99 protein-coding genes, 8 tRNA genes, 3 rRNA genes and 1 other RNA gene (2 of these 111 only partly in view) are annotated in these 113,640 nt (G+C 60.9%); 72 read left to right on the top strand and 39 right to left on the bottom strand.

Annotation, left to right across the window (positions count from 1 at the left end):
- On the top strand, positions 1 to 2,323 hold the 3' portion of the coding sequence (gene ydiJ, locus EXN22_RS23990; protein WP_130266379.1) for a D-2-hydroxyglutarate dehydrogenase YdiJ. It extends 698 nt beyond the left edge of the window; only the last 2,323 of its 3,021 coding nucleotides appear in the window; its start codon lies off the left edge, out of view; its stop codon occupies positions 2,321 to 2,323.
- A 7-nt stretch (positions 2,324 to 2,330) separates the two neighbouring features.
- Here ydiJ and EXN22_RS23985 read toward each other — a convergent pair whose 3' ends face one another.
- The 6 genes from EXN22_RS23985 to EXN22_RS23960 all read right to left on the bottom strand — a co-directional run bounded on the left by EXN22_RS23985 (position 2,331) and on the right by EXN22_RS23960 (position 9,441).
- Complete coding sequence (locus tag EXN22_RS23985; RefSeq protein ID WP_165392260.1) at positions 2,331 to 2,741, bottom strand: DUF4952 domain-containing protein; 411 nt, start codon at positions 2,739 to 2,741, stop codon at positions 2,331 to 2,333.
- Positions 2,742 to 2,827: 86 nt separating this feature from the next.
- Positions 2,828 to 3,219, bottom strand: a transfer-messenger RNA (tmRNA) gene (ssrA, locus tag EXN22_RS23980).
- Positions 3,220 to 3,321: 102 nt separating this feature from the next.
- On the bottom strand, positions 3,322 to 3,591 hold the full coding sequence (locus tag EXN22_RS23975) for a hypothetical protein (protein ID WP_130266377.1): 270 nt from the start codon (positions 3,589 to 3,591) through the stop codon (positions 3,322 to 3,324).
- Between the two features lie 74 nt (positions 3,592 to 3,665).
- Positions 3,666 to 6,476, bottom strand: coding sequence for an FAD-binding and (Fe-S)-binding domain-containing protein (locus tag EXN22_RS23970; protein WP_130266376.1), 2,811 nt, complete (start codon positions 6,474 to 6,476; stop codon positions 3,666 to 3,668).
- An 83-nt stretch (positions 6,477 to 6,559) separates the two neighbouring features.
- Positions 6,560 to 7,705 (bottom strand): FMN-dependent L-lactate dehydrogenase LldD, encoded by a 1,146-nt coding sequence (gene lldD, locus EXN22_RS23965; protein WP_130266375.1) that lies wholly within the window; start codon positions 7,703 to 7,705, stop codon positions 6,560 to 6,562.
- A gap of 68 nt (positions 7,706 to 7,773) precedes the next feature.
- Entirely contained in the window at positions 7,774 to 9,441 is a 1,668-nt protein-coding gene (locus EXN22_RS23960; RefSeq protein WP_130266374.1) for a lactate permease LctP family transporter, read from the bottom strand.
- A 253-nt stretch (positions 9,442 to 9,694) separates the two neighbouring features.
- Here EXN22_RS23960 and EXN22_RS23955 point away from each other — a divergent pair, with 253 nt between their 5' ends.
- Complete coding sequence (locus EXN22_RS23955; RefSeq protein ID WP_130266373.1) at positions 9,695 to 10,462, top strand: GntR family transcriptional regulator; 768 nt, start codon at positions 9,695 to 9,697, stop codon at positions 10,460 to 10,462.
- A 44-nt stretch (positions 10,463 to 10,506) separates the two neighbouring features.
- Here the strand turns inward: EXN22_RS23955 and smpB are convergent, their stop codons facing one another.
- Positions 10,507 to 10,989 carry an SsrA-binding protein SmpB gene (gene smpB, locus EXN22_RS23950; protein ID WP_107026450.1) on the bottom strand — a complete coding sequence of 161 codons (483 nt, stop codon included), beginning with the start codon at positions 10,987 to 10,989 and terminating at the stop codon, positions 10,507 to 10,509.
- A 161-nt stretch (positions 10,990 to 11,150) separates the two neighbouring features.
- On the opposite strand from smpB, the gene EXN22_RS23945 reads away from it, so the two are divergent.
- Together EXN22_RS23945 and EXN22_RS23940 are read left to right on the top strand one after the other, a co-directional pair.
- A complete protein-coding gene (locus EXN22_RS23945) occupies positions 11,151 to 11,585 on the top strand; it encodes a type II toxin-antitoxin system RatA family toxin (protein ID WP_130266372.1) in 435 nt (144 codons plus the stop codon).
- Complete coding sequence (locus tag EXN22_RS23940) at positions 11,578 to 11,895, top strand: RnfH family protein (RefSeq protein ID WP_130266371.1); 318 nt, start codon at positions 11,578 to 11,580, stop codon at positions 11,893 to 11,895. The genes EXN22_RS23945 and EXN22_RS23940 overlap by 8 nt, the downstream gene beginning before the upstream one ends.
- A gap of 56 nt (positions 11,896 to 11,951) precedes the next feature.
- Here the strand turns inward: EXN22_RS23940 and EXN22_RS23935 are convergent, their stop codons facing one another.
- Complete coding sequence (locus tag EXN22_RS23935; RefSeq protein WP_130266370.1) at positions 11,952 to 12,476, bottom strand: outer membrane protein assembly factor BamE; 525 nt, start codon at positions 12,474 to 12,476, stop codon at positions 11,952 to 11,954.
- A gap of 97 nt (positions 12,477 to 12,573) precedes the next feature.
- Between EXN22_RS23935 and fur the strand changes: the two genes are divergently transcribed.
- A complete protein-coding gene (gene fur / locus EXN22_RS23930; protein ID WP_038998648.1) occupies positions 12,574 to 12,978 on the top strand; it encodes a ferric iron uptake transcriptional regulator in 405 nt (134 codons plus the stop codon).
- 89 nt (positions 12,979 to 13,067) lie between these two features.
- On the opposite strand, the gene recN is transcribed toward fur, so the two are convergent.
- A complete protein-coding gene (gene recN, locus EXN22_RS23925; RefSeq protein WP_130266369.1) occupies positions 13,068 to 14,741 on the bottom strand; it encodes a DNA repair protein RecN in 1,674 nt (557 codons plus the stop codon).
- 231 nt (positions 14,742 to 14,972) lie between these two features.
- Between recN and grpE the strand changes: the two genes are divergently transcribed.
- The 8 genes from grpE to EXN22_RS23885 all read left to right on the top strand — a co-directional run bounded on the left by grpE (position 14,973) and on the right by EXN22_RS23885 (position 25,356).
- Positions 14,973 to 15,527 carry a nucleotide exchange factor GrpE gene (grpE, locus tag EXN22_RS23920; protein WP_130266368.1) on the top strand — a complete coding sequence of 185 codons (555 nt, stop codon included), beginning with the start codon at positions 14,973 to 14,975 and terminating at the stop codon, positions 15,525 to 15,527.
- Positions 15,528 to 15,628: 101 nt separating this feature from the next.
- Complete coding sequence (dnaK, locus tag EXN22_RS23915; RefSeq protein WP_130266367.1) at positions 15,629 to 17,548, top strand: molecular chaperone DnaK; 1,920 nt, start codon at positions 15,629 to 15,631, stop codon at positions 17,546 to 17,548.
- A gap of 208 nt (positions 17,549 to 17,756) precedes the next feature.
- Positions 17,757 to 18,881, top strand: coding sequence for a molecular chaperone DnaJ (gene dnaJ, locus EXN22_RS23910; protein ID WP_130266366.1), 1,125 nt, complete (start codon positions 17,757 to 17,759; stop codon positions 18,879 to 18,881).
- Positions 18,882 to 18,894: 13 nt separating this feature from the next.
- The gene (gene dapB, locus EXN22_RS23905) at positions 18,895 to 19,698 is read left to right on the top strand and encodes a 4-hydroxy-tetrahydrodipicolinate reductase (protein ID WP_038998653.1); all 804 of its coding nucleotides are present in this window, start codon (positions 18,895 to 18,897) and stop codon (positions 19,696 to 19,698) included.
- Positions 19,699 to 19,988: 290 nt separating this feature from the next.
- A complete protein-coding gene (gene carA, locus EXN22_RS23900) occupies positions 19,989 to 21,125 on the top strand; it encodes a glutamine-hydrolyzing carbamoyl-phosphate synthase small subunit (RefSeq protein ID WP_130266365.1) in 1,137 nt (378 codons plus the stop codon).
- Positions 21,126 to 21,231: 106 nt separating this feature from the next.
- Positions 21,232 to 24,453 carry a carbamoyl-phosphate synthase large subunit gene (gene carB / locus EXN22_RS23895; RefSeq protein WP_130266364.1) on the top strand — a complete coding sequence of 1,074 codons (3,222 nt, stop codon included), beginning with the start codon at positions 21,232 to 21,234 and terminating at the stop codon, positions 24,451 to 24,453.
- Positions 24,450 to 24,932 (top strand): transcription elongation factor GreA, encoded by a 483-nt coding sequence (greA, locus tag EXN22_RS23890; protein WP_177414044.1) that lies wholly within the window; start codon positions 24,450 to 24,452, stop codon positions 24,930 to 24,932. The genes carB and greA overlap by 4 nt, the downstream gene beginning before the upstream one ends.
- Complete coding sequence (locus EXN22_RS23885; protein WP_407691938.1) at positions 24,910 to 25,356, top strand: MFS transporter; 447 nt, start codon at positions 24,910 to 24,912, stop codon at positions 25,354 to 25,356. Before greA ends, EXN22_RS23885 begins: the two co-directional genes overlap by 23 nt.
- Positions 25,357 to 25,368: 12 nt before the next feature.
- On the opposite strand, the gene yhbY is transcribed toward EXN22_RS23885, so the two are convergent.
- Positions 25,369 to 25,677: a ribosome assembly RNA-binding protein YhbY gene (gene yhbY, locus EXN22_RS23880; RefSeq protein ID WP_010222973.1), complete on the bottom strand. Its 309-nt coding sequence runs from the start codon at positions 25,675 to 25,677 to the stop codon at positions 25,369 to 25,371.
- A gap of 100 nt (positions 25,678 to 25,777) precedes the next feature.
- Here yhbY and rlmE point away from each other — a divergent pair, with 100 nt between their 5' ends.
- The 16 genes from rlmE (at position 25,778) to EXN22_RS23800 (ending at position 41,731) form a co-directional block, all read left to right on the top strand.
- Positions 25,778 to 26,401: a 23S rRNA (uridine(2552)-2'-O)-methyltransferase RlmE gene (rlmE, locus tag EXN22_RS23875; RefSeq protein WP_130266363.1), complete on the top strand. Its 624-nt coding sequence runs from the start codon at positions 25,778 to 25,780 to the stop codon at positions 26,399 to 26,401.
- Between the two features lie 214 nt (positions 26,402 to 26,615).
- Positions 26,616 to 28,523, top strand: a complete 1,908-nt coding sequence (ftsH, locus tag EXN22_RS23870) for an ATP-dependent zinc metalloprotease FtsH (protein ID WP_130266362.1) — start codon at positions 26,616 to 26,618, stop codon at positions 28,521 to 28,523.
- Positions 28,524 to 28,531: 8 nt separating this feature from the next.
- Positions 28,532 to 29,383 (top strand): dihydropteroate synthase, encoded by an 852-nt coding sequence (gene folP / locus EXN22_RS23865; protein ID WP_130266361.1) that lies wholly within the window; start codon positions 28,532 to 28,534, stop codon positions 29,381 to 29,383.
- Between the two features lie 16 nt (positions 29,384 to 29,399).
- Positions 29,400 to 30,740: a phosphoglucosamine mutase gene (glmM, locus tag EXN22_RS23860; RefSeq protein WP_130266360.1), complete on the top strand. Its 1,341-nt coding sequence runs from the start codon at positions 29,400 to 29,402 to the stop codon at positions 30,738 to 30,740.
- A gap of 66 nt (positions 30,741 to 30,806) precedes the next feature.
- Positions 30,807 to 31,562 carry a triose-phosphate isomerase gene (gene tpiA / locus EXN22_RS23855; RefSeq protein ID WP_130266359.1) on the top strand — a complete coding sequence of 252 codons (756 nt, stop codon included), beginning with the start codon at positions 30,807 to 30,809 and terminating at the stop codon, positions 31,560 to 31,562.
- Positions 31,563 to 31,565: 3 nt separating this feature from the next.
- Positions 31,566 to 31,952, top strand: coding sequence for a preprotein translocase subunit SecG (gene secG, locus EXN22_RS23850; protein ID WP_130266358.1), 387 nt, complete (start codon positions 31,566 to 31,568; stop codon positions 31,950 to 31,952).
- A gap of 19 nt (positions 31,953 to 31,971) precedes the next feature.
- Positions 31,972 to 32,057: transfer RNA gene (locus EXN22_RS23845), tRNA-Leu, on the top strand.
- Positions 32,058 to 32,154: 97 nt separating this feature from the next.
- Positions 32,155 to 32,231: transfer RNA gene (locus EXN22_RS23840), tRNA-Met, on the top strand.
- 129 nt (positions 32,232 to 32,360) lie between these two features.
- Positions 32,361 to 32,819, top strand: a complete 459-nt coding sequence (gene rimP / locus EXN22_RS23835) for a ribosome maturation factor RimP (RefSeq protein ID WP_165392293.1) — start codon at positions 32,361 to 32,363, stop codon at positions 32,817 to 32,819.
- Between the two features lie 59 nt (positions 32,820 to 32,878).
- The gene (gene nusA / locus EXN22_RS23830; protein ID WP_130266357.1) at positions 32,879 to 34,360 is read left to right on the top strand and encodes a transcription termination factor NusA; all 1,482 of its coding nucleotides are present in this window, start codon (positions 32,879 to 32,881) and stop codon (positions 34,358 to 34,360) included.
- A 27-nt stretch (positions 34,361 to 34,387) separates the two neighbouring features.
- Complete coding sequence (gene infB, locus EXN22_RS23825; RefSeq protein ID WP_130266356.1) at positions 34,388 to 36,892, top strand: translation initiation factor IF-2; 2,505 nt, start codon at positions 34,388 to 34,390, stop codon at positions 36,890 to 36,892.
- Positions 36,893 to 37,013: 121 nt separating this feature from the next.
- Entirely contained in the window at positions 37,014 to 37,421 is a 408-nt protein-coding gene (gene rbfA, locus EXN22_RS23820; protein ID WP_130266355.1) for a 30S ribosome-binding factor RbfA, read from the top strand.
- Between the two features lie 3 nt (positions 37,422 to 37,424).
- Positions 37,425 to 38,342: a tRNA pseudouridine(55) synthase TruB gene (gene truB / locus EXN22_RS23815; RefSeq protein WP_130266354.1), complete on the top strand. Its 918-nt coding sequence runs from the start codon at positions 37,425 to 37,427 to the stop codon at positions 38,340 to 38,342.
- Positions 38,343 to 38,495: 153 nt separating this feature from the next.
- Positions 38,496 to 38,765 carry a 30S ribosomal protein S15 gene (gene rpsO / locus EXN22_RS23810; protein ID WP_010222985.1) on the top strand — a complete coding sequence of 90 codons (270 nt, stop codon included), beginning with the start codon at positions 38,496 to 38,498 and terminating at the stop codon, positions 38,763 to 38,765.
- A gap of 250 nt (positions 38,766 to 39,015) precedes the next feature.
- The gene (pnp, locus tag EXN22_RS23805) at positions 39,016 to 41,121 is read left to right on the top strand and encodes a polyribonucleotide nucleotidyltransferase (protein ID WP_130266353.1); all 2,106 of its coding nucleotides are present in this window, start codon (positions 39,016 to 39,018) and stop codon (positions 41,119 to 41,121) included.
- Positions 41,122 to 41,380: 259 nt separating this feature from the next.
- Entirely contained in the window at positions 41,381 to 41,731 is a 351-nt protein-coding gene (locus EXN22_RS23800; protein WP_130266352.1) for a BON domain-containing protein, read from the top strand.
- Between the two features lie 169 nt (positions 41,732 to 41,900).
- Here EXN22_RS23800 and EXN22_RS23795 read toward each other — a convergent pair whose 3' ends face one another.
- The 15 genes from EXN22_RS23795 to dksA form a co-directional block, all read right to left on the bottom strand.
- Entirely contained in the window at positions 41,901 to 44,837 is a 2,937-nt protein-coding gene (locus EXN22_RS23795; RefSeq protein WP_130266351.1) for a DUF748 domain-containing protein, read from the bottom strand.
- A gap of 91 nt (positions 44,838 to 44,928) precedes the next feature.
- On the bottom strand, positions 44,929 to 45,945 hold the full coding sequence (locus EXN22_RS23790; protein WP_130266350.1) for a class I SAM-dependent rRNA methyltransferase: 1,017 nt from the start codon (positions 45,943 to 45,945) through the stop codon (positions 44,929 to 44,931).
- A gap of 79 nt (positions 45,946 to 46,024) precedes the next feature.
- On the bottom strand, positions 46,025 to 47,203 hold the full coding sequence (locus tag EXN22_RS23785; RefSeq protein WP_130266349.1) for an acetyl-CoA C-acetyltransferase: 1,179 nt from the start codon (positions 47,201 to 47,203) through the stop codon (positions 46,025 to 46,027).
- A 112-nt stretch (positions 47,204 to 47,315) separates the two neighbouring features.
- Positions 47,316 to 48,185: an oxygenase MpaB family protein gene (locus EXN22_RS23780; protein WP_130266348.1), complete on the bottom strand. Its 870-nt coding sequence runs from the start codon at positions 48,183 to 48,185 to the stop codon at positions 47,316 to 47,318.
- A gap of 40 nt (positions 48,186 to 48,225) precedes the next feature.
- Entirely contained in the window at positions 48,226 to 50,160 is a 1,935-nt protein-coding gene (acs, locus tag EXN22_RS23775; protein ID WP_130266347.1) for an acetate--CoA ligase, read from the bottom strand.
- A 106-nt stretch (positions 50,161 to 50,266) separates the two neighbouring features.
- Positions 50,267 to 51,931 carry a glucose-6-phosphate isomerase gene (gene pgi / locus EXN22_RS23770; protein WP_130266346.1) on the bottom strand — a complete coding sequence of 555 codons (1,665 nt, stop codon included), beginning with the start codon at positions 51,929 to 51,931 and terminating at the stop codon, positions 50,267 to 50,269.
- Positions 51,932 to 52,058: 127 nt separating this feature from the next.
- Positions 52,059 to 52,916, bottom strand: coding sequence for a pantoate--beta-alanine ligase (gene panC / locus EXN22_RS23765; RefSeq protein ID WP_130266345.1), 858 nt, complete (start codon positions 52,914 to 52,916; stop codon positions 52,059 to 52,061).
- Positions 52,913 to 53,713: a 3-methyl-2-oxobutanoate hydroxymethyltransferase gene (gene panB, locus EXN22_RS23760; protein WP_130266344.1), complete on the bottom strand. Its 801-nt coding sequence runs from the start codon at positions 53,711 to 53,713 to the stop codon at positions 52,913 to 52,915. Before panB ends, panC begins: the two co-directional genes overlap by 4 nt.
- Positions 53,714 to 53,965: 252 nt before the next feature.
- The gene (gene folK, locus EXN22_RS23755) at positions 53,966 to 54,442 is read right to left on the bottom strand and encodes a 2-amino-4-hydroxy-6-hydroxymethyldihydropteridine diphosphokinase (protein WP_130266343.1); all 477 of its coding nucleotides are present in this window, start codon (positions 54,440 to 54,442) and stop codon (positions 53,966 to 53,968) included.
- A gap of 3 nt (positions 54,443 to 54,445) precedes the next feature.
- On the bottom strand, positions 54,446 to 55,834 hold the full coding sequence (locus EXN22_RS23750; RefSeq protein WP_165392259.1) for a polynucleotide adenylyltransferase PcnB: 1,389 nt from the start codon (positions 55,832 to 55,834) through the stop codon (positions 54,446 to 54,448).
- 708 nt (positions 55,835 to 56,542) lie between these two features.
- Positions 56,543 to 57,982 carry a sigma-54-dependent transcriptional regulator gene (locus EXN22_RS23745; RefSeq protein WP_130266341.1) on the bottom strand — a complete coding sequence of 480 codons (1,440 nt, stop codon included), beginning with the start codon at positions 57,980 to 57,982 and terminating at the stop codon, positions 56,543 to 56,545.
- Between the two features lie 22 nt (positions 57,983 to 58,004).
- Complete coding sequence (locus tag EXN22_RS23740; protein WP_165392258.1) at positions 58,005 to 60,959, bottom strand: sensor histidine kinase; 2,955 nt, start codon at positions 60,957 to 60,959, stop codon at positions 58,005 to 58,007.
- Entirely contained in the window at positions 60,943 to 61,119 is a 177-nt protein-coding gene (locus tag EXN22_RS23735) for a hypothetical protein (protein ID WP_003250005.1), read from the bottom strand. The genes EXN22_RS23740 and EXN22_RS23735 overlap by 17 nt, the downstream gene beginning before the upstream one ends.
- A gap of 230 nt (positions 61,120 to 61,349) precedes the next feature.
- Positions 61,350 to 62,237 (bottom strand): tRNA glutamyl-Q(34) synthetase GluQRS, encoded by an 888-nt coding sequence (gene gluQRS / locus EXN22_RS23730; protein WP_130266339.1) that lies wholly within the window; start codon positions 62,235 to 62,237, stop codon positions 61,350 to 61,352.
- A gap of 61 nt (positions 62,238 to 62,298) precedes the next feature.
- Positions 62,299 to 62,745: an RNA polymerase-binding protein DksA gene (gene dksA / locus EXN22_RS23725; RefSeq protein ID WP_130266338.1), complete on the bottom strand. Its 447-nt coding sequence runs from the start codon at positions 62,743 to 62,745 to the stop codon at positions 62,299 to 62,301.
- A 245-nt stretch (positions 62,746 to 62,990) separates the two neighbouring features.
- Here dksA and EXN22_RS23720 point away from each other — a divergent pair, with 245 nt between their 5' ends.
- Positions 62,991 to 64,163 carry a pyridoxal phosphate-dependent aminotransferase gene (locus EXN22_RS23720; RefSeq protein ID WP_130266337.1) on the top strand — a complete coding sequence of 391 codons (1,173 nt, stop codon included), beginning with the start codon at positions 62,991 to 62,993 and terminating at the stop codon, positions 64,161 to 64,163.
- The gene (sfsA, locus tag EXN22_RS23715; RefSeq protein ID WP_130266336.1) at positions 64,163 to 64,876 is read left to right on the top strand and encodes a DNA/RNA nuclease SfsA; all 714 of its coding nucleotides are present in this window, start codon (positions 64,163 to 64,165) and stop codon (positions 64,874 to 64,876) included. Before EXN22_RS23720 ends, sfsA begins: the two co-directional genes overlap by 1 nt.
- Here sfsA and EXN22_RS23710 read toward each other — a convergent pair.
- On the bottom strand, positions 64,866 to 65,183 hold the full coding sequence (locus EXN22_RS23710; protein WP_130266335.1) for a Rieske (2Fe-2S) protein: 318 nt from the start codon (positions 65,181 to 65,183) through the stop codon (positions 64,866 to 64,868). The two genes, sfsA and EXN22_RS23710, sit on opposite strands and share 11 nt — an antisense overlap.
- 154 nt (positions 65,184 to 65,337) lie before the next feature.
- Here EXN22_RS23710 and EXN22_RS23705 point away from each other — a divergent pair, with 154 nt between their 5' ends.
- The 3 genes from EXN22_RS23705 to EXN22_RS23695 are packed head-to-tail and all read left to right on the top strand — an operon-like array spanning position 65,338 to position 68,005.
- Positions 65,338 to 66,204, top strand: coding sequence for a heme/hemin ABC transporter substrate-binding protein (locus EXN22_RS23705; RefSeq protein ID WP_130266334.1), 867 nt, complete (start codon positions 65,338 to 65,340; stop codon positions 66,202 to 66,204).
- Between the two features lie 50 nt (positions 66,205 to 66,254).
- A complete protein-coding gene (locus tag EXN22_RS23700; protein WP_165392292.1) occupies positions 66,255 to 67,238 on the top strand; it encodes a FecCD family ABC transporter permease in 984 nt (327 codons plus the stop codon).
- A complete protein-coding gene (locus EXN22_RS23695) occupies positions 67,238 to 68,005 on the top strand; it encodes a heme ABC transporter ATP-binding protein (protein ID WP_130266332.1) in 768 nt (255 codons plus the stop codon). The genes EXN22_RS23700 and EXN22_RS23695 overlap by 1 nt, the downstream gene beginning before the upstream one ends.
- A 194-nt stretch (positions 68,006 to 68,199) precedes the next feature.
- On the opposite strand, the gene EXN22_RS23690 is transcribed toward EXN22_RS23695, so the two are convergent.
- The 3 genes from EXN22_RS23690 to EXN22_RS23680 all read right to left on the bottom strand — a co-directional run bounded on the left by EXN22_RS23690 (position 68,200) and on the right by EXN22_RS23680 (position 70,665).
- Positions 68,200 to 68,484: a TfoX/Sxy family protein gene (locus tag EXN22_RS23690; RefSeq protein ID WP_130266331.1), complete on the bottom strand. Its 285-nt coding sequence runs from the start codon at positions 68,482 to 68,484 to the stop codon at positions 68,200 to 68,202.
- Between the two features lie 169 nt (positions 68,485 to 68,653).
- Positions 68,654 to 68,998 carry a pentapeptide repeat-containing protein gene (locus EXN22_RS23685; RefSeq protein ID WP_130266330.1) on the bottom strand — a complete coding sequence of 115 codons (345 nt, stop codon included), beginning with the start codon at positions 68,996 to 68,998 and terminating at the stop codon, positions 68,654 to 68,656.
- A 104-nt stretch (positions 68,999 to 69,102) separates the two neighbouring features.
- Positions 69,103 to 70,665 (bottom strand): bifunctional aminoglycoside phosphotransferase/ATP-binding protein, encoded by a 1,563-nt coding sequence (locus EXN22_RS23680; protein ID WP_130266329.1) that lies wholly within the window; start codon positions 70,663 to 70,665, stop codon positions 69,103 to 69,105.
- 116 nt (positions 70,666 to 70,781) lie between these two features.
- Between EXN22_RS23680 and mrcB the strand changes: the two genes are divergently transcribed.
- The 17 genes from mrcB to EXN22_RS23590 all read left to right on the top strand — a co-directional run bounded on the left by mrcB (position 70,782) and on the right by EXN22_RS23590 (position 90,025).
- Positions 70,782 to 73,103 carry a penicillin-binding protein 1B gene (gene mrcB, locus EXN22_RS23675; protein ID WP_130266328.1) on the top strand — a complete coding sequence of 774 codons (2,322 nt, stop codon included), beginning with the start codon at positions 70,782 to 70,784 and terminating at the stop codon, positions 73,101 to 73,103.
- Between the two features lie 24 nt (positions 73,104 to 73,127).
- Positions 73,128 to 73,889, top strand: coding sequence for a hypothetical protein (locus EXN22_RS23670; RefSeq protein ID WP_130266327.1), 762 nt, complete (start codon positions 73,128 to 73,130; stop codon positions 73,887 to 73,889).
- Positions 73,889 to 74,218, top strand: coding sequence for a YqcC family protein (locus EXN22_RS23665; protein WP_130266326.1), 330 nt, complete (start codon positions 73,889 to 73,891; stop codon positions 74,216 to 74,218). The genes EXN22_RS23670 and EXN22_RS23665 overlap by 1 nt, the downstream gene beginning before the upstream one ends.
- A gap of 422 nt (positions 74,219 to 74,640) precedes the next feature.
- Positions 74,641 to 76,365: an acetolactate synthase 3 large subunit gene (locus tag EXN22_RS23660; protein ID WP_130266325.1), complete on the top strand. Its 1,725-nt coding sequence runs from the start codon at positions 74,641 to 74,643 to the stop codon at positions 76,363 to 76,365.
- A 2-nt stretch (positions 76,366 to 76,367) separates the two neighbouring features.
- Positions 76,368 to 76,859, top strand: coding sequence for an acetolactate synthase small subunit (ilvN, locus tag EXN22_RS23655; RefSeq protein ID WP_010223016.1), 492 nt, complete (start codon positions 76,368 to 76,370; stop codon positions 76,857 to 76,859).
- Positions 76,860 to 76,909: 50 nt separating this feature from the next.
- Positions 76,910 to 77,926 carry a ketol-acid reductoisomerase gene (gene ilvC, locus EXN22_RS23650; RefSeq protein WP_130266324.1) on the top strand — a complete coding sequence of 339 codons (1,017 nt, stop codon included), beginning with the start codon at positions 76,910 to 76,912 and terminating at the stop codon, positions 77,924 to 77,926.
- Positions 77,927 to 78,072: 146 nt separating this feature from the next.
- Positions 78,073 to 78,930 (top strand): CDP-diacylglycerol--serine O-phosphatidyltransferase, encoded by an 858-nt coding sequence (gene pssA / locus EXN22_RS23645; RefSeq protein WP_010223018.1) that lies wholly within the window; start codon positions 78,073 to 78,075, stop codon positions 78,928 to 78,930.
- A gap of 63 nt (positions 78,931 to 78,993) precedes the next feature.
- Positions 78,994 to 80,007, top strand: a complete 1,014-nt coding sequence (gene msrP / locus EXN22_RS23640; RefSeq protein WP_130266323.1) for a protein-methionine-sulfoxide reductase catalytic subunit MsrP — start codon at positions 78,994 to 78,996, stop codon at positions 80,005 to 80,007.
- On the top strand, positions 80,007 to 80,627 hold the full coding sequence (msrQ, locus tag EXN22_RS23635; protein ID WP_130266322.1) for a protein-methionine-sulfoxide reductase heme-binding subunit MsrQ: 621 nt from the start codon (positions 80,007 to 80,009) through the stop codon (positions 80,625 to 80,627). Before msrP ends, msrQ begins: the two co-directional genes overlap by 1 nt.
- A 490-nt stretch (positions 80,628 to 81,117) precedes the next feature.
- A 16S ribosomal RNA gene (locus EXN22_RS23625) occupies positions 81,118 to 82,654 on the top strand.
- 85 nt (positions 82,655 to 82,739) lie between these two features.
- Positions 82,740 to 82,816 (top strand) — tRNA-Ile (locus EXN22_RS23620).
- Positions 82,817 to 82,826: 10 nt separating this feature from the next.
- A tRNA-Ala gene (locus EXN22_RS23615) sits at positions 82,827 to 82,902 on the top strand.
- Positions 82,903 to 83,125: 223 nt separating this feature from the next.
- Positions 83,126 to 86,015: ribosomal RNA gene (locus EXN22_RS23610) — 23S ribosomal RNA — on the top strand.
- Between the two features lie 144 nt (positions 86,016 to 86,159).
- Positions 86,160 to 86,275, top strand: a 5S ribosomal RNA gene (rrf, locus tag EXN22_RS23605).
- Together the 16S, 23S and 5S rRNA genes with 2 tRNA genes alongside form the textbook arrangement of a ribosomal RNA operon.
- A 187-nt stretch (positions 86,276 to 86,462) precedes the next feature.
- The gene (locus EXN22_RS23600) at positions 86,463 to 87,122 is read left to right on the top strand and encodes a paraquat-inducible protein A (protein WP_130266321.1); all 660 of its coding nucleotides are present in this window, start codon (positions 86,463 to 86,465) and stop codon (positions 87,120 to 87,122) included.
- Positions 87,109 to 87,732, top strand: a complete 624-nt coding sequence (locus tag EXN22_RS23595) for a paraquat-inducible protein A (protein WP_130266320.1) — start codon at positions 87,109 to 87,111, stop codon at positions 87,730 to 87,732. Before EXN22_RS23600 ends, EXN22_RS23595 begins: the two co-directional genes overlap by 14 nt.
- The gene (locus EXN22_RS23590) at positions 87,725 to 90,025 is read left to right on the top strand and encodes a PqiB family protein (protein ID WP_130266319.1); all 2,301 of its coding nucleotides are present in this window, start codon (positions 87,725 to 87,727) and stop codon (positions 90,023 to 90,025) included. The genes EXN22_RS23595 and EXN22_RS23590 overlap by 8 nt, the downstream gene beginning before the upstream one ends.
- 134 nt (positions 90,026 to 90,159) lie before the next feature.
- On the opposite strand, the gene rpsT is transcribed toward EXN22_RS23590, so the two are convergent.
- Complete coding sequence (rpsT, locus tag EXN22_RS23585) at positions 90,160 to 90,438, bottom strand: 30S ribosomal protein S20 (RefSeq protein ID WP_010220592.1); 279 nt, start codon at positions 90,436 to 90,438, stop codon at positions 90,160 to 90,162.
- Between the two features lie 251 nt (positions 90,439 to 90,689).
- Here rpsT and murJ point away from each other — a divergent pair, with 251 nt between their 5' ends.
- The 6 genes from murJ (at position 90,690) to ispH (ending at position 98,025) form a co-directional block, all read left to right on the top strand.
- Complete coding sequence (gene murJ, locus EXN22_RS23575; RefSeq protein WP_130266318.1) at positions 90,690 to 92,228, top strand: murein biosynthesis integral membrane protein MurJ; 1,539 nt, start codon at positions 90,690 to 90,692, stop codon at positions 92,226 to 92,228.
- A 118-nt stretch (positions 92,229 to 92,346) separates the two neighbouring features.
- The gene (ribF, locus tag EXN22_RS23570; RefSeq protein WP_130266317.1) at positions 92,347 to 93,297 is read left to right on the top strand and encodes a bifunctional riboflavin kinase/FAD synthetase; all 951 of its coding nucleotides are present in this window, start codon (positions 92,347 to 92,349) and stop codon (positions 93,295 to 93,297) included.
- Complete coding sequence (gene ileS, locus EXN22_RS23565) at positions 93,294 to 96,125, top strand: isoleucine--tRNA ligase (RefSeq protein ID WP_130266316.1); 2,832 nt, start codon at positions 93,294 to 93,296, stop codon at positions 96,123 to 96,125. Before ribF ends, ileS begins: the two co-directional genes overlap by 4 nt.
- Positions 96,118 to 96,633: a signal peptidase II gene (gene lspA, locus EXN22_RS23560; protein ID WP_130266315.1), complete on the top strand. Its 516-nt coding sequence runs from the start codon at positions 96,118 to 96,120 to the stop codon at positions 96,631 to 96,633. The genes ileS and lspA overlap by 8 nt, the downstream gene beginning before the upstream one ends.
- A complete protein-coding gene (fkpB, locus tag EXN22_RS23555) occupies positions 96,626 to 97,063 on the top strand; it encodes an FKBP-type peptidyl-prolyl cis-trans isomerase (protein ID WP_130266314.1) in 438 nt (145 codons plus the stop codon). Before lspA ends, fkpB begins: the two co-directional genes overlap by 8 nt.
- Before the next feature lie 14 nt (positions 97,064 to 97,077).
- Positions 97,078 to 98,025 carry a 4-hydroxy-3-methylbut-2-enyl diphosphate reductase gene (ispH, locus tag EXN22_RS23550; RefSeq protein WP_130266313.1) on the top strand — a complete coding sequence of 316 codons (948 nt, stop codon included), beginning with the start codon at positions 97,078 to 97,080 and terminating at the stop codon, positions 98,023 to 98,025.
- On the opposite strand, the gene EXN22_RS23545 is transcribed toward ispH, so the two are convergent.
- Complete coding sequence (locus EXN22_RS23545; RefSeq protein ID WP_130266312.1) at positions 98,014 to 98,493, bottom strand: GspH/FimT family pseudopilin; 480 nt, start codon at positions 98,491 to 98,493, stop codon at positions 98,014 to 98,016. The genes ispH and EXN22_RS23545 overlap by 12 nt on opposite strands.
- Positions 98,494 to 98,632: 139 nt before the next feature.
- Here EXN22_RS23545 and EXN22_RS23540 point away from each other — a divergent pair, with 139 nt between their 5' ends.
- Genes EXN22_RS23540 through thiO form a run of 5 tightly spaced genes read left to right on the top strand, consistent with a single transcriptional unit; the run spans position 98,633 to position 101,545 of the window.
- The gene (locus EXN22_RS23540; protein ID WP_233281666.1) at positions 98,633 to 98,836 is read left to right on the top strand and encodes a type IV pilus modification PilV family protein; all 204 of its coding nucleotides are present in this window, start codon (positions 98,633 to 98,635) and stop codon (positions 98,834 to 98,836) included.
- Positions 98,833 to 99,492, top strand: coding sequence for a PilW family protein (locus EXN22_RS23535; protein ID WP_130266311.1), 660 nt, complete (start codon positions 98,833 to 98,835; stop codon positions 99,490 to 99,492). Before EXN22_RS23540 ends, EXN22_RS23535 begins: the two co-directional genes overlap by 4 nt.
- A complete protein-coding gene (locus EXN22_RS23530) occupies positions 99,485 to 99,994 on the top strand; it encodes a PilX N-terminal domain-containing pilus assembly protein (RefSeq protein ID WP_130266310.1) in 510 nt (169 codons plus the stop codon). The genes EXN22_RS23535 and EXN22_RS23530 overlap by 8 nt, the downstream gene beginning before the upstream one ends.
- Before the next feature lie 11 nt (positions 99,995 to 100,005).
- Positions 100,006 to 100,413 (top strand): type IV pilin protein, encoded by a 408-nt coding sequence (locus EXN22_RS23525; RefSeq protein WP_233281665.1) that lies wholly within the window; start codon positions 100,006 to 100,008, stop codon positions 100,411 to 100,413.
- Between the two features lie 28 nt (positions 100,414 to 100,441).
- A complete protein-coding gene (thiO, locus tag EXN22_RS23520; RefSeq protein WP_130266309.1) occupies positions 100,442 to 101,545 on the top strand; it encodes a glycine oxidase ThiO in 1,104 nt (367 codons plus the stop codon).
- Between the two features lie 64 nt (positions 101,546 to 101,609).
- On the opposite strand, the gene EXN22_RS23515 is transcribed toward thiO, so the two are convergent.
- The gene (locus EXN22_RS23515) at positions 101,610 to 101,840 is read right to left on the bottom strand and encodes a PP0621 family protein (protein WP_130266308.1); all 231 of its coding nucleotides are present in this window, start codon (positions 101,838 to 101,840) and stop codon (positions 101,610 to 101,612) included.
- Between the two features lie 101 nt (positions 101,841 to 101,941).
- Entirely contained in the window at positions 101,942 to 102,964 is a 1,023-nt protein-coding gene (locus tag EXN22_RS23510) for an outer membrane protein assembly factor BamD (RefSeq protein ID WP_130266307.1), read from the bottom strand.
- A 150-nt stretch (positions 102,965 to 103,114) separates the two neighbouring features.
- Here EXN22_RS23510 and rluD point away from each other — a divergent pair, with 150 nt between their 5' ends.
- The 8 genes from rluD (at position 103,115) to EXN22_RS23470 (ending at position 108,853) form a co-directional block, all read left to right on the top strand.
- Positions 103,115 to 104,077, top strand: coding sequence for a 23S rRNA pseudouridine(1911/1915/1917) synthase RluD (gene rluD / locus EXN22_RS23505; RefSeq protein ID WP_130266306.1), 963 nt, complete (start codon positions 103,115 to 103,117; stop codon positions 104,075 to 104,077).
- On the top strand, positions 104,074 to 104,814 hold the full coding sequence (gene pgeF, locus EXN22_RS23500) for a peptidoglycan editing factor PgeF (protein ID WP_130266305.1): 741 nt from the start codon (positions 104,074 to 104,076) through the stop codon (positions 104,812 to 104,814). Before rluD ends, pgeF begins: the two co-directional genes overlap by 4 nt.
- A gap of 125 nt (positions 104,815 to 104,939) precedes the next feature.
- Complete coding sequence (gene clpB, locus EXN22_RS23495; protein WP_130266304.1) at positions 104,940 to 107,504, top strand: ATP-dependent chaperone ClpB; 2,565 nt, start codon at positions 104,940 to 104,942, stop codon at positions 107,502 to 107,504.
- A 303-nt stretch (positions 107,505 to 107,807) separates the two neighbouring features.
- A tRNA-Asn gene (locus EXN22_RS23490) sits at positions 107,808 to 107,883 on the top strand.
- A 10-nt stretch (positions 107,884 to 107,893) separates the two neighbouring features.
- Positions 107,894 to 107,970: transfer RNA gene (locus EXN22_RS23485), tRNA-Pro, on the top strand.
- A 5-nt stretch (positions 107,971 to 107,975) separates the two neighbouring features.
- Positions 107,976 to 108,051: transfer RNA gene (locus EXN22_RS23480), tRNA-Lys, on the top strand.
- Between the two features lie 98 nt (positions 108,052 to 108,149).
- Positions 108,150 to 108,226: transfer RNA gene (locus EXN22_RS23475), tRNA-Pro, on the top strand.
- A gap of 96 nt (positions 108,227 to 108,322) precedes the next feature.
- Complete coding sequence (locus tag EXN22_RS23470; protein ID WP_130266303.1) at positions 108,323 to 108,853, top strand: dihydrofolate reductase family protein; 531 nt, start codon at positions 108,323 to 108,325, stop codon at positions 108,851 to 108,853.
- A gap of 78 nt (positions 108,854 to 108,931) precedes the next feature.
- On the opposite strand, the gene EXN22_RS23465 is transcribed toward EXN22_RS23470, so the two are convergent.
- From EXN22_RS23465 to EXN22_RS23455, 3 genes are all read right to left on the bottom strand, one after another.
- Positions 108,932 to 110,227, bottom strand: coding sequence for an NAD(P)/FAD-dependent oxidoreductase (locus EXN22_RS23465; RefSeq protein ID WP_130266302.1), 1,296 nt, complete (start codon positions 110,225 to 110,227; stop codon positions 108,932 to 108,934).
- A gap of 84 nt (positions 110,228 to 110,311) precedes the next feature.
- On the bottom strand, positions 110,312 to 110,485 hold the full coding sequence (locus EXN22_RS23460; RefSeq protein ID WP_130266301.1) for a DUF3094 family protein: 174 nt from the start codon (positions 110,483 to 110,485) through the stop codon (positions 110,312 to 110,314).
- A 168-nt stretch (positions 110,486 to 110,653) separates the two neighbouring features.
- Positions 110,654 to 111,283 (bottom strand): DUF1780 domain-containing protein, encoded by a 630-nt coding sequence (locus EXN22_RS23455; RefSeq protein ID WP_130266300.1) that lies wholly within the window; start codon positions 111,281 to 111,283, stop codon positions 110,654 to 110,656.
- Positions 111,284 to 111,404: 121 nt separating this feature from the next.
- Between EXN22_RS23455 and EXN22_RS23450 the strand changes: the two genes are divergently transcribed.
- Together EXN22_RS23450 and EXN22_RS23445 are read left to right on the top strand one after the other, a co-directional pair.
- The gene (locus EXN22_RS23450; RefSeq protein ID WP_130266299.1) at positions 111,405 to 111,866 is read left to right on the top strand and encodes a hypothetical protein; all 462 of its coding nucleotides are present in this window, start codon (positions 111,405 to 111,407) and stop codon (positions 111,864 to 111,866) included.
- 45 nt (positions 111,867 to 111,911) lie between these two features.
- Entirely contained in the window at positions 111,912 to 112,601 is a 690-nt protein-coding gene (locus EXN22_RS23445; protein ID WP_045200823.1) for an energy-coupling factor ABC transporter permease, read from the top strand.
- Positions 112,602 to 112,605: 4 nt separating this feature from the next.
- Here the strand turns inward: EXN22_RS23445 and yacG are convergent, their stop codons facing one another.
- The 3 genes in view from yacG to EXN22_RS23430 are tightly spaced (each overlapping or abutting the next) and all read right to left on the bottom strand, a layout consistent with a single transcriptional unit that may run on beyond the window.
- Positions 112,606 to 112,806 (bottom strand): DNA gyrase inhibitor YacG, encoded by a 201-nt coding sequence (yacG, locus tag EXN22_RS23440; RefSeq protein ID WP_130266298.1) that lies wholly within the window; start codon positions 112,804 to 112,806, stop codon positions 112,606 to 112,608.
- The gene (gene coaE / locus EXN22_RS23435) at positions 112,803 to 113,426 is read right to left on the bottom strand and encodes a dephospho-CoA kinase (protein ID WP_130266297.1); all 624 of its coding nucleotides are present in this window, start codon (positions 113,424 to 113,426) and stop codon (positions 112,803 to 112,805) included. Before coaE ends, yacG begins: the two co-directional genes overlap by 4 nt.
- Positions 113,426 to 113,640, bottom strand: partial view of a prepilin peptidase gene (locus EXN22_RS23430; RefSeq protein ID WP_130266296.1) — the end only. The gene runs 655 nt beyond the window's last position; the window shows 215 of its 870 coding nt (coding positions 656–870); its start codon lies beyond the right edge, outside the window; its stop codon occupies positions 113,426 to 113,428. The genes coaE and EXN22_RS23430 overlap by 1 nt, the downstream gene beginning before the upstream one ends.

The following is a 113,640-nucleotide window of genomic DNA, read 5'->3' as shown; positions in this document are numbered from 1 at the left end:
GCTCAACCGCTGCCTGACCGGCTACGACCTGGCGCACCTGCGCGATGAGCAGGGCCGTTTCAACCTCAACAGTGTGCTGTGCGGTGCCGAAGGCTCGCTGGGCTATGTGGTCGAGGCCAAGCTCAATGTGCTGCCGATCCCGAAATACGCCGTGCTGGTCAACGTGCGCTACAGCAGCTTCATGGACGCCCTGCGTGACGCCAATGCGCTGATGGCGCACAAGCCGTTGTCGATCGAGACGGTGGACTCCAAGGTGTTGATGCTGGCGATGAAGGACATCGTCTGGCACAGCGTCGCCGAATACTTCCCCGCCGAAGCCGAGCGTCCGACCCTGGGTATCAACCTGGTGGAGTTCTGCGGTGATGACCCCACTGAAGTGAACACGCGAGTGCAGGCCTTTGTCGCCCACTTGCAGACCGATACTGCCGTTGAACGTCTTGGGCACACCCTGGCTGAAGGCGCCGAGGCGGTGACCCGGGTCTACACCATGCGCAAGCGTTCGGTGGGCCTGCTGGGCAACGTCGAAGGCGAGGTGCGGCCGCAGCCGTTCGTTGAAGACACCGCAGTGCCGCCAGAACAACTGGCCGATTACATCGCCGATTTTCGTGCCTTGCTCGACGGCTACGGCCTGGCCTACGGCATGTTCGGCCACGTCGATGCCGGCGTGCTCCATGTGCGCCCGGCCCTGGACATGAAAGACCCGGCCCAGGCGGCGCTGGTCAAGCCGATTTCCGATGCCGTGGCGGCGCTGACCCAGCGCTACGGCGGCTTGCTCTGGGGCGAACACGGCAAGGGCCTGCGTTCGGAATATGTGCCGGATTTCTTTGGTGAGCTGTACCCGGCGCTGCAGGCGCTCAAGGGAGCATTCGACCCCTACAATCAGCTCAATCCCGGCAAGATCTGTACGCCGCCCGACAGCGAGCAGGGCCTGATCAAGGTCAACGAAGCCCCGATGCGCGGTGACTTTGACCGGCAGATCGACGAGCGGGTCTGGCAGAGCTTTGGCAGCGCCGTGCACTGCAACGGCAACGGTGCCTGCTACAACTACGACCCCAACGACGCCATGTGCCCGTCGTGGAAGGCTACCCGCGAACGCCAGCATTCGCCCAAGGGCCGTGCCTCGCTGATCCGTGAATGGTTGCGCTTGCAAGGGGCCGCCAGCATCGATGTATTGGCGGCGGCAAAGAACAAGACCTCATGGCTCAAGGAGTTGCCCAAACGCCTGCGCAACAACCAGGCACGTTCTCGTGGTGAGGCTGACTTTTCCCACGAAGTCTACGAGGCCATGGCGGGCTGCCTGGCCTGTAAATCCTGCGCGGGGCAGTGCCCGATCAAGGTCAACGTGCCCGAGTTTCGTTCGCGCTTTCTTGAGCTGTACCACGGTCGTTACCAGCGTCCGCTACGTGACTACCTGATCGGCTCGCTGGAGTTCAGCATTCCCTACATGGCCTATGCGCCAGGGCTGTACAACGCGGTGATGGGGTCGAAGTTTGTCGGTCGCCTGCTTGAGCGCCACGTCGGCATGCTCGACAGTCCGCTGATCAGCCGCTTCAACCTGCAGAACACCCTGAGCCGTTGCAACGTACGCGCTGCCAGTGTGCCGACGCTGCGCGAGCTGACCCCGGCCCAGCGTGAGCGCAGCATCGTGCTGGTTCAGGATGCTTTTACCCGCTACTTCGAGACGCCCTTGCTGGCGTCGTTCATCGAACTGGCCCACCGTCTTGGCCATAAGGTGTTCCTCGCGCCCTACAGCGCCAACGGCAAACCCTTGCATGTTCAGGGCTTCCTCGGAGCCTTCGGCAAAGCGGCGATTCGTAACGCCACCCAGCTCAAGGCCCTGGCCGATTGTGGGGTGCCGCTGGTGGGGCTCGACCCGGCGATGACCCTGGTGTACCGCCAGGAGTACCAGAAGGTCGATGGCTTGAGCGATTGCCCGAAAGTACTGTTGCCTCAGGAGTGGTTGATCGATGCGCTGCCCGAACAGGCTGCGGGCGCCAGTGAAACCTTCCGTCTGCTGGCCCACTGCACCGAGAAAACCAACGTGCCGGCCAGCACCCGCCAGTGGGAACAGGTGTTTGCCCGCCTGGGGCTGAAACTGGTCACCGAAGCCACCGGTTGCTGCGGCATGTCCGGCACTTACGGCCACGAAGCACGTAACCAGGACACCTCGCGAACCATCTTCGAGCAGTCCTGGGCTGGCAAGCTGGATAAACAGGGTGAGGCGTTGGCCACCGGCTATTCGTGCCGCAGCCAGGTCAAGCGCATGGCTGACCGTCAGTTGCGTCATCCGCTGGAGGTGCTGCTGCAGTACGCCAAGGGCTGACGCTCGCTCAGGGCTCGAGAGTATTGACGCTGACGGTGATGTAGAAGAACTCGATCTGTGCCCACTGTGAGCGTTGGTTGATTGGCGTCTCTTCGGAAACCATGAGGATTTCGTAGCCGATGCCACTTTGTTGCTCGCGGTGGAAGTGGCGCAGCGAGTCCCACATGCAGCAAAACAACTGCAGGTGGCGCATGCCATAGGTGTGCTGCAGGTAGGTTTCGGCCGCCACCGCCTCGGCGCCTTTGATCCTGTAGGTCGCGATCAAGGGGGCCGTCTGCAGTTCGGGTTCCTGGTGGCAGTCCAGGTATTCGATGCTCTTGGGGTACGTGCCCAATGCGCCGAGAAAATCCTCGCATTGTGGCGCGGCCTGCAGCACGCCACACACCATGAGCAGGGCCAGGGTAATCAGGGGGCGCATAGGTTTCGTCCTTGAACAATGCTTTCGAGAAGGCAACAAAAAAGGCATCGGCGCAAGCGCCAGATGCCTTTTTCGTTTTGCGTATTTGGTGGAACCGGGGGGATTTGAACCCCCGTCCGCCAGTGATCCGCTGTCGGTACTACATGCTTAGCCGTGTCTATTGAGTTAATCCGCAGCCGCCCGACGGGCAGGGTGCTTTGGACGAGTTGTGTAAGTTTTAGCCGCTTCGTCCACAACGTACTGCACGGCGATCCTGTTCTGTATGACAATCACTTCGGGTTTACAGGCATCCCCTAGTGATTGCTGGAGCCGAAGCTACCAGGAGAGCGGGCTCAGCTGCTTACGCAGCGAGAGCGTAACCCTCGTAGTTTTCGTCATTGGCAACTATAGAAAGTTGCAACAGTGGATTTACGAGTTCTGTTACCAACTCGGCATGCACCTAGAGTTTCACTACCGGCGTCGAATCCTAATCGGCCCCATGTGTTGCGCTCTAGCTGTAAGCGTTTTTCAACGCTTGGGGGTGAGTATACGCCATCGGTCGGGCGACGTCGACTGCTGGTCTGGTCGCCCGCTCGAAGAGTTACTGGCCTTTCTCGGTTTTCTCCAGGCGCTCGATGACTTTGCTGGTGATGGCAATGCAATCTTTGGTGTTGCCCGTAGCTTGAGCCGCCTTGGCGTCATCGACGTTCTTTTTCACTGCATCGTCGAGGCTTTCGGAGGTAGCGCCTTGGGTTGCCACGGTATCGTCAATTTTTTGCAGGTTGCTGGCGCAGAGGTCCTCGTCTGCGAATACAGGTGAGGCAAGCAGTGCGGCGGCAATGAACAGTCCGCAAATCGCAGTACGCTTCATGTGAATCTCCTTGGCTGGGAAGGCCTCAGGAAACAGGGGGCCTAAAGGGATGGACTGCACTGCTTGCCTGGGGTTCAGATTGCTCGCGCCCGGGTCACGCGGTCCACCAGATAAACTAGACCGTGATAATCGATCCCGCCATGATTCGACAGGCCGATCTCGCAGGTGCGGCTGGTGGAGATCCCTTCACTGCAATACTGCACCGCATCCTTGAGGCTGCGCAGCGAATGGGCGTTGAGCTCCGGGGTGGTGAAGCCCTTGTCGCCGGCAAAGCCGCAGCAGTGAATGCCTTCGGGAATCACCACCTGCTTGCTGCAACGCCGGGCCAGGTCGATTAGCGCCTGGCTTTCGCCCAGGTGCTGGGTGCTGCAGGTCACGTGCACGGCGATCGGCTCGTCCTGGGGGGTGAACTCCAGTTTGTCGAGCAGGTGAGTGCGGATGAAGCGCACCGGGTCATACAGGTCCAGGCGGGTTTCGGCCAGGTCCTGGACCAGGCGCAAGGTGCATGGGCTGGTGTCGCAGTAGATCGGGTCAAGGCCGCCACGGCTGGCGTGGAGCAGGGCGGTGATCAGTTCCTGGCGCTTGTGCTCGGCCTGTTCGGCGTAGCCCTTGGAGGCGAACGGCTGGCCGCAGCATAGGCTGTCCTGGTTGTCGGGGAACACCACCTGGTAGCCGGCTTTTTCCAGCAAGGCGCGGGTCTTGTCCAGCAATGAGGTCTGCTCGCGATCAGCCGCCGCCGGGCCCATGACTCGCGAGACGCACGCTGCCAGATACACCACCCGCGGCCGTGCGTCGTTGTTGGCCAAGGACGGCGGCGGGGTTTTAAGCGGTTGCGGCATGGCCGCTGTCCATTGCGGCACGCGGCCATGACTGAGCTTGCTCAGGCCAGCGCTCAGGCGGCTCAGGCGCGGCGCACCGAGCAAGCGACGCGCACCATTGGCCGCCTGCAAGGTGAAGCGCGCACCACTGAGGGCGGTGTGGAAGTTGTCAGCCAGCCAGTCGGCGGTTTTCACGTGCCCGGCCGTCTGGGCGCGCAGTTTTTTCACCAGCTCGCCGGTGTTGATGCCCACCGGGCAGCGCTGGGCGCACAGGCCGGTGGCGGCGCAAGTGTCGATGCCCTGGTACTGGTAGTCGCGCTCCAGTTCGCGGGTGTCACTGCCGGCGCGTTTTTTTGCCTGGATATCGCGCCACATGACGATGCGCTGGCGCGGGCTCAGGGTCAGCCCCTTGGATGGGCAGACCGGCTCGCAGAAGCCGCATTCTATGCACTTATCGACGATTTCGTCGGCGGCGGGCAGCGGCTTGAGGTTCTTCAGGTGGATCTGCGGGTCGTGGCTGAGCACCACATCCGGGTTGAGGATGCCATTGGGGTCGAGCAGGTGCTTGAGCTGCCACATCAACTGGTAGGCATCGCTGCCCCATTCCAGCTCGACGAAGGGCGCCATGTTGCGCCCGGTGCCGTGTTCGGCCTTGAGCGAGCCACCGAACTCCACGGCCACCAGTTGCGCGACGTCGTCCATGAAGGCCTGGTAACGAGCGACTTCTTCGGCGCTGTTGAAACCCTGGGTGAAGACGAAGTGCAGGTTGCCTTCCAGAGCATGGCCAAACAGGATGGCTTCGTCATAGCGGTGCTTGTCGAACAGCGCGATCAAGCGATTGACGCCGATGGCCAGTTGCTCGACCGGAAAGGTCACGTCTTCGATGATGACCGTGGTGCCGGTCTTGCGTACGGCGCCGACGGCGGGGAAGGTGTCCTTGCGAATGGCCCAGAGCTTGGCGTTTTCCTTGGCGTCTTCGGTGAAGTCGACCTGCTTCTCCACCGGGAAGCTCGCCAGCGACGCCATGATCTGTGCCAGTTGCTCATGCAGCAGCGCCTGGGTCGCGGCGCGGGATTCGATCAGCAGCGCACAGGCGCTTTCGGACAGTTGCTGGACAAAGGCCGGCATGCCCGGCTTGTCCTGCACCGAGCGCAGGCTGCGCCGGTCGAGCAGCTCCACGGCCGACACCGGCTGGCTTTTGAGCACGGTGACGGCGTTGCAGCAGGTTTCTACATCCGGGAAGACGATCAGCGCCGAGGCTTTGTTCGGGTGATCGATCACCGTGTCGTAGGTCACCGCACTGATAAAGCCCAAAGTACCTTCGGAGCCGACCAGCAGGTGGCTGAGGATATCCAGCGGTTGGTCAAAGTCGATCAGGGCATTGAGCGACAGGCCGGTGGTGTTTTTCAGGCGGTACTTGTGGCGGATCTTCGCAGCCAGTTCGGTATTGGCCCGGGTTTCGCGTGCCAGGCGCGCCAGCTCATCCAGCAAGCTGGCGTGGCTGTTCTCGAAGGCGCTGACGCTGGCCGGATCTTCGCTGTCCAGACGCGTGCCGTCGGCCAGCACCAGACGCATGCCGGCCAGGGTGTGGTAGGTGTTCTGCGCCGTGCCGCAGCACATGCCGCTGGCGTTGTTGGCGACGATGCCGCCGATCTTGCAGGCGTTGATCGAGGCCGGATCCGGGCCGATCTTGCGCCCGAACGGTGCCAGCCAGGCGTTGGCCTGGGCGCCGATCACCCCGGGCTGCAGACGGATCTGCTGGCCCTGCTGGCGAATCTCGCGGCCGTTCCAGTTATCGCCGAGCACGATCAACAGAGAATCACTGATGGCCTGGCCGGACAGGCTGGTGCCGGCAGCGCGGAAGGTCACCGGTACGCGCTCGCGCTGGGCCAGTTGGAGCAGGGCGACCACTTCGTCTTCGGACTCGACCCGCACCACCAGTTTGGGGATCAGCCGGTAGAAGCTGGCATCGGTGCCGAAGGCCAGGGTCGAGAGCGGGTCGTCGAACCGTCGCTCGCCAGGTATCAGGCGTGCGACTGAGTCGAGGAACGCGGTGGGCAGGCTCATGCAATCTCCTCGCGGGGCAGTGGCGTCTGATGCGCCGCGTGCCCCGGTCAATCAGGCTGTGATGTGATTCGAAGGTGCGGCAATCAGGCACCCAGTTCGCGGACCAGCGAGTCGCGGCTGATTTCGCTGATCGATTTGGCGCCCGTGAGCACCATGGCCACGCGCATTTCTTTTTCGAACAGGTCCAGCAGGTTTTTCACCCCGGCTTCACCGGCGCAGGCCAAGGCGTACAGGAACGCGCGGCCGATCAGTACGGTGTCGGCGCCCAGGGCGATCATGCGCACCACATCCAGGCCGCTACGAATGCCGGAGTCGGCGAGGATCTTCAGGTCGCCCTTAACTGCGTCAGCAATGGCCGGAAGCGCGCGGGCACTGGACAGCACACCGTCCAGCTGACGACCGCCGTGGTTGGAAACGACGATACCGTCGGCGCCGAATTTCACCGCATCCCTGGCATCTTCAGGGTCGAGAATGCCCTTGATGACCATCGGGCCGTCCCAGAAGTCGCGGATCCACTCCAGATCCTTCCAGGAAATGGACGGGTCGAAGTTGGCGCCGAGCCAGCCGATGTAGTCGGCCAGGCCAGTGGGGCTGCCGCGGTACTTGGAGATGTTGCCCAGATCGTGCGGTTTGCCCAGCAGGCCGACATCCAGGGCCCACTGCGGGTGGGTCATGGCCTGCCAGACGCGGCGCAGCGGTGCATTAGGGCCGCTCATGCCGGAGTGGGCATCGCGGTAGCGGGCACCGGGTACCGGCATGTCCACGGTGAACACCAGGGTGGTGACGCCTGCGGCCTTGGCGCGCTCCAGGGCATTACGCATGAAGCCGCGGTCCTTGAGCACGTAGAGCTGGAACCACATCGGCCGGTCGATGGCCGGTGCCACTTCTTCGATCGGGCACACCGATACCGTCGACATCGTGAATGGAATGCCTTTGGCCGCTGCTGCGCGAGCCGCCTGGACTTCACCGCGGCGGGCATACATGCCGGTCAGGCCGACGGGCGCCAGGGCCACCGGCATGCTCAGGGTTTCGTTGAACAGCTGGGTTTCCAGGCTCAACTGCGACATGTTCTTCAGGACCCGCTGGCGCAGGGCGATACTGGCCAGGTCCTGAACGTTATGGCGCAGCGTGTGCTCGGCGTAGGCACCGCCGTCGGCGTAGTGGAACAGGAACGGTGGCAGCTTGCGTTGAGCGGCTGCGCGGTAATCGGTAGAGGCAGAGATGATCATGAGGTCTCGCAGCGTTGGTTAAAGGGGCGGCTGCCGGGCGCGCCACAACGCGCCCGGCCCCTGACACTTTAGTGAACCAGCATGCCGGTCAGCCAATAGGCCTGGATCAGGGTGATCAGGCCAACAATGGTGGCGAAGAACAAGCTGTGCTTGAGGGTGAAGCGGAACAGGTCCGACTCCTTGCCGACCAGGCCGGTGGCGGCGCAGGCCACGGCGATCGATTGCGGCGAGATCATCTTGCCGGTCACGCCGCCGCTGGTGTTGGCGGCCACCAGTAAGGTGTCGTTGACCCCAATCTGGTGTGCGGTGGTGGCCTGCAGCGAACTGAACAGGGCGTTGGACGAGGTGTCGGAACCGGTCAGGAACACGCCCAGCCAGCCAAGGAACGGCGAGAAGAACGGGAACGCCGCGCCGGTACCGGCCAGGACAAGGGCCATGGTCGAGGACATGCCCGAATAGTTGGTGACGAAGGCGAAGGCCAGGACCATGCCGATCGACAGAATCGGCCAGCGCAGCTCGTAAAAGGTCTCTTTCAAAGTGGTCAGACCAGTTTTGAAGTTGATCTTCAGCACCAGCATGGAGATCAGCGCGGAGAAGAAGATCGCGGTGCCGGTGGCCGAAATCGGGTCGAGCTTGAACACCGCCGGGATTGCCGTCGGGGTGGCAACGATCGGCGCGCTCTTGATCACCAGTTGATCCAGATGCGGGATGGCGAAGTTGAACACCCAGCTGTACATCGAGCCGCCAGCGGCGAAGGCGGCCTTGAACGGCTTGAGAGTCCAAATGGTGACCAGCACGGTGAGGATCAGGAACGGCGACCAGGCTTTGAAAATTTCACCCAGGCTGTAAGGTGAAGGCTGGCTGCCACCGGCATTGACAACTGCGGCGCCGACGCTGCCTTTGGCCCCGGCGAACGAGCGCTTGGGCTGCCAGACTTTGAGGAACAGGGTCAGGGAAATCAGGCTGGCCAGGGCCGAGGTGATGTCCGGCAGTTCCGGGCCGATGAAGTTCGAGGTGAAGTACTGGGTCACGGCGAAGCTCAGGCCGGCGACCAGGGCGGCGGGCCAGGTTTCCTTGACGCCGCGCAGGCCGTCCATCATGAACACCAGCCAGAACGGCACGAACAGCGACAGCAGCGGCAGTTGGCGACCGGTCATGGCACCGATCTTGAACGCATCGATCCCGGTGACCTGCCCGGCCACGATGATCGGAATGCCCAGGGCGCCGAAGGCCACTGGCGCGGTGTTGGCGATCAGGCACAGGCCGGCTGCGTACAGCGGGTTGAAGCCCAGGCCCACCAGCAGGGCGGCAGTGATCGCCACCGGTGCGCCGAAACCTGCTGCACCCTCGAGGAAGGCGCCGAAGCAGAAGCCGATCAACAGCACCTGCAGGCGCTGGTCATCGGTGATCGACAGCACCGAGCTGCGGATTACTTCGAACTGGCCGCTCTTGACCGTCAGCTTGTACAGGAACACGGCGGCGACAATGATCCAGGCAATCGGCCACAGGCCATAGGCAAAGCCGTATCCGGCGGCGGCCAGGGCCATGTCGGCGGGCATCTGGAAGGCAAAGATCGCCACCAGGATCGACAGACCCAGCGTGATGCTGCCCGCTACATGACCCTTGAGGCGGAACACCGCCAGCGCGAGGAAGAAGAATACGATCGGGATGACTGCCGCGAGTGCGGACAGGCCAAGACTACCAAGCGGACTGTAAAGCTGTTGCCAGGTTTGCATATGGGGTGGCCCCTAATTGTTGTTGGTCTGCACCGGCATTGGATAATTGGTAAGACCAATTTACAATGGCGAGGCGCTAGGTTAAAAGCCTCGCTGCGGCTGTGTCAATTTGTCCCAGGAAAACTTTCGTCGGGTTTGCTCGAAAGCGGGGGCCTGAGCGGCAGGGAAATTTGCCAACTGATGGGTGTCGGCGGGTCGCGGATGCGCCAGAATAGACAGCCCCGAACGCACTCGGGATTGTGGAGAGCATGTGATGGTTTTTGATCAGGTCCGCCAACGCCGTTTGTCCGACGATATCGTCGAGCGGCTGGAAGGGATGATTCTTGAAGGCACCTTGACGGCCGGTCAGCGCCTGCCTGCCGAGCGGGCGCTGGCCGAGCAGTTCGGCGTGTCACGACCGTCGTTGCGCGAAGCGATCCAGAAACTGGTGGCCAAAGGCTTGTTGGTCAGTCGTCAGGGTGGTGGCAACTACGTGGCCGAATCACTCGGCTCGACCTTCAGTGATCCGTTGCTGCAGTTGCTTGAGAGCAACCCTGAAGCACAGCGCGACTTGCTGGAGTTCCGGCACACCCTGGAGGCATCGTGCGCCTATTATGCGGCGATCCGCGCGACCGAGCCGGACCGCCAAAGGCTCAAGGCCGCCTTCGATACCTTGCAGGATTGCTATGCCCGCGCCGATGAAGTGGATCGGGCCGAGGAGGGCGCGGCTGATGCGCGCTTCCACCTGGCGATCGCCGAGGCCAGCCATAACGCCGTACTGCTGCACACCATTCGTGGCCTGTTCGACCTGCTCAAGCGCAACGTGGTGACCAACATCGGCGGCATGTACAAGCAGCGCGCTGAAACCCGCGACATGCTTATCAGTCAGCACCGCGAGCTGTATCTGGCGATTGTCGAAGGGCGTGCCGAGGAGGCTCGCGAGGTGTCCAGCCGGCACATTACCTATGTGCAGGAAGTGCTCGACGAAGTGCGCCAGGAAGTTCAGCGGGTGGCGCGGGCGGAGCGGCGTAGCGGGCGCTAGCAATCGCGGGGCTTGCCCCGCGATGAGTCAAAGTCAGACTGAAATCAGTCTTCCTTGCCCTTGTTACGCACCGCGCGCTGCAATTCGCGGTCCGAATCGCGCTCGCGCTGGGTATCGCGCTTGTCGTATTCCTTCTTGCCCTTGCCCAGTGCGATCTCGCACTTGATCAAGTGCTTGCTCCAATAGATCGACAGGGCGACGCAGGTGTAGCCCTTTTGCTGGACGGCTGCGTGCAGGCGCTCCAGTTCACGACGGTTGAGCAGCAGTTTGCGGGTACGTGTCGGGTCGGCGATGACGTGAGTACTGGCGGCTGTCAGCGGCGTGATATGGCTGCCCATCAGCCAGGCCTCGCCATCCTTGAGCACCACGTAACTGTCGGTCAGGTGCGCCTTGCCGGCACGCAGACTTTTTACTTCCCAACCGGACAGGACCAATCCGGCCTCGAACTTGTGCTCGATGAAGTAATCGTGACGCGCCTTTTTATTCTGCGCGATGGTCCCTGTCGGATGTTTCGTTTGTTTAGCCATAGGGGCGGCATTATAGGCAGTCGTCGCGCTGTCGGCTACGGGGTAGCGGTGCGCTTGAGCCATTGCTGTGAATCCCGGACAATGCCCGCTCTTGATGCGCCCTGTGGCGCCCCTCGGCATTCTGGTTGCGTGTGCCGCTCAGCTTTGGAATTGACCTCTGGATGACTACCCATATTCAACGTTCGGCCCTGCTGCCCTATCCCGCCCAGGCCCTGTACGACCTGGTCAATGATGTGGCGCGTTACCCGGAGTTCCTGCCCTGGTGTTCGTCCAGCACCGTAATGGAAGAAAGCGATACGCACATGCGTGCACGCCTTGAGGTGGCCAAGGGGGGTATGAGCCAGCAGTTTGTTACCAGCAATGTGCTGGTACCGGGCCAGTCCATCGAAATGAATCTGGAAGAGGGCCCCTTTAGCCAGTTGCATGGCGTCTGGGTGTTCAAGCCACTGGGCGATAAAGCCTGCAAGATCAGCCTCGACCTGTCCTTCGATTACGCCGGGCCACTGGTGCGCGCCACCTTGGGACCGCTGTTCAATCAGGCCGCCAATACCCTGGTCGATGCCTTCTGTCAGCGTGCCAAGCAGCTCCATGTCTGAAGCGCTGCTCACGATCGAGGTGGTGTATGCCGGGGCGCAGCGGCAGGTGCTGCTCAGTGTTGAGGTGCCGGCGGGTACGACCATCAATGAGGCGCTGAAACTGTCGGCCATCGCCGCGCATGTTCCTGAGGCCGACGTTCAGGGTTGCTCGGTCGGAGTCTTTGGCCGGGTGATTGCCAACCCTGAAGCGCACAAGGTCGAGGCGGGTGATCGCATCGAGATCTACCGGCCATTGCTGGCAGACCCCAAAGAGGTGCGCAAGCAGCGCGCGGCCAAGGTCGCCAGGGTCTTCAAGAAAGCCAAGCGCTAAATTGCAGACAATAAAAAGCCCGGACTGATCCGGGCTTTTTATTGCGCGCTGCAGGCTTACTGCGGCGAAGTATCCAGTGGCTCTGGCACCGGCACCGGGGTGACCTCGATGGTATCCACGTCTTTCTGAATGGTGTCTTCCAGTGAGCCAGGCTTGGCAGGTTTTTCCTGCGTTGCGGGTTCGTTGCTGCCGGCAGGGCTGACGGTAGTGTCGCTGCTGCCACCGAGGATTTCCTGGTCGCGGCTGACACCTGGCATGAAATCACCAGACAGGCTGCTGAGCTGATCGTTCTCGTTGAAGAAGATGCTCATGCGCTCCTGTTGGCGCTCACCGCCGCCAGGCTGCAGGCTGTACAGGTAATCCCAGCGATTGGTGTGGAAGGTGTCCTGGATCAGCGGGTTGCCCATGATAAACCGTACTTGCCGGCGGGTCATTCCCGGGCGCAATTGGTCTATCATGTCTTGCGTGACGACATTGCCCTGCTGGATGTCGATTTTGTAAACCCCGGGGAACGAGCAACCGGCGAGTGCGAGCAGTCCCACAAGGGTGAGGCTGGTTAGCAAGAGCTTGGTGTTTTGCATCGGTGGGCGACTTCCACTATCTTGGCTGGACAACGTAAACCCCGATCATACCCGTATTCAGAGAAGCTGCGAAGCAGCATCGGCGAGAAAGCTGACCATGGTTGAAAATAGCGAACTGCGCAAAGCCGGTCTCAAGGTGACACTGCCTCGAGTAAAAATTCTACAGATGCTCGACTCTACCGAGCAGCGTCACATGAGTGCTGAGGATGTCTACAAGGCGCTGATGGAAGCAGGCGAGGACGTCGGTCTGGCCACGGTTTACCGTGTTCTGACCCAGTTCGAAGCCGCAGGTCTAGTCGTGCGCCACAACTTCGATGGCGGCCACGCTGTGTTCGAATTGGCTGATGGTGGTCATCACGACCATATGGTCAACGTCGACTCCGGCGAAGTCATCGAATTCTTCGACAGTGAAATTGAAAAGCGTCAGAAGGAAATCGTTGCCGAGCACGGCTTCGAGCTGGTTGATCACAATCTGGTTCTGTACGTACGCAAGAAAAAGTAAGCAATTTTTACATTGCTGCAGAAGTACTGAAGGCGACCCTGGGGTCGCCTTCGTGCTTTGTGCTGGCAGCATTTAATAGTGGTACGGCGTCAGGCCTTGCTGGTGACTACCATCTTGCGTGCATGAGCCAGGGACTCCTTGGTCAGGTCGATGCCGCCGAGCATGCGGGCAACCTCTTCAACGCGCTCGCGCTTACCCAGGCTGGCGACAGCGGTGTGGGTGGCGTCGCTGTTACGGACCTTGTGCACGAACAGATGGTGATGGCCCTGGGCGGCCACCTGCGGCAGGTGGGTGACGGTCAGCACCTGGCCGCGCTCGCCCAGGCGGCGCAGCAACTGGCCGACGATCTCGGCCGTTGGCCCGCCGATACCGACGTCGACTTCGTCGAACACCAGGGTCGGGATGCGCGAAGTCTGTGCAGTGATCACCTGGATTGCCAGGCTGATCCGCGACAACTCGCCACCGGAAGCCACCTTGGCCAGTGCCTTGAGCGGCTGTCCGGGGTTGGCGCTGACCAGCAGTTCGACCTGTTCCAGGCCCTGGGGTTGCAGATCGTCGCCGTTGTTGGCGCGCAGCTCGATGCTAAAGCGCCCGCCGGGCATACCCAGGCGCTGGATTTCCTGCTCCACCGCGCTGGCCAGCTGGCTGGCGGCTTGCTGGCGCAAGGCACTCAATTCGCCGGCCTTGTCCTGGTAGTGACGGGCATAGGCGGCCAGTTCCTCGCCCAGGCGCTCGATCGATTCGTCATTGGCGTTGAGGCGTTCCAGCTCTTCCATCAGCCGCTGCTGCAAGCCGGCAAGCTCGGTAGGATGCACGCGGTGCTTGCGGGCCAGGGTATAGATAGTGTCGAGCCGCTCCTCAAGCTGTTGCAGGCGCGCCGGGTCGGCATCGAAGTTGTCGAGGAAGCGGTTCAGCTCGCCAACAGCCTCCTCTACCTGGATCTGCGCGCTGGCGATCAGGGTGGCCGCCTCGCCCAGGGCCTTGGGTGCGTTGTGCACGGCGGTCAGGCGGTTGAGGCTGGCGGTCAGGGCATTGAGCACGTTGCCCGAGTCATTTTCGCTGCAGTGGTCGATGACCTGGCGACAGATGCCGAAAAGGGCTTCGGCATTGGTCAGGTTCTTGTGTTCCTGCTCCAGCAGCTCGAGTTCGTTTTCGCCCAGGCCGAGGTTGTCGAGCTCTTCGAGCTGATAGCTGAGTAATTGATGCTGCGCGCGTTGCTCATCGCCGGAGTTGGACAGGCGCTCGAGTTCCTGGCGGGTCTGGCGCCAGCGCTGGGCGGCAAGCTGTACCTGGCGGGCGAGGTCGGTGGCGCCGGCGTACTCGTCGAGCAGGCGGCGGTGGGTGTCGGTTTTCAGCAGCGACTGGTGTTCGTGCTGGCTGTGTATGTCGATGAGCAGCTCGCCAAGGGCCTTGAGGTCGCCGAGCGGGCAGGGTGTGCCGTTGATATAGCCACGGCTGCGGCCTTCGGCGGTGATCACCCGGCGCAGGATGCACGGGCCGTCGCTGTCGAGATCGCGTTCGGCCAGCCAGGCGCGTGCCTCGGGGATGTCCACCAGGTCGAAGGTAGCGAGGATGTCGGCTTTGTCGGCCCCGGGGCGCACCACGCCGCTGTCGGCGCGATCGCCCAGGGTCAGGCCCAGGGCATCGAGCATGATCGATTTACCGGCCCCGGTTTCACCGGTGATGACGCTCATCCCGCGGGCGAGTTCAAGGTCCAGGTGTTCGACGATGGCGTAATTGTGTACGGACAGGTGCACCAGCATTGGGGCGGCTCCCAGGCGTTAAGTCTGGTTATTTATACAGTGTTTTTTGAGTGGCTGACAATGCTGGTTTTTAGTTCAATTTGGTTATCAGGGCGGTGTTCTGATTGCGATGGGTTATGAGTGAATGTGTGCAAGCTTTGCTGCAAGCCCTTGAACCTGGGTTTTACGGCCCCATATAGCCGGCAGACGCGCGAGTAATGCTCGCAGACCTTATTCGAGAGGAGAGATTTTATGGCTGACGAACAGCTGGATGAACAGAATCTGAACGCCGAAGCAACTGGCGGCCAAGAGCTGAGCGCCCGCGTGCAGGTGCTCGAAGAGCAGCTGGCGGCGGCCCAGGATCAATCCCTGCGCACCGCCGCCGACCTGCAGAACGTGCGCCGTCGCGCCGAGCAGGACGTTGAGAAGGCACACAAGTTCGCCCTGGAGAAATTCGCCGGTGACCTGCTGCCGGTCATCGACAGCCTCGAGCGCGGCCTGGAGCTGTCCAGCCCGGACGACGAGAGCATTCGCCCGATGCGTGAAGGCATCGAGCTGACCCTGAAAATGTTCCACGACACCCTCAAGCGCTACAACCTTGAAGCCATCGACCCGCACGGCGAGCCGTTCAACGCCGAGCACCACCAGGCGATGGCCATGCAGGAAAGCGCCGAAGTCGAGCCCAACAGCGTGCTCAAGGTGTTCCAGAAAGGCTACCAGCTCAACGGTCGCCTGCTGCGCCCGGCCATGGTTGTGGTCAGCAAGGCCCCGGCAGCGGTTTCGCCGTCGATTGACGAGCAGGCTTGAAATCGTTTTCGGCGCCCCCATTTAGGTGTCAAGCATTCAAGTATTACCGCAGTTAGCCACCACTGCTGCGGCAACCAAATTCAAGTTTCGGGAGAGTTAACATGGGTAAAATCATCGGTATCGACCTGGGGACCACCAACTCCTGCGTCTCCATTCTGGAAAACGGCAACGTCAAGGTTATCGAGAACGCCGAAGGCGCTCGTACCACACCGTCGATCATTGCCTACGCCAACGATGGCGAAATCCTGGTTGGCCAATCGGCCAAGCGCCAGGCGGTCACCAACCCGCACAACACCCTGTACGCGGTAAAGCGTCTGATCGGCCGTCGCTTCGAAGAAGAAGTGGTGCAGAAAGACATCCAGATGGTTCCGTACAAGATCGTCAAGGCTGACAACAGCGACGCCTGGGTTGAAGTGAACGGCCAGAAAATGGCACCGCCACAAATCTCGGCTGAAATCCTCAAGAAGATGAAGAAGACCGCCGAAGACTACCTCGGCGAGCCAGTGACCGAGGCGGTGATCACCGTTCCGGCCTACTTCAACGACAGCCAGCGCCAGGCCACCAAAGACGCCGGTCGCATCGCCGGTCTGGACGTCAAACGTATCATCAACGAACCGACCGCAGCCGCTCTGGCTTACGGTATGGACAAGGCCAAGGGCGATCACACCGTGATTGTTTACGACCTGGGTGGCGGTACTTTCGACGTTTCCGTGATCGAGATCGCTGAAGTCGATGGCGAGCACCAGTTCGAAGTGCTGGCCACCAACGGTGACACCTTCCTCGGTGGTGAAGACTTCGACATCCGTCTGATCGACTACCTCGTCGACGAGTTCAAGAAAGAAAGCGGCATGAACCTCAAGGGTGACCCGCTGGCCATGCAGCGCCTGAAAGAAGCCGCTGAGAAGGCTAAAATCGAGCTGTCCTCGAGCCAGATGACCGACGTCAACCTGCCGTACATCACTGCAGACGCCACCGGTCCCAAGCACCTGAACGTGAAGATCTCCCGTGCCAAGCTGGAGTCGCTGGTGGAAGACCTGGTTCAGCGCACCATCGAGCCATGCCGCATTGCCATGAAAGACGCCGGTATCGACGTCAGCAAGATCGACGACGTGATCCTGGTCGGCGGTCAGACCCGTATGCCAATGGTGCAAAAAGCCGTTACCGACTTCTTCGGCAAAGAAGCGCGCAAAGACGTCAACCCGGACGAAGCGGTTGCCATGGGTGCTGCCATCCAGGGTGCGGTACTGGCCGGTGACGTCAAAGACGTACTGCTGCTGGACGTCAGCCCGCTGACCCTGGGTATCGAAACCATGGGTGGCGTGATGACCGCGCTGATCGAGAAGAACACCACTATCCCGACCAAAAAGTCGCAAGTGTTCTCGACTGCCGATGACAACCAGGGCGCGGTGACCATCCACGTGCTGCAAGGTGAGCGCAAGCAGGCTGCACAGAACAAGTCCCTGGGCAAGTTCGACCTGGCCGACATTCCACCAGCACCACGTGGCGTGCCGCAGATCGAAGTGACCTTCGACATCGACGCCAACGGCATCCTGCACGTCGGCGCCAAAGACAAGGCCACTGGCAAGACCCAGTCGATCGTGATCAAGGCCAACTCGGGCCTGTCTGATGAAGAAATTCAGCAGATGATCCGCGACGCCGAAGCGAATTCGGAAGAAGACCGCAAGTTCGAAGAACTGGCCGCTGCCCGTAACCAGGGTGATGCGCTGGTTCACTCGACCCGCAAGATGGTCGTTGACGCCGGTGACAAGGTCACTGCCGACGAGAAGACTGCCATCGAAGCGGCCGTGGTTGCCCTGGAAGCCGCCATCAAGGGCGACGACAAGGCTGCCATCGACGCCAAGGTCGAAGAGCTGTCGAAAGTCTCGGCTCCGGTTGCCCAGAAGATGTACGCCGAGCAGTCGGCCGAACAGCCTCAGGGCGGTGCTCAGCAGGCTGAGCCGGAAGCCAAGCACGACGACGTTGTCGATGCTGAGTTCGAAGAAGTCAAAGACAACAAGTAATTGCTACAGGTTGTCGGCCAGTTGACCGTTTTTTGAGGGTTGGCTGGTAGGATGTCGCCGCGCGGGGGCTTGCTCCCGCGTTGGCGTGTCTGGAATACCCGAATTTTTACAGCATTTGTCAGTCACCACAGGGTGGTGAGGCAGGTGCTAGCGGCACAGCGCGGAATGCGCAGAGGTATGCCGAACGTCCTCAAGAGTGCAAAGACTTATGGCAAAGCGTGACTATTACGAAGTTCTGGGCGTTGAGCGCGGCTCCAGTGAAGCGGACCTGAAGAAGGCCTATCGCCGCCTGGCGATGAAGCATCACCCGGACCGTAATCCTGATGACAAGGCGTCTGAAGAGAAATTCAAGGAAGCCAACGAGGCTTATGAAGTGCTCTCCGATGCCAGCAAGCGTGCGGCCTATGATCAGTATGGTCATGCCGGCGTGGATCCGAGCATGGGTGGTGGCGGCGCCGGTTTCGGCGGCGCGAACTTCTCGGATATCTTCGGTGATGTGTTCAGCGATTTCTTCGGCGGTGGCCGTGGTGGTTCGCGCGGTGGCGCCCAGCGTGGCAGCGACCTGCGTTACACCCTGGAGCTGAACCTGGAAGAAGCGGTGCGCGGCACCACGGTCAATATCCGTGTGCCGACGCTGGTCAACTGCAAGCCGTGTGACGGTTCTGGCGCCAAGAAGGGCTCGTCGCCTTCGACCTGCCCGACTTGCGGCGGTATTGGTCAGGTGCGCATGCAGCAGGGTTTCTTCTCGGTCCAGCAGACCTGCCCGCGTTGCCATGGCCAAGGCAAGGTCATCACCGATCCGTGCGATTCGTGCCATGGCGAAGGCCGTATCGAAGAGTACAAGACCCTGTCGGTCAAGGTGCCGGCCGGTGTCGACACGGGCGATCGCATCCGTTTGTCCGGTGAGGGTGAGGCGGGTTCGCAAGGTGGCCCGACCGGCGATCTGTATGTTGTGATCAACGTGCGTGAGCACCCGATTTTCCAGCGCGACGGCAAGCATCTGTACTGCGAGGTGCCGATCAGCTATACCGATGCCGCCCTGGGTGGCGAGCTGGAAGTGCCGACTCTTGATGGCCGGGTCATGCTGAAGATCCCAGAGGGTACTCAGACCGGCAAGCAGTTCCGTCTGCGTGGCAAAGGTGTGGCGCCGGTTCGCGGGGGTGGTGCCGGTGACCTGATGTGCCGGGTCGCGGTGGAAACCCCGGTCAACCTCAGTCGTCGCCAGCGCGAGCTGCTCGAAGAGCTGCGTGACTCGCTGGAAGGCGACAGTTCCCATTCGCCGAAAGCCAATGGCTGGTTCGAAGGCGTGAAACGCTTCTTCGGCGATCTGTAAGAAGGAATAGGGCATGCGACGTATAGCGGTAATGGGCGCGGCAGGGCGGATGGGCAAGACCCTGATCGAAGCGGTGCAGCAAACGCCGGGTGCCGGGCTGACTGCGGCGATCGATCGCCCGGACAGCTCGCTGGTCGGTGCTGATGCAGGTGAGCTGGCGGCCTTGGGGCGGATCGGCGTGCTGCTGTCCGACGACCTGGCCAAGGTCGCCGACGAGTTCGACGTGCTGATCGACTTCACTCACCCCTCGGTGACCCTGAAGAACCTGGCGTTCTGCCGCAAGGCAGGCAAGGCGATGATCATCGGCACTACCGGTTTCAGCGTCGAAGAGAAACAACTGCTGGCCGAGGCGGGCAAGGACATCCCGATCGTCTTTGCCGCCAACTTCAGCGTTGGCGTCAACCTCAGCCTCAAGCTGCTGGACATGGCTGCGCGTGTGCTGGGTGACGATGTCGACATCGAAATCATCGAGGCCCATCACCGGCACAAGGTCGATGCGCCGTCGGGTACCGCGCTGCGCATGGGTGAGGTAGTCGCCAATGCACTGGGTCGTGACCTGCAGGAGGTGGCGGTGTATGGCCGTGAAGGCCAGACCGGCGCCCGTGATCGCAAGACCATCGGCTTTGCCACCGTGCGTGCTGGTGATGTGGTCGGTGATCACACGGTGCTGTTCGCTGCTGAAGGCGAGCGCCTGGAAATCACCCACAAGGCCTCCAGCCGCATGACCTTCGCCAAGGGTGCGGTACGTGCCGCCCTGTGGCTGGACGGGCGCGAGCCTGGTCTGTACGACATGCAGGACGTGCTCGACCTGCGTTGATCTGTGCTGTATCCCCTGTAGGAGCGGGCTTGCCCCGCGAAGCGATGTGACTGACAGACCGCTATCGCGGGGCAAACCCGCTCCTACAATGTCCTCTGTCGCATTCCTGCGCCTTTCAGGCACATCAGTGGTAGACCCAAAAAGCGTTTTTCTGTAAGCTACAGCTTTAGTGTGTCCACTAAAAGCGCGCAGATAATTCGACGAAGAAAGCGGGGTGACGTGTCTATACGTCATTCCGCTTTTTTGCAACCTGCGATCGCCCCTTCAGGCTTGATTTACGGGAGGTCTTCTTGACTAAGCCAGCCATACTCGCCCTTGCCGATGGCAGCATTTTTCGCGGTGAAGCCATTGGAGCCGACGGTCAGACCGTTGGTGAGGTGGTGTTCAACACCGCAATGACCGGCTATCAGGAAATCCTGACTGACCCTTCCTATGCGCAGCAAATCGTAACCCTGACTTACCCGCACATCGGCAACACCGGCACCACGCCCGAGGACGCCGAATCCGACCGCGTCTGGTCGGCCGGCCTGGTGATTCGCGACCTGCCTCTGATCGCGAGCAACTGGCGCAACAAGCAGTCCCTGCCTGATTATCTCAAGGCCAACAACGTGGTGGCCATTGCCGGTATCGACACCCGTCGCCTGACCCGCATCCTGCGTGAGAAGGGCGCGCAGAACGGTTGCATCCTCGCTGGCGACAACATCAGCGAAGAAGCTGCAATCGCAGCTGCTCGGGGCTTCCCGGGCCTGAAGGGCATGGACCTGGCGAAAGTCGTCAGCACCAAGAACAGCTACGAGTGGAACTCCAGCGTCTGGGAGCTGAAGACCGACAGCCATGCGACCATCGCCGCTGCCGAGCTGCCGTACCACGTGGTTGCCTACGACTTCGGTGTCAAACTGAACATCCTGCGCATGCTGGTTGCCCGTGGCTGCCGCCTGACCGTGGTACCGGCGCAAACCCCGGCCAGCGAAGTCCTGGCACTCAACCCCGATGGCGTGTTCCTGTCCAACGGCCCTGGCGATCCGGAGCCTTGCGACTACGCGATCCAGGCAATCAAGGACATCCTCGAGACCGAAATTCCGGTGTTTGGTATCTGCCTGGGTCACCAGTTGCTGGCCCTGGCATCCGGCGCCAAGACCGTGAAAATGGGTCATGGTCACCACGGTGCCAACCACCCGGTCCAGGACCTGGATACCGGTGTGGTGATGATCACCAGCCAGAACCACGGCTTTGCGGTTGACGAAGCGACCCTGCCAGGCAACGTGCGCGCCATCCACAAGTCGCTGTTCGACGGTACCCTGCAGGGTATCGAGCGTACCGACAAGAGCGCGTTCAGCTTCCAGGGTCACCCTGAAGCCAGCCCGGGCCCGACCGACGTCGCGCCGCTGTTCGACCGTTTCATCGATGCCATGGCCAAGCGCCGCTGAGCATCTGGCGAGAAGGCCCTGGACCGGTGCAAGCCGCGTTCAGGTGCCGCCCCCACGATTGTTCAATGCGGCTTGCCGACTGACCTGCGGAATTGAGTGACAACCCATGCCAAAACGTACAGACATTAAAAGCATCCTGATTCTCGGCGCTGGCCCGATCGTGATCGGCCAGGCTTGCGAATTCGACTACTCCGGCGCCCAGGCCTGCAAGGCCCTGCGTGAAGAGGGTTACCGCGTCATCCTGGTGAACTCCAACCCGGCCACCATCATGACCGACCCGGCCATGGCGGATGCGACCTACATCGAACCGATCAAGTGGCAGACCGTCGCCAAGATCATCGAAAAAGAGCGCCCGGATGCACTGCTGCCGACCATGGGTGGCCAGACTGCACTGAACTGCGCCCTGGACCTGGAGCGTGAAGGCGTCCTGGAAAAGTTCGGTGTGGAAATGATCGGCGCCAATGCCGACACCATCGACAAGGCCGAAGACCGCTCGCGTTTCGACAAGGCGATGAAGGCCATCGGCCTGGAATGCCCGCGTTCCGGTATCGCCCACAGCATGGAAGAGGCCAACGCGGTCCTCGAGAAGCTCGGCTTCCCGTGCATCATCCGTCCGTCCTTCACCATGGGCGGTACCGGTGGTGGTATCGCCTACAACCGTGAAGAGTTCGAAGAAATCTGCGCCCGTGGTCTGGACTTGTCGCCAACCAAGGAACTGCTGATCGACGAATCGCTGATCGGCTGGAAAGAATACGAGATGGAAGTGGTCCGCGACAAAAAGGACAACTGCATCATCGTCTGCTCGATCGAGAACTTCGACCCGATGGGCGTGCACACCGGTGACTCGATCACCGTGGCGCCAGCACAGACCCTGACCGACAAGGAATACCAGATCATGCGCAACGCCTCGCTGGCGGTGCTGCGTGAAATCGGTGTCGAGACCGGCGGTTCCAACGTGCAGTTCGGTATCTGCCCGGACACCGGCCGCATGGTCGTGATCGAGATGAACCCACGGGTTTCGCGTTCTTCGGCCCTGGCGTCGAAAGCCACCGGCTTCCCGATCGCCAAGATCGCCGCCAAGCTGGCAGTCGGTTATACCCTCGACGAACTGCAGAACGACATCACCGGCGGCCGCACCCCGGCATCTTTCGAGCCGTCGATCGACTACGTCGTCACCAAACTGCCGCGTTTTGCCTTCGAGAAATTCCCGAAAGCCGACGCCCGCCTGACCACCCAGATGAAATCCGTGGGTGAAGTCATGGCCATCGGCCGGACGTTCCAGGAGTCGCTGCAAAAAGCCCTGCGCGGTCTGGAAGTCGGCGTTTGCGGCCTGGACCCGAAAGTCGACCTGGCCAGCCCGGACGCTGCCAGCATCCTCAAGCGCGAGCTGACCGTACCGGGCGCCGAGCGTATCTGGTACGTCGCCGACGCCATGCGTTCGGGCATGACCTGCGACGAAATCTTCGCCCTGACCGGTATCGACCACTGGTTCCTGGTGCAGATGGAAGACCTGATCAAGGAAGAAGAGAAGGTCAAGACCCTGGCCCTGTCGGCGATCGACAAGGACCTGATGCTGCGCCTCAAGCGCAAGGGTTTCTCCGACCAGCGTCTGGCTAAATTGTTGGGTATCACCGACAAGAACCTGCGTCGTCACCGCCACAAGCTGGAAGTGTTCCCGGTCTACAAGCGCGTCGATACCTGCGCGGCCGAGTTCGCCACCGACACTGCCTATCTGTACTCGACCTACGAGGAAGAGTGCGAGGCCAATCCGTCGACTCGCGACAAGATCATGATCCTGGGTGGCGGTCCTAACCGTATCGGCCAGGGCATCGAGTTCGACTACTGCTGCGTGCACGCGGCACTGGCCCTGCGTGAAGACGGTTACGAGACCATCATGGTCAACTGCAACCCGGAAACCGTCTCCACCGACTACGACACCTCCGATCGCCTGTACTTCGAGCCGTTGACTCTGGAAGACGTGCTCGAAGTGGTTCGCGTCGAGAAGCCGAAGGGCGTGATCGTCCATTACGGCGGCCAGACTCCGCTGAAACTGGCCCGCGCCCTGGAAGAAGCCGGTGTGCCGATCATCGGTACCAGCCCGGACGCGATCGACCGCGCCGAAGACCGCGAGCGTTTCCAGCAGATGGTTCAGCGCCTGAACCTGCTGCAGCCGCCAAATGCCACCGTGCGCAGCGAAGACGAGGCCATTCGTGCCGCTGGCGTTATCGGTTATCCGCTGGTTGTGCGCCCGTCCTACGTTCTGGGTGGCCGTGCGATGGAAATCGTCTACGAGCTGGACGAGCTCAAGCGCTACCTGCGTGAAGCGGTGCAAGTGTCCAACGACAGCCCGGTGCTGCTCGACCACTTCCTCAACTGCGCCATCGAGATGGACGTGGATGCGGTCTGCGACGGTACCGATGTGGTGATCGGCGCAATCATGCAGCACATCGAGCAGGCCGGTGTTCACTCCGGTGACTCGGCGTGCTCGCTGCCGCCGTACTCGCTGCCTGCCCATGTTCAGGACGAAGTCCGCGAGCAGGTCAGGAAAATGGCCCTGGAGCTGGGTGTGGTCGGCCTGATGAACGTGCAGCTGGCCCTGCAGGGCGACAAGATCTACGTGATCGAAGTCAACCCGCGCGCCTCGCGTACCGTGCCGTTCGTCTCCAAGTGCATCGGCACCTCGCTGGCGATGATTGCTGCCCGCGTCATGGCTGGCAAATCGCTGAAAGAGATCGGTTTCACCAAGGAAATCATTCCTAACTTCTACAGCGTCAAGGAAGCGGTGTTCCCGTTTGCCAAGTTCCCGGGTGTCGACCCGATCCTTGGCCCTGAGATGAAATCCACCGGTGAAGTCATGGGTGTCGGCGACAGCTTCGGTGAAGCATTCGCCAAGGCCCAGATGGGTGCCAGCGAAGTACTGCCGACAGGCGGTACCGCGTTCATCAGCGTGCGTGACGACGACAAGCCGCAAGTGGCTGGCGTTGCCCGTGACCTGATCGCCCTGGGCTTCGAAGTGGTTGCCACCGTCGGTACCGCCAAGGTCATCGAGGCGGCTGGCCTGAAAGTGCGTCGCGTGAACAAGGTGACCGAAGGTCGTCCTCACGTGGTCGACATGATCAAGAACGACGAAGTATCGTTGATCATCAACACCACTGAAGGTCGTCAGTCGATCGCCGACTCCTACTCGATTCGTCGCAATGCGTTGCAGCACAAGATCTACTGCACCACTACCATTGCGGCCGGTGAAGCCATCTGCGAAGCGCTGAAATTCGGTCCTGAAAAAACCGTTCGCCGCTTGCAGGATCTGCATGCAGGACTCAAAGCATGAGCATTACCAAGTATCCGATGACCGTCCAGGGCGCTCGCGCCCTGGAGGAAGAACACCTGTTCCTGAGCAAGACCGAGCGTCCGCGCCTGAGTCAGGCCATTGGTGAGGCCCGCGAGCTGGGCGACCTCAAGGAAAACGCCGAGTACCATGCAGCCCGTGAAGAGCAGGGCATGGTCGAGGCGCGTATCCGCGACATCGAAGGCCGTCTGCAGAACGCAGTGGTGATCGACGTGACCACCATCGCGCATTCGGGCAAGGTCATCTTCGGTACCACCGTCGAGCTGGCCAACACCGAAACCGACGAGCAGGTGGTCTACCAGATCGTCGGCGAAGATGAAGCCGACGTGAAAAACGGCAAGCTCTCGGTCGGCGCGCCGATCGCCCGTGCCATCATTGGCAAGGAAGAGGGTGACACCGTGGTGATCAAGACGCCAAGCGGTACCGTCGAGTACGAGATTGTCGAAGTCAAACACCTTTGACCGTAGCCGCGGCTTTGCTGCGGCCCCGGTTATCTGGCAGCTGACCCAGGTGTTCTGGGTTGGCGGCCTGTGGATGCTGCATTTCGGTTTGTTGCCGGCGTTGGGCAAGATTGGCCTGGCACCGCTGCTGATCGAGGATATCGGCAGCCTGATGGCATCCTTGCTGGTAGCGTTTGCGGCGTTTTGCGCAGGCGTGCAGGCACTGGTGCTGATTCAGGCTCAGGGCCTGGCCAGTCTGTGGCGGGATATGCGGGGGCAGTTGCTGTCGATGGCGATGCTGGCGTGCGTGGTGTATTTCGCCTTGCGCGTGGGCATGCCGGAAGAATTGCGCTGGCAGCTGTTCTGCTACCTGGTGCTGGGCCTGACCGGCTTGCTGCTGGTCATGCAACCCGTGCCGGGCAGGGCGCGCAAGGCGCGCCACTGACCGGGGCGAACATCACTTGTAGCGGTGGATGTTCGACAGTTGCTTGTTCGGCTGCGGATTGCGGCGATAGATCAGCGCTTTCTTGCCGATGGTCTGTACCAGTTCGGCGCGGCCGGCCTTGCACAGCGCGGCAATTGCGGCGGCACGCTCTTCGCGGTCTTCGGAGCGAATCTCGACCTTGATCAGTTCGTGGTCAACCAGAGCGCGTTCGAGTTCGGCGATAACCCCTTCAGTCAACCCGTTGCCTGCCACAATCAGAACTGGTTTCAGGTCGTGGCCAATGGATTTGTACTGTTTCTTCTGCTCGTTATTGAGCGGCATAATCTGACCCTTTGTCTGATTCTGTAAAAATGGCGGCCATTTTACCCGAGGGCCCGTGGATCCGCCCAGTTAATCACGACCCTTATCATCGAGGTGCCCAATGGCGCGTTCCAAGACAAGCCTTGGCTGGCTGAAAAGACATGTCAACGATCCCTATGTGAAGCAGGCGCAGAAGGATGGCTACCGCTCGCGTGCGAGCTACAAGCTTCTGGAAGTCCAGGAGAAATACAAGCTGATCCGCCCAGGCATGAGTGTAATCGACCTGGGGGCGGCGCCCGGTGGCTGGTCGCAGGTGACCAGTCGTCTGATCGGCGGCCAGGGCCGTTTGATTGCCTCCGATATCCTGGAAATGGACAGCATTCCCGACGTTACTTTCATTCAGGGTGACTTCACCCAGGATGCGGTGTTGGCGCAAATCCTCGAAGCCGTAGGTAATTCGCATGTGGACCTTGTGATTTCCGATATGGCCCCCAATATGAGTGGTACGCCTGCCGTAGATATGCCCAAGGCCATGTTCCTTTGTGAGCTGGCCCTTGATCTGGCGACTCGCGTGCTCAAGCCGGGTGGCAATTTCCTGATCAAAATGTTCCAGGGCGAAGGGTTTGATGTCTATCTGAAGGACGCTCGTCTGAAATTCGACAAGGTCCAGATGATCAAACCGGACTCTTCCCGCGACAGCTCTCGCGAGCAATACTTGCTGGCATGGGGCTATCGCGGCGAGTGACAGGCGTCAGGCCGGCAGCTTTCGAGGTGCCCTATAGCTTTTTGCAATAGAGCACTTTGCCTGACCTGGACAAACATCGTGTAGTCTAGGTTTCACAAAGGGTTACAGACGGCGCCTGCAGATGTGTAGGTTATGTAGTAAGTTAAGCCGGTGAATATCATGCGAGGCACGGCTGCGCCGTCAGCCGGCTTCAGAGGGTAGCTAATTGAACGATATGGCAAAGAACTTGATCCTGTGGTTGATCATCGCGGCTGTCCTGGTGACGGTGATGAACAACTTCTCCAGCCCGAATGAGCCGCAGACCCTCAACTATTCCGACTTCATTCAGCAGGTCAAGGATGGCAAGGTCGAGCGCGTTGCGGTCGACGGCTACGTCATTACCGGTAAACGTACCGATGGCGACAGCTTCAAGACCATCCGTCCGGCCATTCAGGACAACGGTCTGATCGGCGACCTGGTCGACAACCACGTCGTGGTCGAGGGCAAGCAGCCAGAGCAGCAGAGCATCTGGACCCAACTGCTGGTCGCCAGCTTCCCGATCCTGGTGATCATTGCCGTATTCATGTTTTTCATGCGCCAGATGCAGGGCGGCGCTGGTGGCAAGGGCGGGCCGATGAGCTTTGGCAAGAGCAAGGCGCGCCTGCTCTCCGAAGACCAGGTGAAAACCACCCTGGCCGATGTTGCCGGCTGTGATGAAGCCAAGGAAGAAGTGGGCGAGCTGGTCGAATTCCTGCGTGATCCAGGCAAGTTCCAGCGCCTGGGTGGTCGTATTCCACGCGGTGTGCTGATGGTCGGCCCACCGGGTACCGGTAAGACCCTGCTGGCCAAGGCCATTGCCGGCGAAGCCAAGGTACCGTTCTTCACCATCTCCGGTTCCGACTTCGTCGAAATGTTCGTCGGTGTAGGTGCCAGCCGTGTTCGTGACATGTTCGAGCAGGCCAAGAAACACGCACCGTGCATTATCTTCATCGACGAGATCGACGCCGTTGGTCGCCATCGTGGCGCCGGCATGGGTGGCGGTCACGACGAGCGCGAGCAGACCCTCAACCAGTTGCTGGTGGAGATGGACGGCTTCGAAATGAATGACGGCATCATCGTCATCGCCGCGACCAACCGTCCAGACGTGCTCGACCCGGCGCTGTTGCGTCCAGGTCGCTTCGACCGTCAGGTCGTCGTTGGTCTGCCGGATATCCGTGGCCGTGAGCAGATCCTCAAGGTGCACATGCGCAAGGTGCCGGTTGGCGAGAACGTCAATCCTGCAGTCATTGCCCGTGGTACTCCTGGTTTCTCCGGTGCTGACCTGGCCAACCTGGTCAACGAAGCCTCGCTGTTCGCTGCTCGTGGTGGCAAGCGCGTTGTCGAGATGAAAGAGTTCGAACTGGCCAAAGACAAGATCATGATGGGCGCCGAGCGCAAGACCATGGTCATGTCCGAGAAAGAGAAGCAGAACACTGCTTATCACGAAGCCGGTCACGCCATCGTTGGCCGCGTTGTGCCCGAGCACGACCCGGTCTACAAGGTGTCGATCATTCCGCGTGGCCGGGCACTGGGTGTCACCATGTTCCTGCCTGAGGAGGATCGTTACAGCTTGTCCAAGCGTGCACTGATCAGCCAGATCTGCTCGCTGTACGGCGGCCGTATCGCCGAAGAGATGACCCTGGGCTTCGATGGGGTGACCACCGGTGCCTCCAACGACATCATGCGCGCGAGCCAGATTGCCCGGAATATGGTCACCAAGTGGGGCCTTTCGGAGAAGCTTGGTCCGCTGATGTACGCCGAAGAAGAGGGTGAGGTGTTCCTGGGGCGCAGTGCCGGTTCCCAGCACGCCAGTGTCTCCGGTGAAACCGCCAAGCTGATCGACTCCGAAGTGCGCAGCATCATTGACCAGTGCTATGCCACGGCCAAGCAGATTCTTACCGAAAACCGCGACAAACTCGACGCCATGGCCGATGCGCTGATGAAGTACGAGACCATCGATGCCGACCAGATCGACGACATCATGGCCGGTCGCGAGCCACGCGAGCCGCGTGACTGGGAAGGTGGGTCGGGTACTTCGGGCACCTCTGCACCGCAGAGTGATCGTCCCGAGTCGCCAATCGGCGGTCCGGCGGCGCAAGTCTAAGGGCATATATGACTTCACAGCAGTACCCAACCCGGTTGCCTTGCGGCAACCGGGTTCTTGATTTGTCCCGTACCCATGTCATGGGTATCCTCAATATCACCCCCGATTCCTTCTCCGACGGCGGTCGCTTCACCCAGCGTGATGCAGCCTTGCGTCACGCCGAGGCGATGGTGGCTGCTGGCGCGACCCTGGTCGATGTCGGAGGCGAGTCCACGCGCCCAGGTGCGCGCGTGGTGTCGGCGCTTGAAGAGCTGGAGCGCGTCGCGCCGATCGTCGAGGCGATCAATCGCGAGCTCGACGTGATCATCTCGGTCGATACCTCGACGCCCGCGGTTATCCGTGAATCGGCCAGGCTCGGTGCCGGGCTGATCAATGACGTGCGCTCGCTCAGCCGTGATGGCGCCCTGGATGCTGCTGCGGCTACTGGCTTGCCGGTGTGCCTGATGCATATGCGCGGCGAGCCGGGTGACATGCAGGACGATCCTAGTTACCAGGATGTCACCGCCGAGGTGGCGAGCTATCTTGAAGAGCGGATGGCGGCGTGTGCGGCCGTAGGCATCGAGGCTGAACGGATCATCCTTGATCCGGGGTTCGGCTTCGCCAAGACCCTCGAGCATAACCTCAGCCTGTTCAAGCACATGCAAGTGCTTTATCGGTTGGGGCGGCCCTTGCTGGTGGGCGTTTCGCGCAAGAGCATGATCGGCCTGGCCCTGGGCCGTCCGGTCGGTGAGCGGCTCTATGGCAGCCTGGCCCTGGCTGCGCTGGCGATGACTCAGGGCGCGAGCATATTGCGCGTTCATGATGTCGCCGAAACCGTCGATGTAGTGCGGATGATTGCTGCGGTGCAGACCGCCGAATAAGAGTGATGGAGCATCTATGAGCAGAAAATACTTTGGTACCGACGGTATTCGTGGCCGTGTCGGCGAATACCCGATCACCCCTGACTTCATGCTCAAGCTCGGCTGGGCAGCGGGCATGGCCTTTCGAAAGCAGGGTGCCTGCCGGGTACTGGTCGGTAAAGACACGCGTATTTCCGGCTACATGTTCGAGTCGGCGCTGGAGGCCGGGCTGTCTGCGGCGGGCGCCGATGTGATGCTGCTCGGGCCGATGCCGACGCCGGCCATTGCCTACCTGACCCGCACCTTCCATGCTGAGGCGGGCATTGTCATCAGTGCCTCGCACAATCCCCATGACGACAACGGCATCAAGTTCTTCTCGGGCCAAGGTACCAAGCTGCCGGACGAAGTCGAACTGATGATCGAAGAATTGCTCGACCAGCCGATGACCGTGGTCGAATCGGGCAAGCTGGGCAAGGTATCGCGTATCAACGACGCGGCCGGGCGTTACATCGAATTCTGCAAAAGCAGTGTGCCGAGCAGTACCGACTTTGCTGGCCTCAAGCTGGTGGTCGACTGCGCCCATGGTGCTACCTACAAGGTTGCGCCAAGCGTATTCCGCGAGCTTGGTGCCGATGTCACGGTGCTGTCGGCGCAACCGGATGGCCTGAACATTAACAAGAACTGCGGTTCGACTCACATCGAATCACTGCAGGCGGCGGTCCTGGTGGGGCATGCGGACCTGGGCATCGCCTTCGATGGTGACGGCGATCGGGTGTTGATGGTCGATCACACCGGTGCGATTGTCGATGGCGATGAGTTGCTGTTCATCATTGCTCGTGACCTGCATGAGCGCGGCAAGCTGCAGGGTGGGGTGGTGGGCACCCTGATGAGCAACCTGGGGCTGGAGCTGGCCCTGAAGGATCTCGACATTCCGTTTGTGCGCGCCAAGGTCGGTGATCGCTACGTGATGGCCGAATTGCTGGCGCGTGACTGGGTGATCGGTGGCGAGAATTCCGGGCACGTGGTGTGCTGCAACCACACCACCACCGGTGATGCGATCATCGCCGCGCTGCAGGTGCTGATGGCCCTGAAACGCCGCGAGGAGACCCTGGCCCAGGCCCGTCAGGCCCTGCGCAAATGCCCGCAGGTGCTGATCAATGTACGCTTTGGTGCGAGCAAGGTCGACCCGCTGGAGCACCCGGCTGTCAAAGACGCCAGTGCCAAGGTCACCGAGGCGTTGGCAGGTCGTGGCCGTGTGCTGCTACGCAAGTCCGGGACAGAGCCTCTGGTGCGGGTAATGGTCGAAGGCGAGGATGAAAATCAGGTCCGCGGCCACGCCGAAGCCCTGGCAAAACTGGTAAGTGAAGTTTGCGTTTGAAATACGCTTGCCAGAGGTGATCGGGTTGGGTAACATCTGCGCCCTCTTTGACCGACGAGGTAAAGCATGCGTCGCCCTATGGTAGCTGGTAACTGGAAGATGCACGGTACCCGCGCCAGCGTCGCTGAGCTGATCAAGGGCTTGAGTGATCTCGCCCTGCCGAGCGGTGTTGAGGTCGCGGTGTTTCCCCCGGCGTTGTACATCAATCAGGTAGTTGATGGTGTGCAAGGCAAGGCGATCGCCGTCGGCGCTCAGAATTCTGCGGTACAGCCTGAGCAAGGCGCACTGACCGGTGAAATTGCACCGAGTCAACTGGCCGAGGCAGGTTGCGAGCTGGTACTGATTGGGCACTCCGAGCGTCGCCAGATCATTGGCGAAAGCGATGAGGTTCTCAATCGCAAGTTCGCTGCGGCACAGGCTTGTGGTTTGAAGCCGGTGCTCTGTGTAGGGGAGACCCTCGAAGAGCGCGAAGCAGGTAAAACGCTTGAGATTGTCGGGCGTCAGCTGGACAGCGTCATCGAAGCGTTCGGTGTCGAAGTCTTCGCCCAAGCGGTGATTGCCTATGAGCCTGTATGGGCCATCGGTACAGGGCTGACAGCCTCGCCACAGCAAGCTCAGGATGTGCATAAAGCCATTCGCGAGCAGCTGGCGGCAAAGAATCCTGAAGTCGCGGCGAATGTGCGGCTTCTATACGGCGGCAGCGTGAAGGCGGCCAATGCGGCTGAACTGTTCGGCATGCCGGATATCGATGGGGGCCTGATTGGTGGGGCTTCCCTGAACGCAGACGAATTCGGTGCAATTTGTCGCGCCGCAGGAAACTGAAAAATGCTGGAAACAGTGATCGTTGTTTTGCATCTGTTGGGCGCGCTGGGTTTGGTAGTGCTGGTGTTGCTGCAACAGGGTAAAGGTGCTGAAGCAGGTGCATCTTTCGGCGCAGGTGCTTCAAATACTGTGTTCGGAAGCCAAGGTTCTGCTACCTTTCTGAGTAAGTTTACTGCTATACTAGCTGCCTCTTTCTTCTTAACTGCTCTTGGGTTAGGATACTTTGCTAAGGAGAAGGCTCAAGAGCTGACTCAAGTAGGGTTGCCAAATCCAGCGGTCTTGGAAGTGAAGCAGCAAAAGCCGGCAACAGATGATGTACCGGTGCTCCAGGAGCAGAAGAGCGAAGCCACTAACACTGGTGATGTTCCTCCGGCTCAAGAGCAGAAGTAACGGGTTTCAAAGTAGTATTGCCGAGGTGGTGGAATTGGTAGACACGCAACCTTGAGGTGGTTGTGCCCATAGGGTGTAGGGGTTCGAGTCCCCTTCTCGGTACCAATTGAAACAAGACAGCCCGCTACAGCGGGCTTTCTTGTAGGTGGAGGTTCGATTGACCCTTTTAGGGTTCGGTCGTATACTTTCGCCCCAGCTTTGTCGCGGGGTGGAGCAGTCTGGTAGCTCGTCGGGCTCATAACCCGAAGGTCGTTGGTTCAAATCCAGCCCCCGCAACCAGTTTCAGCGGAGCCCCTTTTGCAGGGGCTTTTTCTTGGCTGAACAGTCATAACGCCGGTATTCAACGGCGTATCAGGGATGGGCGCTTTGCCCATTTTTTATTTGCATAGCATGCACGAGGGGGTTCAGGTGTCGAGCAAGCTAGAACAGTTGCAGGCCTTGTTGGCCCCGGTGGTCGAGGCTCTTGGCTATCAATGCTGGGGGATCGAATTCATCTCTCAAGGCAAACATTCGGTACTGCGTATCTATATCGATAAAGAGGATGGAATCCTGGTTGATGACTGCGCGATTGTCAGTCGTCAGATCAGCGGTGTTCTCGATGTCGAAGATCCGATCAGTTCCGAGTACACCCTTGAAGTGTCCTCTCCTGGCATGGAACGCCCACTGTTCACTCTGGAACAGTACGCTTCGCATGCCGGCGAACAAGTGAAGATCAAGCTGCGTACGCCCTTTGAAGGTCGTCGTAACTTTCAGGGCCTTCTCCGTGGCGTGGAGGAGCAGGATGTGGTTGTTCAGGTAGATAACCAGGAATTCCTGTTGCCGATCGATTCGATCGACAAGGCCAACATTATTCCCAGTTTTGACTGAGACGTGCCGGGTCCCGCGGACCGCGCGGATCCAATGGCTTGCGAAAGGCGAGGCGTACGATGAGCAAAGAAGTACTGCTGGTTGTTGAGTCGGTATCCAACGAAAAGGGCGTACCGGCCAGCGTAATTTTTGAAGCGCTGGAAGTGGCCCTGGCCACTGCAACCAAAAAACGTTTTGACGACGAAGTCGATCTGCGTGTGGAAATCAACCGCCACACCGGTAGCTACGAAACCTTCCGTCGCTGGACTGTCGTCGAGGAAAAGGATCTGGACGATCCGGCAATCGAAGTGTGGCCAGCGAAGATTCAGGAGACCCATCCTGAAGCTAAAGTCGGTGACGTGATCGAAGAGAAGATCGAGTCGATCGAGTTCGGCCGCATCGCTGCCCAGACTGCCAAGCAAGTCATCGTCCAGAAGGTCCGTGAAGCCGAGCGTGCTCAGGTGGTGGATGCTTACCGCGAGCGTCTGGGCGAGATCATCTCCGGCACCGTCAAGAAGGTCACCCGTGACAACGTCATCGTTGACCTGGGCAACAACGCAGAAGCGTTGCTGGCCCGTGAAGACATCATCTCTCGCGAGACTTTCCGTGTCGGTGTACGCCTGCGTGCACTGCTCAAGGAAATCCGCACTGAGAACCGCGGCCCGCAGTTGATCCTGTCGCGCACCGCGCCGCAGATGCTGATCGAACTGTTCCGCATCGAAGTGCCGGAAATCGCCGAGGGCCTGATCGAAGTCATGGCCGCGTCCCGTGACCCGGGTTCGCGCGCCAAGATCGCCGTGCGCTCCAAAGACAAGCGTATCGACCCGCAAGGTGCCTGTATCGGCATGCGCGGTTCGCGTGTCCAGGCGGTGTCCGGCGAACTGGGTGGTGAGCGTGTGGATATCGTCCTCTGGGACGACAACCCTGCACAGTTTGTCATCAACGCCATGTCGCCGGCTGAAGTCGCGGCGATCATCGTCGATGAAGACGCCCACGCCATGGACATTGCCGTGGGTGCCGACAACCTGGCCCAGGCGATTGGCCGTGGTGGCCAGAACGTGCGCCTGGCCAGTCAGTTGACCGGCTGGACCCTGAACGTGATGACCGAATCGGACATCCAGGCCAAGCAGCAAGCTGAAACCGGTGACATCCTGCGCAACTTCATCGACGAGCTGGAAGTCGACGAAGAGCTGGCACAGGTGCTGGTCGATGAAGGCTTCACCAGCCTGGAAGAGATTGCCTACGTACCGCTGGAAGAAATGCTCAACATCGACGGCTTTGACGAAGACATCGTCAATGAGCTTCGTGCTCGCGCCAAGGATCGCCTGTTGACCAAAGCCATCGCTACTGAGGAAAAGCTGGCAGACGCCCATCCGGCCGAAGACCTGCTCTCGCTTGAGGGCATGGACAAGGATTTGGCGATGGAACTGGCGGTGCGCGGCGTAGTTACCCGCGAAGACCTGGCCGAGCAGTCTATTGATGACCTGCTCGACATCGACGGCATCGACCAAGAGCGTGCCGGCAAGTTGATCATGGCCGCCCGAGCCCACTGGTTCGAGTAATTAGGCGCGGCCTGAGGAGAGAAGTGCATGACGCAAGTCACGGTGAAAGAATTGGCCCAAGAGGTCGCTGCACCGGTAGAGCGCCTGCTGCAGCAGATGCGTGAGGCAGGTCTGCCGCACACCGACGCCGGTCAGGTAGTGACCGACAATGAGAAGCAGGCATTGCTGGCTCATTTGAAGAGCAGCCACAAGGCAAAAGTGGAAGAACCGCGCAAGATCACCTTGCAGCGCAAAACCACCAGCACCCTGCGTGTCGCCGGTAGCAAGAGCATCAGCGTAGAAGTACGCAAGAAGAAAGTATTCGTTCAGCGCAGCCCGGAAGAAATCCAGGCCGAGCAGAAGCGCGAGCTGGAAGAGCGCCGTGCAGCCGAAAACGCTGCCCGTGAGAAGACCGATGCCCAGGCACGTCAGCGTGTCGAGGAAGAAGTCCGTCGCCAACCTGCCGCTGCGCCTGCCGCGCCGGTTGCCGCCGCTCCGGCGCCGGCTGCCGCACCTGTGATCGAAGCTGCTGACGCCGCTCCGGCCCCGGTCGCCGACCGCAAGAAAGACGACGTGCGTCGCAGCGACAAGTCGCGTGACGACGAGCGTCGTGGCGGCGAGCGCCGTAACGAAGCGCCGCGCGTTTCGGTAAAGGTCAAGGAAAAGGAAAAGGCGCCTACCCCGCGTGCCGCTCCGCGTACCACCGACGAAGAAAGCGATGGCTTCCGTCGTGGTGGCCGTGGCAAAGGCAAGCCGAAGAAGCGCAATGCCCATGGTTTCCAGAGCCCGACCGGTCCGGTGATCCGCGACGTGCAGATCGGCGAGACCATCACGGTTGCCGATCTGGCGAGCCAGATGTCCGTCAAGGGCGCTGAAGTCGTCAAGTTCATGTTCAAACTGGGCACTCCGGTGACCATCAACCAGGTGCTTGATCGCGAGACCGCTCAACTGGTCGCCGAAGAGCTGGGCCACAAGGTCACCCTGGTCAGCGATACAGCCCTGGAAGACTCCCTGGCCGAATCGCTGAAGTTCGAAGGCGAAGCGTTCTCCCGTGCACCCGTCGTGACCGTAATGGGCCACGTTGACCACGGTAAGACCTCGCTGCTCGACTACATCCGTCGTGCCAAGGTAGCTGCCGGTGAAGCCGGTGGTATCACCCAGCACATCGGTGCGTACCACGTAGAAACCGACCGCGGTATGGTCACCTTCCTCGACACCCCGGGTCACGCCGCGTTTACCGCCATGCGTGCCCGTGGTGCCAAGGCGACCGACATCGTGATCCTGGTGGTTGCGGCGGACGACGGCGTGATGCCGCAAACCCGCGAAGCGGTCCAGCACGCCAAGGCTGCCGGTGTTCCGCTGGTTGTAGCGGTGAACAAGATCGACAAGCCGGGTGCGGACCTCGATCGTATCCGTAACGAACTGTCCGTCGAGGGTGTTACCTCCGAGGACTGGGGTGGTGACACGCCGTTCGTCAAGGTGTCGGCGAAGATGGGTACCGGTGTCGACGAGTTGCTCGAAGCGGTCCTGCTGCAAGCCGAAATCCTCGAGCTCAAGGCTACTCCATCGGCCCCGGGTCGTGGTGTGGTGGTCGAGTCGCGCCTGGACAAGGGTCGCGGCCCGGTGGCTACCGTTCTGGTTCAAGACGGTACCCTGCGTCAGGGCGACATGGTCCTGTGCGGTTCGAACTACGGCCGTGTACGGGCCATGCTCGACGAAAACGGCAAGCCTGTTAAGGAAGCTGGTCCTGCGATCCCGGTCGAGATTCTCGGCCTGGATGGCACTCCGGACGCCGGTGACGAGCTGTCGGTAGTGGCTGACGAGAAGAAAGCCCGTGAAGTTGCCCTGTTCCGTCAAGGCAAGTTCCGCGAAGTCAAACTGGCTCGCGCTCACGCTGGCAAGCTCGAGAACATTTTCGAGAACATGGGCCAGGAAGAGAAGAAGACCCTCAACATCGTGCTCAAGTCCGATGTCCGTGGTTCTCTCGAGGCCCTGCAGGGCTCCCTGAGCGGCCTGGGCAACGACGAAGTACAGGTTCGCGTAATTGGTGGCGGTGTCGGTGGTATCACCGAGAGCGATGCCAACCTGGCCCTGGCGTCCAATGCAGTACTGTTCGGCTTCAACGTGCGTGCCGATGCCGGCGCGCGCAAGATCGTCGAACAGGAAGGTCTGGATATGCGTTACTACAACGTGATCTACGACATCATTGAAGACGTCAAGAAAGCCCTGACCGGTATGCTTGGCAGCGATGTTCGCGAGAACATCCTGGGCATCGCCGAAGTACGTGACGTGTTCCGTTCGCCGAAGTTCGGCGCCATCGCCGGCTGCATGGTCGTCGAGGGTGTGGTTTACCGCAACCGTCCGATCCGCGTACTGCGCGAGGACGTGGTGATCTTCGAAGGCGAGCTGGAGTCGCTGCGTCGCTTCAAGGACGATGCGTCCGAAGTACGTGCCGGCATGGAGTGCGGTATTGGCGTCAAGAGCTACAACGACGTCAAGGTCGGCGACAAGATCGAAGTCTTCGAGAAAGTCCAAGTGGCTCGTACGCTTTAAGCCGCGAGCATGGGAACCGCCAATCGTCCGCTCCAGGGCAGCGCTTGGCGGCTCTGAACGCAACGCCCGGTCCGGCTTTAGCCTGGCCGGGCGTTTGCCGCTTTAGTTACAGGTAGCAAAAATGGCAAAAGAATATAGCCGTACCCAACGCATCGGCGATCAGATTCAGCGCGAGCTGGCCCAGTTGATCCGTCGTGAAGTCAAAGACCCGCGCGTCGGCGTGGTCACCATTACCGCTGTGGATGTCAGCCGCGATGTCGGCCATGCCAAGGTGTTCATCACCTGCATGGGCCAGGAAGGCGCTGACGATATCAAGCAGACCCTCAAGGTGCTCAACGGCGCGGCCAGTTTCCTGCGCGTGCACCTGGGCAAGGAAATGCAACTGCGCAGCGTGCCGCAACTGCATTTTCACTATGACGAAAGCGTCAGTCGCGGTGTCCACCTGTCGGCCCTGATCGAGCGCGCCGTCGCCGAAGACAAGCTGCACCAGGCCTCCGATTCCGACACGCCCCTGGACACCAAGGAGTAAGCGGTGGCTCAGGTCAAGCGTATCCGTCGTAACGTCAGCGGCATCATCCTGCTCGACAAGCCGTTGGGGTTCACCTCCAACGCTGCCTTGCAGAAGGTCCGCTGGCTGCTCAATGCCGAAAAGGCCGGGCACACCGGTAGCCTCGACCCACTGGCCAGTGGCGTACTACCACTGTGCTTCGGAGAGGCGACCAAGTTCTCGCAATACCTGCTCGATTCCGACAAGGGCTACGAGACGGTCATGCAACTGGGGCAGACCACCACCACCGGCGATGCCGAGGGTGAAGTACTGAAGTCCCGCGAGGTGACCATTGGTCGCGCCGATATCGAAGCGGTTTTGCCACAATTTCGTGGTCAAATCAGTCAGATACCGCCGATGTACTCGGCTCTCAAGCGTGATGGTCAGCCGTTGTACAAGCTTGCCCGTGCAGGTGAAGTAGTGGAGCGCGAGGCGCGTTCTGTTACTATTAACCGCTTGGAATTGCTCGAGTGTGAAGGCACCCGTGTCCGGCTGTCGGTCGGCTGCAGCAAAGGCACCTACATCCGCACCCTGGTCGAGGATATCGGCGAAGTGCTGGGTTGTGGGGCTTATGTCGCCGAACTGCGTCGTACCCACGCCGGTCCTTTCGAGCTGGCCCAGACGGTGAGCCTCGAAGAACTCGAAGCGGTCCACGCCGAAGGTGGCAACGAAGCGGTCGATCGCTTCCTGATGCCATCGGACAGCGGTCTGCTGGACTGGCCACTGTTGCAGTTCTCCGAGCACAGTGCGTTCTACTGGCTCAATGGTCAGCCGGTCAGAGCCCCTGACGCGCCGAAGTTCGGCATGGTTCGGGTACAAGATCACAACGGTCGCTTCATCGGTATCGGTGAAGTGAGCGAAGACGGGCGTATCGCGCCACGTCGACTGATTCGGTCAGAATGATCGAAACCCTCGGTGCCAGGCTCAGGCCTGGTGCTGGTGGTAAAGAGGATGGCTGTTAATAGGCACGGTCACGCCTCACTTTATGAATACAGGGAGCAGTCCCTGGCCTATTGGAAACCGTTTGTTCGGTTTCCCTTGATTTGGAGAAGCCAGATGGCACTCAGCGTTGAAGAAAAAGCAAAGATCGTTGGCGAATACCAGCAAGCAGCCGGTGACACCGGTAGCCCGGAAGTGCAGGTTGCCCTGCTGACCGCCAACATCAACAAGCTGCAAGGCCACTTCAAGGCCAACGGCAAAGACCACCACTCCCGTCGTGGTCTGATCCGCATGGTTAACCAGCGTCGTAAGCTGCTGGACTACCTGAAAGGCAAGGACACCACTCGTTACAGCGCCCTGATCGGTCGTCTGGGTCTGCGTCGCTAATAGCGGCCTGGCCAGTGGTGTGCATGGCGTGCTGCAGTCACCAGGCGGAGCCTTTGGCCCCCGTGCTGGTGAGCACGCCTTGCGTATCTATGAGGTTGGCTGTCTGTCTCGCCTGAGCGGTTTACCGCAAGGGCAGGGCAGGCTCCCAACCTCTAGTTTTATCTGGACTGCCAACAGGGCCGATTCCCTGTTCTGCCCAAGAATTCGCAAGAACAAGTTCCCCCAGAGCCACTGAAAAAGGTAGGAAACCGTGAACCCGGTAATCAAGAAATTCCAGTTCGGTCAATCGACCGTTACCCTCGAGACGGGCCGTATTGCTCGTCAAGCGTCCGGCGCCGTATTGGTCACCGTCGACAACGATGTCACCGTACTGGTGACCGTGGTCGGTGCCAAACAGGCCGATCCAGGCAAAGGCTTCTTCCCCCTGTCCGTTCACTATCAGGAAAAGACCTACGCCGCCGGCAAGATCCCTGGTGGTTTCTTCAAGCGTGAAGGCCGTCCTTCCGAGAAAGAAACCCTGACCTCGCGTCTGATCGACCGTCCGATCCGTCCGCTGTTCCCAGAAGGCTTCATGAACGAAGTGCAGGTGGTCTGCACCGTCGTTTCCACCAGCAAGAAGACCGATCCGGACGTCGCTGCGATGATCGGTACCTCGGCTGCCCTGGCCATCTCCGGCATTCCGTTCGAAGGCCCGATCGGCGCCGCCCGCGTTGCTTTCCATGAAAGCACCGGCTACCTGCTGAACCCGACCTACGAGCAACTGGCTGCCTCGAGCCTGGACATGGTCGTTGCCGGTACCTCCGACGCCGTTCTGATGGTCGAATCCGAAGCCAAAGAGCTGACCGAAGACCAGATGCTGGGCGCCGTACTGTTCGCCCACGACGAATTCCAGGTCGTGATCCAGGCTGTCAAGGAACTGGCCGCCGAAGCTGCCAAACCTACCTGGGACTGGACTGCCAAGGCCGAGAACACTTCGCTGCTGAGCGCTATCCGCGCCGAGCTGGGTGAAGCTGTTTCCCAGGCTTACACCATCACCGTCAAGGCCGACCGTTACGCTCGCCTGGGTGAACTGCGCGATCAGGCGATTGCCAAGTTCTCCGGTGAAGAAGGCCAGCCTTCGGCTTCCGAAGTCAAAGAAATCTTCGGCGAAATCGAATACCGTACCGTTCGCGAAAACATCGTTAACGGCAAGCCACGTATCGATGGCCGCGACACCAAGACTGTGCGTCCGCTGAACATCGAAGTCGGTGTTCTGCCAAAGACCCACGGCTCGGCACTGTTCACCCGTGGCGAAACCCAGGCCCTGGTCGTTGCGACCCTGGGTACTGCCCGTGACGCGCAACTGCTGGACACCCTCGAAGGCGAGAAGAAAGACCCCTTCATGCTGCACTACAACTTCCCGCCGTTCTCGGTGGGCGAGTGTGGCCGCATGGGCGGTGCTGGTCGTCGCGAAATCGGTCACGGCCGTCTGGCTCGCCGTTCGGTCCAGGCCATGCTGCCTGCCGCTGACGTGTTCCCGTACACCATCCGCGTAGTATCGGAAATCACCGAGTCCAACGGTTCCAGCTCCATGGCTTCGGTCTGTGGTGCATCCCTGGCACTGATGGACGCTGGTGTGCCAATGAAGGCACCGGTGGCCGGTATTGCCATGGGTCTGGTTAAAGAAGGCGAGAAGTTCGCTGTTCTGACCGACATCCTCGGTGACGAAGACCACCTGGGCGACATGGACTTCAAGGTAGCCGGTACCGCCAAGGGTGTTACCGCGCTGCAGATGGACATCAAGATCAACGGCATCACCGAAGAGATCATGGAAATCGCCCTGGGCCAGGCCCTGGAAGCGCGCCTGAACATCCTCGGCCAGATGAACCAGATCATCGGTCAGTCCCGTAGCGAACTGTCGGAAAACGCTCCGACCATGATCGCCATGAAGATCGACACCGACAAGATCCGTGATGTCATCGGTAAAGGCGGCGCGACCATCCGTGCCATCTGTGAAGAAACCAAGGCTTCGATCGATATCGAAGACGACGGTTCGATCAAGATCTTCGGTGAGACCAAAGACGCTGCTGAAGCTGCTCGTCAGCGCGTTCTGAGCATCACTGCCGAGGCTGAAATCGGCAAGATCTACGTCGGCAAGGTCGAGCGTATCGTCGACTTCGGTGCTTTCGTCAACATCCTGCCTGGCAAGGACGGTCTGGTTCACATCTCCATGCTGAGCGATGCTCGCGTCGAGAAAGTGACCGACATCCTCAAAGAGGGTCAGGAAGTTGAAGTACTGGTACTGGACGTGGACAACCGCGGCCGTATCAAGCTGTCGATCAAGGACGTTGCCGCTGCCAAGGCATCCGGCGTCTAAGCACGTAGCTTGAGAAGAAGGACCCTTCGGGGTCCTTTTTTTGTGCCTTGTAAAAGCCTCTTGCGGACTTGCATCTTGCATGCAGGATTTTCCCACGGCTTGCAAATTGCACGATCAAGAGTCATTCCTTTATTTTTAACTTATTGATTTATAAGGGTAAAAATTTCAACAAGAAACTGGCATAGGCCCTGCAATGGTATTCATACCCCTGCTGCCAGGACTTACGGCGCAGACTTTTCGAAAAACAGGAGTGTCTCGTATGAAGAAGTTCGCTATTGCTGCCGCTACTGCCACCGCCCTGACCCTGACTCTGGCTAACGCGGCTTTTGCCCAACAGCCTTCCCAGGCTCCGCTGACCGTTGCTGCGGGTGAAGTGACCAAAGCAAAAGAAGCGACCTCCGACACCTGGATCACTACCAAGGTCAAAGCTGACCTGATGACCGAGAAAGGCATCCCGGGCACTGACATCAAGGTCGAAACCAATAAAGGCGTAGTCTCGTTGTCTTCGGACATTGCCGTGAGCGATTCGCAGAAAGACATGGCGGTGGCTATCGCCAAGAAGATCAAAGGCGTGCAAGCCGTTTCGGCTGACGGCCTGAAAGCCAACTAAAGCGTTTGTCCCGACTCGCTGACCCTTAGCAGGTTCATGCGAAAGACCAAAAGGACTTGGTCACCCTAAGCCCCGGCACTGGTTGCCGGGGCTTCTTTGTCAGGAGAGAAATCATACCGATGGGAGCGGCGATGCGGCGACCCGACTTGCCCCGCGATAGAGGCCTACTTTATTCCGCATCCAGATGCAGCGGCGAAATCACCCGTCCATCTGCCTCGGCCTGGCCGAGGCTGGCGTCGACGAAGTAGACCCGGTCATCCGCCAGCTGGCCTTTGTCCACCAGGTAGTCCTTGATGCTGCTGGCCCGGGCCTGACCCAACTGGCGCAACAGCAGGGCGCTTTCGCCCCAGGACTTGAGGACCGCATCGCGCATCTGGGTAGTGCGCTGCTCACGGTCCAGCTGTTCCCACTCGGCCGGTGGCTGTTGCTTCATACGGGTGCGGTAAATGCCCTCGAGCATTGCTGGTTTGTCGCCGTCCGGGACCTTCAGCTCTGACGCCTGGGCCGGCACCTTGTCACCGCGACGCTGGAGGATCTTGTAGTAAGTGGCCTGGTACTCACGCTCCAGGCGTTGCTGGGCAATCAGTGGCCCGTCGCTGCTCTGGGCGCTGGTGCCCTCGATCTCCAGGCGCAGGGCAGGACGTTCCTTGAGCGCGTTGGCAAGTTTGTCCAGGGCGCTTTGCGCATCAGCGCTCAGGTCACTGGAGCCGGCGACGAAGGCCACGTTGCCCAGGTCCTGGGCATCACCGCCGCTGACCAGCCCGCCAATGAACTTGAATGGCGCCTGGGCCGCACGCATCACCAGGTTGCGCAGGGTCTGCCAGACGATCGGCATGACACTGAACTGCGGGTCGTTGAGATCGCCCGTCACCGGCAGCTCGATGGAGATCTTGCCGTCGGTGTCCTTGAGCAAGGCTACTGCCAGGCGAATTGGCAGGTCCACGGCATCCGGGCTATCGACTTTTTCCCCCAGTTGCAGTTGCTCGACCACCACCTTGTTCTCGGCCTTGAGTTTGCCCTGGGTGATCACGTAATGCAGGTCGATGTTCAGCCGGCCCTTGCGGATGCGAAAGCCTGCGAACTTGCCCGAGTAGGGGGTCAGGGTGGTCAGCTCGACGCGTTTGAAGCTGGTGGCGATGTCCAGGGCGGCCATCGGGTCGAAGGGGTTCAGCGAGCCTTTGATGGTCACCGGGGCATAACGATCGACCTTGCCCTTGATGTCGATCTTGGCCGGTTTGGGCTGGCGGTTGTCGATGGTGCCGATCTGGCCATTGAGCTGCTGGATGGCCGTGGCGAAGTTCGGCGTCAGGCTGAAGTCGGCAAAGTTGGCCGAACCGTCGTTGATGTCGATTGCACCGATGCGGATGCCCAGGGGTTTCTCGGCCGCAGCCTTGGTGGTGCTGGGGGCTTTGGCTGGCGCCGTGGCCGGTTGCGCGATCAGCAGGTCATCGACGTTGGTGGTGCGGTCTTCGTTGATCATGAAGCGCGCGTAGGGTTGCTTGAGGGTCACCTTGCCGATGGTCAGGGCATCACCGTGGCGGTACGACAGGCCATCGAGGTTCAGTTGCTGCCATTTGACGAAGTCGCGGTCCTTGATGGTGTCCAGGGTGTGCAACTGGTTGACCTGGGCCTTGCCATCGATACTGAATGCCAGCGGCGCGGTGCTCTTGAGGTCGACGTTGAGGTCGCTGCCAAGCATGCCGCTGCGCAGCTCCAGGCGAATAAAGGGGCTGATGTAGGCCTGGGCGATACGCAGGTCGATGTCCTGGGTGCTGACCTTGAGCTTGGCGCTGACCGGCGCCAGGTTCACTTCACCGGCGGCTTGCAGTTTGCCCTGTTTACCCACGCCGGTATCGAGCTTGAGGGTGAAGGGCGACTGGTTGAGGCTGTCGAAATTCTGCAGGTCGAGGTTCAGCGGGCCGACGTCCAGGGCCACTGGCTCTTTTTGCGAACGGTCGGCCAGGTGCACCTGGTAATTGCGCAGTTGCACGTCTTTGAGCAGCACCTGCCACGGTTTGCTCGGCGCTTGGGCCGCGGCCTGTTGTTCGGCATCTGCTGTAGCGGCGGCGGGCTCGGCTTTTTCTTTGGGCGTGGCCTTGGCCGGCTGGCTGGCGAACAGCTTTTGCCAGTCGAGCTGGCCATCGGACTCCACTGCCGCCCAGGTTTCGAGCTTGTCGCTGCGGATTTTACCGACGGTGACCAGTTGCTTGGCCAGGTCAATCGAGGTTTCGCTGACATCCAGTCGCGCCAGGCGGGCCAGCGGCCGGCCATCCGGTGCCTTGATGGCAAAGGGCGCGATGCTGACCGAGGTGTTGTCCAGCAGCAGCTCGGTTTCCTTGGACAGATTCAGCTTGTAGTGGGTATCGAGGCTGACCACGCCTTCTTCGAGCACCAGTGGCACGGCATCGCGGACATACGGCCAGAAGGCTTTCATCTTGCCATCGGTGACCTTCAAGGTGCCCTCGGAGGCAATCGGCACCAGGCTGAAGGTACCGCTCCAGTCGATACGGCCACCGGCAGGCCCGATAGCGACCAGCGACATGTCGGTGCTGTCCTCGGGCAGGGTGCTGAGGTTTTTCAGCTCCAGGTTCATCGAGTCGTAGAGGAACTCGATCGGCTCGCTCGGGCGCAGGTCCTGGAAGTGCAGGTAGCCTTCGCTGAGCTTGATGCTGCCAATGCGCAGCGGGAACGGGTCGCTGGCCGGCTCTTGCGGCTTGGCTTCGCTGGGCGGCAGCTTGAACAGCTGGGCCAGATTGAGGCTGCCGTCCTTGGCGAACAGCAGCTCGGTGCGTGCCTTGTCCAGCTCGACCCCGGCCAGGTGCAAGGCACCGGTCCACAGGCTGTCGAGCTGCAGGTTGGCGTACAGGCGTTCGAAACCGATCTGTTCCTTGCCCGGCTCACCGATCTGCAGGCCCCAGAGGGTCAGTTCGAGGCTGAACGGGTTGAGTTCGATCCGTTGCAAGTGCGCCGGCACCGTGGCGTAGTTGGCCAGTTGCTGGTTGGCGATACGCAGGGCAACCCCTGGGAGGATCAGAAAGCCAAGCAGGCTGTACAAGGCCACTGCGGCCAGCATGGCGCCGAGGGCGCGTTTCAATCCTTTGGGCATGTGTGGCGTCGTCTGTCTCGAACGGAGGTGGTTGGAGTATGGCACGTAAAAACGGTTCCGAAGCTACCCCGTATATTTGCGATTTTTTGTGTCAGAGCTGCAGAATCAAGGTCTTCAGTGGCGGTTGACCATCCTGCGACGGAAAGTCGCCGGCGGGTTTGAGCACCTGCCAGTCGCGTACCGGGCGCCCGGCTTTTTCGGCACAGCGCAGCACTTGCTCGCGCCAGTCGTCGAGGCTGACCTTGGCCAGGTTGTTGCAGCAGATCAGCACGCCATCATCGGCGGTGCTCAACAGCGCCGGCTTGAGCAGGCTCTGATAGTCGCGCAGCAGGTCGACGGTGCCGAAGGCGCTCTTGGCCCAGGCCGGTGGGTCGAGCAACACCAGGTCGAACTGACGCTGCTCCAGGCGTGGGTACGGGGGCAGCTTGTGGCCGCGACGCTGGCTGACCGGCAGGCCGGCGAACTGACGGATTGCCGGGAAGTAGTCGGACTGGATAAAACTCATCGGCAGCAACTGCGGGTTAAGTGCGCCGTTTTCTTTGCCCACGGCCAGGTTGCCTTCGGCGAAGTCCAGGTTGCACACCTCGCGGGCACCACCTGCTGCGGCGCTCAGGCCAACGCCACAGGTGTAGGCGAACAGGTTGAGCACGCGCTTGCCGGCGCTGTGTTGCTTGACCCAGCCACGGGCGTTGCGCAGGTCGAGGAACAACAGCGGGTCCTGCCCTGCATGGCGGCCACGCACCCGGTAGTTCAGGCCCCATTCGTGGCCAACATGATCGGCCAGCGCAGCTTCACTGGCCTGATACACCGGATCGCGACGCTCAATGCGGCTGTTGCCCTGGGAGCGGTCGTTGTAGACCAGCAGCAGTTCCAGGCCCAGATGCGCCTGCACAGCGGCGTGCAAGTCCAGCAAGGTGCTGGTGTCGAGGCTGTTATGGAAACTCTGCACCAGTAGCTGCGGACCGTAGCGGTCGATGGTCAGGCCGCTGGCGCCTTCCTGGCTGCCATGGAACAGGCGATAGCAATCGGTGCCCTGGGCATGCAGTTCGGCGAGAAGGCCCTGGCGGGCATCGAGGGCGGCGCGCAGCGCCTGATTCAAGAGGGACATGCACGTGGCCTTGGTTTGCGGACGTGCAGTTTATCAGTTCAAGACCGGGGAGGGGCCGTTGCCGCCCCTCCCGCAGTGATCAGCGTTCGATCGCCAGGGCCACGCCCTGACCACCGCCGATGCACAGGGTCGCCAGGCCCTTGCTGGCATCACGCTTGATCATTTCATGCAGCAAGGTCACCAGCACCCGGCAACCCGAGGCACCGATCGGGTGGCCCAGGGCAATGGCGCCGCCGTTGACGTTGACCTTGCTGGCATCCCAGCCCAGCTCTTGGCCTACCGACAGGGCCTGGGCGGCGAAGGCTTCGTTGGCTTCGATCAGGTCCAGGTCCGCCAGGTCCCAGCCGGCCTTTTCCAGGCAACGGCGGGTAGCGCTGACCGGGCCGATGCCCATGATCGCCGGATCAACCCCGGCGTTGGCGTACGCCTTGATCCGGGCCAGTATCGGCAGCCCCAGTTGTTGCGCCTTGGCCGCGCTCATCAGCAAGACCGCTGCCGCACCGTCGTTGAGCGAGGACGCATTGCCGGCGGTTACCGTGCCGTCTTTCTTGAATGCGGGCTTGAGCTTGCCCAGCGACTCGGCGGTGGTGCCGGCGCGTGGCTGCTCATCGGTGGCGAAGGCAAGCGGCTCGCCTTTGCGCTGCGGAATCAGGATCGGAGTGATTTCGTCGACGAAACGCCGGGCTTCGATTGCTGCGACAGCCTTTTGCTGCGAGGCGGCGGCGAAGGCGTCCTGTTGTTCACGGCTGATGCCGTACTTTTCCACCAGGTTCTCGGCGGTGATGCCCATGTGGTAGTCGTTGAACGCATCCCACAGGCCATCGCTGATCATGCTGTCGATCAGGCTGCTGTGGCCCATGCGCAGGCCGGTACGGGCACCGGGCACAACGTAGTTGGCCAGGCTCATGTTTTCCTGGCCGCCGGCGATGATCACCTCGGCATCGCCGCAGCGAATCGCCTGGGCCGCCAAATGCAGGGCCTTGAGGCCAGAGCCGCAGACTTTGTTCAGGGTCATGGCCGGTACGGCATGGGGCAGGCCGGCCTTGATTGCGGCCTGGCGCGCCGGGTTTTGACCGGCACCGGCGGTGAGCACCTGGCCGAGGATGACTTCGTCGACCAGTTCGGCATCGATGCCGGTCTGGGTCAGCAACTGGCGGATCACTGCAGCGCCCAGGTCGACGGCGGGGATATTGGCCAGCGCTCCCTGGTAGCTACCGACAGCGGTACGGGTGGCGGCAACGATAACGACATCTTGCATGGCGCGGGTCCTCACTCTTATTGGATTTGGCGTCAGAACGGTTCAGGCCCGGGGGCCTGGATAGACCGGCATGGTGGCATAGATGGCCGGGCGAGGGCTATTGCTGCCCGGATCAGGTCAGGCCCATGCGCCGGCGTGCTCGATGGGCCGAGCCATCGCGCATGGCCCAGCGCAGCATCGCAGCGGTGCCGGTGACACCCTGGCGGATCAGCCGGCGTTGCAACGGGTTCTGACTCAGTTCGAGCATTTCGCTGGCCCATTCGGGCAACAGGTCGATCCCGGCGCGCAGCATCAGCGCGCCCACCGGCTGGGCCAGGCGGCTGGGCGCTGGCGCATCGAGCAGCACCTGTACTACTTCGTGACTGCGGGCATCGCAGATCAGGTGCGGGCGCATGGCTTGCAGGTAGTCGGTGATCTGCTGGCGCGAGCGCGGTACCTCGCGGGCGCCCAGGCGTTCGGCAATCAGGGCGATCTCGGCGTAATAGGCGTCCTGATCGGCGAGCGACAGGTTCGGGTTGCGATAGCGCATATGCGCTGCCAGAAAGCTGCTGACCTCGGCCACATGCACCCAGGTCAGCAGGTCCGGGTCGCTGGCGGCGTACGGCCTGCCATCAGCGGCGCTACCGACCACCTGCAGGTGAATGGTCCGCACTTTTTCGATCAGCCAGTTGGCATCTTGCGTCGAGCCGAAGGTGGTGCCGGAGATGAACTGGCTGGTACGGCGCAAGCGGCCGAGCAGGTCCTGGCGAAAATTGGAGTGATCCCAGACCCCGGCCAGCGCCAGCGGGTGCAGCAATTGCAGCAGCAGGGCGCTGATGCCGCCAATCAACATGCTCGGGAAGTCGCCATGCACGCGCCAGCTGATGCTGTCCGGGCCGAACAGGCCGGGATCGCCCTTGGGGTTTTCCAGGTCCAGTTGCCCCAGGGACAAGCCGGTCAGGCTCATCACCTGGGTTTCGATACGGCGGCGAATCGCTTCCATGGTTACCTTGTCTTCAAGGCAGCCCGACGAAGCTGCCGTTTTAAGTGTTCAGGCGTTTGTCGATCAAGCCCTGGACCACGCCCGGATCGGCCAGGGTCGAGGTATCGCCAAGGTTGTCGAGTTCGTTGCAGGCGATCTTGCGCAGGATGCGCCGCATGATCTTGCCTGAGCGGGTCTTGGGCAGCGCCGGCGCCCACTGGATCAACTCGGGCTTGGCGAAGCTGCCGATCTCTTTGCTGACCAGGGCCAGCAGTTCCTGCTTGAGGCTGTCGTCCGCGTTTACCCCGTTCATGGGCGTGACGAATGCGTAGATGCCTTGCCCCTTGAGATCGTGAGGGTACCCGACAACAGCGGCCTCGGCGATGCTGTCGTGCAACACCAGGGCGCTTTCGACCTCGGCGGTGCCGATGCGGTGGCCGGAAACGTTGATCACGTCATCGATGCGCCCGGTTATCCACAGGTCGCCGTCCGCATCGCGGCGGGCGCCGTCGCCGGTGAAGTAGTAACCCGGCAATGGCTTGAAGTAGGTATCGATCATGCGCTGCGGATCACCGTACACACTGCGGATCTGCCCGGGCCAGCTGGCCTTGATCGCCAGCATGCCGCTGCCGGGGCCTTCGATCAGCCTGCCTTTGTCGTCCAGCAACACCGGTTGCACGCCGAACATCGGCTGGGTGGCGCAGCCGGGCTTGACCCGCCGGGTGCCCACCAGCGGGCTGATCATGATGCCGCCGGTTTCGGTCTGCCACCAGGTGTCGACGATCGGGCAGCGCTTTTCACCCACGGCTTCGAAGTACCATTCCCAGGCTTCCGGGTTAATGGGTTCGCCGACGCTGCCGAGCAGGCGCAGGCTCTTGCGCGAGGTACTCGCCAGCGGCCTCGAGCCTTCACGCATCAGCGCGCGCAGGGCTGTAGGAGCGGTGTAGAAAATGTTCACCTCGTGCTTGTCGACCACCTGCCAGAAACGCGAGGCATCGGGGTAATTGGGCACGCCTTCGAACATCAGTGTGATCGCACCGTTGGCCAGCGGCCCGTAAACGATATAGCTGTGACCGGTCACCCAGCCGACATCGGCGGTGCACCAGAACACCTCACCCTCACGGTAATCGAACACGGTCTTGAAGGTCAGTGCGGCTTGTAGCAGGTAGCCGGCGGTGCTGTGCAGCACGCCTTTGGGTTTGCCGGTGCTGCCGGAGGTATAGAGGATGAACAGTGGGTCTTCGGCGTCCATGGGCTCGGGTGGGCAGTGGTCGCTGACTGATTTGATCGCCTGGTGGTACCAGATATCGCGGCCTTCGCTCCAGTCGATCTGGCCACCGGTACGTTTGATCACCACAACGGTGCTGACCTGCGGGCAACTGATCAGGGCTTTGTCGACATTGTTCTTCAGCGGCACTGTCTTGCCGCCGCGAATGCCTTCATCGGCGGTGATCAGCGTGCGGCAATCGGCGTCGAGAATCCGGTCACGCAGGGCATCCGGCGAGAAGCCGCCGAACACTACCGAATGAATGGCACCTATGCGGCTGCAAGCGAGCATGGCGTAGGCCGCTTCCGGGACCATGGGCATGTAGATACACACCCGGTCGCCTTTTTTCACCCCGCGTTGCTTGAGCACATTGGCCAGGCGACAGACCTGCTGGTGCAGTTCGCGGTAGGTGATAAGGCTGGAGTCGGCGGGGTTGTCGCCTTCGCGAATGATCGCCGGTTGCTCACCGCGGGTGGCCAGGTGGCGGTCGATGCAGTTGTAGCTGACGTTGAGTTGTGCGCCGTCGAACCAGGTGGCTTGCCCGGTCTTCATGTCGCTTTGCTGGATCTTACGCCAGGGCTTGATCCAGTCCAGGGCCTTGGCCTGTTCGCTCCAGAAGGTATCCGGGTCGTCGATGGACTGGCGATACAGGCGTTCATAGTCGGCCTGGCTCAGTTGCGCCGCCTTGCTGACGGCATCGGCTTTAGGAAAGTCGCTGATATCGAACATGGCGGGGTCCTGTCGCGTCGTGAGCGTCAGGACAGTGTAGACCTCATCGCAGGGCAAGCCCGCTCCTACTGTAGGAGCGGCCTTGCCCCGCGATGGGGCGATCCGGTCAGCCGCGGTGACGGCTGCGGAAGAAGTTGATCAGGCCCTGGGTCGAGGCGTCTTCGGCAGGTTCTTCGATACCACCGGTCAAGCGCTGGTACACGCCCTTGCCCAGTTCCTTGCCCAGTTCAACGCCCCACTGGTCGAAGGCGTTGATGCCCCAGATGACACTCTGCACGAACACCTTGTGCTCATACATTGCCACCAGCGCGCCAAGACGACGCGGGCTGATGCGCTCGACCACCAGGGTGTTGCTCGGACGGTTGCCCGGAATCACCTTGTGCGGGGCCAGCTTCTGGATCTCGGCTTCGGCCATGCCTTTGTTGCGCAGCTCGGCTTCGGCCTCGTCGCGGGTCTTGCCCAGCATCAGCGCCTGGCTCTGCGACAGGCAGTTGGCGTACAGCCACTGGTGGTGGTCGGCGACCGGGTTGAAGCTGACCACCGGGACGATGAAATCGGCCGGAATCAGTTGGGTGCCCTGGTGCAGCAACTGATGGTAGGCATGCTGGCCGTTGCAACCCACGCCACCCCAGATGACCGGACCGGTGTCATGGTTGACCGGCGTGCCGTCCTGGCGGACGCTCTTGCCGTTGGACTCCATGTCCAGCTGTTGCAGGTGCTTGGTGATGTTACGCAGGTAGTGGTCATACGGCAGGATCGCATGGCTCTGCGAGCCCCAGAAGTTGCCATACCAGACGCCGAGCAAGGCCAGCAGTACCGGCATGTTCTGTTCGAACGGGGCATTCTGGAAATGCTGGTCCATGGTATAGGCACCGGACAGCAGTTCCTTGAAGTTGGCCGTACCGATGGCCAGGGCAATCGGCAGGCCGATGGCCGACCACAGCGAGTAACGCCCGCCGACCCAGTCCCACATCGGGAAGATGTTTTCTTCACGAATGCCGAAAGCCATGGCCGCGGTCTTGTTGCTCGACACGGCGATGAAGTGCTTGTACAGCTCGGCTTCCGAGCCACCCTGGGCCAGGTACCAGACGCGGGCGGCCTGGGCGTTCTTCAGGGTTTCCAGGGTGTTGAAGGATTTGGACGAGACAATGAACAGTGTGGTTTCGGCGCGCAACTTGGCCGACAGTTCGTGGAACTCGCTGCCGTCGATGTTGGCCAGGTAGTGGCAGCGCACACCGCGCTGGGCGTAGGGCAGCAGGGCTTCGGAGACCAGCTCCGGGCCGAGGAAGGAGCCACCGATGCCGATGTTGACCACGTCGGTGATCGGCTTTTCGCTGTAACCGCGCCACAGGCCGTCATGAATGCGGCCAACCAGTTCGGTTACCTGGTTGAGGACCTTGTGCACCTCGGGCATCACGTTGACGCCGTTGACGCTCAACTTGTCGCCCACCGGCCGGCGCAAGGCGGTATGCAGGGCGGGGCGGCCTTCCGAGGCGTTGAGGATTTCGCCGGCGAACAACCCCTTGATTGCCTCTTGCAGGCCGACTTCATTGGCCAGGCCCACCAGCAGGTCGCGGGTCTGACTGTTGATCAGGTTTTTCGAGTAGTCGAGAAACAGCCCACAGGTGCTCAGGGAGAATTCTTCGAAGCGCTTTGGCTCGGCAGTGAATGCGTCGCGCATGCTGAAGTCCTGCATGGCTTCGCGGTGCTGCTGGAGCGCCTGCCAGGCCGGCAGGGCGGTAACATCATGAGGGGTGCGGTAATACGCCATCGCTGCAGGTTTCCTTAGTGCGTGAACTGCCTTGGACACTGGAAACAGCGCCCCGTTTGCAGGCTGATGCCAATTATAGGCATGCAGCCTGCTTTACAGGGAGAGGCCAGGTCAGCGGCTGGCCGGGTTACTGGTCGTCAAGGTTCAGGTGCAGGTTGTCGATCAGGCGGGTAGCGCCCAGGAAGGCAGCTACCAGGATCACCAGATCGCGGTCTTCGGCGGTTGCCGGGCGCAGGCTCAGGGCTTGGCGGATTTCCAGATAGTCAGGGCGAAAGCCTGCCTCGGTCAGTTGTTGCTGGCCGTTGGCGATCAATGCCGGATAGTCACGTTCGCCCTGCACGATGACCGCGGCCATCTGGCTCAGCAGACGATACAAGGCTGGCGCTACCGCGCGTTGCTCGTCGCTCAGGTAGCCGTTGCGCGAGGACAGTGCCAGGCCATTCTCGGCGCGCACGGTCGGCTCGCCGATGATCTGGATCGGCATGTTCAGGTCGCGCACCAGCGCGCGGATCACCGCCAGTTGCTGGAAGTCTTTCTGGCCGAACACCGCCAGGTCCGGCTGGACCATGTTGAACAGTTTGCTGACGACTATCGCCACGCCTTCGAAATGGCCTGGGCGACTGGCACCGCACAGCCCTTCGGACAACTGCGGGACGCTGACCCGGGTCTGCCCGGCCATGCCATCGGGGTACATCTCTTCGACGGTCGGGGCGAACAGCAGGTGGCAGCCCGCCAGGAGCAGTTTCTCCTGGTCGGCGGCGAGGGTTCGCGGGTATTTGTCGAGGTCTTCGCTGGGGCCGAACTGCAGGGGGTTGACGAAGATACTGGCAACCACGAAGTCGACCCGTTGCGCAGCCTTGGTCACCAGCGCGGCGTGACCGCTGTGCAGGTTGCCCATGGTCGGCACGAAACCGATGCGTTTGCCCTCACTGCGCGCCCGCGCCACGGCGGCGCGCAGTTCACGGACGGTCTTGACTGTATTCATGCACTGAACCCATGTTCGCTGCCGGGGAAGCTGACATCCTTGACGGCAGCTACGTAAGCTTTGAGGGCGCCTTGAATGTCGCTCTGGCCAACCATGAAATTCTTCACGAACTTCGGCACCCGGCCGGTCAGCGACAGGCCGAGCATGTCATGCAGCACCAGCACTTGGCCGTCGGTGGCGCTACCGGCACCAATACCGATGACAGGAATGCTCACTGCCTGGGTGATTTCGGCTGCAAGTTCAGTCGGCACGCATTCAAGCAGCAACATGGCCGCACCAGCCTGCTCCAGGGCGATGGCATCGGCACGCATCTGCCGGGCCTGGCTTTCCTGGCGGCCCTGGACTTTGTAGCCGCCGAGAATGTTCACGGTCTGCGGAGTAAGACCCATGTGTGCGCACACCGGCACGCCACGCTCGGCCAGCAGGCGGATGGTCTCCGCCAGCCAGGCTGCACCTTCGACCTTGACCATGTGCGCGCCCGCCTGCATCAGTGCGCCGCTGTTGACGAACGCTTGCTCGGTGGTGGCGCAGGCCATGAACGGCAGGTCGGCGAGAATCAGCGCCCCTTCATTACCGCGCTTGACGCAGGCGGTGTGGTAGGCCATCTCGGCATTGCTGACTGGCAAGGTGCTGTCATGGCCCTGCAGGACCATGCCCAGGGAGTCACCCACCAGCAATATTTCCACGCCGGCACGGCTGGCGGCCTGGGCAAAGGTCGCGTCGTAGCAGGTCAGCATGGTTATTTTCTCACCCTTGGCCTTGAGGCTCTGCAGGGTGGTCAGGGTTACTTCTGGCATGAAAAGGAATCCTCGTTCAGGCGCTGTGAAAAACGGCTGCGTACAACGCATGTATTCATCTTCTGGAACAGCACATCATCGATCGTGGTGTTTGAATTACGACCTGTTCCAGGCCTATATACGCCTTTTTGCGGCGCTCGGGGCGCCACGGGACGCCTATAGTCGTGAGCGAGGGGGCTGAAGTCAATTACCCTGTTACCGCATTGTTACTATTGCGCTGTTACGGGCGTTACCGGCTGGGGGAACGCCCGGCTACAGGCGTTCCAGGCCGACGAACGGGCAATCTGCCAGTAATTGGGAAAGGGGCCGCTGATCGGCCAGGCAGAAGTCTTCGGGGACCAGTTCGGCCAACGGGTAGAGGACGAACGGTCGTGCCTGCATGTGGTAATGCGGCACTTTCAGGCGTGGCACATCGATGACCTGGTCGCCGTACAGAAGAATGTCCAGGTCGAGCGTGCGCGGACCCCAGCGTTCCTTGCGCTCGCGGCCCTGGTCGGCCTCGATGGCCTGCAATGCATCGAGCAGTTCGAGAGGGGGCAGAGGCGTATCCAGCGCCGCCACGGCGTTGGTGTAACGCGGTTGGCCTGGTGACAGTGAGTCGCTGGTATAGAAGGCCGATACCCCGGCCAGGACGCTGGCACGCAGTTGCCCCAGCGCCTCGACGGCGCTGCGCAATTGCTGCTCGGGATTGGCCAGGTTGCTGCCCAGGCCAATGTAGGCGCGGATCATGTGTTACTCGCCCGCAGCGCCGTCGGCACGCTTGCGCTTGCTCGGGCTGCGCTTGCGTTTGCGCGGGCCGGCACCGGCGCCTTCATCACGGCTGCCCAGCTCGCGAATCATGTCGCGGCGCTGGCTGTCGTTGCAGTCCTGATAGTCGGTCCACCACTGGCCCAGGCCGTCGGTTTCTTCGCCAGCGCTTTCACGCAGCAGCAAGAAGTCGTAACCGGCGCGAAAGCGCGGGTTGTCGAGCAACAGGTCGGCACGCTTGCCGCTGCGCCGTGGCAGGCGCTCCTGCATGTCCCAGATCTCGCGGATCGGCATGGTGAAGCGCTTGGGGATCGCGATGCGTTGGCATTGCTCGGCGATCAGTTCGTGGGCGGCTTCGTTCATTGCCGGGATCGGCGGCATGCCACGGCTCTGCAGGCGCAAAGCGCGCGCCGGCAGCGCCGGCCAGAGCATGGCGGCGAACAGGAACGCCGGGGTTACCGGTTTGCCCTGCTTGACGCGCAGGTCGGTATTGATCAACGCCTGGCTGATCAGGGTATGGGTATAGGTCGGGTCTTCCTCCAGCGCCTGGGCACTGGCGGGGAACAGTGGGTCGAACAATTCCAGGTCGACGAGCATTTCGAAGGTGTCGGCGGCATGCCCGGAAAGGAACAGTTTCAGCGACTCTTCAAACAGGCGTGCGGCCGGAATTTCGCGCAGCATCGGCGCCAGTTGGCGAATCGGCTGGACGGTGTGCTTCTCGATGCCGAAGTTGAGCTTGGCGGCGAAACGCACGGCCCGCAGCATGCGTACCGGGTCTTCCTGGTAACGCTGGGTCGGGTCGCCGATCAGACGGATCAGGCGGTTGCGAATGTCGTGCACACCGTTGGCGTAATCGAGGATGCGCTCGCTGATCGGGTCGTAGTACAGGGCGTTGATGGTGAAGTCGCGGCGCTGGGCGTCTTCTTCCAGGGTGCCGTAGACATTGTCGCGCAGAATCCGCCCACTCTCGTTACGCGACGAGGTGTGGCTGTTCTCTTCTTCGCTTTCCGGGTGGTTGGCGCGGAAGGTGGCGACTTCGATGATTTCACGACCGAAATGGATGTGAACCAGCTTGAAGCGGCGACCAATGATGCGGGCGTTGCGAAACTCGGCGCGGACCTGTTCAGGGGTGGCGCTGGTGGCGACGTCGAAGTCCTTGGGGGTGATGCCCAGGAGCTGGTCGCGTACACAGCCACCGACCAGGTAGGCCTGGTAGCCGGCGTTTTGCAGGCGCTCGACGATATTCACCGCGTGGCGACTGAACTGGCCACGTTGCAGCGAATGTTGACCACTGTTGATCACTTCGGGCGTGGTGCGGATGTGGTGCTGGCCACGCACGGGAGGACGGAACGACTGGAACAGCTTCTTCAGCATGGGATGCACTGTTTGAAGGAATGTTCGGCCAAAAACGAAGAATGGCCGCATGATGGGCGGGGATTCTAGCATTTACTCGGTGGATGGTGTAGGCGGTCGCGTCGGGCGACGCTTGGGCAGGCTGGAGCGGGCAGAAACTACAAGGGGAGCCGAAGCTCCCCAAGAAGTAGTTGCGTGCTCTTATTGTTTTTTTGCCGGGCTTCTTGTTTTTGTTGAGTGCCCTGCCCACAAAAAAAGCTTGTGGGCGGTATCCCTAACCGGGATCAAGAGCAAACGGATTGCTTTGGTCGCTGAGGTTGCAATGATCATGCGATCCAACCAGTTCAGGCCCTGCTTGAGTGCAGTTTTTGTTGTTCTCTGCCTGGTTGTGGGGCAAGCCCCAAATACAACTCCTCTCCAAAAGAATCAGTTAGCTGCGCCTCCGCCGTCTTGTTCTTATTGTGCGTGAGCCGATTCGTCTTATTTTTATTGTCTTTTGCAGTGCTTGTTATTGTTCTTGTACCAAACATATAGCAGGTGCCGTGCCAACTTTTGCAAAACCCAGTAAAACAAGGGGTTGGAGCGCTTTTTTGGGGTTTTTGGGGCAGAAAAAAACCGGGGCTTCGTTACCGTAAGCCCCGGTTTTTGTTACGACTTTGCGTTGCGGTAACAGTTTGTCGCAGGGTGGCGGTGTTACCGCTGGGCGCCGTGGGAAACAGCGCAAACGCCTCAGCCTTCGCTGGTAGCGCCGCTCTTGCGCCGCGGGATACCCAGGCGCTGGCGTCGCTCCCACAGGCACTTGCGACTGACCCCCAGCTTGCGCGCAAGCTCGGTCTCGGTCATGTGATCCTGATGTTCGAGGACAAAATGCTGGAAGTAGTCTTCCAGCGACAGGTCTTCGGTCGGCTCGTGGCTGGTGTTGCTGGTGGTGACACTGCTGCTCGACAGGCTGGCGAACGGATCATCGTCTTCCAGGTCGCTCAGTTCGATGTCGATACCCAGCAGGTCGGCGGAAATTTCCGGGCTCTCGCACAGGATCACCGCACGCTCCACCGCGTTTTCCAGCTCGCGCACGTTACCCGGCCAGGAGTAATGCCGGATCGCCTGCTCTGCGTCGTGGCCGAAGCGCAGGTCGTTGCGCCCGACTCGCGCACTCTGGCGGGCGAGGAAAGCATTGGCGATTTCGTTGACGTCGGCACCACGCTCGCGCAGCGCCGGCAGCTTGAGGGCGATGACGTGCAGGCGGTAATAGAGGTCTTCACGGAACTGGCCAACCTTGGCCAGGTTCTTCAGGTCACGGTGGGTGGCGGCGATCAGGCGCACATCGACCTTTTGCGATTGCACCGAGCCGACCCGTCGGATTTCGCCTTCCTGCAGCACCCGCAGCAGACGTGCCTGGGCTTCGAGCGGTAGTTCGCCGATTTCGTCGAGGAACAGCGTACCGCCGTCTGCGGCTTCGACCAGGCCGGCACGCCCGGCACTGGCACCGGTAAAGGCGCCTTTTTCGTGGCCGAACAGTTCCGATTCGATCAGGGTTTCCGGAATGGCCGCGCAGTTCACCGAGATCATCGGTGCCTTGGCCCGTCGCGAGAGGTTGTGCAGGGCACGAGCTACCAGCTCTTTACCGGTCCCCGATTCCCCCTGGATCAGTACATTGGAGTCAGTTGGTGCAACCTTGCGAATCTTGCCGTACAGGTCCTGCATGGGCGGGCAGGTGCCGATGATGCCGATCTCGCCATTGGCTGCATTGCTGGCCGCTGCTTTTTCGCTCGCCGCCGCCTTGCCGTTGCCGCGCTCAGCCGCAGTGGTTGGGGCGTTCTGCCGGTCACGCAGGATGCGCGCCACGGCCTGAAGCATTTCATCATGATCGAAGGGCTTGGCGATGTAGTCGACCGCACCCATCTTCATCGAGTCGACGGCAGAGCGCAGACTCGCGTAGCTGGTCATGATCAGCACCGGCGTGCCCTGACCAAGCTTGATCAGCTCGGTGCCAGGTGCGCCTGGCAGGCGCAGGTCGCTGACAATCAGGTCGAAGGTCGCAATGCTGAAGCGCTCCTGGGCTTCCTGCACCGAGCCGGCCTCGCTGACCTGGTACTGGTTGCGCTCAAGCAATCGGCGCAACGCCGAGCGGATGATGGTTTCGTCTTCGACGATCAGAATATGCGGCATTGATTCAATTCTCTCGACGGTCTCAGTTCACAGCGGACGTCGCTACGACATGGCGCGGTAGGGTCACTCGGATCCGGGTACCGCGTTGGCTCTGGCTATCAGCCGGGCTGTCGATGGTGATTTGTCCATAATGCTCTTCCACGATGGAATAGACCAGAGCAAGCCCCAGTCCGGTGCCTTCGCCCGGGTCCTTGGTAGTGAAGAAGGGTTCGAACAGACGATCCATGATGTTTTTCGGGATACCGCTGCCTTCGTCCTCGACGATCAGGTCGACGGTATGTTCGCTGGCCTCGCTTTTGACCCGTACGGCGCTGCCGGGCGGGGAGGCGTCGCGGGCATTGGACAGCAGGTTGATCAAGACCTGGGCCAGGCGCTGCGGATCGCCCTCGACCCAGTGGTCCGGATCGCAGAGGTTGAAGAACTGTACTTCGAAATTGCGCCGGTTCAAGGCCAGCAGACCGATGGCATCCTGGGCCACTTCGGCCAGGCACACCGGCTCGTCGCTGTGCTGGTGGCTGCCGGCATGGGCAAAGCTCATCAACGACTGGACGATACGCGAGATACGTTTGGTCTGCTCCAGGATCTGGCTGCTCAGCTCGGTGATCTCGCCATCCTCTTCGCGCTCTTCGCGCAGGTTCTGCGCCAGGCACGCGATGCCGGTGACCGGGTTGCCGATCTCGTGGGCAACCCCGGCGGCCAGGCGGCCGATGCTGGCCAGGCGTTCGGAGTGCACCAGCTTGTCTTCCAGGGCCTGGGTTTCGGTGAGGTCTTCGACCAGCAACACCAGGCCACTGTTACCCGGTGCCAGCGGCTCGTCGATGGCCGCCTTGTGCAGGTTCAACCAGCGGGTCTGGCCGTCCAGGCCCAGGCGCTGTTTGTGCAGGTGCTCGTCGGGCACGTTGATGAAGCCCAGCAGCAGGCCGCGCCAGGGCTCGGCAATGGTGGTCAGGCGCGAGCCGACCACGCGTTTGGCGGGGATGCCGGTGAGCTCTTCCATGGCCTTGTTCCACATCAGGATTTCCTGATCCTTGGCCAGCGAGCAGACGCCCATCGGCAGCTCCTGCAGGGTCTGGCGGTGGTAGCGGCGCAGGGCATCGAGTTCGGCGGCAAGGCCGGTCAGTCGCGAGTGGTAGTCTTCCAGGCGGCTTTCGATGAAGTGGATGTCTTCGGTAACGTAATTTTCGTTACCGGACTTGTAGGGCAGGAAGGTCTCGACCATGTCCTGAGCCACACTTGGGCCCATAAGCCCCGAGAGGTTGGCCTCGATGCGGTCGCGCAAGCGGCGCAGGGCATAGGGGCGGCGCTCGTCGAACGGTAGGTAGAGGTCGCGCAGGGCTTGTTCCACTTCCTTTTGTGCCGCCTTGGCGCCCAGGGGTTTGGCCAGTTGGGTGGCAAACTCCTGGGGCGAGGCGGCGTGCAGTTCACGGCGTTGTGGGCGACGCACGTTATCCACCGCACAGGCCTCGGCAGCGCTGACTTCTTCACTGCTGGCGTTGGTGAACAGCGAGATCAGGGTGAACAACAGCACGTTGGCGGCCAGCGAGGCGATCGCCGCCATGTGCCAACTGGTATCGTCGAGCACATAGATCATGTTCAGCAGCGGAATGTAGAAGCCCTGCAGGTTGCCCACCAGTGGCAATAGCATGGTCACCATCCACACCAGAATCCCTGCCAGCAGGCCGGCAATGAAGCCACGGCGGTTGGCGGTCGGCCAGTACAGCACTGAAAGCACGCCGGGCAGGAACTGCAAGGTGGCAACGAACGCGACGATGCCCAGGTTGGCCAGGTCCTGCTGGCTGCCCAGGGTCAGGTAGAAACCGAAACCGGCGGTGATGATCGCAACGATCAGCGCCCGGCGCGTCCATTTCAGCCAGCGGTAGATATTGCCCTCGGCCGGTGGCTGGTACAGCGGCAGCACCAGGTGGTTCAAGGCCATGCCCGAGAGGGCCAGGGTGGTGACGATGATCAGCCCGCTGGACGCCGATAGCCCACCGACATAGGCCAGCAGCGCCAGCGCCTGGTTGTTGGCGGCGATGCCCAGGCCCAGGGTGAAGTACTCCGGGCTGGTGCTGGCACCCATTTTCAGGCCCGCCCAGAGAATCAGCGGCACGGCCAGGCTCATCAGCAGCAGGAACAGCGGCAGGCCCCAGCTGGCGCTGACCAGCGAGCGCGGGTTGAGGTTCTCGGTGAAGGCCATGTGGTACATGTGCGGCATGACGATGGCCGAGGCGAAGAACACCAACAGCAGTGTGCGCCAGGGTCCTTCCTGCAATGGCGTGTGCAAGGCGGCGAGGGCGGTCTGGTTCTGCAGCAGCCAGACCTCCAGCTCATGGGGGCCGCCAAAGACGCCATACAGTGCATAGAGGCCGATACCGCCCAGGGCCAGCAGCTTGATGACCGACTCGAAGGCGATGGCAAACACCAGGCCTTCGTGTTTTTCCCGGGTGGCAATGTGGCGAGAGCCGAAGAAGATGGTGAACAGGGTGATCAGCGCGCAAAAGGCCAGGGCCACCCGGGCCTTGACTGGCTCGCCGGTCAGAATGCTGATGGAATCGGCCACCGCCTGGATCTGTAGCGCCAGCAGCGGCAGCACACCGATCAGCATGAAAATGGTGGTCAGGGCCCCGGCCCAGGTGCTGCGAAAGCGGAAGGCGATCAGGTCGGCCAGCGACGATAGCTGATAGGTGCGGGTGATCTTCAGGATGGGATAGAGCAGCACCGGCGCCAGCAGGAAGGCGCCGGACACCCCCAGGTAACAGGCGAGAAAACCGTAGCCGTACTGGTAGGCCAGGCCCACCGAGCCATAAAAGGCCCAGGCACTGGCATAAACGCCCAGCGACAGGGTGTAGGTCAGCGGGTGGCGGATGATCGAGCGCGGGATCATTCCGCGTTCGCTGACCCAGGCCACGCCGAACAGCACCAGCAGGTAGGCGGCGCTGATCAGGATCATCTGGGTCAGGCTAAAGCTCATCGGCATCACGTTGGCTCTGCAGGATAAAGGTCACGACGATCAGGATCAGCCAGAGCAGGTACGGGCGATACCAGGCACCGGTTGGCTCGATCCACCAGTCCATGATGGCCGGGGAGAACAGGTAGATCCCCACGACCAGAAGCAGGACCAAACGATAGATATACATGCTGGCCTCAAAGGTTAGGGCGCTGCGGCTTGGACTTATTATTGGCGCAAATGGCTGCGGCGATGGTAACGGGCTTGCACGTTTTTGCCAAAGAATTGAATTTTCAGGGCTTTCTGTGTCGAGGTGCGTACACCGTCCGGGTGGGAGCGGGCTTGCCCCGCGATGCGATACAGCAGGTAGATCGCAATCGCGGGGCAAGTCGGATCGCCGCATCGCCGCTCCCACGACGGTCAGTGCAGGTCGGCCTCGGGCACGCTCAGGCGCCCCGGCACGGCCGCAGGGTTCCAGTGCAGTGCAGCATGTGCAAGCACTTCGGCCGGGGTGCCTTGCTCCATACCCGCTTCGGTCGCCTGGCCCAGCGCGCGCAAGGCCCGTAGCAGCAGGGGCGTGGCCTGGCCTGCGGAAAGTGGCGGTGAGCGGTAGGACTTGCCCAGCTTGTGCCCATCGGGCTGCACGATCAGTGGCACGTGCAGGTAACGCGGATGCGACAGCCCCAGCAGTTCCTGCAGGTACAACTGGCGCGGGGTGTTGTCGAGCAAATCGGCGCCGCGAACGATATCGCTCACTCCCTGCCAGGCGTCATCGAGCACCACTGCCAGTTGATAGGCATAGAGTCCGTCGCGACGACGGATGACGAAATCACCCACATCGCGCCCCAGGTGTTGTTCAAAAGGCCCCTGAACGCGGTCTTCGAAACGGTAGGTCAACTCCGGCACGCGCAGGCGAATGGCCGCATCCTGCTGGGCATGACCGGCATTACGGCACAGGCCGGGGTAAATGCCGTTGTAACCCTCCAGTTGCTTGCGCGAGCAGGTGCAGGCATAGGCCAGGCCCTGGCGGAACAGGCGTTCGACTACCTCGGCATAGGCTTCATGACGCAGGCTTTGATAGACCACCTCACCATCCCATTCCAGGCCGTAGCTTTCCAGGGTTTGCAGGATCGCTGCCTGGGCGCCGGGGGCTTCGCGGGGCGGGTCGATGTCTTCCATGCGCACCAGCCAGGTGCCGCCGACTGCCCGGGCGTCGAGCCATGAGGCGAGGGCTGCTACCAGCGAACCGAAGTGCAGGAAACCACTGGGGGTGGGGGCGAAGCGACCGATGTAGCGGGAGTTGTTCATGGAGGGCAGGTATGAAAATGAAACGGGGCGCTTGATGCGCCCCGTTCGGATGGGAGAAGGATCAGCCTTTGCCGACCGTTTTTTCTTTCTTCTCCGCGATTTCCTTGCAGTCAAAGCACAGGTCGGCGGTAGGGCGGGCTTCCAGGCGGCGAAGACCGATTTCAACGCCGCAGGCGTCGCACCAGCCGTATTCTTCGTCCTGGATTTTCTGCAGGGTCTTGTCGATTTTCTTGATCAGCTTGCGCTCGCGATCGCGGTTACGCAGTTCCAGGGCAAATTCTTCTTCCTGGCTGGCGCGGTCGGCGGGGTCCGGGAAGTTGGCCGCCTCGTCCTTCATGTGGTCCACAGTCCGGTCCACACTGGTCATCAGTTCCTGCTTCCAGGCTCCGAGAAGTTTGATGAAGTGCTTGCGCATGGGGTCACCCATGTACTCTTCACCCTTGGTTACCTGATAGGGCTCGACGCCGTACATGGCCTGATTGGTTTTTTGCTTTTCTAGGGTGGACATGAATAGACCGCCTCTCACTTTTCTAATCCATTGCGCAGGCTGCTCCATCTCCGGCGCCCGCCGGCCCTGCGACTGCGAGCCGCCGAACTTACCAGATCGAATCGGGGTGCGCTACTCCCGGTTGTCAAGGCCGGGGCAACGGTGCCTGGCCTTGATGATCTTTGCAGTGGACCGCAGGTTTTGCCACACGTTCGACCCGGCGCATGGGTAGAATCAATATTCTAGACCCTTTTGAGAGAAGGCTAATGGCCCAGCCCTACAGTGCGCGCAGCCGCGCCATCGAACCTTTCCACGTGATGGCCCTGCTGGCCCGTGCCAACGAGCTGCAGGCCAGCGGCTGCGACGTGATTCACCTGGAAATCGGCGAGCCGGACTTCACCACCGCCGCGCCGATCATCAAGGCCGGCCAGGCCGCACTCGCCCAGGGGCATACCCGTTACACCGCTGCCCGCGGGTTGCCGGCACTGCGTGAAGCGATTGCCGGGTTCTACCAGCAACGCTACGGGCTGAGCATCGACCCGCAGCGCATCCTCATTACTCCAGGCGGATCCGGCGCTTTGCTGCTGGCTGCAAGCTTGCTGGTCGACCCGGGCAAGCACTGGCTGCTGGCCGACCCGGGCTACCCGTGCAATCGGCATTTCCTGAGGCTGGTCGAAGGCGCTGCACACCTGGTGCCGGTGGGGCCAGAGGTCAACTACCAGCTCACCGCCGACCTGGTCGAGCGACACTGGGACCAGGACACCGTCGGCGCGTTGGTTGCATCGCCGGCCAACCCGACCGGTACCGTGCTTGATCACGCCGAACTGGCCAGCCTGTCGGCCGCTACCCGCGCCCGCAATGGCCACCTGGTGGTGGACGAGATCTACCACGGCCTGACCTACGGCATGGATGCGCCAAGCGTGCTGGAAGTCGACGACGAAGCCTTCGTCCTTAATAGTTTTTCCAAGTATTTCGGCATGACCGGCTGGCGCCTGGGGTGGCTGGTGGCGCCCCCGGCGGCGGTGGCCGACCTGGAAAAGCTTGCGCAAAACCTCTACATCAGCGCCCCAAGCATGGCTCAGCACGCCGCTCTGGCCTGTTTCGAGCCCACCACCCTGGCCATTCTCGAAGAGCGCCGGGGCGAGTTCGCCCGCCGGCGCGACTTCCTCTTGCCGGCCTTGCGCGAGCTGGGCTTCAAGATTGCTGTCGAGCCCCAGGGGGCGTTCTACCTGTATGCCGATATCAGCGCCTTTGGCGGTGATGCCTTTGCCTTCTGCCGGCATTTCCTCGAAACCGAGCATGTCGCCTTTACGCCGGGCCTGGACTTCGGCCGCCACCAGGCCGGCCACCACGTACGCTTTGCCTACACCCAGAGTTTGCCGCGTTTGCAGGAGGCGGTTGAGCGGATCGCCCGTGGACTGCGGAGCTGGCAAGGCTGATGCGTTTTTCTCCAACACTTGAAACCGCCCGCTTGCTGCGCCGCTACAAGCGTTTCCTGGCCGACATCGAGCTGGCCAATGGTGAGCAGATGACCATCCACTGCCCCAACACCGGCTCGATGTTCAATTGCATGGTCGAGGGCGGCCAGGTCTGGTTCAGCCGCTCCAATGACCCCAAGCGCAAGCTGCCCGGTACCTGGGAAATCAGTGAAACGCCGCAGGGGCGCCTGGCCTGCGTCAACACCGGGCGGGCCAACGCCCTGGTGGAAGAGGCCCTGCGCGCCGGTATCATCAGCGAACTGGCCGGTTTTACCGGGCTCAAACGTGAAGTGGCCTACGGTGAGGAACGCAGCCGGGTGGATTTTCGCCTGGAGTTTGCTGACGGGCCGGCCTACGTCGAGGTCAAGAGCGTGACCCTGGGCTTTGCCGATTCCAGCGTGGCGGCCTTCCCCGATGCGGTAACCCAGCGCGGCGCCAAGCACCTGCGTGAACTGGCGACCCTGGCGCGTCAGGGAGTACGCGCGGTGCAACTGTACTGCGTAAACCTCAGCGGTATCGATGCCGTACGCCCGGCCGACGAAATCGACAGCGTTTATGCCGATGCGCTGCGTGCGGCGGTGGCCGATGGCGTCGAGGTACTTGCCTATGGCACACGGATCGACGGCGAGCAGGTCTACATCGATCGGCCATTGCCGGTGTTGCTCAATCGATAAGCCAGATGCCCTGGCTGTCTTCGCGACAGTCCAGGGCCGTCAGTTGCTCGCCTTCGCAGGGCCCCGCCACGCATTCGCCGGACTCGATCAGAAACAGTGCACCGTGGCGCGTGCAGGCGATCAGGCTGGCGCTGCTGTCGAGAAAGGCGTCAGGTTCCCAGTTCAGGGCGATACCGCGATGGGGGCAGTAATTGCGGTACAAATAAACTGTGCCGGCGCGCCGAACCGCGAAAATCCCCAGGTCATCGACACTGAAGCCTCTGCTCTGGCCTTCGCCCAGTTGCTCGGATCGACAAAGAAAATGCATGGTGAGGGGTTACCCGAAGTCACAGTGACGGCTTGACGTGCAAATGCAAATAATTATCAAATTGCCTGCATCCGCCGTATCGGACGCTTTATACCGTGCGTCCCCGGCATTATCCACCCGGATTGCCGCTCCTCCTCATTCAAGGAAGCCTGTTATGCGCCCACGTGCCCGCCTGATCGCCCTGTGTGCCGGTCTTGTGTTCAACACCCTGGCCCAGGCCGAAGCTTTGCCGCAACGCTGGGTCAGCGCCGGTGGGGCCTTGAGCGAGTGGGTGACGGCGCTGGGGGGCGAGCAGAAGCTGGTCGGGGTCGACACCACCAGCCAGCATCCTGAGTCGCTCAAGGCGTTGCCCAGTATCGGTTATCAGCGTCAACTGTCCGCCGAGGGCGTACTGAGTCTGCGCCCGGATCTACTGGTGGGTACCGAGGAAATGGGCCCGCCACCGGTGCTGGCGCAAATCCGTGGCGCCGGGGTCAAGGTCGAGCTGCTGTCGAGCAAGGCCGAGCTGGACGCAGTTAAAGGCAACCTGCTGAAACTGGGGCATCTGCTCGGGGCTGAACAACAGGCGCAAAAATTGTTTACCGACTATCACCAGCAACTTGATGACCTGCAGGGCAGGATCAAGCAGTTGCAAAGCACCCAGGCGGCCCCTGGGGTGATCCTGCTGGTCGGTCATGCCGGCTCCAAACCGATGATTGCCGGCAAAGGCACCTCCGGCGACTGGTTGCTCAGGCAAGCCGGTGCGCGCAACCTGGCCGACAACGAAGGTTACAAGAACTTCTCGGTGGAGGCCTTGGCGGCCCTCGATCCCGATGTACTGGTATTCGCCGACCGCAGCTTGAGCGGTGACCAGGCCTTGCAGGCATTGCTCAAGGAAAACCCTGCCCTGAACGCTTCGCGTGCGGCACGGAACAAGCGCCTGATCGAGTTGGACCCGACCCTGCTGGTCGGCGGTCTGGGCCCGCGCCTGCCCGTGACCTTGCAGCGCCTGTCCCAAGCCTTCTACCCAGCCGCGCAATGAACCGGCTGGTCAAACCGCGCACGCTGTTCGTCGCCCTGACGCTGCTGTGCCTGCTGGCGATCTGGTTGTCGCTGGCGCTGGGGCCGGTCAGCCTGCCATTGTTCGATACCCTGCGCGTGGGCGCGCGGCTGATCGGGCTGCCGGTGGCCGGCGAAGGGCTGGAGCAGGCCGAGTTGATCCTGGGTCAGATTCGCTTGCCGCGTACGCTGCTGGGGTTGGCGGTGGGCGCGGTGCTGGCGCTGTCCGGGGTGGCAATGCAGGGCCTGTTTCGCAATCCGCTGGCTGACCCTGGCCTTGTCGGTGTTTCCGCCGGTGCCGCGCTCGGTGCGGCGGTAGCGATTGTTGGCGGCTCATGGGCTGGTGGCATCCCCGAGGTGTTCGCGCCTTATCTGTTATCCCTGTGTGCGTTTCTCGGTGGCCTGGGGGTGACCGCACTGGTGTACCGCCTTGGGCGACGCGATGGCCAGACCAACGTGGCGACCATGCTCCTTGCGGGTATCGCCTTGACCGCCTTGGCCGGCGCGGCGGTGGGACTGTTCACCTACCTGGCCGATGATGCCACCTTGCGCACCCTGACGTTCTGGAACCTGGGCAGCCTCAATGGCGCCAGTTATCAGCGCCTGTGGCCACTGGTGCTGGTCGCCGTGCTGGTCTCGCTGTGGTTGCCGCGCCGGGCGCAGGCCCTCAATGCCTTGCTGCTGGGCGAGTCCGAAGCCCGGCACCTGGGCATCGAGGTCGAGAAGCTCAAGCGCGAACTGGTGTTCTGTACCGCGTTGGGCGTTGGCGCTGCGGTAGCGGCGGCGGGGCTGATTGGCTTTATCGGCCTGGTGGTGCCGCATCTGGTGCGTTTGCTGGCCGGGCCCGATCACCGCGTGTTGCTGCCGGCGTCGCTGTTGGCCGGTGCTTCGCTGCTGTTGTTTGCCGACTTGATCGCCCGTTTGGCGCTGGCACCCGCGGAGCTGCCGATCGGTATTGTTACCGCATTTATCGGCGCACCGTTTTTCCTCTATCTGCTGCTGCGAGGGCGTGCCTGATGCTGCGAGTCGAGAACCTGTCCCTGCGCCGTGGCGCGAACCTGGTCCTGAGCGACATCAGCCTGGCGCTGCAACCCGGTCAGGTGCTGGGGGTGTTGGGGCCCAACGGTGCAGGCAAGAGCAGCCTGCTCGGGGTGATGTGTGGCGAGCTGGAGGCCAGCCAGGGGCGGGTGAGCCTGGATGATCGCGGGCTGGCCGAATGGCCTGGCCAGCAGCGCGCCCAACGCCTGGCGGTATTGCCGCAGGTGTCCAGCCTCGGCTTTGCCTTCCGGGTCGAGGAGGTGGTTGGCATGGGCCGCTTGCCGCACCGAAGCGGCCTTGAACGTGACCAGCAGATCATCGACGCGGCGTTGCAAGCGGCCGACGCCAGCCATCTGGTCGGGCGTAGTTACCTGGCGTTGTCCGGTGGCGAGCGTCAGCGCGTGCACCTGGCACGGGTGCTGGCCCAGCTATGGCCGGGGGAGGAGGGGCGCATCCTGCTGCTCGACGAGCCGACCTCGATGCTCGACCCGTTGCACCAGCACACCACCTTGCAAGCGGTGCGCGAGTTCGCCGACCGCGGTGCAGCGGTGTTGGTCATTCTCCACGACCTGAACCTGGCGGCGCGCTACTGTGACCGTATCCTGCTGCTCGAACAGGGCCGCGCCCATGCCCTGGATACGCCGCAGCAGGTGTTGCGGCCTGACGCACTCAAGGCTGTGTTCGGCATCGATGTACTGGTACAGCCACATCCCGAGCGCGGGCATCCGCTGATCATTGCCCGCTAGCAGGCAGGTTGGGTGTTAGGCCGGGAAAACACCAGGCAAAAAAAGACCCGGCAAGTGCCGGGTCAATAACCGTGATTAGCCTGATGAGGAGATAATCTGAGAGTCCGAACCAGGGGCTTTCAGGTTACCCAACCAGTCTCGCGACCAGTTGTGATAATCATAACGATTCTCATTTCGTAGTCAAGCAGCGTGACTCAAAATTCTCGATTATTTTTCGTCAGGGCGGATTTACTGTCGAGTTCCTGGTTCAGGGCTTCCTTGCGTTCGGCTGGAATATCGTTCCAGTGCACATCGAGCAAGGCGCCTTCAATCGCATAGAGCAGCACCTTCGAGGCGCGGAAGCCGCGGGTACGCACGGCCTTGTAGGCACTTACCGCACCCAGTCGGCGCAGGTCGGATGCGCTGTGGATGCCGACCGCATGCAGCCATTGCGCAGAAGTCTTGCCAAGGTTTTTCAGATGCTGAAGTTCATCGTTCATCAAGCCTCCTTGCGACGGCTGAACGGGTCTTGATTATGGAATCGCGAGCAGGTCAAAGAGGAGTGTAGCGGCACTTGGAAAATACGCGGCGTTTTGCCATCCATGTGCCGACGGGTAGCCGAACGCCGCCCGCCAGGCCGTAGCCGGTGGGCATGTCGTCCAATAGGAGTCAGCGTGTACGGTAACGCAGGCGTGTGCCGAAGTTGACCGACATGAGGATCTCGTCGGCGCTCAGTTCGCTGGGGAAATAGGTACCGGAAATCTGCGCGTGGGCAAGGCTGGCGCCTTCCAGGCCGTTATGGCGCAGGTCCAGGCCGCGCAGGTCGGAAGCGCGGAAATAGGCATCGGTGAAATCGATGCCGCAGGTGTCCAGCTCACGCAGGTCGAGCCCACGGAAATCACCGCCACGAAAGTCGACGGTGCCGTCCTTGGGTTTCTCGCGATTGAAGCTGGCGATCTGTTCGTCATGCACCAACGCATACAGCGCGCTGTCCAGTTGCCGTGGCTGATTCATAAGGCGCCTCCTTGTTTGAGCTTATGGTGACATTATAGTGCCATCATTGCGGAGGCGCCTGGAATCAGGCGTGAAGTGTCGACTGCTTCACGTCCTGGATTGCATCAGAGCCCAGGCAGGCGCTGGCGGATCTGCTTGACCAGCAGATCGAGGCTGCCGCTCTCGTTGGTTTCCACGCGTTTGCTTTGCAGCAGCTCTTCGGCGCTGAGCGGGTCACGGCTGGCCTGCTGGGCCTTGACCACGTCCAGGGTGGCATCCGACGGATCGTTCTGGTCGGCCTGGCGCTGGGCCAGCCAGCTGGCAATCACTGCATCCGGGGCATTGCAGTCGAGGATCAGGAACGGCACGCCGGTTTCGCTGGCAACGCCGGCGGCGGCCTGACGCTGGTCCTGGTTGAGGTAGGTGGCGTCGATCACCACCGGGAAGCCGGCACGCAGGAGGGTTTGCGCCAGTTGGTGCAGGCGCTGGTAAGTGGCCTGGCTTGCGTCTTGAGTGTAGATGCCGGCTTGCAACTGGCCGGCATTGGCGCTGGCCTGCTCACCGAACAGGCGCTTGCGCTCAACGTCCGAGCGCAGGCGGATGGCGCCCAGGGCGTCAACCAGGCGCATGGCCACGTGGCTCTTGCCCACCGCGGAAACGCCGTGGGTAATGGCCAGGAAGCGCGAAGGGATGGCGCTGTAGCTCTCTGCCAGGTTGGCATAGTTGCGGTAGGTGCGCAGGGTGGTGGCACGCTGCACGGCATCGGCGTTGGCCGGCATGCTGAACAGGGCGACCTTGGCCCGCACCAGTGCACGGTACGCCTTGTAGAAATTCAGCAGTTCCAGGCCGGCGTAATCACCGGTCAGTTCCAGGTACTGGCTGATGAAGCGGCGCGACAGCGATTTGAGGCCACGGTCTTCAAGGTCCATGGCCAGGAAGGCGGCATCGGCGTACACGTCGGTCAGGCGGAACGGTTCGTTGAACTCGATGCAATCGAAGATCACCACCTTGCCGTCGATCAGGGTGGCGTTGCCCAGGTGGATGTCACCGTGGCACTCGCGAATGAAACCTTCTGCTTTACGCGTGTCCAGCAGCGTGTGCAGGCGCTTGAAGCTGTCCTGGGCCCAGGCTTGCAGCGCTTCGAGTTGCTGCAGGTCAGCCTTGTCGGAAAGGAACGGACGAATCTGCTCGAAGTTCTGCTCGACCGGCGCCATGACGCTGTCTGGCGTGCCCAGCGGGTGTTCGACGGCGACTTTCGGTGCGGCCAGGTGGAAGCGGGCGATCTGTTCGGCCATCTGGTCGATGTGCGCGGCGGTCAGCTCACCATTGGCCTGCAGGGTGCTGAGCATCTGGCTCTGCGGGAACTGGCGCATCTGCAGCGCGTATTCGATCGGCGCGCCTTCACCACCCAGTTGCGGGGCTTGGGCGCTGCCGGTGATCGGCAGCACTTGCAGGTACAGGCCTTCGGTCAGGCGCTGGTTCAGGCGCAGCTCTTCGTTGCAGAAGTGCTCGCGCTGGGACAACTCGGTGAAGTCCAGGAAGCCGAAGTTCATCGGCTTCTTGATCTTGTAGGCATAGTCACCGGTGAGCAGCACCCAGGAGATATGCGTCTCGATGACCTGAAAAGCCTTCACAGGATGAGGGAACAGGGCGGGATTCTGCAGGGCAGTGATCAAGGCTTGGCTCACGGGCGATCCTTCTGGGTCGGGAGATTCGAATGGGCCATTATGGCCGCAAGCGCGGCTGCTGCAAACCGCCGGAGGGCGCCTGTCGATGAGCGATAAAGTGCGTATAATCCGCCGCCATGACTCGATCCCGATCCCCCCGTACCGCTAAAAAACGCCCGTCTGGCCGCTCGCGTGCCTGGCTGGGCTGGGCTTTGAAGCTCAGCCTGGTCGGCCTTGTGCTGGTGGCGGGCTATGCCATTTACCTCGACGCTGTGGTCCAGGAGAAATTCTCCGGCAAGCGCTGGACCATCCCGGCCAAGGTGTATGCCCGGCCGCTGGAACTGTTCGTTGGGCAGAAGTTGAGCAAGGCCGACTTCCTGATCGAGCTCGATGCCCTCGGCTATCGCCGCGAAAGCGTCGCCAACGGCCCGGGTGCAGCGGCGGTCAACGGCAACAGCGTCGACCTCAATACCCGCGGCTTCCAGTTCTATGAAGGCATGGAACCGGCGCAAGGCGTCAGCGTGCGCTTCTCTGGCGACTATGTTGCCGGCCTCAGCGGTGCCAACGGCACCAAACTTGATGTGGTGCGCCTGGAGCCGCTGCTGATCGGCGGCCTGTACCCGAAAAACCTCGAAGACCGTATCCTGATCAACATCGATCAGGTGCCGCCGTATCTGCTGGAAACCCTGGTGGCGGTGGAAGACCGCGACTTCTATAGCCACTTTGGCGTGTCACCCAAGTCGATTGCCCGGGCGGTGTGGGTCAACACCTCGTCCGGAGCCATGCGTCAGGGCGGCAGTACCCTGACCCAACAGTTGGTGAAGAACTTCTACCTGACCAACGAACGCAGCCTCAGCCGCAAGCTCAATGAAGCGATGATGGCCTTGCTGCTCGAGCTGCATTACGACAAGCGTGAAATCCTCGAGGCCTACCTCAACGAAGTGTTCGTCGGCCAGGATGGCCAGCGCGCGGTGCACGGCTTTGGTCTTGCCAGCCAGTTCTTCTTCAGCCAGCCGCTGTCCGAGCTCAAGTTGCATCAGATCGCCTTGCTGGTGGGTATGGTCAAGGGCCCTTCCTATTACAACCCACGGCGTTATCCGGAGCGGGCCACAGTGCGGCGTAACCTGGTGCTCGATCTGCTGGCCGAGCAGGGCGTCGCCACCCCGGAAGCGGTGGACGCGGCGAAGAAGATGCCACTGGACGTCACCAAGCGCGGGAGCCTGGCCGACAGCTCGTACCCGGGCTTCCTCGACCTGGTCAAACGCCAGCTGCGCCAGGACTACCGTGACGAAGACTTGACCGAAGAAGGCCTGCGCATCTTCACCAGCTTTGACCCGATCCTGCAGATGAAGTCCGAAGCTGCCATGGGCGAGACCTTCAAGCGCTTGGCCGGGCGCAAGGGTGCAGATGAAGTCGAAGCGGCGATGGTGGTGACCAACCCGGAAACCGGTGAAGTCCAGGCCCTGATCGGTAGCCGCCAGGCCGGTTTTGCCGGCTTCAACCGCGCCATCGATGCCGTACGGCCGATCGGCTCGCTGGTCAAGCCTGCGGTGTACCTGACCGCCCTGGAAAAACCGAGCAAATACACCCTGACCAGTTGGGTGCAGGACGAGCCGTTCTCGGTCAAGGGGGCTGACGGCCAGGTGTGGCGGCCGCAGAACTATGACCGGCGCTCCCATGGCACGATTTACCTGTATCAGGGCCTGGCCAACTCCTACAACCTGTCGACCGCCAAGCTGGGCCTGGAACTGGGCGTGCCCAATGTGCTCAAGACCATCGGCCGGCTGGGCGTGAATGTCGATTGGCCAGCCTTCCCGTCGATGATGCTCGGCGCCGGCGGCATGTCGCCGATGCAGGTCGCAACCATGTACCAGACCCTGGCCAACGGCGGCTTCAACACCCCGATGCGTGGCATCCGCAGCGTGCTGACCGCCGAGGGCGAGCCGCTCAAGCGTTACCCGTTCCAGATCCAGCAAACCTTCGATCCGGGTGCCATTTATCTGGTACAGAACGCCATGCAGCGGGTGATGCGCGAAGGCACCGGGCGTTCGGTCTACAGTGTGCTGCCAAGCTCGTTGACCCTGGCGGGCAAGACCGGTACCAGTAACGATTCCCGTGACAGCTGGTTCGCAGGCTTCAGCCAGGACCTGCTGGCGGTGGTGTGGCTGGGCCGTGATGACAACGGCAAGACGCCGTTCACCGGTGCCACCGGTGCCTTGCAGGTCTGGACCAGTTTCATGCGCAAGGCCGACCCGCTGCCGCTGGACATGCCGTTGCCTGATAACGTGGTGCAGGCCTGGATCGATCCGCACAGCGGTCAGGGTTCGGATGCCAGTTGCCCGGGCGCGGTGCAGATGCCGTATATTCGTGGCAGTGAACCGCCGGCCGGAGCCGCCTGTGGCGGTGAGCCGGATCCTGCCGAGTCCGTCATGGACTGGGTCAAGGGTTGGATGAATTAAGCATTAGCCTAAAGAGGGTGTGCAGTGAACAAGTGGTTGTTTCCCGCCTTGACGGCGCTGACTTTGCTCAACGGCTGCGCCAGCAATCCGCGCGGCTCGATTCCCGTGGTCGATTCCAGTACCCGGGTGTCCAATAGCGAGCGGGTCACGGCCAACCGTGGCGCGCCTGCGCAGGTCAACAACGGTACGCGTCAGGCTCAGGCCGTGCCGCAGGATTCCGGGGTAATGGTCATGGTCCCGCAGGGTGCCGGTGCCGCGCCGATCCAGACTTTCCCGGCCTCTACCGGCGCTGCGCCCATCAGCACCGGCCCGATTACCCCGGGGCCGAGCAGCTCGGCACCGTTCGACAGCAGTTCGACCAACGCCGGCAGCTACACCATGCCAAGCACCAGCGCACCCAGTGCGCCGAGCGGCATTCCGCGCTCCAGCGCTGCCAGCGGCGGCTTGTCGGCTGACGAACAACTCGACGGCCCGGTGCTGGCACTGTTGACCACCGCCCAGCAACAACAGAGCGGTGGCGACTACAACGGTGCTTCGTCGAGCCTGGAGCGTGCTCAGCGCATTGCCCCGCGTGAGCCGCAAGTGCTTTATCGCCTGGCACAGGTGCGCCTGGCCCAGGGTGATGCCGCGCAGTCCGAGCAACTGGCGCGCCGGGCACTGACCTACGCCAACGGCCGTCCTGACCTGCAGGCCGGGTTGTGGAACATCATTGCCCAGTCGCGCGAGAAACAGGGTGACTCGGCTGGCGCAGCGCTGGCCCGGCAGAAAGCCCAGGTCAGCCTGTAATGGACCCACGCATTCTTGATATCGCCGATCATCTGCTGTTGATCGAGCACGAACTGCATGCCCAAGGCTGGTGGAGTGAGGATTTGCCTACGCCGCAAGCGTTGGCGAGCAGCGTGCCGTTCGCGGTCGACAGCATGAGCTTCGATCAGTGGCTGCAGTGGATCTTTCTGCCCAAAATGAAAGAGATTCTCGAAAGAGGGCTGCCATTGCCCAATGCCTCCGGCATCCTGGTCATGGCTGAAACGGTATACGCCGACCGCCCGGAGCAAAGCCGCGAGCTACGCAGGCTGCTAGCAGAGTTTGACCAATTGATCAGTCCTTCTGCCTGAATTTCCCTCTTTTCACCCTTGGAGCCACAGATTGTGGCTCTTTTTGTTTGTATTGTTTGTTTTTCTGCTGCTGTCAAAGGCAATAGTGGTGGCTGCGGATCATCCTCGCGCAAAATTGGCAATAATTTTTCTTGACTTGCGCGCGCCGAAAAAGAAGAATCCAGATTCCGCTGTAGAGGGACTGCCAGAAGCAGACCCGCTAAGCAGATCATGAGGCGCACACCCGCGCCGACCTGTAACACCCCGCAACGCGTTACCTCGCGCTGGGTGGGAAAACCCCGCAACACTCTGGGGCGCTCCCAATACTTGCTCAGTCAGTGCTGACGTAGTCGGCGATTCCGTCGCTCATGCTCTGCTTGGCAGTAAACCTATTAAGACCCGTCCACCGTGGACGGTATTCTGGCGTTTTAGAGGTGAACAACGTGGAGCTTTTATCTGGCGGTGAGATGCTCGTCCGCTTTTTGCGCGACGAAGGCGTCAAATACATCTATGGGTACCCAGGTGGTGCTCTCCTGCACGTCTACGACGCCCTGTTCAAAGAACCTGAAGTGACCCACATCCTGGTGCGTCACGAGCAGGCCGCGACCCATATGGCCGACGGCTATGCCCGTGCCACCGGTAAAGCCGGCGTGGTGCTGGTGACTTCCGGTCCAGGCGCAACCAACGCCATTACCGGCATTGCCACCGCGTACATGGACTCGATCCCGATGGTCATCATCTCCGGTCAGGTGCCTAGCACCATGGTCGGTACCGATGCCTTCCAGGAAACCGACATGATCGGTATTTCCCGGCCGATCGTGAAACACAGCTTCATGGTCAAACACGCCTCGGAAATCCCTGAAGTCCTGAAAAAAGCCTTCTATCTGGCGCAATCCGGTCGCCCGGGTCCGGTCGTGGTCGATATCCCCAAAGACATGACCAACCCTGCGGAAAAGTTCGAATACGTCTACCCCAAAAAGGTCAAGATGCGTTCCTACAGCCCGGCTGTAAGGGGGCACTCGGGGCAGATTCGCAAGGCTGCCGAAATGCTCCTGGCCGCCAAGCGTCCGGTGGTCTATGCCGGCGGCGGGGTCATCCTCGGTGGCGGCTCTGACGCCCTGACCGAAGTTGCGCAGATGCTCAACCTGCCGGTCACCAATACGCTGATGGGCCTGGGTGGCTATCCGGGTACCGATCGCCAGTTCCTCGGCATGCTCGGCATGCACGGCAGCTACACCGCCAACCTGGCCATGCACCACGCTGACGTGATTTTCGCCGTCGGTGCGCGTTTCGACGACCGCGTGGTCAACGGCCCGGCCAAGTTCTGCCCGAATGCCAAGGTTATCCACATCGACATCGACCCGGCGTCGATTTCCAAGACCATCAAGGCCGACGTGCCGATTGTTGGCCCGGTCGACAGCGTGCTGACTGAAATGGTCGCCACCTTGCGCGAAATCGGCGAACAGCCGGACAAAGCCGCCATGGATGCCTGGTGGAAGCAGATCGAAGAATGGCGTGGCGATCGCGACATGTTCCCTTACCAGAAGGGTGACGGCAGCGTGATCAAGCCGCAGACCGTGATCGAAACCCTCTGCGAAGTGACCGGCGGCGACGCCTTCGTGACTTCCGACGTGGGCCAGCACCAGATGTTCGCGGCGCAGTACTACCGCTTCAACAAACCCAACCGCTGGATCAATTCCGGTGGCCTGGGCACCATGGGTTTCGGCTTCCCGGCGGCCATGGGCATCAAGCTCAACTTCCCGGACCAGGACGTTGCTTGCGTCACTGGCGAGGGCAGTATCCAGATGAACATCCAGGAGCTGTCGACCTGCCTGCAGTACGACCTGCCGGTGAAGATCGTCAACCTGAACAACGGCGTTCTGGGCATGGTCCGTCAATGGCAGGACATGTCCTACAACAGCCGTCACTCGCACTCCTACATGGAATCGCTGCCTGACTTCGTCAAGCTGGCCGAAGCCTATGGTCACGTGGGGATCCGCATCACCAGCCTGAAAGACCTCAAGCCCAAGCTCGAGGAGGCGTTCGCCATGAAGGACCGGTTGGTGTTCATCGATATCCAGGTCGACAACAGCGAGCACGTCTACCCGATGCAGATCAAAGACGGCTCTATGCGCGATATGTGGCTGAGCAAGACGGAGCGGACCTAATCATGCGGCACATTATTTCCCTGCTGTTGGAAAACGAACCCGGTGCCTTGTCTCGCGTGGTCGGTCTGTTTTCGCAGCGTAACTACAACATCGAAAGCCTGACGGTGGCGCCAACCGAAGACCCGACCCTGTCGCGTCTGACGTTGACCACGGTCGGTCATGATGAGGTGATCGAGCAGATCACCAAAAACCTGAATAAGCTGGTTGAAGTCGTCAAGTTGGTCGACCTCTCGGAAAGCGCGCACATCGAACGTGAACTGATGCTGGTCAAGATCAAGGCCACGGGTGCACAGCGAGCCGAGATCAAACGCACCACCGATATCTATCGTGGGCAGATCGTCGACGTCAGCAGCAGCGTCTATACCGTGCAGCTGACTGGCGCCAGCGACAAGCTTGACAGCTTCATTCAGGCCATCGGTACCGCGTCCATTCTCGAAACAGTGCGCAGCGGCGTTACCGGCATTGCCCGTGGCGACAAAGTGCTCAGCATCTAACTCAAAAAATTAGCGATGGCCCTATGGGCCGAGATAACAGGGGTATTTTCATGAAAGTTTATTACGACAAAGACTGTGACCTTTCCATCATCCAGGGCAAGAAAGTTGCCATCATCGGTTACGGCTCCCAAGGCCACGCCCAGGCGTGCAACCTGAAGGACTCCGGTGTGGACGTCACTGTCGGTCTGCGTAAAGGTTCGGCCACCGTTGCCAAAGCCGAAGCTCACGGCCTGAAAGTTGCCGATGTAGCGAGCGCTGTCGCCGGTGCCGACCTGGTCATGATCCTGACCCCGGACGAGTTCCAGTCCCAGCTGTACAAGAACGAAGTCGAGCCGAACATCAAGAAGGGCGCCACCCTGGCCTTCTCCCACGGTTTCGCCATCCACTACAACCAGGTCGTTCCACGCGCCGACCTGGACGTGATCATGATCGCGCCAAAAGCGCCAGGTCACACCGTACGTTCCGAGTTCGTCAAAGGCGGCGGCATCCCTGACCTGATCGCGATCTACCAGGACGCTTCGGGCAATGCCAAGAACGTTGCCCTGTCCTACGCCGCAGGCGTCGGTGGCGGCCGTACCGGCATCATCGAAACCACCTTCAAGGACGAGACCGAAACCGACCTGTTCGGCGAGCAGGCCGTTCTGTGTGGCGGTACCGTCGAGCTGGTCAAGGCCGGTTTCGAAACCCTGGTTGAAGCGGGCTACGCGCCAGAAATGGCCTACTTCGAGTGCTTGCACGAACTGAAGCTGATCGTGGACCTCATGTACGAAGGCGGTATCGCCAACATGAACTACTCGATCTCCAACAACGCCGAATACGGCGAGTACGTGACCGGCCCTGAAGTCATCAACGCCGAATCCCGTCAGGCCATGCGCAACGCTCTCAAGCGCATCCAGGACGGCGAGTACGCCAAGATGTTCATCAGCGAAGGCGCCACCGGCTACCCTTCGATGACTGCCAAGCGTCGCAACAACGCTGCCCACGGCATCGAAGTCATCGGCGAGCAACTGCGCTCGATGATGCCTTGGATCGCAGCGAACAAAATCGTCGACAAGGCCAAGAACTGATCTTGACCTGATGCGATGAAAACGCGGCTTCGGCCGCGTTTTTTCGTTTAGACGGTCAGCTTCTGGTATAAAGCTTCATCGTTTGTCGGCGAACCCTCGCCGCAGACGTCAGTCGAAACTTTCCAAACCGTTGCAAGGTAATGTCCATGAGCGAACGTCCCGAAGAGCCGAACAAGGCCTCCGACGCCGAAAGCCTGCTACCGATCGATGAGCATGTTGAAGAAGGGCATGACGCCGAAGGACGCAAGGTTCGGCATCGCGGCATCTATCTGCTGCCCAACCTGTTCACCACTGCGAACCTGTTCGCCGGTTTCTATTCGATCATCAACTCCATGAGTGCCCAGGCAGCCCTCAGTGCGGGTGATCCACGTGAGGCGAGCAAGTACTTCGCCTTTGCCGCCATCGCCATTTTCGTCGCCATGGTCCTCGATGGCCTGGACGGCCGGGTGGCGCGCATGACCAATACCCAGAGCGCCTTCGGTGCCGAGTACGACTCGCTGTCGGACATGGTCGCCTTCGGTGTCGCCCCGGCGTTGCTGGCCTTCGGCTGGGCCCTGGGTGACATGGGCAAGGTCGGCTGGATGGTCGCCTTCATCTATGTGGCGGGTGCCGCGTTGCGTCTGGCGCGTTTCAACACCCAGGTCGGCAAGGCCGACAAGCGCTACTTCATCGGCCTGGCCAGCCCGGCTGCGGCCGGTGTGGTGGCCGGTACCGTGTGGGCCTTCAGCGACTACGGTATCCAGGGCTCGAAGCTGTCGTTCCTGGTGGCGTTGCTGGTGGCGGCGGCGGGTATGCTGATGGTCAGCAATATCAAGTACAACAGCTTCAAGGAGCTGGACCTCAAGGGCCGCGTACCGTTCGTAGCGATCCTCGCGGTGGTCCTGGTGTTCGCGGTAGTCTTCAGTGATCCACCGCGCATTCTGCTGCTGGTGTTCCTCGGCTATGCAGCCTCCGGGCCTGTGCAATACCTGTTGCGCATGCGTCGGCGGAAAAACATCGAGTGATGTAATTTCGCTAGGGCTCCGTAGTCTACTGGTGCATCAGTCCTCCAGTTCTACGGAGCCATCATGCTCATCAAGCTGTCCAAAGCCTCCGATTGCAAAGAATCGGAAATCACCCCCGAATCCCTTTATGTCTCGCGCCGTGCCATGCTCGGCGGGTCGCTGGCTGCCCTCGCGGCCACTGCGCTGCCGCGCTGGGCCAGTGCTGCCGACGCTTCACGCTATGCCGATGTCGAGGCGGGCAGGGCGCCTGGCTGGTTCAGCGACAAGCTCGCCGCGACCAAGTGGCAAGCCGTGACGGCGCCGGGGGAGGCGATCACGCCGTTCAAAGATGCCACTCACTACAATAACTTCTACGAGTTCGGCACCGACAAGGGTGATCCGGCTGCCAATGCCGGCAGCCTGAAAACCGAGCCCTGGACCGTAGTGGTCGATGGTGAAGTGGGCAAGCCCGGGCGCTATGCCCTGGAAGACTTCATGAAACCCTACCAGCTGGAGGAGCGCATCTATCGCCTGCGCTGTGTAGAGGCCTGGTCGATGGTCATTCCCTGGTTGGGTTTTCCGTTATCGGCACTGCTCAAGCAGGTCGAGCCAACCTCCAAGGCGCGCTTCATCCGCTTCGAAACCCTGCAGGACCCCAAGAGCATGCCCGGCCAGCGCTCAAGCTTTGCCCTGATCGACTGGCCTTATATAGAAGGCTTGCGCCTGGATGAGGCGATGAACCCGCTGGCGATCCTTGCTGTCGGCATGTACGGGCGCGAACTGCCCAGCCAGAACGGTGCGCCGTTGCGCTTGGTGGTGCCCTGGAAGTACGGCTTCAAGAGCATCAAGTCGATCGTACGCATCAGTCTGGTCGAAGAGCAGCCGCGCACCACTTGGCAGGCGATTGCCCCTGAAGAATATGGCTTCTATGCCAACGTCAATCCCGAGGTCGATCACCCGCGCTGGACCCAGGCCCGTGAACGCCGCTTGCCCAGCGGGCTGTTCAGCCCCAATGTGCGGCCTACGCAGATGTTCAATGGCTATGCCGAAGAAGTGGCAGGGCTGTACAGCGGCCTCGACCTGCGGAAGAACTACTGATGCGCTATCCACTGTTCAGGCTCGGCATTTTCATCCTGGCCAGTATCTGGCCGCTGTGGTGGTTGTATGAAGCAGCCATGGAGGCCCTTGGTCCGGACCCGGGCAAGATCCTGGTCGATCGCCTGGGGTTGGGGGCTTTGATCTTCCTGTTGATAACCTTGAGCATGACGCCCTTGCAGCGCCTTACCGGTTGGTCAGGGTGGATCATCTCGCGGCGCCAGCTGGGGTTGTGGTGCTTTGCTTATATAGTGCTGCACTTGAGTGCCTACATGTTCTTTGTCCTGGGCCTGGATTGGGGGCAGTTGGGTATCGAGCTGAGCAAGCGGCCCTACATCATTGTCGGCATGCTGGGCTTTGTCGGCCTGTTGACCTTGGCGGTGACATCCAATCGCTATAGTCAGCGTCGCCTGGGCGCACGCTGGAAAAAACTGCACAAGCTGGTGTATGTCATCCTCGGCCTGGGTCTACTGCACTTTCTTTGGGTGGTGCGCGCTGATCTTAAAGAGTGGTCTATATATGCCGTTATTGGTTTGTTCCTGCTGGCCTTGCGTATTCCCGCGCTTGAGCGGCGAATCCCGCGGCTGGCAACGCGTAAAACGGCGCCTTTGAAACAAAGTTGAAATAAGCCCTTGACGCGCTATTGAATCTCTCTATAATTCGCCCCTCTTCCGGCGCAGTCGGAACTGAAAACTCTTTGATTTTCAATGAGTTAGCAGTTTCAGGGTATTCCGGAAGGGCTTCGATCGAAAGATCGCTAGCGGTGAAAAAGGCGGTTGACAGCGGATTGAAACGCTGTAGAATTCGCCTCCCGCTAACGAGAGATCGCAGCGAGTCAAGTGCTTGAAGTGAAACGAAAAACTTCAAAATAAACGCTTGACAGACCCTGAGGAAAGCGTAGAATGCGCGCCTCGGTTGAGACGAAAAGCTCTTAACCAACCGCTCTTTAACAACTGAATCAAGCAATTCGTGTGGGTGCTTGTGAGCTCAGACTGATAGTCAAAGAGATTATCAGCATCACAAGTGGCTACACGAAAAATCGAAAGATTTGAAAGTAAGTCATTTGAGATTGCTGAGCCAAGTTTAGGGTTTTCTCAAAACCCAAGCAGTATTGAACTGAAGAGTTTGATCATGGCTCAGATTGAACGCTGGCGGCAGGCCTAACACATGCAAGTCGAGCGGATGAGAGGAGCTTGCTCTTCGATTCAGCGGCGGACGGGTGAGTAATACCTAGGAATCTGCCTGGTAGTGGGGGACAACGTTTCGAAAGGAACGCTAATACCGCATACGCCCTACGGGGGAAAGCAGGGGACCTTCGGGCCTTGCGCTATCAGATGAGCCTAGGTCGGATTAGCTAGTTGGTGAGGTAATGGCTCACCAAGGCGACGATCCGTAACTGGTCTGAGAGGATGATCAGTCACACTGGAACTGAGACACGGTCCAGACTCCTACGGGAGGCAGCAGTGGGGAATATTGGACAATGGGCGAAAGCCTGATCCAGCCATGCCGCGTGTGTGAAGAAGGTCTTCGGATTGTAAAGCACTTTAAGTTGGGAGGAAGGGTACTTACCTAATACGTGAGTATTTTGACGTTACCGACAGAATAAGCACCGGCTAACTCTGTGCCAGCAGCCGCGGTAATACAGAGGGTGCAAGCGTTAATCGGAATTACTGGGCGTAAAGCGCGCGTAGGTGGTTCGTTAAGTTGGATGTGAAATCCCCGGGCTCAACCTGGGAACTGCATCCAAAACTGGCGAGCTAGAGTAGGGCAGAGGGTGGTGGAATTTCCTGTGTAGCGGTGAAATGCGTAGATATAGGAAGGAACACCAGTGGCGAAGGCGACCACCTGGGCTCATACTGACACTGAGGTGCGAAAGCGTGGGGAGCAAACAGGATTAGATACCCTGGTAGTCCACGCCGTAAACGATGTCAACTAGCCGTTGGAATCCTTGAGATTTTAGTGGCGCAGCTAACGCATTAAGTTGACCGCCTGGGGAGTACGGCCGCAAGGTTAAAACTCAAATGAATTGACGGGGGCCCGCACAAGCGGTGGAGCATGTGGTTTAATTCGAAGCAACGCGAAGAACCTTACCAGGCCTTGACATGCAGAGAACTTTCCAGAGATGGATTGGTGCCTTCGGGAACTCTGACACAGGTGCTGCATGGCTGTCGTCAGCTCGTGTCGTGAGATGTTGGGTTAAGTCCCGTAACGAGCGCAACCCTTGTCCTTAGTTACCAGCACGTAATGGTGGGCACTCTAAGGAGACTGCCGGTGACAAACCGGAGGAAGGTGGGGATGACGTCAAGTCATCATGGCCCTTACGGCCTGGGCTACACACGTGCTACAATGGTCGGTACAGAGGGTTGCCAAGCCGCGAGGTGGAGCTAATCTCACAAAACCGATCGTAGTCCGGATCGCAGTCTGCAACTCGACTGCGTGAAGTCGGAATCGCTAGTAATCGCGAATCAGAATGTCGCGGTGAATACGTTCCCGGGCCTTGTACACACCGCCCGTCACACCATGGGAGTGGGTTGCACCAGAAGTAGCTAGTCTAACCTTCGGGAGGACGGTTACCACGGTGTGATTCATGACTGGGGTGAAGTCGTAACAAGGTAGCCGTAGGGGAACCTGCGGCTGGATCACCTCCTTAATCGACAGACATCAGCTGTCTTATGAGCTCCCACACGAATTGCTTGATTCATTGAAGAAGACGATATCGGTAACAGCTCTTGACTGGGTCTGTAGCTCAGTTGGTTAGAGCGCACCCCTGATAAGGGTGAGGTCGGCAGTTCGAATCTGCCCAGACCCACCAGTTTCTTGTTGGGGCCATAGCTCAGCTGGGAGAGCGCCTGCCTTGCACGCAGGAGGTCAGCGGTTCGATCCCGCTTGGCTCCACCACCCCTTTGTTACCATGTCAAAGCTTAGAAATGAATATTCGCTTCGAATATTGATTTCTGAACTTTTTCAGAATCGTTCTTTAAAAATTTGGGTATGTGATAGAAAGATAGACTGAACAGCACTTTCACTGGTGTGTGTTCAGGCTAAGGTAAAATTTGTGAGACATTACAAATTTTCGGCGAATGTTGTCTTCACAGTATAACCAGATTGCTTGGGGTTATATGGTCAAGTGAAGAAGCGCATACGGTGGATGCCTTGGCAGTCAGAGGCGATGAAAGACGTGGTAGCCTGCGATAAGCTTCGGGGAGTCGGCAAACAGACTTTGATCCGGAGATCTCTGAATGGGGGAACCCACTCAGCATAAGCTGAGTATCTTGTACTGAATACATAGGTGCAAGAGGCGAACCAGGGGAACTGAAACATCTAAGTACCCTGAGGAAAAGAAATCAACCGAGATTCCCTTAGTAGTGGCGAGCGAACGGGGACTAGCCCTTAAGTGGCTTTGAGATTAGCGGAACGCTCTGGAAAGTGCGGCCATAGTGGGTGATAGCCCTGTACGCGAAAATCTCTTGGTCATGAAATCGAGTAGGACGGAGCACGAGAAACTTTGTCTGAATATGGGGGGACCATCCTCCAAGGCTAAATACTACTGACTGACCGATAGTGAACCAGTACCGTGAGGGAAAGGCGAAAAGAACCCCGGAGAGGGGAGTGAAATAGATCCTGAAACCGTATGCGTACAAGCAGTGGGAGCCTACTTGTTAGGTGACTGCGTACCTTTTGTATAATGGGTCAGCGACTTATATTCAGTGGCGAGCTTAACCGAATAGGGGAGGCGTAGCGAAAGCGAGTGTTAATAGCGCGTTTAGTCGCTGGGTATAGACCCGAAACCGGGCGATCTATCCATGGGCAGGTTGAAGGTTAGGTAACACTGACTGGAGGACCGAACCGACTACCGTTGAAAAGTTAGCGGATGACCTGTGGATCGGAGTGAAAGGCTAATCAAGCTCGGAGATAGCTGGTTCTCCTCGAAAGCTATTTAGGTAGCGCCTCATGTATCACTGTAGGGGGTAGAGCACTGTTTCGGCTAGGGGGTCATCCCGACTTACCAAACCGATGCAAACTCCGAATACCTACAAGTGCCGAGCATGGGAGACACACGGCGGGTGCTAACGTCCGTCGTGAAAAGGGAAACAACCCAGACCGTCAGCTAAGGTCCCAAAGTTATGGTTAAGTGGGAAACGATGTGGGAAGGCTTAGACAGCTAGGAGGTTGGCTTAGAAGCAGCCACCCTTTAAAGAAAGCGTAATAGCTCACTAGTCGAGTCGGCCTGCGCGGAAGATGTAACGGGGCTCAAACCATACACCGAAGCTACGGGTGTCACTTAGGTGACGCGGTAGAGGAGCGTTCTGTAAGCCTGTGAAGGTGAGTTGAGAAGCTTGCTGGAGGTATCAGAAGTGCGAATGCTGACATGAGTAACGACAATGGGAGTGAAAAACTCCCACGCCGAAAGACCAAGGTTTCCTGCGCAACGTTAATCGACGCAGGGTTAGTCGGTCCCTAAGGCGAGGCTGAAAAGCGTAGTCGATGGAAAACAGGTTAATATTCCTGTACTTCTGGTTATTGCGATGGAGGGACGGAGAAGGCTAGGCCAGCTTGGCGTTGGTTGTCCAAGTTTAAGGTGGTAGGCTGAGATCTTAGGTAAATCCGGGATCTTAAGGCCGAGAGCTGATGACGAGTTGCCATTAGGCGACGAAGTGGTTGATGCCATGCTTCCAAGAAAAGCTTCTAAGCTTCAGGTAACCAGGAACCGTACCCCAAACCGACACAGGTGGTTGGGTAGAGAATACCAAGGCGCTTGAGAGAACTCGGGTGAAGGAACTAGGCAAAATGGCACCGTAACTTCGGGAGAAGGTGCGCCGGTGAGGGTGAAGGACTTGCTCCGTAAGCTCATGCCGGTCGAAGATACCAGGCCGCTGCGACTGTTTATTAAAAACACAGCACTCTGCAAACACGAAAGTGGACGTATAGGGTGTGACGCCTGCCCGGTGCCGGAAGGTTAATTGATGGGGTTAGCTAACGCGAAGCTCTTGATCGAAGCCCCGGTAAACGGCGGCCGTAACTATAACGGTCCTAAGGTAGCGAAATTCCTTGTCGGGTAAGTTCCGACCTGCACGAATGGCGTAACGATGGCGGCGCTGTCTCCACCCGAGACTCAGTGAAATTGAAATCGCTGTGAAGATGCAGTGTATCCGCGGCTAGACGGAAAGACCCCGTGAACCTTTACTATAGCTTTGCACTGGACTTTGAATTTGCTTGTGTAGGATAGGTGGGAGGCTTTGAAGCGTGGACGCCAGTTCGCGTGGAGCCATCCTTGAAATACCACCCTGGCAACTTTGAGGTTCTAACTCAGGTCCGTTATCCGGATCGAGGACAGTGTATGGTGGGTAGTTTGACTGGGGCGGTCTCCTCCTAAAGAGTAACGGAGGAGTACGAAGGTGCGCTCAGACCGGTCGGAAATCGGTCGTAGAGTATAAAGGCAAAAGCGCGCTTGACTGCGAGACAGACACGTCGAGCAGGTACGAAAGTAGGTCTTAGTGATCCGGTGGTTCTGTATGGAAGGGCCATCGCTCAACGGATAAAAGGTACTCCGGGGATAACAGGCTGATACCGCCCAAGAGTTCATATCGACGGCGGTGTTTGGCACCTCGATGTCGGCTCATCACATCCTGGGGCTGAAGCCGGTCCCAAGGGTATGGCTGTTCGCCATTTAAAGTGGTACGCGAGCTGGGTTTAGAACGTCGTGAGACAGTTCGGTCCCTATCTGCCGTGGACGTTTGAGATTTGAGAGGGGCTGCTCCTAGTACGAGAGGACCGGAGTGGACGAACCTCTGGTGTTCCGGTTGTCACGCCAGTGGCATTGCCGGGTAGCTATGTTCGGAAGAGATAACCGCTGAAAGCATCTAAGCGGGAAACTTGCCTCAAGATGAGATCTCACTGGAGCCTTGAGCTCCCTGAAGGGCCGTCGAAGACTACGACGTTGATAGGTTGGGTGTGTAAGCGCTGTGAGGCGTTGAGCTAACCAATACTAATTGCCCGTGAGGCTTGACCATATAACACCCAAGCAATTTGACTACTCGAAAGAGCATCAGATTGCGGTGTTGTGAAGACACAAAGCCGAAGATTTGTACCTCACAAACCATCACATACCCGATTCGCTGGAGTGTCTTAAACAAGACCTTCTGGCAACAGAATTTCTTGACGACCATAGAGCATTGGAACCACCTGATCCCATCCCGAACTCAGTAGTGAAACGATGCATCGCCGATGGTAGTGTGGGGTTTCCCCATGTGAGAGTAGGTCATCGTCAAGATTAAATTCCGAAACCCCTATCTGCGCATGCAGGTAGGGGTTTTGTCTTTCTTGCGTTTGCCTCGACTGTAGGAGCGGGCTTGCCCCGCGATAGCATTCTGTCAGCCACATCGCATCGCGGGGCAAGCCCGCTCCCACCACGCCAGATCAGTTAGAATGGCCCCCTCGCGTTGACTCAGAAGTTCACTATGTCAGAACCTGCCGACCCTCATCAGCTCGCCGACCTGCCCCTGGATGACCTGGTGGCCTGTCACGAATGCGACCTGCTGATGCGCAAGCCTGTGCTCAAACAGGATGAAAAGGCGCATTGTCCGCGCTGTGGTTACGAGCTCTACGCCCATCGACATAATGTGGTCCAGCGCAGCCTGGCCTTGGTGCTGGCAGCCTTGCTGCTGTATGTGCCGGCCAACTTCCTGCCAATCATGCAATTGCACCTGCTGGGGCAAAGCTCCAACGACACCGTCTGGAGTGGCGTGGTCGGGCTGTACAACACAGGTATGGGCGGCGTGGCAGTGGTGGTGTTTCTCTGCAGCATGGCCATTCCTTTGCTCAAGCTGCTGTGCCAGTTGGCGGTACTGTTGAGTATTCGCCTGAATATCGGCCGCAGTTACGGTTTGTTGCTCTATCGGATTTATCACCATCTGCGCGATTGGGGCATGCTCGAGGTGTATTTCATGGGCGTGCTGGTGGCGATGGTCAAGCTGGTCGATCTGGCGGAGCTGAGCCTGGGTCTGGGCCTGGCCTGTTTTATCAGTTTGTTGTTGGTGCAGGTGTGGCTGGAGGTGGTGATGTCACCCCACCAGATATGGAGTGCTTTATCGGGGGAAGACCTGCATGCGTGCGATTGATGCTGGCATTCTGGTTTGTGGCGAATGCCATGAACTGAACCGCCAGGAGCCGGACAGTGACGCGCAAACCTGTAACCGCTGCGGGGCGGCGGTGCACGCACGGCGGCCGAACAGCCTGGTGCGAACCTGGGCGTTGCTGATCACTTCGGCGATCTTGTACATCCCGGCCAACGTGCTGCCGATCATGACCGTCAGCGCCCTGGGCCAGGGTAGCCCGGACACCATCATGTCCGGCGTCATCACCTTGATGAAGCACGGCATGCTGCCGATCGCTGCGGTGGTGTTCATCGCCAGTATCCTGGTGCCAACCTTCAAGCTGGTAGGTATTGCCTTGCTGCTTTATTCAGTGCAGCGCCACCAACCGTTGTCGGCCCGGCAACGCATTTTGATGTACCGCTTCATTGAATTCATCGGACGCTGGTCGATGCTGGATATTTTCGTGATCGCCATTCTGGTGGCGGTGGTGAATTTCGGCAGGATCGCCAGTGTCGAAGCCAATTGGGGCGCTGTCGCCTTCGCCAGTGTGGTGATTTTGACGATGCTCGCTGCAGTAACCTTCGATCCCCGACTGATTTGGGATAACACGGAGTCGGATGACGACCATGAGTGATTTGCCTACGGCTAAAACCCGCCCAGCTTCGAACTGGTCGGCCATATGGATATTGCCTCTGATCGCCCTGGTGATCGGCGGCTGGCTTGGTTGGCAGGCCTATCGCGAGTCAGGTGTGAACATCCAGGTCCGTTTTGAAAGCGGTGAGGGTATCGTCGCCAACAAGACCGAGGTGGTCTTCAAGGGCATGTCGGTCGGTAAGGTCAAAGAGCTGGTGCTGGATGCCAAGGGCAGTAGAACCGGGGTCATTGCCACCATCGAGATGAACAAGGAAGCCGAGCCCTACCTGAGCACCGGTACGCGCTTCTGGCTGGTCAAGCCAAGCGTCAGCCTGGCCGGGATCACTGGGCTTGAGACCCTGGTATCGGGTAACTATATTGCCGTAAGCCCAGGGCAGGGCGAGCCGACCAAGCGCTTCAAGGCGCTGGACGAGGCGCCGCCGCTGTCTGACAGCGAGCCAGGCCTGCACCTGACCCTCAAGGCTGACCGCCTGGGCTCGCTCAACCGCGACAGCCCGGTATTCTACAAGCAGATCCAGGTCGGTCGGGTGAAGAGCTATCGCCTGGCTGAAGACCAGGGCACGGTCGAGCTCAAGGTGTTCATCGAGCCGGCATACGCTGACCTGGTGCGCAAGCACACGCGTTTCTGGAACGCCAGTGGCGTCAGCATTGATGCCGACCTCTCAGGGGTCAAGGTGCGCAGCGAGTCGCTGGCCAGCATCGTCGCCGGAGGTATCGCGTTCGCCACGCCCGAGCACCGCAAGGACAGCCCGCCAACCGATCCGGGCCTGCCGTTCCGCCTGTACGAAGACTTCGATGCGGCCCAGGCCGGGATTCGCGCCAAGGTCAGGCTCAGTGACTTCGAAGGCCTGCAGGCCGGTCGTACCCCGGTGATGTACAAAGGCATCCAGGTAGGCTCGCTGAAGACCCTCAAGGTCGATGCCGACCTGTCGAGCGCCATGGCCGAACTGACCCTCGATCCGCTGGCCGAAGACTACCTGGTCGATGGCACGCAGTTCTGGGTGGTCAAACCATCGATCTCCCTGGCCGGCATCACCGGGCTGGAAGCGCTGGTCAAAGGCAACTACATCGCCATCCGGCCGGGTGACAAGGGTGCCACTCCGCTGCGTGAGTTCGAGGCGCGGGCCAAGGCGCCGCCGCTGGATCTCAAGGCGCCTGGGCTGCATCTGGTGCTGTACAGCGACAACCTAGGTTCCCTGGAAGTGGGTAGCCCGATCCTCTACCGTCAGGTCAAGGTCGGTACAGTGCAGAGCTACCAGTTCTCGAAGAAGAGTAAACGCCTGCTGATTGGCGTGCATATCGAGAAAGAGTACGCCGGCCTGGTCAACGGTTCGACGCGCTTCTGGAATGCCAGCGGCATCACCTTGAGCGGCGGTTTGTCGGGTATTCAGATCAAGAGTGAATCGCTGCAGAGCCTGATGGCCGGTGGTATCGCCTTCGACACACCTGTCCCGAACGTGGCGCTCAAGCGCCGTATTCCGTTCTTCAGCCTGTATGAGAATCAGGAAGCGGCCAACCGCAGCGGTACCACGGTAACCATTCGTGTCGAGCGTGCGGATGGCCTCAAGGTGGGTACACCAGTTCGCTTCAAGGGCCTGGATGTCGGCAAGGTCGAGCAGGTCGACCTGACCAAGGATCTGCAGGCGGTGCTGCTCAAGGCGCGAATTACCGAGGTGCCGGAGCGCATTGCCCGTGAAGGCACGCAGTTCTGGGTGGTCAAACCGGCCCTGGGCATCGTCAAGACTGCCAACCTGGAAACCCTGGTCACCGGCCAGTACCTGGAAGTGCAGCCGGCCGTGAAGAGTACAGGACCGCAACTGAGCTTCAACGCGTTGTCGCAGGCGCCGGACTTCTCCGAACGCGAGGCCGGCTTGTCGCTGGTGCTCAGTGCCCCGCGCCGGGGTTCGATCAAGCCGGGCGTGCCGGTCACTTATCGAGAGATTGCGGTGGGCAAGGTCACAGGTTTCGAATTGGGGCAGACCGCCGACCGTGTACTGATCCATATCCTGATAGAGCCCAAGTATGCAGCGCTGGTGCGCGGCGGTAGCCGGTTCTGGAACAGCAGTGGCTTCGGCTTTGATATCGGCCTGTTCAAGGGCGCAACGGTGCGTACAGAGTCGCTGGAAACCCTGATCGAGGGTGGCATTGCCTTTGCAACGCCGGATGGCGAGAAGATGGGTAACCCGGCTCGTCCGCAGCAGACCTTCGCCCTGTTCGACAAGGCTGAGGATGAATGGCTGCAGTGGGCACCGAAGATTCAGATTGGTAAGTAGTCGTTAGCGATCGCGGGGCAAGCCCGCTCCTACACTGTGGGAGCGGGCTTGCCCCGCGATATTTTTTGCCACCAACACAAATCGCAGGCAATAAAAAACCGACCCTGAGGTCGGTTTTTCAACAAGCATGTCGCTTAGGCAGCTGCAGCTTCTTTCAGCGCCTTGATGTGGCCATTCAGACGGCCTTTATGGCGAGCAGCCTTGTTCTTGTGGATGATACCTTTATCGGCCATACGGTCGATAACTGGAACAGCCAGAGTGTAAGCAGCTTGCGCTTTTTCGGCGTCTTTTGCGTCGATGGCTTTAACCACATTCTTGATGTAGGTACGAACCATGGAACGCAGGCTGGCGTTGTGGCTGCGACGCTTCTCAGCCTGTTTTGCACGTTTTTTGGCGGAAGGTGAGTTGGCCACCGTCGAGCTCCTCGAAAGACTTGGTAAATAGCAAACAAAATAGGCCGCGAATCATGCCGATGAGTTAATCGGTTGTCAAGGGCACTTGCATGGTTCCGCTGAGTGGTCGTTCTGTACAAGGGAGTGATTCCCTTCTGCGGCACGACCTGTAAACTCGGGAGCTTTTGCTCTGCTTGCGTTGCGGCGCGGAGTATCGCACAACTGGGCACCTTGCGGCACAGCCCTTTATCCTCAGGCGTGAAAAACTTTCGATGAATCTTCTCAAATCCCTGGCCGCGGTCAGCTCCATCACTATGATCTCGCGGGTGCTGGGCTTTGTCCGTGACACCATACTGGCACGGGTATTCGGCGCAGGCGTGGCCACCGACGCCTTCTTCATTGCCTTCAAACTGCCCAACCTGCTGCGGCGCATCTTTGCCGAAGGCGCGTTTTCCCAGGCCTTTGTGCCGATTCTGGCTGAATACAAGACCCAGCAGGGCGAGGAGGCCACGCGCACCTTCATCGCCTACGTCAGCGGCCTGCTGACCCTGGTGCTGGCTGTGGTCACCGCGTTGGGGATCCTCGCTGCGCCGTGGGTGGTGTGGGTCACGGCGCCGGGCTTTGTCGACAGTACCGAGAAATACCAGCTGACCACCGACCTGCTGCGGGTGACTTTCCCTTATATATTGCTGATCTCGCTGTCATCGCTGGCCGGGGCCATCCTCAATACCTGGAACCGCTTTTCGGTGCCGGCCTTCGTGCCGACCCTGCTCAACGTGGCGATGATCGGCTTTACCCTGTTTCTGACCCCGTACTTCGACCCGCCGATCATGGCCCTGGCCTGGGGCGTGCTGGCCGGTGGCCTGGCGCAACTGTTGTACCAACTGCCTCACCTGAAGAAGATCGGCATGCTCGTGCTGCCGCGCCTGAACCTGCGCGATACTGGCGTGTGGCGGGTGCTCAAGCAAATGCTGCCGGCGATCCTCGGGGTGTCGGTAAGTCAGATCTCGCTGATCATCAACACCATCTTCGCCTCGTTCCTGGTGGCAGGCTCGGTGTCCTGGATGTACTACGCCGACCGCTTGATGGAACTGCCTTCCGGGGTGCTCGGCGTGGCCCTGGGCACTATCCTGCTGCCCACCCTGGCCAAGACCTACGCCAACCGCGACCGTCACGAGTATTCGCGCATCCTCGACTGGGGCCTGCGCCTGTGCTTCCTGCTGGTACTGCCATGCACCCTGGCCATGGCAATCCTGGCCGAGCCGCTGACCGTGGCGCTGTTCCAGTACGGTAAATTCAGCGCCTTCGACGCAGCGATGACCCAGCGCGCGCTGGTCGCCTATTCGGTCGGCCTGCTAGCGATTATCTTGGTCAAGGTGCTGGCTCCTGGCTTTTATGCCCAGCAGAACATCCGTACCCCGGTGAAGATCGCCATCTTCACCCTGGTCTGCACCCAGCTCTTCAACCTGATGTTCGTCTCTCACCTGCAGCACGCCGGCCTGGCCCTGGCCATCAGCCTTGGCGCCTGCCTGAACGCCGGCTTGCTGTACTGGAAGCTGCGCCAGCAGCAGTTGTTCCAGCCACAACCGGGCTGGGCCAGGTTTCTTGCCAAGCTGGTGGTGGCGGTGCTGCTGATGTCGGTGGTGTTGCTGGTGGGCATGCATTACATGCCGGCCTGGGCCGAAGGGCAGATGCTTGAGCGCTTCCTGCGCCTGGGTGCGCTGATCCTGGCCGGTGTCGTGACCTATTTCGGCTGTCTGTTGCTGTTTGGTTTTCGCCCGCGTGACTTCGCCCGCAAGGCGTTGCATTAAGGTGTAACGACGGTCAGACGTCGGTTTTACACATTCCACACCACGGGGTGACGCTGCTGCCTGTCGCCAGCGCCCGGGTGTGGTTATAATCGACCACTTTATGAGCAAGAAGCGCGTTATGCAGCTGGTTCGAGGCCTCCACAACCTGCGCCCCCAGCACCGGGGCTGTGTCGCCACTATTGGCAACTTCGACGGTGTTCACCGCGGTCACCAGGCAATCCTGGCGCGCCTGCGTGAGCGAGCGGACGAGTTGGGCGTGCCCAGCTGCGTGGTGATTTTCGAGCCACAGCCGCGTGAATACTTCGCCCCCGACACCGCGCCTGCGCGCCTGGCCCGCCTGCGTGACAAGGTCGCCCTGCTGGCCGCCGCCGGTGTCGACCGGGTGCTGTGCCTGGCGTTCAACCAGCGCCTGAGCAAGCTCAGCGCCGCCGAGTTCGTCGACACCATCCTGGTCGATGGCCTGGGTGTGCAGCACCTGGAAGTGGGGGATGATTTTCGCTTTGGTTGCGACCGAGTTGGGGATTTCGAATTCCTCCAGCAGGCCGGCCTCAGCCAGGGCTTCACCGTTGAAGCGGCGCAAACCGTCGAGCTCGATGGCCTGAGGGTCAGCAGCACGCAGGTGCGAACGGCGCTGGCCAACGCCGATTTCGCCCTGGCCGAGCGTCTGCTCGGACGGCCGTTCCGTATCCGCGGGCGGGTGCTGCACGGGCAGAAACTGGCGCGCCAGTTGGGTACTCCCACCGCCAACATCCAGCTCAAGCGCCATCGCGTGCCGTTCACCGGGGTCTACCTGGTCAGCGTCGAGTTCGATGGCAAGCACTGGCCGGGCGTCGCCAACATTGGCGTACGGCCTACTGTTTCAGGTGATGGCAAAGCCCACCTGGAAGTACATCTTCTGGATTTTGCCGGCGATCTCTATGGCCGGCGTCTGACGGTGGAATTCCACCACAAGCTGCGTGAAGAGCAGCGATTCGCCTCCCTGGAGGCGCTGAAGTCGGCGATCGATGCGGATATCGCCGCCGCACGTGCCCATTGGCACGGTCAACCGCTAACGAAGAGCCTGAAATGACCGACTATAAAGCCACGCTAAACCTTCCGGACACCGCCTTCCCGATGAAGGCCGGCCTGCCACAGCGCGAACCGCAGATTCTGCAGCGCTGGGACAGCATTGGCCTGTACCAGAAGCTGCGCGAAATTGGCAAGGATCGTCCGAAGTTCGTGCTGCACGACGGCCCGCCCTACGCCAACGGCAAGATCCACATCGGTCATGCGCTGAACAAGATTCTCAAGGACATGATTCTCCGCTCCAAGACCCTGTCCGGCTTCGACGCCCCGTACGTCCCAGGCTGGGATTGCCACGGCCTGCCGATCGAGCACAAGGTCGAAGTGACCCACGGCAAGCACCTGAGCGCCGACCAGACCCGCGAGCTGTGCCGCGCCTACGCCGCCGAGCAGATCGAAGGGCAGAAGACCGAGTTCATCCGCCTGGGTGTACTGGGTGAATGGGACAACCCGTACAAGACCATGAACTTTGCCAACGAAGCCGGTGAAATCCGCGCGCTGGCCGAGATGGTCAAGCACGGCTTCGTGTTCAAGGGCCTCAAGCCTGTGAACTGGTGCTTCGATTGCGGTTCGGCCCTGGCCGAAGCTGAAGTCGAGTACGCCGACAAGAAATCGCAGACCATCGACGTCGCTTTCCCGGTGGTCGATGAAGCCAAGCTGGCTGCCGCCTTTGGCCTGGCCTCGCTGGCCAAGCCCGCCGCGATCGTGATCTGGACCACCACCCCGTGGACCATCCCGGCCAACCAGGCGCTGAATGTCCACCCGGAGTTCAAGTACGCCCTGGTCGATACCGGCGACAAGCTGCTGGTGCTGGCTGAAGAGCTGGTCGAGTCGTGCCTCAAGCGCTATGCGCTGGAAGGTTCGGTCATCGCCACCGCAGAAGGCTCGGCCCTGGAGCTGATCAACTTCCGTCACCCGTTCTACGATCGCCTGTCGCCGGTGTACCTGGCCGACTACGTCGAGCTGGGCGCCGGTACCGGTGTGGTTCACTCCTCGCCAGCCTACGGTGAAGACGACTTCGTTACCTGCAAGCGCTACGGCATGGTCAACGACGACATTCTCACCCCGGTGCAGAGCAATGGCGTGTACGTGCCATCGCTGGAGTTCTTCGGCGGCCAGTTCATCTGGAAGGCCAACCCGGCCATCGTCGAAAAACTTTCGGAAGTCGGTGCGCTGATGCACACCGAAACCATCAGCCACAGCTACATGCACTGCTGGCGCCACAAGACCCCGCTGATCTATCGCGCTACCGCGCAATGGTTCGTCGGCATGGACAAGCAGCCGGACAATGGCGAGACCCTGCGCAAGCGCGCGGTCCAGGCCATCGAGCAGACCAAGTTCGTCCCGGCCTGGGGCCAGGCACGCCTGCACTCGATGATCGCCAACCGCCCGGACTGGTGCATCTCGCGTCAGCGCAACTGGGGCGTACCGATCCCGTTCTTCCTCGACAAGCAAACCGGCGAGCTGCACCCGCGCACCGTTGAGCTGATGGAAGAAGTGGCCAAGCGCGTCGAAAAAGAAGGGATCGAAGCCTGGTTCAAGCTCGATGCCGCCGAGCTGCTCGGTGACGAGGCCGGCCAGTACGACAAGATCGCTGACACCCTCGACGTCTGGTTCGACTCCGGTACCACCCACTGGCACGTGCTGCGCGGCTCGCACAGCATCGGTCACGACACCGGCCCGCGCGCCGACCTGTACCTGGAAGGTTCCGACCAGCACCGCGGCTGGTTCCACTCGTCCTTGCTGACCGGCTGCGCCATCGACAACCACGCGCCGTACCGTGAACTGCTGACGCACGGCTTCACCGTCGACGAGAACGGCCGCAAGATGTCCAAGTCGCTGGGTAACACCATCGAGCCGCAGAAGGTCAACGACACCCTGGGTGCCGACATCCTGCGCCTGTGGGTTTCGGCAACCGACTACTCCGGCGAAATGGCGGTTTCCGAGCAGATCCTGCAGCGCAGCGCCGACGCCTACCGGCGTATCCGCAACACCGCGCGCTTCCTGCTCTCCAACCTCACCGGTTTCGATCCGGCCCGCGACCTGCTGCCGGCCCAAGACATGCTGGCACTGGACCGCTGGGCCGTCGACCGTACCCTGCTGCTGCAGCGCGAGCTGGAAGAGCACTACGGCGAGTACCGCTTCTGGAACGTCTACTCCAAGATCCACAACTTCTGCGTGCAGGAGCTGGGCGGCTTCTACCTGGACATCATCAAGGACCGTCAGTACACCACGGGCGCCAACAGTGTTGCCCGACGTTCCTGCCAGACCGCGCTGTACCACATCAGCGAAGCCCTGGTGCGCTGGATCGCGCCGATCCTGGCGTTCACCGCCGATGAGCTGTGGCAGTACCTGCCGGGCGAGCGCAACGAGTCGGTCATGCTCAACACCTGGTATGAAGGCCTGAGCGAGCTGCCCGAAGGCTTCGAACTCGGTCGCGCCTACTGGGAGCGGGTGATGGCAGCCAAGACGGCGGTCAACAAGGAGCTGGAAAACCAGCGTGCGGCCAAAGCCATCGGTGGCAACCTGCAAGCCGAAGTCACCCTGTTCGCCGACGACGCGCTGAGCGCCGACCTGAACAAGCTGGGCGACGAACTGCGCTTCGTGCTGATCACCTCGGCGGCCAGTGTGGCGCCGTTCGTCCAGGCACCCGCCGATGCGGTCGAGACCGAAGTCCCTGGCCTGAAGCTCAAAGTGGTCAAGTCTGGCCATGCCAAGTGCGGACGTTGCTGGCACTTCCGTGCAGACGTTGGCGCGAACCCCGAGCATCCGGAAATCTGTGCCCGTTGCGCCGACAACATCAGCGGCAATGGCGAGGTGCGCCACTATGCCTAACCCTGGTGTGGGGCGCTTCGGGCGCCTCAGCTGGCTGTGGCTGAGCGTGCTGGTCCTGGTCCTCGACCAGGCCAGCAAGTTCTACTTCGAAGGCGCACTGAGCCTGTACCAGCAGATCGTGGTCATTCCTGACTACTTCAGCTGGACCCTGGCCTACAACACCGGTGCTGCCTTCAGCTTCCTGGCTGACAGTTCCGGCTGGCAGCGCTGGTTGTTCGCCCTGATCGCCGTGGTGGTCAGCTCCGTGCTGGTGGTCTGGCTCAAGCGCCTGGGGCGTAACGAGACCTGGCTGGCAGTGGCCTTGGCGCTGGTGCTCGGTGGCGCGCTGGGCAACCTCTACGACCGTATCGTGCTTGGCCACGTGGTCGATTTCATCCTGGTGCACTGGCAGAACCGCTGGTACTTCCCGGCCTTCAACCTGGCCGACAGCGCCATCTGCGTGGGTGCAGTGATGCTGGCGCTGGATATGTTCAAGAGCAAAAAGTCCGGAGAACCCGTCCATGACTGAGATCCGTATCGGCCAGAACACCGAAGTGACCCTGCACTTCGCGCTGCACCTGGAAAACGGCGACACCGTCGACAGCACCTTCGACAAGGCGCCGGCGGTGTTCAAAGTCGGTGATGGCAACCTGCTGCCAGGCTTCGAAGCGGCGATCTTCGGCTTCAAGGCCGGTGACAAGCGCACCGTGACCGTGGTCCCGGAGAACGCCTTCGGCCAGCCGAATCCGCAAAACGTGCAGATCATTCCCCGCTCGCAGTTCAACGACATGGAGCTGTCCGAAGGCCTGCTGGTGATTTTCAACGACGCCGCCAACGCCGAGTTGCCCGGTGTGGTCAAAGCATTCGATGACGCGCAAGTGACCATCGACTTCAACCACCCGCTGGCCGGCAAGACCTTGAACTTCGAGGTGGAAATCCTCGCGGTACAGGCCCTTTGAGCCAGGAGTCACCCATGCAAATCAAACTCGCCAACCCCCGTGGCTTCTGTGCCGGCGTGGACCGGGCGATCGAGATCGTCAACCGCGCCCTGGAAGTCTTCGGCCCGCCGATCTATGTGCGCCATGAAGTGGTGCACAACAAGTTCGTGGTCGAGGACTTGCGCGCGCGCGGGGCAATCTTTGTCGAAGAGCTGGACCAGGTGCCGGATGACGTCATCGTCATATTCAGCGCCCACGGTGTTTCCCAGGCCGTGCGCCAGGAAGCAGCGGGGCGTGGCCTGAAGGTGTTCGACGCTACCTGCCCGCTGGTCACCAAGGTGCACATCGAGGTGGCACGCTACAGCCGTGACGGCCGCGAATGTATCCTGATCGGCCACGCAGGCCACCCGGAAGTCGAAGGCACCATGGGCCAATACGACGCCAGCAATGGCGGCGCCATCTACCTGGTCGAAGACGAGGACGATGTCTCCAGACTGCAGGTCAACGACCCGGACAAGCTGGCATTCGTGACCCAGACCACCCTGTCGATGGACGATACCAGCCGGGTGATCGATGCTCTGCGCGCACGCTTCCCCAACATCGGCGGGCCGCGCAAGGACGACATCTGCTACGCCACCCAGAACCGCCAGGACGCGGTCAAGCAGCTGGCCGATGAGTGCGACGTAGTCTTGGTGGTCGGCAGCCCGAACAGCTCCAACTCCAACCGCCTGCGTGAGCTGGCCGAACGCATGTCGACACCGGCCTTCCTGATCGACGGCGCCGAAGACTTGCAAAAAAGCTGGTTCGATGGCGTTGAACGCATTGGTATCACCGCCGGTGCCTCGGCGCCCGAGGTGCTGGTGCGTGGCGTGATCGAGCAACTGCGGGCCTGGGGTGCCACGGGTGCCGAAGAGCTCGATGGCCGCGAGGAGAACATCACCTTCTCGATGCCCAAAGAATTGCGCGTGCGTTCACTGATCTGACCCGCCAGCCGCGCACAGCGGCTGTTCGCCGGGCTCCTCGCGCAGGCTGACCCGGCCTGTGGGTGCCAGGACCACCCGGTACTGGCTGAAGGGATCGGGGCGCTGGCAGATAAACAGCGTCCCGGCTTGAAAAGCACCTCCCTCGTGCATGGGCACGCCCAGCCCGCTGAAGCGCACCTGCCGGGCCACCGGTTGATTACCCACGATGCTCACCCGCTCAAACCGCTGTTCGTACAGCAGCAGTGGGCCATCCTGTTCCACGACCATGCGCCAGCCATTACTCCAGTTATCTTCGAGCGCCTGCAGGCGAACCACCTGGTTGCGCAGCAAGGCCTCGCTGCGTGCGGTGCGCAAGGCCTGGGCGAGGTCCCTGGCGGCGGCGTGCTGTTGTAGCCCGCTGCTCATAGTGTTGTAGGCCGGCAGGCTGATGTGCGTGAGCATCCCCACCAGCGCTAGCGCGAACATCATTTGTATCAGTGTTACGCCCTGTTGCTTCACCGTGCATTCCTCCCTGGAAGTGCTTCTATAGAGTCAGGTCAGCGGGCATGAGCGTCCAGTCGGCCGGATTGGCAAAGGGCTGTGGAAAAGTCGCAGGAGGGAGGGCGCCATGGACGGCGAGCGGCAACAAGGAATGAGCCTGATCGAGGTGCTGCTGGCCATGCTGGTGCTGGGGCTGGGTGTGTTTGCTGCAGCGGCTGCGCAAGTGCGGGCGCTGCAGGCCACCGACAGTGCCTTGCACAGTACCCAGGCGGCGTATATGCAGCATGGCGAGCTCGAACAAGCGCGCATCAACGCAGGGCCAGGCCGATGAACCGGCAAGCCGGCGTCGGCCTGGTCGAAGTGTTGCTGGCCCTCAGCCTCGGCTTGGTGCTGCTGCTCGGTGCCAGCCGCCTGTTTTTGGCGGCTATTCAGAGCTGGCAGGCTCAGGGCATTGCCGCGCAACTGCAGGAAGACGCGCGCCTGACCTTGCAGCGCCTGGCCCAGGACATTCGCATGAGCGGCATGTTCGGTTGCCTACGGGCCGATGCTATCAGTCATGTGCACCCCTCTTCGGCCCAGGCCTTTGCGCACCCGCTGGACATTACCCGGGCAGCGGATGGGCGTTTGCTGCAACTGAGCCTGATCAGCGCCGAACTGCCAGGTGCAGGCGGGCGGCCGAACTGGACGCTGATCACCGATTGCACCCAGCAGGCACGGGTCTATCCCGAGGTTCAGGCCCCGCCTGCCGGGCGGTACGCGATACCGATACGACGCCAGACCTATCGCGTTGATGGCACTAGCCTGATGCTCGGCAGCGGCGCCAGCTATGCGCCGCTGATCGACAACCTCGGTGAGCTGCGCGTCGACATCCTGAGTCAAGGTGCTAACGGCATCGCCGGCCTGCGCCTGAGTCTGACCTTACTTGACCCGCAAGCACGGGTCAGGCCGCAGCAGTATCAACTCACGGTGGCGTTACGCAATGGCTAGGGCCGGGAGCCAGCGCGGGGTGATCCTGCTGATCAGCCTGGTGCTGCTGGGGCTGTTGGCTGTGCTCGGCATCTCGGCCATGGTCAGTGCCACCCTGCAGGTGCGCATGGCAGGCAACCTGGTGTCAGCCCTGCATAACTTCGAGCATGCCGAGCAGACCTTGCTGCAGGGTGAGGCGCAGGTGGTACGGGCGCTGCCGTGCACTTACTGTTTGCCGCCGCCTGAGGCCGGGCGGGTGAGGGCGGCGGGTGTCTATCGCGGTGAAGGCGCAAGTTCCGGCCTGAGCTGGCAAAGCGCTTCGAGCGGCTTCTACCTGGTGCAGAACCTTGGCCACAGCACCCTCGCCGCACAGTTACCGGCCAACCTGGCGGTCACCCTGTACCGGATCACCGCAGTCAGCCATGGCGGGGCAGGGCGTAGCGTGCTGGAAAGCGTGTATGCACAGCCTGTAGAAGAGGGCGCCCGCCCACCCAGGCGCATCCTCTGGCGGCAACTTCATTAGGGGGTCGACTTATGTACAACCTGCACAAAGGCCTGAGCCTGATTGAACTGTTGCTTGTCGTCGCCGTGGTCGGCATGCTGGCGGGCATTGCCTATCCCAGCTACAGCGAACAGGTCCGCAAGGCCGCACGCACGGAAATTGCCGGGTTGCTGTTCGAAAGCGCACAGCTGCTGGAGCGCCACTATTCACGGGCCGGCCAATATGCCGACAGCCAGGACCTGGTCACCCCTTTGGCGGCCGGGACCAAGCACTATCGGCTGCATGCCGTACGTCATTCGGCGTCATTCATGCTCACTGCCCGACGCACTCCGGGAGGTTTGATGAGCAATGACCGCTGCGCCGATTTCGAACTCGACCAGGCCGGTGTGCGTGGTAATCCGGGTGCCGTTGATGGCGGCCGTGGCTGCTGGGGTGGCTGAGGGTTTACTTCAGACATTGGATCAATACATGACCAAGCAAGTAGTGATTGTCGGTGGCGGGGTGATCGGCCTGCTGACAGCGTTCAACCTGGCGGCTGAAGTCGAGCAGGTGGTGCTGTGTGACCGTGGCGCGTTGGGCCAGGAGTCTTCCTGGGCCGGTGGTGGCATTGTTTCGCCGCTTTATCCGTGGCGCTACAGCGCGGCGGTGACGGCCCTGGCGCACTGGTCGCAGGATTTTTATCCACAGCTGGGCGAGCGCCTGTTCGCCAGCGCCGGGGTTGACCCGGAGGTACACACCACCGGCCTGTACTGGCTGGACCTGGACGACGAAGCCCAGGCCCTGGAGTGGGCCAAGTGCGAAGGGCGGCCGTTGAGTGCTGTGGATATCTCGGCAGCCTATGACGCGGTGCCGGTGCTGGGCGGTGGCTTCCAGCGCGCTATCTACATGGCCGGGGTGGCCAATGTGCGTAACCCGCGCTTGGTAAAATCCCTCAAGGCCGCTTTGCTGGCGCTGCCCAACGTGAGTATTCGCGAGCACTGCGAGATTACTGGCTTCAGCCGCGAGGGCGAGCGCATCACCGGGGTAGAGACTGACAGCGGGCCGATCCCGGCTGATCGCGTGGTGCTGACGGCTGGCGCCTGGAGCGGGGATTTGCTGCGGCCATTGGGCCTGGAGCTGCCGGTCGAGCCTGTGAAAGGGCAGATGATCCTGTACAAGTGCGCCGAAGACTTCCTGCCGAGCATGGTGCTGGCCAAGGGGCGTTATGCAATCCCCCGGCGTGATGGGCATATTCTGGTGGGCAGCACCCTGGAGCATGCCGGGTACGATAAGACCCCGACCGAGGATGCACTGGAGAGCCTGAAGGCGTCAGCGGTCGAGTTGCTGCCGGCACTGGCCAATGCCACCCCGGTGGCCCATTGGGCGGGGCTGCGGCCGGGTTCGCCTGAGGGTATTCCGTACATCGGTGAGGTGCCGGGCTGTGCCGGGCTGTGGCTGAACTGCGGGCACTACCGCAATGGCCTGGTGCTGGCGCCAGCGTCTTGCCAGTTGTTTGCCGATTTGTTGCTGGGGCGTGCGCCGATCATTGACCCAGCGCCGTATGCACCGGCTGGGCGATTGGCCGCTCTTTAGGGCCCTATCGCGGGGCAAGCCCGCTCCTACAATCGGGTAGGAGCGGGCTTGCCCCGCGATGCAGTCAGCGCTGCGCCCCAGGCCCCTGCTCCAGGTGTGCCTGGCTGCAATACCACTGCGAGCCGCGATGCAAGGCCCGGTCATTGGGCAAATGCACGCCGCAATGGGCGCAACGCACCATCTTCAGCGGGTCTTCGAGGCTGTTGTTCTGCGCAGCAGCATTGCTGGCCTTGAACTTGCGCCACAGCCAGAACGCGGCGGCAATCAGGGCAATCCAGAAAAGTAGGCGAACCATGGTGTCCAGCTTTGTCAGTGAAGAGCCTTCAGTCTAGGGCTCGGGCATGAAAAAAGGGAGGCCTTGGCCTCCCTTTATCTATTACACGATTACACGATGACTCAGTCGAACACACCGAAGGTCATGTAGCTGAACCAGGAGCGGTCGTCGTTGTTACCTTGGGCTTCGTGGTTCTCTTCCTGGATGACGTCGCCGTTGGCATCTTTAGGCTGCAGCTCTTGCGGGATCGCGTCTTTGGCATCCTGATACTGCTTGATCACGTCCTGGTTGGCGCGGGTTTCGCCCGGCGGCAGCGGCGTGGCGGTATCGATCAGGCCCAGGGTGGCCTTGGACAGCCACGAACGGTTGTCGGCTTCGTTCTGCTGCGGCACGAACTGGCCATCGACCAGGCTTGGGTGATCCGGGTAGTTGAGCTTGAGGGTTTCCAGGCTGGTGGCAGCCAGTTCGTCCAGGTGCAGGCGCATGTAGGCTTCGGTCATCACCGCCAGGCCGTCGCCGACCGATGGGGTTTCCTGGAAGTTCTCTACAACATAGCGGCCACGGTTGGCGGCAGCGACATAGGCCTGACGGGTCAGGTAGTAGTCGGCCACATGGATTTCGTAGGAAGCCAGCAGGTTGCGCAGGTAGATCATGCGCTGCTTGGCGTCTGGCGAATAGCGGCTGTTGGGGAAGCGGCTGGTCAGTTGGGCGAACTCGTTGTACGAGTCGCGGGCAGCACCGGGGTCACGCTTGGTCATGTCCAGCGGCAGGAAACGCGCCAGCAGGCCGCGGTCCTGGTCGAAAGAGGTCAGACCCTTGAGGTAGTAGGCGTAGTCGACGTTCGGATGCTGTGGGTGCAAGCGAATGAAACGCTCGGCGGCAGACTTGGCGGCCTCCGGTTCAGCGTTCTTGTAGTTGGCGTAGATCAGCTCGAGCTGGGCCTGGTCGGCATAGCGGCCGAACGGATAGCGCGATTCCAGAGCCTTGAGCTTGCTTGTGGCGCTGGTGTAGCTGTGGTTGTCCAGGTCGGCCTGCGCCTGCTGGTACAGCTCGGCTTCGCTCAGGTTTTCGTCGACGACTTCCTTCGAAGAACAAGCAGCGGTCAGTCCGAGGATGGCGATCAGCAGCAGGTGTTTCACTTGCATGGCGGCTTGCGTCCCTATGACGGCCGCTGTCTTGGGCGTGGCCGTCCTGTTATGATGAGCACCCCGATGCAACCCTCGGGGCAAAAGACGTCGTATTTAACCACAAGCGTGCAGTCGAAACCAAAGGCTGTGCCGCCCGCTGATTCGAGCATGTCCGAGATCATTCAACTTCGCGCAGAGGTGCCGTCCGAATTGGGCGGGCAACGCCTCGACCAAATCGCCGCCCAATTGTTCGCTGAGCACTCGCGCTCGCGCCTGTCCACCTGGATCAAGGAGGGGCGCCTGACGGTCGATGGCGCAGTCCTGCGTCCGCGCGATATCGTCCATGGCGGCGCTCTGCTGGCGCTCGACGCCGAGCAGGAAGCCCAGGGCGAGTGGGTGGCCCAGGCCATCGAGCTGGACATCGTCTATGAAGATGACCACATCCTGGTGATCAACAAGCCTGCCGGGCTTGTGGTCCACCCGGCTGCCGGTCACGCCGATGGCACCTTGCTCAATGCCCTGTTGCACCATGTGCCGGACATTATCAATGTGCCGCGCGCCGGTATCGTCCATCGCCTGGACAAGGACACCACCGGTCTGATGGTGGTGGCCAAGACCATTCAGGCGCAGACCCAGCTGGTCGCCCAGTTGCAAAGCCGCAGCGTCAGCCGCATCTATGAATGCATCGTGATCGGTGTGGTCACCGCTGGCGGCAAGATCAACGCGCCAATTGGCCGCCACGGCGGTCAGCGCCAGCGCATGGCGGTCACCGAAGGCGGCAAGCCGGCGGTCAGCCACTACCGCGTACTGGAGCGTTTCCGCTCGCACACCCACGTGCGGGTCAAGCTGGAAACCGGGCGTACCCACCAGATCCGCGTGCACATGGCCCACGTCAACTTCCCGTTGGTCGGCGACCCGGTCTATGGCGGGCGTTTCCGTATCCCGCCAGCCGCCAGCCTGACCATGGTCGACGCGCTCAAGACCTTCCCGCGCCAGGCCCTGCATGCACGCTTCCTGGAGCTGGATCACCCGGTGACCGGCGAGCGCATGGGCTGGGAGTCGGCGCTGCCGGATGATTTCGTCTGGCTGCTGTCGCTGCTCAAGCAGGACCGCGAGGCCTTCGTCGGATGAGCGAGCTGACGCAAGCGCTGCTGTTTCCCGACTGGCCTGCGCCAGCCGGAGTACGCGCCTGCGTCACCACGCGCAGCGGCGGGGTCAGCCTGCCGCCTTATGAAAGCTTCAACCTCGGTGACCATGTTGGCGATGCGCCAGCAGCGGTGGCCGAGAACCGCCGACGCCTGACCGCCGAATTCGGTATCCAGCCGGCCTGGCTCAAACAGGTGCATGGCGTGGTGGTGGCGGATGCCGACCCCAGCGTTATCGCCGAGGCCGATGCCAGTTTCAGCGCCACCCCCGGCATTGCCTGCACGGTAATGACCGCCGATTGCCTGCCGGTGCTGTTCTGCGACCGCGCCGGCACCCGCGTAGCCGCCGCTCATGCGGGCTGGCGCGGGTTGGCCAACGGTGTTCTGGAAGCCACCCTGGACCGCCTGGCGCTGGCGCCAGAAGAGGTGCTGGTGTGGCTCGGCCCGGCCATCGGTCCGCAAGCCTTTGAAGTAGGCCTGGAAGTTCGCGACGCCTTCACCGCCGTTCATCCGCAAACCGCCCAGGCCTTTGTGCCCGGTGCCCAACCCGGCAAGCTGATGGCCGATATTTACCAACTGGCCCGTCTGCGCCTTGCGGCGCGCGGCGTCAAAGCGGTCTATGGTGGTGGCTTGTGCACCGTCAGCGACCCGCGCTTCTATTCTTATCGGCGCACCCCTCAGGGTGGCCGCTTCGCTTCCCTGGTCTGGCTGGCACCTCGCTGACCTGGATCAAGCCCGACTAGCTTGAATCTTCCAGAATCACCCTTATCTACAGTGGTATCTCTGGCAGGTTTTTCTTCATCAGGTGTGTCCATCGCTCCGACCTGCCCATTAAAGGAAGGTAACCCATGCGAATAGACCGTTTGACCAGCAAGCTGCAATTAGCGTTATCTGATTCCCAATCCCTGGCTGTGGGCATGGACCATCCAGCCATCGAACCTGCGCACTTGTTGCAGGCCCTGATCGATCAGCAGGGCGGTTCGATCAAGCCGCTGCTGATGCAGGTCGGCTTCGACGTCAACAGCCTGCGCAAGGCGTTGAGCAAAGAGCTCGACCAACTGCCGAAAATCCAGAACCCCACGGGCGACGTGAACATGTCCCAGGACCTGGCGCGCCTGCTCAACCAGGCCGACCGCCTGGCCCAGCAAAAGGGCGACCAGTTCATTTCCAGCGAGCTGGTGCTGCTGGCGGCCATGGACGAGAACAGCAAAGTCGGCAAGTTGCTGCTCAGCCAGGGCGTCAGCAAAAAGGCCCTGGAAAATGCCATCAGCAACCTGCGTGGTGGCGAGGCGGTCAATGACCCCAACGCCGAAGAGTCGCGCCAGGCCCTGGACAAGTACACCGTCGACCTGACCAAGCGCGCCGAAGACGGCAAGCTTGACCCGGTGATCGGCCGTGACGATGAAATTCGCCGTACCATCCAGGTGCTGCAACGCCGGACCAAGAACAACCCGGTGCTGATCGGTGAGCCTGGCGTAGGTAAAACCGCCATCGCCGAAGGCCTGGCCCAGCGCATCATTAATGGTGAAGTGCCCGACGGCCTCAAGGGCAAGCGCCTGCTGTCGCTGGACATGGGTGCGCTGATCGCCGGGGCCAAGTTCCGCGGCGAGTTCGAAGAGCGCCTCAAGTCCCTGCTCAATGAACTGTCCAAGCAGGAAGGGCAGATCATTCTGTTCATCGACGAGCTGCATACCATGGTCGGCGCCGGTAAAGGCGAAGGCTCGATGGATGCCGGCAACATGCTCAAGCCGGCCCTTGCCCGAGGCGAGCTGCACTGCGTCGGCGCCACCACGCTGAACGAGTACCGCCAGTACATTGAAAAGGACGCAGCACTTGAGCGGCGTTTCCAGAAGGTGCTGGTAGAAGAGCCGAGCGAAGAAGACACCATCGCCATCCTGCGTGGCCTCAAGGAGCGTTACGAGGTGCACCACAAAGTGGCGATCACCGACGGCGCGATCATCGCCGCGGCCAAGCTCAGCCATCGCTACATCACCGACCGTCAGTTGCCGGACAAGGCCATCGACCTGATCGACGAAGCGGCCAGCCGCATCCGCATGGAGATCGACTCCAAGCCCGAAGTGCTCGATCGTCTGGAGCGCCGCCTGATTCAACTGAAGGTTGAGTCCCAGGCGCTGAAGAAAGAAGACGACGAAGCGGCGATCAAGCGCCTGGAGAAGCTCACCGAAGAGATTGCCCGGCTTGAGCGCGAGTACGCCGACCTGGAAGAGGTCTGGACCTCGGAAAAAGCCGAAGTACAGGGCTCGGCGCAGATCCAGCAGAAAATCGAGCAGTCGCGTCAGGAACTCGAAGCGGCCCGCCGCAAAGGCGACCTCAGCCGCATGGCCGAGCTGCAGTATGGGGTGATCCCGGACCTGGAGCGCAGCCTGCAGATGGTCGACCAGCACGGCAAGGCCGAGAACCAGTTGCTGCGTAACAAGGTGACTGAGGAAGAAATCGCCGAAGTGGTTTCCAAGTGGACCGGCATCCCGGTGTCGAAGATGCTCGAAGGCGAGCGGGAAAAACTGCTGAAGATGGAAAGCCTGCTGCACGATCGGGTGATCGGCCAGGAAGAAGCGGTGGTGGCGGTTTCCAACGCCGTGCGCCGTTCGCGTGCCGGCCTGTCGGACCCGAACCGCCCAAGCGGCTCGTTCCTGTTCCTCGGCCCGACCGGTGTCGGTAAAACCGAGCTGTGCAAGGCGTTGGCCGAATTCCTCTTTGATACTGAAGAGGCGATGGTGCGTATCGACATGTCCGAGTTCATGGAGAAACACTCCGTGGCTCGCCTGATCGGGGCACCACCAGGCTACGTAGGTTATGAAGAAGGCGGCTACCTGACCGAAGCGGTGCGGCGTAAACCTTATGCGGTGGTGCTGCTCGACGAGGTCGAGAAGGCTCACCCGGATGTGTTCAACGTGTTGCTGCAGGTGCTGGAAGACGGTCGCTTGACTGACAGCCACGGGCGCACGGTAGATTTTCGCAATACCGTGATCGTCATGACCTCCAACCTGGGCTCTTCGCAAATCCAGGAACTGGTGGGCGATCGTGAAGCGCAGCGTGCGGCGGTGATGGATGCCGTGGGCGTGCACTTCAGGCCGGAGTTCATCAACCGCATCGACGAAGTGGTGGTGTTCGAACCTCTGGGCCGCGAGCAGATCGCTGGCATCACCCAGATCCAGCTCGGTCGCCTGCGCGGTCGCCTGGCCGAACGTGAGCTGAGCCTTGAGCTGAGCCCCGAGGCGCTGGATAAACTGATCGCCGTCGGTTACGACCCGGTCTATGGCGCACGGCCGCTCAAACGCGCGATCCAGCGCTGGATCGAGAACCCGTTGGCGCAGCTGATCCTGTCGGGCAAGTTCCTGCCAGGCAGCGCCATCACGGCGAAGGTTGCGGGCGAAGAGATCGTCTTCGCCTGAGTTTTCGGCGGGTTACGCTAAGGCCTCGATTTTCGAGGCCTTTTTTCTTTGCTTTTTTTCTCGAGTGCTTGTAAAGTGCGCCCCGCTGTATGTCACCCCGCAGGTTTCCGGCAAAACTGGGAATCTGAAAAAAAGTTGCAAATCAGTAAGTTGAATGCAAATTAAGGGTTGACAAGGGTTTTGAAAGTTGTAGAATAGCGCGCCTCAGAGACATGAACGCAGCGATGCACAAGGTCGAAGAGTTCGAAGCGGTAGTGATACAGCGATCGAAATTGCAGCATTGTTGTAATTGAAATTGATAGTTCCGCGATAGCTCAGTCGGTAGAGCAAATGACTGTTAATCATTGGGTCCCAGGTTCGAGTCCTGGTCGCGGAGCCAAATTTCAAGCCGGGGTATAGCGCAGTCCGGTAGCGCGCCTGCTTTGGGAGCAGGATGTCAGGAGTTCGAATCCCCTTACCCCGACCATTTTTGGGTCGTTAGCTCAGTTGGTAGAGCAGTTGGCTTTTAACCAATTGGTCGTAGGTTCGAATCCTACACGACCCACCATTTTTGAAGCCGGTACGCTGGGTTCAAATCTTAAAAGGTTGGTTTGCCATTAGCAGCCAGCCATAAAAAAGGCGCCTTAATTGGTGCCTTTTTTTTACCGGGGTATAGCGCAGTCCGGTAGCGCGCCTGCTTTGGGAGCAGGATGTCAGGAGTTCGAATCCCCTTACCCCGACCATCTTCAGAAAGAAGGGCACCTTGCAAAAGGTGCCCTTTTTTCGTTTCTGCGCGCTGCCTGATACTATCCGGCTATTTCCGGCAAGGGAGCTGCGCCATGACGTTGAAAGCCTCTGTCTACATCGCCACCAGCCTCGACGGCTTTATTGCCCGCGAGAGCGGCGAGCTGGACTGGCTGATGGTTGCCACCAGTTCCAGTGACGATCATGGGTACGCCGCTTACATGGCGACCATCGACACCCTGGTCATGGGGCGCAATACCTTCGAGAAAATCCTGACCTTTGGCGAATGGCCGTATCCGCACAAGCGTGTCGTGGTGTTGAGCAGTACCTTGGGCGCGGCGGATGTCAGCAACGGAGTCGAGGTGCATCCCGGGCCGATTGCCGCGCTGGTTGATTACTTGCGCGACACGGGTGCCCAGAGCCTGTACCTGGATGGCGGGCAAGTGATTCAGGGCTTTTTGCGTGAAGGGCGGCTGGATGAACTGACCATCACCCGGATACCGGTATTGCTGGGCAGCGGCATCCCCCTGTTCGGTACCCTGGCGGCGGATGTGACGCTGCAGCATATGCGCAGCACCACTTTTGAGAGCGGGTTTGTGCAGAGTACTTACCGGGTCGTGAAGTAATTCGCGGGGCAAGCCCGCTCCCACCGGGATCATCACCATCCTGTGGGAGCGGGCTTGCCCCGCGAAAAGGCTGTTAACTCAGTGCAACTTCAACCGCGGCTCAGTCCCGCGACCAATCCGGCTACCGAGCATCAGCATCAACGTGCGGAAGGTCCCGTACAACGCCATCTGGTGCATGCGATACAGCGACACATAGAACATCCGTGCCAGCCAGCCTTCAAGCATCACGCTGCCGGTCAGGTTACCCATCAGGTTGCCCACTGCCGAGAAGCGCGACAGCGACACCAGCGAACCATAATCCCGGTACGCGTAGGTTGGCAGCGGCTTGCCTTCCAGGCGCGCCTTCAAGCCCTTGGCCAGCAACGATGCCTGCTGGTGTGCAGCCTGCGCCCGGGGCGGCACGTTGCGGTCGCTGCCCGGTTGCGGGCAGGCGGCGCAGTCACCGAAGGCAAAGATATTGTCGTCCAGGGTGGTCTGCAGGGTAGGGCGGACCACCAGCTGGTTGATGCGGTTGGTTTCCAGACCGTCGATGTCCTTGAGGAAACCCGGTGCGCGAATGCCTGCCGCCCAGACCTTGAGGCTGGCCTGAATCACTTCGCCCGTGCTGGTGCGCAACTCGTCCGCCGTCACTTCACTGACCGCCGCGTTGGTCATCACCGTCACCCCGAGTTTTTCCAGGGTCTTGTGCACAGGTACGCTGATGCGCTCCGGCAGCGCTGGCAACACCCGCGGGCCGGCTTCAATCAGGGTGATGTGCATATCCTTGGGCTGAATCCGGTCCAGGCCATAGGCCGCCAGCTCATGGGCCGCGTGATGCAGTTCGGCGGCCAGCTCCACACCGGTGGCACCGGCGCCGACAATGGCCACGCTGATGCGCTCACTGGCCTGGTCGCCGGCATGGGCGCGCAGGTAGTGGTTGAGCAGTTGCTGGTGGAAGCGCTCGGCCTGTTTGCGGGTGTCGAGGAACAGGCAATGCTGCGCCGCGCCCAGGGTGCCGAAATCGTTGGTGTTGCTGCCTACCGCGATCACCAGGGTGTCGTAACCCAGGGTGCGCGCCGGCAGCAGCTCACGGCCGTCTTCATCGAGGGTGGCAGCCAGCTGAATCTGCTTGGTCTCGCGGTCCAGGCCACTCATGCGCCCGAGCTGGAACTGAAAGTGGTTCCATTTGGCCTGGGCCACGTAATTGAGCTCGTCTTCGGACGAGTTGAGCGAGCCGGCGGCCACTTCATGCAGCAGCGGCTTCCAGATGTGCGTCAGGTTGGCGTCGACCAGGGTGATGCTGGCGCTGCCTTTTTTACCCAGGGTCTTGCCCAGGCGGGTCGCCAGTTCCAGGCCGCCGGCGCCGCCGCCGACAATCACAATACTGTGAGTCATGGAGATATCTCATAAGGTTTACGGAATTCGGGTCTTGAGTGGTCGGCCGCACGGGGCGGGCGTTGTGGGCGAGCGCAAGGCAGCTCATAGCACCAGTTGACTCAAGAGGCGGCTCAACAAGCCGAGTACAACGGTCACGACCACCACCAGTACAAGGAGCAGCCAGGGCCGGAAAGGCTTGCGCTCGACTTGGTGCTGGGGGGCTCGCAGGTATTCATCGACACGACGCTGGTCTTCGGGATTCAGGCGGCTGGTCATGAGGGCCTCGTCAGATAGACGCTTGTGACTGTGGGAAAGCTACAGTGTTCACTGTAGTTGCTCGAAGGTCGCCCATCTTTCAGTCACTTGGCTGTCTTTATAACGAATGATTGCGCTTTGTATCACCGGCGCGGAATTTATGCCATCCGGCGATGGCAGGGGGCCAGCTCAGAGGCTGATACCGACATCAAACACAATGCTGCGCCCCAGGTTGCTGCGCAGAAAATCCGGCGCATCCGGGTGGGCGAACAGCACCCGGGCAAAGGTCGGGCCCACCAGCGACAACGAGCGCCAGCCCTGGCGCAAGTACTCGGTGGGCGGTGGGAAGTGGCTGTTGAGGTCGAGCACTTCGCGCTTGAGGCTGGCAAAGGCAATGATGTCCAGCTCGCTCAGGTCCAGGCCGCGTTCCTGGTAGTTGTGCGATTTCTTGCGCAAGGTCGGCGCCAGGCGCTGCAGCAACTCCTGGGCGCTGATCCGCCGTGGCCGGACCTCGCGGCGCACCAACTGGCTGAGGGAGAAGGCGCTGCGCCGGCGCTGCAGCTCTTCGCGCCACTCATCGTTCAGGCGCCGGCCTTCGTCGAGCACGAAAAACACCTCGAAGGCCGCATCGCGAAACAGCACGTCAGGCGGCTCTTGCCCGGCGGCGGCAAAGTCTTCGCTGCGGTAGGGAATATTCAGGCCTTGCAGCAGGCGCTGGCAGACCCAACGCTCACGTTCCCATTTACGGGCATTGGAAAGAAACGCATTGGCTTGTTCGGCCTGAATGGTGAGCAGGCGCAAGTAGTCTGAGTCGTCCATGGGCACAAGCTTAGCGTTCAATTGAGCTTTGCAGGAAATGTCTGCAAAGCATTGCCCAGCGCGCAAGCCAGCGCCTAGACTGCGCACCCGTTATGGGCTCAGTGACTATCAGGGAAGAACGATGAGCGTAGTGAAGATGGGCGGCATATTCGGCTCCGGCACGGTGGTATGCGCCCTGGTGGTGTACGGCATAGGGGCATTGTTCTGGTCGCCGACCTTGCCATACGACACGGCCGACGGCCGCTATGTGCTACTCAAGGAGGACGATTCAGCGCCTTACAGCATCAAACTGATCGACCATCGCCGCGGTGAATCCGACGTTGTACGCAGTTATGCCGAGTTCAACCCCAAGGTGCTCAGCGTCATGCCCGGCGACTACCGCGTGCGCCTGACGCTGAACGAGTTCGGCTGCTATGGCGCCTGGGCCGATGTGCAGGTGTCGGCGACCACCATCAGTGTCATCGAACAGCAGCGCAACCCCAGCTGCCAACCGCCGGACTGGCTGGTTGACGGCGCCGTGTTCCGCCTGTTCGAAGCACCGAAAGTGCCGGAGGAGGCTGATCAAGCCAACCCCGAGGTGTAGACTGCCCCCACGCCTATTGCCTCACTCGTAAAAGGGTTATTTGCCGTGATCAGTGCCGCCGTGCTTTCGAGTCAGACCCTGACCATCGCCTGGGTTGCCTACGTGCCCGTACTGATCTGGGCGGTGGCACGTACCCGCTGGCTCGAACTGTTCGCTGACAGCCGTCGCCAGCACTTGCTGTTCGGCACGGTGTTCGCCTTGTTTGCCCTGTGGCTGGTGCGCCGCGACTTCGACACCGGGGTGTCCTATCACTTTATCGGCATGACCGCGGTAACCCTGCTGCTGGACTGGCCGTTGGCGATTGTCGGTGGCTTGCTGGCGCAGCTCGGCCTGCTGGCGCTGGGGCGGCAGGACCTGGCGGCGATGGGCGTTAATGGCCTGCTGCTGATCGGCCTGCCGGTACTGGTCACCGAGGTGTGTGCGATCCTGGTGGAGCGGGCACAGCCGCGCAACCTGTTTGTCTATATCTTCTGTTCGGGCTTTTTTGCCGCGGCGCTGTCGGCACTCTTGTGCCTGCTCGGTGGCCTGGGCTTGCTGTGGATGGACGGGCGATTCGTCATGCCCGAGTGGATCGAGGACTTTATCGGTTACCTGTGGCTGATCATCTTCCCCGAAGCCTTCATCAACGGCATGGTGGTCAGCGCCCTGGTGGTGTTCTGCCCGGAGTGGCTGGAGACCTTCAACCGGACCCGCTACCTGCAGGCCCCGTGGAAGGATGACGACCCCGAGCGCTGACGGCTCAGTGGCGCGGGTCGAGCTCGCCGGAGAACAGTTCGTCTTCGGCATCCGGTGCGACCGGAATCTTGTGCTCTTCCGAGGCCCAGGCACCCAGGTCGATCAGCTTGCAGCGATCAGAACAGAACGGCCGGAACGCGCTGGCGTCGCTCCACTCCACAGGGGCGCCACAGGTCGGGCAATCTACGGTCATCGGTTGGCTCATGCTTGGCCTCCTCGCAAAGTCAGGTAAAAGTGGTGCAGGCGCTCGACCTCCGCATGCAGCCAGGCCAGGTCGCGGTCATTGACCACCACGTCGTGGGCGTGGCGCAGGCGTTCTTCGCGGCTGGCCTGGGCCTTGAGGATGGCCTGCACCTGTTCGGCGCTGGTCTGGTCGCGCAGCAGGGTACGCTGCACCTGCAGCTCCTGCGGTGCATCGATCACCAGCAGGCGGTGGGTGCGCTTGTATTGGCCGGATTCCACCATCAACGGCGAAACGAACACCGCATAGGGCGACTCGGCCTTGGCCAGGTAGCTGAAGATCTCCTGGCCAATCAAGGGGTGCAGCAGCGCTTCGAGCCACTGCCGCTGTTGCGGGTCGGCGAAGATCAGCTCGCGCAGGGCGGCGCGGTTGAGCTGGCCGTCTTCGAGCAATACCCCAGGGCCGAAGCGCTCGACAATACTGGCCAGCGCCGGGCGGCCCGGCTCGACCACCCAGCGCGCGGCCTGGTCGGCGTCGACCAGGTGCACGCCCAGCTCGACAAAGCGCTGGGCAGCGGCGCTCTTGCCACTGCCAATGCCGCCGGTGAGGCCGAGAATCCAGGGAGTGAAAGCAGCGGTGGTCATCACAATCCAGAAAAATGCAGGTAAGAAGTGGTTATTTGACCACCCCAGAGCAGCGCGATCCAGCCCGCGATGGCCAGATAAGGACCGAAGGGGATCGGCGTACTGGCCTGCTTGCGCTGCAGGCGCAGCATAATCAGGCCAATCACGGCCCCCAGCAGCGACGACAGCAGCAAGGTCAGCGGCAGGATCTGCCAGCCGCCCCAGGCACCGAGCA

It is taken from the genome of Pseudomonas tructae (assembly GCF_004214895.1).
GTDB lineage: Bacteria > Pseudomonadota > Gammaproteobacteria > Pseudomonadales > Pseudomonadaceae > Aquipseudomonas > Aquipseudomonas tructae.
This window is presented reverse-complemented; position numbering and strand designations above follow the sequence as displayed.

Coding starts and splice junctions, on each gene's coding strand:
- EXN22_RS23600 (WP_130266321.1), top strand. CDS start 86,463: ATGTCAGAACCTGCCGACCCTCATCAGCTCGCCGACCTGCCCCTGGAT.
- pgi (WP_130266346.1), bottom strand. CDS start 51,931: ATGGCGTATTACCGCACCCCTCATGATGTTACCGCCCTGCCGGCCTGG.
- EXN22_RS23940 (WP_130266371.1), top strand. CDS start 11,578: ATGTCTGAAGCGCTGCTCACGATCGAGGTGGTGTATGCCGGGGCGCAG.
- rpsO (WP_010222985.1), top strand. CDS start 38,496: ATGGCACTCAGCGTTGAAGAAAAAGCAAAGATCGTTGGCGAATACCAG.
- EXN22_RS23710 (WP_130266335.1), bottom strand. CDS start 65,183: ATGCATTTTCTTTGTCGATCCGAGCAACTGGGCGAAGGCCAGAGCAGA.
- thiO (WP_130266309.1), top strand. CDS start 100,442: ATGACCAAGCAAGTAGTGATTGTCGGTGGCGGGGTGATCGGCCTGCTG.
- infB (WP_130266356.1), top strand. CDS start 34,388: ATGACGCAAGTCACGGTGAAAGAATTGGCCCAAGAGGTCGCTGCACCG.
- coaE (WP_130266297.1), bottom strand. CDS start 113,426: ATGACCACCGCTGCTTTCACTCCCTGGATTCTCGGCCTCACCGGCGGC.
- gluQRS (WP_130266339.1), bottom strand. CDS start 62,237: ATGAACAACTCCCGCTACATCGGTCGCTTCGCCCCCACCCCCAGTGGT.
- recN (WP_130266369.1), bottom strand. CDS start 14,741: ATGCTGGTGCACCTGTCCGTACACAATTACGCCATCGTCGAACACCTG.
- EXN22_RS23455 (WP_130266300.1), bottom strand. CDS start 111,283: ATGGACGACTCAGACTACTTGCGCCTGCTCACCATTCAGGCCGAACAA.
- EXN22_RS23790 (WP_130266350.1), bottom strand. CDS start 45,945: ATGTCCCTCTTGAATCAGGCGCTGCGCGCCGCCCTCGATGCCCGCCAG.
- ileS (WP_130266316.1), top strand. CDS start 93,294: ATGACCGACTATAAAGCCACGCTAAACCTTCCGGACACCGCCTTCCCG.
- EXN22_RS23530 (WP_130266310.1), top strand. CDS start 99,485: ATGGCTAGGGCCGGGAGCCAGCGCGGGGTGATCCTGCTGATCAGCCTG.
- EXN22_RS23935 (WP_130266370.1), bottom strand. CDS start 12,476: ATGCAAAACACCAAGCTCTTGCTAACCAGCCTCACCCTTGTGGGACTG.
- EXN22_RS23695 (WP_130266332.1), top strand. CDS start 67,238: ATGCTGCGAGTCGAGAACCTGTCCCTGCGCCGTGGCGCGAACCTGGTC.
- greA (WP_177414044.1), top strand. CDS start 24,450: ATGAGCATTACCAAGTATCCGATGACCGTCCAGGGCGCTCGCGCCCTG.
- EXN22_RS23720 (WP_130266337.1), top strand. CDS start 62,991: ATGGCCCAGCCCTACAGTGCGCGCAGCCGCGCCATCGAACCTTTCCAC.
- carB (WP_130266364.1), top strand. CDS start 21,232: ATGCCAAAACGTACAGACATTAAAAGCATCCTGATTCTCGGCGCTGGC.
- EXN22_RS23685 (WP_130266330.1), bottom strand. CDS start 68,998: ATGAATCAGCCACGGCAACTGGACAGCGCGCTGTATGCGTTGGTGCAT.
- EXN22_RS23545 (WP_130266312.1), bottom strand. CDS start 98,493: ATGATGTTCGCGCTAGCGCTGGTGGGGATGCTCACGCACATCAGCCTG.
- EXN22_RS23735 (WP_003250005.1), bottom strand. CDS start 61,119: ATGTATATCTATCGTTTGGTCCTGCTTCTGGTCGTGGGGATCTACCTG.
- EXN22_RS23955 (WP_130266373.1), top strand. CDS start 9,695: ATGGTTTTTGATCAGGTCCGCCAACGCCGTTTGTCCGACGATATCGTC.
- ftsH (WP_130266362.1), top strand. CDS start 26,616: ATGGCAAAGAACTTGATCCTGTGGTTGATCATCGCGGCTGTCCTGGTG.
- EXN22_RS23460 (WP_130266301.1), bottom strand. CDS start 110,485: ATGACCAGCCGCCTGAATCCCGAAGACCAGCGTCGTGTCGATGAATAC.
- dapB (WP_038998653.1), top strand. CDS start 18,895: ATGCGACGTATAGCGGTAATGGGCGCGGCAGGGCGGATGGGCAAGACC.
- EXN22_RS23795 (WP_130266351.1), bottom strand. CDS start 44,837: ATGCCCAAAGGATTGAAACGCGCCCTCGGCGCCATGCTGGCCGCAGTG.
- EXN22_RS23750 (WP_165392259.1), bottom strand. CDS start 55,834: ATGCTGAAGAAGCTGTTCCAGTCGTTCCGTCCTCCCGTGCGTGGCCAG.
- EXN22_RS23985 (WP_165392260.1), bottom strand. CDS start 2,741: ATGCGCCCCCTGATTACCCTGGCCCTGCTCATGGTGTGTGGCGTGCTG.
- EXN22_RS23510 (WP_130266307.1), bottom strand. CDS start 102,964: ATGCAAGTGAAACACCTGCTGCTGATCGCCATCCTCGGACTGACCGCT.
- lspA (WP_130266315.1), top strand. CDS start 96,118: ATGCCTAACCCTGGTGTGGGGCGCTTCGGGCGCCTCAGCTGGCTGTGG.
- dnaK (WP_130266367.1), top strand. CDS start 15,629: ATGGGTAAAATCATCGGTATCGACCTGGGGACCACCAACTCCTGCGTC.
- EXN22_RS23535 (WP_130266311.1), top strand. CDS start 98,833: ATGAACCGGCAAGCCGGCGTCGGCCTGGTCGAAGTGTTGCTGGCCCTC.
- rlmE (WP_130266363.1), top strand. CDS start 25,778: ATGGCGCGTTCCAAGACAAGCCTTGGCTGGCTGAAAAGACATGTCAAC.
- EXN22_RS23665 (WP_130266326.1), top strand. CDS start 73,889: ATGGACCCACGCATTCTTGATATCGCCGATCATCTGCTGTTGATCGAG.
- EXN22_RS23595 (WP_130266320.1), top strand. CDS start 87,109: ATGCGTGCGATTGATGCTGGCATTCTGGTTTGTGGCGAATGCCATGAA.
- folK (WP_130266343.1), bottom strand. CDS start 54,442: ATGATCCGCGCCTACATTGGCCTGGGCAGCAACCTGGCCAATCCCGAG.
- murJ (WP_130266318.1), top strand. CDS start 90,690: ATGAATCTTCTCAAATCCCTGGCCGCGGTCAGCTCCATCACTATGATC.
- EXN22_RS23690 (WP_130266331.1), bottom strand. CDS start 68,484: ATGAACGATGAACTTCAGCATCTGAAAAACCTTGGCAAGACTTCTGCG.
- EXN22_RS23540 (WP_233281666.1), top strand. CDS start 98,633: ATGGACGGCGAGCGGCAACAAGGAATGAGCCTGATCGAGGTGCTGCTG.
- pgeF (WP_130266305.1), top strand. CDS start 104,074: ATGAGCGAGCTGACGCAAGCGCTGCTGTTTCCCGACTGGCCTGCGCCA.
- glmM (WP_130266360.1), top strand. CDS start 29,400: ATGAGCAGAAAATACTTTGGTACCGACGGTATTCGTGGCCGTGTCGGC.
- acs (WP_130266347.1), bottom strand. CDS start 50,160: ATGTTCGATATCAGCGACTTTCCTAAAGCCGATGCCGTCAGCAAGGCG.
- pssA (WP_010223018.1), top strand. CDS start 78,073: ATGAGCGAACGTCCCGAAGAGCCGAACAAGGCCTCCGACGCCGAAAGC.
- tpiA (WP_130266359.1), top strand. CDS start 30,807: ATGCGTCGCCCTATGGTAGCTGGTAACTGGAAGATGCACGGTACCCGC.
- grpE (WP_130266368.1), top strand. CDS start 14,973: ATGGCTGACGAACAGCTGGATGAACAGAATCTGAACGCCGAAGCAACT.
- EXN22_RS23780 (WP_130266348.1), bottom strand. CDS start 48,185: ATGGAAGCGATTCGCCGCCGTATCGAAACCCAGGTGATGAGCCTGACC.
- EXN22_RS23470 (WP_130266303.1), top strand. CDS start 108,323: ATGACGTTGAAAGCCTCTGTCTACATCGCCACCAGCCTCGACGGCTTT.
- rluD (WP_130266306.1), top strand. CDS start 103,115: ATGTCCGAGATCATTCAACTTCGCGCAGAGGTGCCGTCCGAATTGGGC.
- EXN22_RS23745 (WP_130266341.1), bottom strand. CDS start 57,982: ATGCCGCATATTCTGATCGTCGAAGACGAAACCATCATCCGCTCGGCG.
- EXN22_RS23960 (WP_130266374.1), bottom strand. CDS start 9,441: ATGCAAACCTGGCAACAGCTTTACAGTCCGCTTGGTAGTCTTGGCCTG.
- EXN22_RS23740 (WP_165392258.1), bottom strand. CDS start 60,959: ATGCCGATGAGCTTTAGCCTGACCCAGATGATCCTGATCAGCGCCGCC.
- dnaJ (WP_130266366.1), top strand. CDS start 17,757: ATGGCAAAGCGTGACTATTACGAAGTTCTGGGCGTTGAGCGCGGCTCC.
- EXN22_RS23970 (WP_130266376.1), bottom strand. CDS start 6,476: ATGAGCCTGCCCACCGCGTTCCTCGACTCAGTCGCACGCCTGATACCT.
- ribF (WP_130266317.1), top strand. CDS start 92,347: ATGCAGCTGGTTCGAGGCCTCCACAACCTGCGCCCCCAGCACCGGGGC.
- EXN22_RS23800 (WP_130266352.1), top strand. CDS start 41,381: ATGAAGAAGTTCGCTATTGCTGCCGCTACTGCCACCGCCCTGACCCTG.
- EXN22_RS23945 (WP_130266372.1), top strand. CDS start 11,151: ATGACTACCCATATTCAACGTTCGGCCCTGCTGCCCTATCCCGCCCAG.
- EXN22_RS23450 (WP_130266299.1), top strand. CDS start 111,405: ATGAGCGTAGTGAAGATGGGCGGCATATTCGGCTCCGGCACGGTGGTA.
- ilvN (WP_010223016.1), top strand. CDS start 76,368: ATGCGGCACATTATTTCCCTGCTGTTGGAAAACGAACCCGGTGCCTTG.
- EXN22_RS23975 (WP_130266377.1), bottom strand. CDS start 3,591: ATGAAGCGTACTGCGATTTGCGGACTGTTCATTGCCGCCGCACTGCTT.
- ispH (WP_130266313.1), top strand. CDS start 97,078: ATGCAAATCAAACTCGCCAACCCCCGTGGCTTCTGTGCCGGCGTGGAC.
- dksA (WP_130266338.1), bottom strand. CDS start 62,745: ATGTCCACCCTAGAAAAGCAAAAAACCAATCAGGCCATGTACGGCGTC.
- secG (WP_130266358.1), top strand. CDS start 31,566: ATGCTGGAAACAGTGATCGTTGTTTTGCATCTGTTGGGCGCGCTGGGT.
- EXN22_RS23465 (WP_130266302.1), bottom strand. CDS start 110,227: ATGACTCACAGTATTGTGATTGTCGGCGGCGGCGCCGGCGGCCTGGAA.
- EXN22_RS23785 (WP_130266349.1), bottom strand. CDS start 47,203: ATGCAAGATGTCGTTATCGTTGCCGCCACCCGTACCGCTGTCGGTAGC.
- folP (WP_130266361.1), top strand. CDS start 28,532: ATGACTTCACAGCAGTACCCAACCCGGTTGCCTTGCGGCAACCGGGTT.
- rbfA (WP_130266355.1), top strand. CDS start 37,014: ATGGCAAAAGAATATAGCCGTACCCAACGCATCGGCGATCAGATTCAG.
- EXN22_RS23515 (WP_130266308.1), bottom strand. CDS start 101,840: ATGGTTCGCCTACTTTTCTGGATTGCCCTGATTGCCGCCGCGTTCTGG.
- nusA (WP_130266357.1), top strand. CDS start 32,879: ATGAGCAAAGAAGTACTGCTGGTTGTTGAGTCGGTATCCAACGAAAAG.
- yacG (WP_130266298.1), bottom strand. CDS start 112,806: ATGAGCCAACCGATGACCGTAGATTGCCCGACCTGTGGCGCCCCTGTG.
- EXN22_RS23525 (WP_233281665.1), top strand. CDS start 100,006: ATGTACAACCTGCACAAAGGCCTGAGCCTGATTGAACTGTTGCTTGTC.
- clpB (WP_130266304.1), top strand. CDS start 104,940: ATGCGAATAGACCGTTTGACCAGCAAGCTGCAATTAGCGTTATCTGAT.
- ilvC (WP_130266324.1), top strand. CDS start 76,910: ATGAAAGTTTATTACGACAAAGACTGTGACCTTTCCATCATCCAGGGC.
- EXN22_RS23705 (WP_130266334.1), top strand. CDS start 65,338: ATGCGCCCACGTGCCCGCCTGATCGCCCTGTGTGCCGGTCTTGTGTTC.
- fkpB (WP_130266314.1), top strand. CDS start 96,626: ATGACTGAGATCCGTATCGGCCAGAACACCGAAGTGACCCTGCACTTC.
- EXN22_RS23590 (WP_130266319.1), top strand. CDS start 87,725: ATGAGTGATTTGCCTACGGCTAAAACCCGCCCAGCTTCGAACTGGTCG.
- msrQ (WP_130266322.1), top strand. CDS start 80,007: ATGCGCTATCCACTGTTCAGGCTCGGCATTTTCATCCTGGCCAGTATC.
- msrP (WP_130266323.1), top strand. CDS start 78,994: ATGCTCATCAAGCTGTCCAAAGCCTCCGATTGCAAAGAATCGGAAATC.
- fur (WP_038998648.1), top strand. CDS start 12,574: ATGGTTGAAAATAGCGAACTGCGCAAAGCCGGTCTCAAGGTGACACTG.
- panB (WP_130266344.1), bottom strand. CDS start 53,713: ATGCCAGAAGTAACCCTGACCACCCTGCAGAGCCTCAAGGCCAAGGGT.
- smpB (WP_107026450.1), bottom strand. CDS start 10,989: ATGGCTAAACAAACGAAACATCCGACAGGGACCATCGCGCAGAATAAA.
- yhbY (WP_010222973.1), bottom strand. CDS start 25,677: ATGCCGCTCAATAACGAGCAGAAGAAACAGTACAAATCCATTGGCCAC.
- panC (WP_130266345.1), bottom strand. CDS start 52,916: ATGAATACAGTCAAGACCGTCCGTGAACTGCGCGCCGCCGTGGCGCGG.
- mrcB (WP_130266328.1), top strand. CDS start 70,782: ATGACTCGATCCCGATCCCCCCGTACCGCTAAAAAACGCCCGTCTGGC.
- sfsA (WP_130266336.1), top strand. CDS start 64,163: ATGCGTTTTTCTCCAACACTTGAAACCGCCCGCTTGCTGCGCCGCTAC.
- lldD (WP_130266375.1), bottom strand. CDS start 7,705: ATGATCATCTCTGCCTCTACCGATTACCGCGCAGCCGCTCAACGCAAG.